General features: G+C 59.7%; 100 protein-coding genes and 5 pseudogenes (2 of these 105 cut by a window edge). 36 read left to right on the top strand and 69 right to left on the bottom strand.

The genetic code is table 11. From position 1 onward, the window contains the following. Nucleotides 1–879: the 3' portion of an alpha/beta fold hydrolase gene (locus tag F8N43_RS03030; protein WP_150639322.1), read on the top strand. Its footprint begins 78 nt before the window's first position; only the last 879 of its 957 coding nucleotides appear in the window; its start codon lies off the left edge, out of view; the stop codon is at nucleotides 877–879. 109 nt (nucleotides 880–988) lie between these two features. After that, a complete protein-coding gene (locus F8N43_RS03025) occupies nucleotides 989–2,365 on the top strand; it encodes a VOC family protein (protein WP_150631491.1) in 1,377 nt (458 codons plus the stop codon). Nucleotides 2,366–2,485: 120 nt separating this feature from the next. Here the strand turns inward: F8N43_RS03025 and F8N43_RS03020 are convergent, their stop codons facing one another. Further along, nucleotides 2,486–3,163, bottom strand: coding sequence for a type 1 glutamine amidotransferase domain-containing protein (locus F8N43_RS03020; protein ID WP_150631490.1), 678 nt, complete (start codon nucleotides 3,161–3,163; stop codon nucleotides 2,486–2,488). Nucleotides 3,164–3,186: 23 nt separating this feature from the next. Between F8N43_RS03020 and F8N43_RS29680 the strand changes: the two genes are divergently transcribed. Both F8N43_RS29680 and F8N43_RS03015 read left to right on the top strand, forming a co-directional pair. Then, nucleotides 3,187–3,312, top strand: a complete 126-nt coding sequence (locus F8N43_RS29680) for a hypothetical protein (protein WP_263596732.1) — start codon at nucleotides 3,187–3,189, stop codon at nucleotides 3,310–3,312. Between the two features lie 259 nt (nucleotides 3,313–3,571). Further along, nucleotides 3,572–4,090, top strand: a complete 519-nt coding sequence (locus F8N43_RS03015) for an Hcp family type VI secretion system effector (protein ID WP_150631489.1) — start codon at nucleotides 3,572–3,574, stop codon at nucleotides 4,088–4,090. Nucleotides 4,091–4,277: 187 nt separating this feature from the next. Here F8N43_RS03015 and F8N43_RS03010 read toward each other — a convergent pair. From F8N43_RS03010 to F8N43_RS02990, 6 genes and pseudogenes are all read right to left on the bottom strand, one after another. Next, nucleotides 4,278–4,564: pseudogene (locus F8N43_RS03010) on the bottom strand (vancomycin resistance protein); the annotation flags it as partial. Nucleotides 4,565–5,073: 509 nt separating this feature from the next. Continuing rightward, nucleotides 5,074–5,247 (bottom strand): hypothetical protein, encoded by a 174-nt coding sequence (locus F8N43_RS29285; protein ID WP_191623676.1) that lies wholly within the window; start codon nucleotides 5,245–5,247, stop codon nucleotides 5,074–5,076. Nucleotides 5,248–5,258: 11 nt separating this feature from the next. Next, nucleotides 5,259–5,501: a hypothetical protein gene (locus F8N43_RS03005; protein WP_150631488.1), complete on the bottom strand. Its 243-nt coding sequence runs from the start codon at nucleotides 5,499–5,501 to the stop codon at nucleotides 5,259–5,261. A 64-nt stretch (nucleotides 5,502–5,565) separates the two neighbouring features. Beyond that, nucleotides 5,566–6,633, bottom strand: coding sequence for a lipocalin-like domain-containing protein (locus tag F8N43_RS03000; protein ID WP_150653186.1), 1,068 nt, complete (start codon nucleotides 6,631–6,633; stop codon nucleotides 5,566–5,568). Next, nucleotides 6,623–9,094, bottom strand: coding sequence for an FtsX-like permease family protein (locus F8N43_RS02995; RefSeq protein ID WP_150653654.1), 2,472 nt, complete (start codon nucleotides 9,092–9,094; stop codon nucleotides 6,623–6,625). Before F8N43_RS02995 ends, F8N43_RS03000 begins: the two co-directional genes overlap by 11 nt. 1 nt (nucleotide 9,095) lies before the next feature. After that, nucleotides 9,096–9,764, bottom strand: a complete 669-nt coding sequence (locus F8N43_RS02990; protein ID WP_150631486.1) for an ABC transporter ATP-binding protein — start codon at nucleotides 9,762–9,764, stop codon at nucleotides 9,096–9,098. 208 nt (nucleotides 9,765–9,972) lie between these two features. Here F8N43_RS02990 and F8N43_RS02985 point away from each other — a divergent pair, with 208 nt between their 5' ends. Next, nucleotides 9,973–10,266, top strand: a complete 294-nt coding sequence (locus F8N43_RS02985; RefSeq protein WP_150631485.1) for a type II toxin-antitoxin system RelE/ParE family toxin — start codon at nucleotides 9,973–9,975, stop codon at nucleotides 10,264–10,266. Nucleotides 10,267–10,268: 2 nt separating this feature from the next. Further along, complete coding sequence (locus F8N43_RS02980) at nucleotides 10,269–10,577, top strand: addiction module antidote protein (protein ID WP_150631484.1); 309 nt, start codon at nucleotides 10,269–10,271, stop codon at nucleotides 10,575–10,577. A 20-nt stretch (nucleotides 10,578–10,597) separates the two neighbouring features. Here F8N43_RS02980 and F8N43_RS02975 read toward each other — a convergent pair whose 3' ends face one another. Continuing rightward, nucleotides 10,598–11,404, bottom strand: a complete 807-nt coding sequence (locus F8N43_RS02975) for a class I SAM-dependent methyltransferase (RefSeq protein ID WP_150631483.1) — start codon at nucleotides 11,402–11,404, stop codon at nucleotides 10,598–10,600. Between the two features lie 171 nt (nucleotides 11,405–11,575). On the opposite strand from F8N43_RS02975, the gene F8N43_RS02970 reads away from it, so the two are divergent. Next, nucleotides 11,576–11,971, top strand: coding sequence for a hypothetical protein (locus F8N43_RS02970; RefSeq protein ID WP_150653185.1), 396 nt, complete (start codon nucleotides 11,576–11,578; stop codon nucleotides 11,969–11,971). Here the strand turns inward: F8N43_RS02970 and F8N43_RS02965 are convergent. From F8N43_RS02965 to F8N43_RS02945, 5 genes are all read right to left on the bottom strand, one after another. Beyond that, nucleotides 11,962–13,392 carry a sigma-54-dependent transcriptional regulator gene (locus F8N43_RS02965; protein WP_150653184.1) on the bottom strand — a complete coding sequence of 477 codons (1,431 nt, stop codon included), beginning with the start codon at nucleotides 13,390–13,392 and terminating at the stop codon, nucleotides 11,962–11,964. The genes F8N43_RS02970 and F8N43_RS02965 overlap by 10 nt on opposite strands. Beyond that, nucleotides 13,361–14,857, bottom strand: a complete 1,497-nt coding sequence (locus tag F8N43_RS02960; RefSeq protein ID WP_150631480.1) for a sensor histidine kinase — start codon at nucleotides 14,855–14,857, stop codon at nucleotides 13,361–13,363. The genes F8N43_RS02965 and F8N43_RS02960 overlap by 32 nt, the downstream gene beginning before the upstream one ends. 96 nt (nucleotides 14,858–14,953) lie before the next feature. Beyond that, on the bottom strand, nucleotides 14,954–15,985 hold the full coding sequence (locus F8N43_RS02955; RefSeq protein WP_150631479.1) for an SCO family protein: 1,032 nt from the start codon (nucleotides 15,983–15,985) through the stop codon (nucleotides 14,954–14,956). After that, entirely contained in the window at nucleotides 15,982–18,789 is a 2,808-nt protein-coding gene (locus F8N43_RS02950) for a multicopper oxidase domain-containing protein (RefSeq protein ID WP_150631478.1), read from the bottom strand. Before F8N43_RS02950 ends, F8N43_RS02955 begins: the two co-directional genes overlap by 4 nt. 184 nt (nucleotides 18,790–18,973) lie before the next feature. Further along, nucleotides 18,974–20,422: a sensor histidine kinase gene (locus tag F8N43_RS02945; protein WP_150653183.1), complete on the bottom strand. Its 1,449-nt coding sequence runs from the start codon at nucleotides 20,420–20,422 to the stop codon at nucleotides 18,974–18,976. A 281-nt stretch (nucleotides 20,423–20,703) separates the two neighbouring features. Here F8N43_RS02945 and F8N43_RS02940 point away from each other — a divergent pair, with 281 nt between their 5' ends. Genes F8N43_RS02940 through F8N43_RS02925 form a run of 4 tightly spaced genes read left to right on the top strand, consistent with a single transcriptional unit; the run spans nucleotide 20,704 to nucleotide 26,330 of the window. Next, nucleotides 20,704–22,050, top strand: coding sequence for a hypothetical protein (locus tag F8N43_RS02940; RefSeq protein ID WP_150653182.1), 1,347 nt, complete (start codon nucleotides 20,704–20,706; stop codon nucleotides 22,048–22,050). A gap of 35 nt (nucleotides 22,051–22,085) precedes the next feature. Further along, complete coding sequence (locus tag F8N43_RS02935; protein WP_150631475.1) at nucleotides 22,086–24,335, top strand: Ig-like domain-containing protein; 2,250 nt, start codon at nucleotides 22,086–22,088, stop codon at nucleotides 24,333–24,335. Between the two features lie 59 nt (nucleotides 24,336–24,394). After that, nucleotides 24,395–24,856, top strand: a complete 462-nt coding sequence (locus F8N43_RS02930) for a curlin (protein ID WP_150631474.1) — start codon at nucleotides 24,395–24,397, stop codon at nucleotides 24,854–24,856. 28 nt (nucleotides 24,857–24,884) lie between these two features. After that, complete coding sequence (locus F8N43_RS02925) at nucleotides 24,885–26,330, top strand: curlin (protein ID WP_150653181.1); 1,446 nt, start codon at nucleotides 24,885–24,887, stop codon at nucleotides 26,328–26,330. A gap of 115 nt (nucleotides 26,331–26,445) precedes the next feature. On the opposite strand, the gene F8N43_RS02920 is transcribed toward F8N43_RS02925, so the two are convergent. From F8N43_RS02920 to F8N43_RS02820, 21 genes are all read right to left on the bottom strand, one after another. Continuing rightward, nucleotides 26,446–26,775: a DUF6124 family protein gene (locus tag F8N43_RS02920; protein ID WP_150653180.1), complete on the bottom strand. Its 330-nt coding sequence runs from the start codon at nucleotides 26,773–26,775 to the stop codon at nucleotides 26,446–26,448. A gap of 901 nt (nucleotides 26,776–27,676) precedes the next feature. Then, nucleotides 27,677–28,540: a CsgG/HfaB family protein gene (locus F8N43_RS02915; RefSeq protein WP_150631470.1), complete on the bottom strand. Its 864-nt coding sequence runs from the start codon at nucleotides 28,538–28,540 to the stop codon at nucleotides 27,677–27,679. A 30-nt stretch (nucleotides 28,541–28,570) separates the two neighbouring features. Beyond that, nucleotides 28,571–29,005, bottom strand: a complete 435-nt coding sequence (locus tag F8N43_RS02910; protein ID WP_150631469.1) for a curli assembly protein CsgF — start codon at nucleotides 29,003–29,005, stop codon at nucleotides 28,571–28,573. After that, nucleotides 29,002–29,391, bottom strand: coding sequence for a curli production assembly/transport protein CsgE (gene csgE / locus F8N43_RS02905; RefSeq protein WP_150631468.1), 390 nt, complete (start codon nucleotides 29,389–29,391; stop codon nucleotides 29,002–29,004). Before csgE ends, F8N43_RS02910 begins: the two co-directional genes overlap by 4 nt. Next, nucleotides 29,388–29,927, bottom strand: a complete 540-nt coding sequence (locus F8N43_RS02900; RefSeq protein WP_150631467.1) for a type II secretion system protein — start codon at nucleotides 29,925–29,927, stop codon at nucleotides 29,388–29,390. Before F8N43_RS02900 ends, csgE begins: the two co-directional genes overlap by 4 nt. Further along, a complete protein-coding gene (locus F8N43_RS02895; protein WP_150639314.1) occupies nucleotides 29,902–30,276 on the bottom strand; it encodes a type II secretion system protein in 375 nt (124 codons plus the stop codon). The genes F8N43_RS02900 and F8N43_RS02895 overlap by 26 nt, the downstream gene beginning before the upstream one ends. Nucleotides 30,277–30,280: 4 nt before the next feature. Then, a complete protein-coding gene (locus tag F8N43_RS02890; RefSeq protein WP_150631465.1) occupies nucleotides 30,281–30,754 on the bottom strand; it encodes a type II secretion system protein in 474 nt (157 codons plus the stop codon). Nucleotides 30,755–30,756: 2 nt separating this feature from the next. Next, entirely contained in the window at nucleotides 30,757–32,610 is a 1,854-nt protein-coding gene (locus F8N43_RS02885; protein ID WP_150639313.1) for a secretin N-terminal domain-containing protein, read from the bottom strand. Continuing rightward, entirely contained in the window at nucleotides 32,607–33,125 is a 519-nt protein-coding gene (locus F8N43_RS02880; RefSeq protein WP_150653179.1) for a hypothetical protein, read from the bottom strand. Before F8N43_RS02880 ends, F8N43_RS02885 begins: the two co-directional genes overlap by 4 nt. Then, nucleotides 33,125–33,673, bottom strand: coding sequence for a GspMb/PilO family protein (locus tag F8N43_RS02875; protein ID WP_150631462.1), 549 nt, complete (start codon nucleotides 33,671–33,673; stop codon nucleotides 33,125–33,127). The genes F8N43_RS02880 and F8N43_RS02875 overlap by 1 nt, the downstream gene beginning before the upstream one ends. After that, nucleotides 33,660–34,205, bottom strand: coding sequence for a PilN domain-containing protein (locus tag F8N43_RS02870; protein WP_150631461.1), 546 nt, complete (start codon nucleotides 34,203–34,205; stop codon nucleotides 33,660–33,662). Before F8N43_RS02870 ends, F8N43_RS02875 begins: the two co-directional genes overlap by 14 nt. Nucleotide 34,206: 1 nt before the next feature. After that, a complete protein-coding gene (locus tag F8N43_RS02865) occupies nucleotides 34,207–35,010 on the bottom strand; it encodes a hypothetical protein (RefSeq protein WP_150653178.1) in 804 nt (267 codons plus the stop codon). Continuing rightward, entirely contained in the window at nucleotides 34,991–36,697 is a 1,707-nt protein-coding gene (locus tag F8N43_RS02860) for a GspE/PulE family protein (RefSeq protein WP_150631459.1), read from the bottom strand. Before F8N43_RS02860 ends, F8N43_RS02865 begins: the two co-directional genes overlap by 20 nt. 84 nt (nucleotides 36,698–36,781) lie before the next feature. Next, on the bottom strand, nucleotides 36,782–37,315 hold the full coding sequence (locus tag F8N43_RS02855; RefSeq protein ID WP_150631458.1) for a response regulator: 534 nt from the start codon (nucleotides 37,313–37,315) through the stop codon (nucleotides 36,782–36,784). A gap of 222 nt (nucleotides 37,316–37,537) precedes the next feature. Beyond that, the gene (locus F8N43_RS02850) at nucleotides 37,538–38,491 is read right to left on the bottom strand and encodes a peptidylprolyl isomerase (RefSeq protein WP_150653177.1); all 954 of its coding nucleotides are present in this window, start codon (nucleotides 38,489–38,491) and stop codon (nucleotides 37,538–37,540) included. Nucleotides 38,492–38,506: 15 nt separating this feature from the next. Further along, nucleotides 38,507–40,057 carry an ABC transporter substrate-binding protein gene (locus F8N43_RS02845; protein WP_150653176.1) on the bottom strand — a complete coding sequence of 517 codons (1,551 nt, stop codon included), beginning with the start codon at nucleotides 40,055–40,057 and terminating at the stop codon, nucleotides 38,507–38,509. 8 nt (nucleotides 40,058–40,065) lie between these two features. Next, nucleotides 40,066–40,686, bottom strand: coding sequence for an SCO family protein (locus tag F8N43_RS02840; RefSeq protein WP_150639308.1), 621 nt, complete (start codon nucleotides 40,684–40,686; stop codon nucleotides 40,066–40,068). Further along, nucleotides 40,683–41,339, bottom strand: coding sequence for an SCO family protein (locus tag F8N43_RS02835; protein ID WP_150631456.1), 657 nt, complete (start codon nucleotides 41,337–41,339; stop codon nucleotides 40,683–40,685). The genes F8N43_RS02840 and F8N43_RS02835 overlap by 4 nt, the downstream gene beginning before the upstream one ends. A gap of 13 nt (nucleotides 41,340–41,352) precedes the next feature. Further along, the gene (locus tag F8N43_RS02830; protein WP_150653175.1) at nucleotides 41,353–43,305 is read right to left on the bottom strand and encodes a cytochrome D1 domain-containing protein; all 1,953 of its coding nucleotides are present in this window, start codon (nucleotides 43,303–43,305) and stop codon (nucleotides 41,353–41,355) included. 202 nt (nucleotides 43,306–43,507) lie between these two features. Further along, a complete protein-coding gene (gene mnxG, locus F8N43_RS02825) occupies nucleotides 43,508–49,321 on the bottom strand; it encodes a manganese-oxidizing multicopper oxidase MnxG (RefSeq protein WP_150653174.1) in 5,814 nt (1,937 codons plus the stop codon). A gap of 206 nt (nucleotides 49,322–49,527) precedes the next feature. Then, entirely contained in the window at nucleotides 49,528–50,136 is a 609-nt protein-coding gene (locus F8N43_RS02820; protein WP_150631453.1) for a lytic transglycosylase domain-containing protein, read from the bottom strand. Between the two features lie 194 nt (nucleotides 50,137–50,330). Here F8N43_RS02820 and gspG point away from each other — a divergent pair, with 194 nt between their 5' ends. From gspG to F8N43_RS02805, 3 genes are all read left to right on the top strand, one after another. Further along, complete coding sequence (gene gspG, locus F8N43_RS02815) at nucleotides 50,331–50,780, top strand: type II secretion system major pseudopilin GspG (protein WP_150639304.1); 450 nt, start codon at nucleotides 50,331–50,333, stop codon at nucleotides 50,778–50,780. A 12-nt stretch (nucleotides 50,781–50,792) separates the two neighbouring features. Beyond that, entirely contained in the window at nucleotides 50,793–51,980 is a 1,188-nt protein-coding gene (locus F8N43_RS02810) for a type II secretion system F family protein (RefSeq protein ID WP_150653173.1), read from the top strand. A 149-nt stretch (nucleotides 51,981–52,129) separates the two neighbouring features. Beyond that, a complete protein-coding gene (locus F8N43_RS02805) occupies nucleotides 52,130–52,621 on the top strand; it encodes a hypothetical protein (protein ID WP_150653172.1) in 492 nt (163 codons plus the stop codon). An 85-nt stretch (nucleotides 52,622–52,706) separates the two neighbouring features. On the opposite strand, the gene F8N43_RS02800 is transcribed toward F8N43_RS02805, so the two are convergent. After that, on the bottom strand, nucleotides 52,707–53,603 hold the full coding sequence (locus F8N43_RS02800; RefSeq protein ID WP_150653171.1) for a LysR family transcriptional regulator: 897 nt from the start codon (nucleotides 53,601–53,603) through the stop codon (nucleotides 52,707–52,709). Between the two features lie 160 nt (nucleotides 53,604–53,763). Between F8N43_RS02800 and F8N43_RS02795 the strand changes: the two genes are divergently transcribed. Together F8N43_RS02795 and F8N43_RS02790 are read left to right on the top strand one after the other, a co-directional pair. After that, nucleotides 53,764–54,783, top strand: coding sequence for an alpha/beta hydrolase (locus F8N43_RS02795; protein WP_150653170.1), 1,020 nt, complete (start codon nucleotides 53,764–53,766; stop codon nucleotides 54,781–54,783). A gap of 101 nt (nucleotides 54,784–54,884) precedes the next feature. Beyond that, nucleotides 54,885–56,312 carry a mechanosensitive ion channel family protein gene (locus tag F8N43_RS02790; protein ID WP_150639299.1) on the top strand — a complete coding sequence of 476 codons (1,428 nt, stop codon included), beginning with the start codon at nucleotides 54,885–54,887 and terminating at the stop codon, nucleotides 56,310–56,312. A 123-nt stretch (nucleotides 56,313–56,435) separates the two neighbouring features. On the opposite strand, the gene ycaC is transcribed toward F8N43_RS02790, so the two are convergent. The 5 genes from ycaC to F8N43_RS02765 form a co-directional block, all read right to left on the bottom strand. Next, nucleotides 56,436–57,062 carry an isochorismate family cysteine hydrolase YcaC gene (gene ycaC, locus F8N43_RS02785; protein ID WP_008032694.1) on the bottom strand — a complete coding sequence of 209 codons (627 nt, stop codon included), beginning with the start codon at nucleotides 57,060–57,062 and terminating at the stop codon, nucleotides 56,436–56,438. A gap of 68 nt (nucleotides 57,063–57,130) precedes the next feature. Next, nucleotides 57,131–58,969, bottom strand: a complete 1,839-nt coding sequence (locus F8N43_RS02780; protein ID WP_150653169.1) for an amidohydrolase — start codon at nucleotides 58,967–58,969, stop codon at nucleotides 57,131–57,133. Continuing rightward, nucleotides 58,966–59,556 carry an antibiotic biosynthesis monooxygenase gene (locus F8N43_RS02775; protein ID WP_150631445.1) on the bottom strand — a complete coding sequence of 197 codons (591 nt, stop codon included), beginning with the start codon at nucleotides 59,554–59,556 and terminating at the stop codon, nucleotides 58,966–58,968. Before F8N43_RS02775 ends, F8N43_RS02780 begins: the two co-directional genes overlap by 4 nt. Then, entirely contained in the window at nucleotides 59,549–59,965 is a 417-nt protein-coding gene (locus tag F8N43_RS02770; RefSeq protein ID WP_150653168.1) for a DoxX family protein, read from the bottom strand. The genes F8N43_RS02775 and F8N43_RS02770 overlap by 8 nt, the downstream gene beginning before the upstream one ends. 186 nt (nucleotides 59,966–60,151) lie before the next feature. Further along, the gene (locus tag F8N43_RS02765; protein ID WP_150653167.1) at nucleotides 60,152–61,279 is read right to left on the bottom strand and encodes a sensor domain-containing diguanylate cyclase; all 1,128 of its coding nucleotides are present in this window, start codon (nucleotides 61,277–61,279) and stop codon (nucleotides 60,152–60,154) included. Between the two features lie 422 nt (nucleotides 61,280–61,701). Here F8N43_RS02765 and katG point away from each other — a divergent pair, with 422 nt between their 5' ends. Both katG and F8N43_RS02755 read left to right on the top strand, forming a co-directional pair. Then, nucleotides 61,702–63,954 carry a catalase/peroxidase HPI gene (gene katG / locus F8N43_RS02760; protein WP_150653166.1) on the top strand — a complete coding sequence of 751 codons (2,253 nt, stop codon included), beginning with the start codon at nucleotides 61,702–61,704 and terminating at the stop codon, nucleotides 63,952–63,954. A 379-nt stretch (nucleotides 63,955–64,333) separates the two neighbouring features. Further along, a pseudogene (locus tag F8N43_RS02755) lies at nucleotides 64,334–64,576 on the top strand (MFS transporter); the annotation flags it as partial. 187 nt (nucleotides 64,577–64,763) lie between these two features. Here F8N43_RS02755 and msrA read toward each other — a convergent pair. The 5 genes and pseudogenes from msrA to F8N43_RS02735 all read right to left on the bottom strand — a co-directional run bounded on the left by msrA (nucleotide 64,764) and on the right by F8N43_RS02735 (nucleotide 67,413). Further along, nucleotides 64,764–65,270, bottom strand: coding sequence for a peptide-methionine (S)-S-oxide reductase MsrA (gene msrA, locus F8N43_RS02750; RefSeq protein ID WP_150653165.1), 507 nt, complete (start codon nucleotides 65,268–65,270; stop codon nucleotides 64,764–64,766). Nucleotides 65,271–65,352: 82 nt separating this feature from the next. Further along, nucleotides 65,353–65,745, bottom strand: a complete 393-nt coding sequence (locus F8N43_RS29280; RefSeq protein ID WP_191630102.1) for a hypothetical protein — start codon at nucleotides 65,743–65,745, stop codon at nucleotides 65,353–65,355. Nucleotides 65,746–65,766: 21 nt separating this feature from the next. Then, nucleotides 65,767–66,135 carry a hypothetical protein gene (locus F8N43_RS29275; protein WP_191630101.1) on the bottom strand — a complete coding sequence of 123 codons (369 nt, stop codon included), beginning with the start codon at nucleotides 66,133–66,135 and terminating at the stop codon, nucleotides 65,767–65,769. Between the two features lie 409 nt (nucleotides 66,136–66,544). Continuing rightward, a pseudogene (locus tag F8N43_RS29430) lies at nucleotides 66,545–66,909 on the bottom strand (hypothetical protein). 192 nt (nucleotides 66,910–67,101) lie between these two features. After that, nucleotides 67,102–67,413, bottom strand: coding sequence for a DUF6124 family protein (locus F8N43_RS02735; RefSeq protein ID WP_150653164.1), 312 nt, complete (start codon nucleotides 67,411–67,413; stop codon nucleotides 67,102–67,104). A gap of 1,049 nt (nucleotides 67,414–68,462) precedes the next feature. Between F8N43_RS02735 and F8N43_RS02730 the strand changes: the two genes are divergently transcribed. The 3 genes from F8N43_RS02730 (at nucleotide 68,463) to F8N43_RS02720 (ending at nucleotide 71,782) form a co-directional block, all read left to right on the top strand. After that, entirely contained in the window at nucleotides 68,463–68,981 is a 519-nt protein-coding gene (locus tag F8N43_RS02730) for a cysteine hydrolase family protein (protein ID WP_150653163.1), read from the top strand. 586 nt (nucleotides 68,982–69,567) lie between these two features. After that, nucleotides 69,568–70,488: a hypothetical protein gene (locus F8N43_RS02725; protein ID WP_150653162.1), complete on the top strand. Its 921-nt coding sequence runs from the start codon at nucleotides 69,568–69,570 to the stop codon at nucleotides 70,486–70,488. A 316-nt stretch (nucleotides 70,489–70,804) separates the two neighbouring features. After that, complete coding sequence (locus F8N43_RS02720; RefSeq protein WP_150653161.1) at nucleotides 70,805–71,782, top strand: hypothetical protein; 978 nt, start codon at nucleotides 70,805–70,807, stop codon at nucleotides 71,780–71,782. Between the two features lie 278 nt (nucleotides 71,783–72,060). Here F8N43_RS02720 and F8N43_RS02715 read toward each other — a convergent pair. The 5 genes and pseudogenes from F8N43_RS02715 to mqo all read right to left on the bottom strand — a co-directional run bounded on the left by F8N43_RS02715 (nucleotide 72,061) and on the right by mqo (nucleotide 78,298). Then, nucleotides 72,061–73,492: pseudogene (locus tag F8N43_RS02715) on the bottom strand (IS1182 family transposase). A gap of 112 nt (nucleotides 73,493–73,604) precedes the next feature. After that, nucleotides 73,605–74,420 (bottom strand): diaminopimelate epimerase, encoded by an 816-nt coding sequence (gene dapF / locus F8N43_RS02710; protein WP_150653160.1) that lies wholly within the window; start codon nucleotides 74,418–74,420, stop codon nucleotides 73,605–73,607. A gap of 299 nt (nucleotides 74,421–74,719) precedes the next feature. Beyond that, a complete protein-coding gene (locus tag F8N43_RS02705; RefSeq protein WP_150653159.1) occupies nucleotides 74,720–75,442 on the bottom strand; it encodes a hypothetical protein in 723 nt (240 codons plus the stop codon). A 98-nt stretch (nucleotides 75,443–75,540) separates the two neighbouring features. Next, a complete protein-coding gene (locus F8N43_RS02700) occupies nucleotides 75,541–76,359 on the bottom strand; it encodes a hypothetical protein (protein WP_150653158.1) in 819 nt (272 codons plus the stop codon). Between the two features lie 292 nt (nucleotides 76,360–76,651). After that, entirely contained in the window at nucleotides 76,652–78,298 is a 1,647-nt protein-coding gene (gene mqo, locus F8N43_RS02695; RefSeq protein ID WP_150653157.1) for a malate dehydrogenase (quinone), read from the bottom strand. Between the two features lie 385 nt (nucleotides 78,299–78,683). Here mqo and ilvD point away from each other — a divergent pair, with 385 nt between their 5' ends. Next, nucleotides 78,684–80,366: a dihydroxy-acid dehydratase gene (ilvD, locus tag F8N43_RS02690; RefSeq protein ID WP_150653156.1), complete on the top strand. Its 1,683-nt coding sequence runs from the start codon at nucleotides 78,684–78,686 to the stop codon at nucleotides 80,364–80,366. A 295-nt stretch (nucleotides 80,367–80,661) separates the two neighbouring features. On the opposite strand, the gene F8N43_RS29830 is transcribed toward ilvD, so the two are convergent. Then, entirely contained in the window at nucleotides 80,662–81,387 is a 726-nt protein-coding gene (locus tag F8N43_RS29830; RefSeq protein ID WP_407013083.1) for a methyl-accepting chemotaxis protein, read from the bottom strand. Between the two features lie 132 nt (nucleotides 81,388–81,519). Beyond that, nucleotides 81,520–82,275, bottom strand: a pseudogene (locus F8N43_RS29825) (MCP four helix bundle domain-containing protein); the annotation flags it as partial. A 234-nt stretch (nucleotides 82,276–82,509) separates the two neighbouring features. Between F8N43_RS29825 and F8N43_RS02680 the strand changes: the two are divergent. Beyond that, nucleotides 82,510–82,941 carry a nuclear transport factor 2 family protein gene (locus F8N43_RS02680; RefSeq protein WP_150638535.1) on the top strand — a complete coding sequence of 144 codons (432 nt, stop codon included), beginning with the start codon at nucleotides 82,510–82,512 and terminating at the stop codon, nucleotides 82,939–82,941. A 50-nt stretch (nucleotides 82,942–82,991) separates the two neighbouring features. Here the strand turns inward: F8N43_RS02680 and F8N43_RS02675 are convergent, their stop codons facing one another. Then, on the bottom strand, nucleotides 82,992–83,567 hold the full coding sequence (locus F8N43_RS02675) for a nucleotidyltransferase family protein (RefSeq protein WP_150653155.1): 576 nt from the start codon (nucleotides 83,565–83,567) through the stop codon (nucleotides 82,992–82,994). 165 nt (nucleotides 83,568–83,732) lie between these two features. Here F8N43_RS02675 and F8N43_RS02670 point away from each other — a divergent pair, with 165 nt between their 5' ends. From F8N43_RS02670 to F8N43_RS02660, 3 genes are all read left to right on the top strand, one after another. Continuing rightward, nucleotides 83,733–84,239: a sigma-70 family RNA polymerase sigma factor gene (locus F8N43_RS02670; RefSeq protein ID WP_150632057.1), complete on the top strand. Its 507-nt coding sequence runs from the start codon at nucleotides 83,733–83,735 to the stop codon at nucleotides 84,237–84,239. Continuing rightward, nucleotides 84,236–85,204 (top strand): FecR domain-containing protein, encoded by a 969-nt coding sequence (locus F8N43_RS02665; RefSeq protein WP_150653154.1) that lies wholly within the window; start codon nucleotides 84,236–84,238, stop codon nucleotides 85,202–85,204. The genes F8N43_RS02670 and F8N43_RS02665 overlap by 4 nt, the downstream gene beginning before the upstream one ends. Nucleotides 85,205–85,306: 102 nt before the next feature. After that, nucleotides 85,307–87,742, top strand: coding sequence for a TonB-dependent siderophore receptor (locus F8N43_RS02660; RefSeq protein WP_150653153.1), 2,436 nt, complete (start codon nucleotides 85,307–85,309; stop codon nucleotides 87,740–87,742). A gap of 65 nt (nucleotides 87,743–87,807) precedes the next feature. On the opposite strand, the gene F8N43_RS02655 is transcribed toward F8N43_RS02660, so the two are convergent. Beyond that, nucleotides 87,808–88,317, bottom strand: coding sequence for a winged helix-turn-helix transcriptional regulator (locus tag F8N43_RS02655; protein WP_150653152.1), 510 nt, complete (start codon nucleotides 88,315–88,317; stop codon nucleotides 87,808–87,810). Between the two features lie 101 nt (nucleotides 88,318–88,418). On the opposite strand from F8N43_RS02655, the gene F8N43_RS02650 reads away from it, so the two are divergent. Both F8N43_RS02650 and F8N43_RS02645 read left to right on the top strand, forming a co-directional pair. Continuing rightward, on the top strand, nucleotides 88,419–89,048 hold the full coding sequence (locus tag F8N43_RS02650) for an isochorismatase family cysteine hydrolase (protein WP_150638543.1): 630 nt from the start codon (nucleotides 88,419–88,421) through the stop codon (nucleotides 89,046–89,048). Between the two features lie 3 nt (nucleotides 89,049–89,051). Then, nucleotides 89,052–90,620: an aldehyde dehydrogenase (NADP(+)) gene (locus F8N43_RS02645; RefSeq protein ID WP_150638545.1), complete on the top strand. Its 1,569-nt coding sequence runs from the start codon at nucleotides 89,052–89,054 to the stop codon at nucleotides 90,618–90,620. 19 nt (nucleotides 90,621–90,639) lie between these two features. Here the strand turns inward: F8N43_RS02645 and F8N43_RS02640 are convergent, their stop codons facing one another. The 4 genes from F8N43_RS02640 to F8N43_RS02625 form a co-directional block, all read right to left on the bottom strand. After that, complete coding sequence (locus tag F8N43_RS02640; RefSeq protein WP_150653151.1) at nucleotides 90,640–91,638, bottom strand: bile acid:sodium symporter family protein; 999 nt, start codon at nucleotides 91,636–91,638, stop codon at nucleotides 90,640–90,642. Nucleotides 91,639–91,904: 266 nt separating this feature from the next. Then, complete coding sequence (locus tag F8N43_RS02635; protein WP_150632050.1) at nucleotides 91,905–93,413, bottom strand: tripartite tricarboxylate transporter permease; 1,509 nt, start codon at nucleotides 93,411–93,413, stop codon at nucleotides 91,905–91,907. A 24-nt stretch (nucleotides 93,414–93,437) separates the two neighbouring features. Further along, nucleotides 93,438–93,932, bottom strand: coding sequence for a tripartite tricarboxylate transporter TctB family protein (locus F8N43_RS02630; RefSeq protein ID WP_150632049.1), 495 nt, complete (start codon nucleotides 93,930–93,932; stop codon nucleotides 93,438–93,440). Beyond that, nucleotides 93,929–94,900, bottom strand: a complete 972-nt coding sequence (locus tag F8N43_RS02625; RefSeq protein ID WP_150653150.1) for a Bug family tripartite tricarboxylate transporter substrate binding protein — start codon at nucleotides 94,898–94,900, stop codon at nucleotides 93,929–93,931. The genes F8N43_RS02630 and F8N43_RS02625 overlap by 4 nt, the downstream gene beginning before the upstream one ends. A 158-nt stretch (nucleotides 94,901–95,058) precedes the next feature. Here F8N43_RS02625 and chrA point away from each other — a divergent pair, with 158 nt between their 5' ends. Next, entirely contained in the window at nucleotides 95,059–96,267 is a 1,209-nt protein-coding gene (gene chrA / locus F8N43_RS02620) for a chromate efflux transporter (protein WP_150632047.1), read from the top strand. A 247-nt stretch (nucleotides 96,268–96,514) separates the two neighbouring features. Here chrA and F8N43_RS02610 read toward each other — a convergent pair whose 3' ends face one another. After that, nucleotides 96,515–96,736: a hypothetical protein gene (locus F8N43_RS02610; RefSeq protein ID WP_150632046.1), complete on the bottom strand. Its 222-nt coding sequence runs from the start codon at nucleotides 96,734–96,736 to the stop codon at nucleotides 96,515–96,517. Between the two features lie 199 nt (nucleotides 96,737–96,935). Here F8N43_RS02610 and F8N43_RS02605 point away from each other — a divergent pair, with 199 nt between their 5' ends. From F8N43_RS02605 to F8N43_RS02575, 7 genes are all read left to right on the top strand, one after another. Next, nucleotides 96,936–97,706 (top strand): alpha/beta hydrolase, encoded by a 771-nt coding sequence (locus tag F8N43_RS02605; RefSeq protein WP_150653149.1) that lies wholly within the window; start codon nucleotides 96,936–96,938, stop codon nucleotides 97,704–97,706. Nucleotides 97,707–97,832: 126 nt separating this feature from the next. Further along, nucleotides 97,833–98,093 carry a DUF2790 domain-containing protein gene (locus F8N43_RS02600; RefSeq protein ID WP_150653148.1) on the top strand — a complete coding sequence of 87 codons (261 nt, stop codon included), beginning with the start codon at nucleotides 97,833–97,835 and terminating at the stop codon, nucleotides 98,091–98,093. A gap of 39 nt (nucleotides 98,094–98,132) precedes the next feature. Continuing rightward, nucleotides 98,133–98,804: a heavy metal response regulator transcription factor gene (locus tag F8N43_RS02595; RefSeq protein ID WP_149418845.1), complete on the top strand. Its 672-nt coding sequence runs from the start codon at nucleotides 98,133–98,135 to the stop codon at nucleotides 98,802–98,804. Then, a complete protein-coding gene (locus F8N43_RS02590; protein WP_150638558.1) occupies nucleotides 98,801–100,204 on the top strand; it encodes a heavy metal sensor histidine kinase in 1,404 nt (467 codons plus the stop codon). Before F8N43_RS02595 ends, F8N43_RS02590 begins: the two co-directional genes overlap by 4 nt. 524 nt (nucleotides 100,205–100,728) lie before the next feature. Beyond that, entirely contained in the window at nucleotides 100,729–101,913 is a 1,185-nt protein-coding gene (locus F8N43_RS02585) for an acetyl-CoA C-acyltransferase family protein (RefSeq protein WP_017338094.1), read from the top strand. A 114-nt stretch (nucleotides 101,914–102,027) separates the two neighbouring features. Beyond that, complete coding sequence (locus F8N43_RS02580) at nucleotides 102,028–104,415, top strand: DUF3772 domain-containing protein (protein WP_150653147.1); 2,388 nt, start codon at nucleotides 102,028–102,030, stop codon at nucleotides 104,413–104,415. 377 nt (nucleotides 104,416–104,792) lie between these two features. Continuing rightward, nucleotides 104,793–106,217: an undecaprenyl-phosphate glucose phosphotransferase gene (locus F8N43_RS02575; protein WP_150632041.1), complete on the top strand. Its 1,425-nt coding sequence runs from the start codon at nucleotides 104,793–104,795 to the stop codon at nucleotides 106,215–106,217. Nucleotides 106,218–106,249: 32 nt separating this feature from the next. Here the strand turns inward: F8N43_RS02575 and F8N43_RS02570 are convergent, their stop codons facing one another. From F8N43_RS02570 to F8N43_RS02525, 10 genes are all read right to left on the bottom strand, one after another. Then, nucleotides 106,250–106,519, bottom strand: a complete 270-nt coding sequence (locus tag F8N43_RS02570; protein ID WP_224787817.1) for a hypothetical protein — start codon at nucleotides 106,517–106,519, stop codon at nucleotides 106,250–106,252. A 197-nt stretch (nucleotides 106,520–106,716) separates the two neighbouring features. Beyond that, complete coding sequence (locus F8N43_RS02565; RefSeq protein WP_191630100.1) at nucleotides 106,717–107,859, bottom strand: hypothetical protein; 1,143 nt, start codon at nucleotides 107,857–107,859, stop codon at nucleotides 106,717–106,719. A gap of 375 nt (nucleotides 107,860–108,234) precedes the next feature. After that, on the bottom strand, nucleotides 108,235–108,969 hold the full coding sequence (locus F8N43_RS02560) for a WecB/TagA/CpsF family glycosyltransferase (protein ID WP_150632040.1): 735 nt from the start codon (nucleotides 108,967–108,969) through the stop codon (nucleotides 108,235–108,237). Continuing rightward, the gene (locus F8N43_RS02555; protein ID WP_150653146.1) at nucleotides 108,969–110,156 is read right to left on the bottom strand and encodes a glycosyltransferase family 2 protein; all 1,188 of its coding nucleotides are present in this window, start codon (nucleotides 110,154–110,156) and stop codon (nucleotides 108,969–108,971) included. Before F8N43_RS02555 ends, F8N43_RS02560 begins: the two co-directional genes overlap by 1 nt. Then, nucleotides 110,153–111,355: a glycosyltransferase family 4 protein gene (locus tag F8N43_RS02550; protein WP_150653145.1), complete on the bottom strand. Its 1,203-nt coding sequence runs from the start codon at nucleotides 111,353–111,355 to the stop codon at nucleotides 110,153–110,155. The genes F8N43_RS02555 and F8N43_RS02550 overlap by 4 nt, the downstream gene beginning before the upstream one ends. 12 nt (nucleotides 111,356–111,367) lie before the next feature. Next, nucleotides 111,368–112,357, bottom strand: coding sequence for a DUF535 family protein (locus F8N43_RS02545; RefSeq protein WP_150632037.1), 990 nt, complete (start codon nucleotides 112,355–112,357; stop codon nucleotides 111,368–111,370). Nucleotides 112,358–112,364: 7 nt separating this feature from the next. After that, entirely contained in the window at nucleotides 112,365–113,342 is a 978-nt protein-coding gene (locus F8N43_RS02540; RefSeq protein WP_150653144.1) for a glycosyltransferase family 2 protein, read from the bottom strand. 5 nt (nucleotides 113,343–113,347) lie between these two features. Next, nucleotides 113,348–113,899 carry a serine O-acetyltransferase gene (locus F8N43_RS02535; RefSeq protein WP_150653143.1) on the bottom strand — a complete coding sequence of 184 codons (552 nt, stop codon included), beginning with the start codon at nucleotides 113,897–113,899 and terminating at the stop codon, nucleotides 113,348–113,350. 8 nt (nucleotides 113,900–113,907) lie between these two features. After that, complete coding sequence (locus tag F8N43_RS02530) at nucleotides 113,908–114,864, bottom strand: glycosyltransferase family 2 protein (RefSeq protein WP_150653142.1); 957 nt, start codon at nucleotides 114,862–114,864, stop codon at nucleotides 113,908–113,910. Further along, a protein-coding gene (locus tag F8N43_RS02525; protein ID WP_150632033.1) for an acyltransferase crosses the window boundary here: on the bottom strand, nucleotides 114,861–115,343 show its 3' portion. The gene runs 129 nt beyond the window's last position; 483 of the gene's 612 nt are visible here — the last part of the coding sequence; its start codon lies off the right edge, out of view — the gene reads right to left on this strand; it ends in the stop codon at nucleotides 114,861–114,863. Before F8N43_RS02525 ends, F8N43_RS02530 begins: the two co-directional genes overlap by 4 nt.

The following is a 115,343-nucleotide window of genomic DNA, read 5'->3' as shown; positions in this document are numbered from 1 at the left end:
TATGACTTGAACATGGCAGCCGAAGCCAAGCTGTATCGGCTGCACAAAATCGTCGTGCCCATCGCCGAAATGACCGTCTCGACCTGGCAAGGCGGGCCTTATGAAGCGTCCAGCAGCGTGCTGATGCTCCACGGCTACAGCGCCGACAAGAATATCTGGCTGCGTTTTGCCCGGCACTTTGTCGGCAGCTACCGGGTGATCATTCCCGACATCGCGGGGCACGGCGAAACCGGCTTCAAGGCCGGCGGCGGTTATGACATTCCCTTGCAAGCCAAACGGATGATCCAGTTGCTCGACGTCTGCGGCGTCGAGAAGGTCCATGTGATCGGCAATTCGATGGGCGGTTACATGGCGGCCTGGCTCGCGGCCACCTACCCGGAGCGCATCGCGTCGGTCGCCCTGATCGACCCGGCCGGTGTCACCGCCCCCGAAGTCAGTGACCTGGAGCGCCACCTGGCCAAGGGTCACAACCCGTTCCTGATTCATTCCCGGGAAGAATTCCGCAGCTTCTACGCCATGACCATGGCCGAACCACCGTGGGTGCCCGGTGTGGTGCTGGACGCCATCGCCCAGCGTTATGAACAGTCCCGCGATGAATTGGCAGAAATCTTCAGCGACTTCCGCGCCAGCCCGCCGATGGAGCCAAAACTGCCCGACATCAAGTGCCCGGCGCTGCTGTTGTGGGGGCGCAAGGACCGCTTGATCGATGTCAGCAGCGTGGCGATCTGGAGCAAAGGCATCGAAGATCTGCGGGTGGAAGTCTGGGACGGCATCGGCCATATGCCGATGGTCGAAGAGCCGGGGAGCACGGCGCGGTTATATCGGGAGTTTTTGGCATCCCAGCGCTCGGAAAGCCCTCAAGACCAGAGGATGCATTGAACAATCAGTCCTTGGCAGAATGAAGTCCGTAAGATTCTTCGTTTGTCGGCGGCGCTGAAGGCTGCGATCTTTTCCACATCCTTTACGTCACCGCGCCAGGAATTTTTTCATGAGCCACCCGAGCTTTGTCAGCCCTGACCTGATCCGCCAACGCTTCTCCAAAGCGATGTCCGACATGTACCGCGAAGAAGTGCCGCTGTACGGCGCGCTGATGGAACTGGTGGAACAGACCAACCGCCATGTACTGGACAGCGACCCGCAGATCGCCCGGCAGTTGAACAGCACCGGCGAAATCCAGCGTCTGGACCTGGAGCGCCATGGCGCGATCCGTGTCGGCACCGCCGCTGAGCTGGCGACTCTCGCCCGGCTGTTTGCGGTGATGGGCATGCAACCGGTCGGCTATTACGACCTGACCCCGGCCGGCGTGCCGGTGCATTCCACGGCGTTTCGCGCGGTGCATGAAGCCGCCCTGCAAGTCAGCCCGTTTCGGGTGTTTACCTCGCTGCTGCGCCTGGAATTGATCGAAGACCTCGAACTGCGCGCCTTTGCCCAATCGGTGCTGGATAAACGCTCGATCTTCACGCCAAAAGCATTGAGCCTCATTGATCGTGCTGAAACCGAAGGTGGCCTCACCGAATCCGAGGCACAGGTCTTCGTCGAGCAAGCGCTGGAAACCTTCCGCTGGCACCACAGCGCCACGGTCACCGCCGAGCAATACCAGAAACTCTGCGCCCAGCATCGCCTGATCGCCGATGTGGTGGCGTTCAAGGGCCCGCACATCAACCACCTGACGCCGCGCACGCTGGACATCGACATCGTGCAAGCACAAATGCCGGCCCACGGCATCACCCCCAAAGCGGTGATCGAAGGCCCGCCCCGCCGGCAGTGCCCGATCCTGCTGCGCCAGACCAGTTTCAAGGCGCTGGACGAGCCTGTCGCCTTCACCGATCAAACCGAAAATCGCGGCAGCCACAGCGCCCGCTTCGGTGAGATCGAGCAGCGCGGCGCGGCGCTCACGCCCAAAGGTCGGGCGCTCTATGACCGTTTGCTCAACGCCGCCCGCGACGAACTCAAGGACTTCCCCAACGAAGGCAACGCCGCACGCTACAACGCGCTGATGACACAGCACTTCAGCGAATTCCCTGACACCGTCGAGGGCATGCGCCAACAGGAACTGGCGTACTTTCGCTATTTCGTCACGGACAAAGGCGTGGGCGCGGAGGCACTTAAATCCTCGTCGCTGGAAGATCTGCTCAGCGATGGCTATTTGCGGGTTGAACCGCTGGTATACGAAGACTTTCTGCCGGTCAGCGCGGCGGGGATTTTTCAGTCGAACCTGGGCGATGCCGCGCAAACCCACTACGGCGAGCACTCGAACCGACAAGCGTTCGAGAACGCCCTGGGACGATCAACCATCGATGAGCTGGGGCTGTATGCCGAGACGCAACGGCGCTCGATCGAGGAATGTTTCGCAACGCTCCGTTAATCACCACTCAAACCTGTAGGAGCCGGCTTGCCGGCGATGGGGCCCTTGGATTTGTATTGCTCTCAAGGGCCTTATCGCCGGCAAGCCGGCTCCCACAGGTTTTGTGGCGATCTTTTGTATCTATTTCAGCTTCGCCAGCAGCGCTTCAGCCGCCGCCTCGGACGATGCCGGGTTTTGCCCGGTCAGCAGCAATCCATCCGTCACCACATAACTCGCCCAGTCATCACCCTTGGAGTAAATCCCGCCCTTCTCCTGGAGCATGTCCTCCACCAGAAACGGCACGACGTTGGTCAGTTGCACCGCCTCCTCCTCGGAGTTGGTGAAGCCGGTCACTCGCTTGCCTTTAACCAGCGGCTGGCCCTCCGCGCCCTTGACGTGACGCAACACTCCCGGCGCATGGCAGACCAAAGCGAGCGGCTTGCCCGCCTTGTAAAACGCCTCGATCAATGCGATCGAAACCTTGTCTTCAGCCAGATCCCACAACGGGCCATGCCCGCCCGGATAGAAAACCGCATCGTAATCTTCGGCTCGCACGCTGCTGAGCAACGCAGTGGACGCCAATGCTGACTGGGCAGCGGAATCCTTGCGAAAGCGCTCGGTCGCAGCGGTCTGCGCATCGGGCTCATCGCTCTTGGGGTCCAGCGGCGGCTGGCCACCCTTGGGCGAAACCAGCGTCAACTGAGCGCCAGCGTCTTTGAAAGCAAAATACGGTGCCGCGAATTCTTCCAGCCAGAAGCCGGTTTTCTTTCCGGTGTCGCCCAATTGATCGTGGGACGTCAAAACCATCAGGATTTTCATGTCGCACTCCTTGAATGAGGGAAATGTTCGGTCAATCTCAGCGCAGTTTTGACCACCCGGCGGCGCTGTTCGTTGCACTTGTTACACAGGCACTCTCAATGATGGCTGACAGCCTGGATGCGCAAGAAGTTGCGCAACCGAACGACTGAATCATCCTGGTTCAACGCTAAACACCCGGCCTGTCAGGGTCTCCAGCCGAGTACGCAAGAAGTTGCGCAGTGCTGCGCAAGTTCTTGCGCACATTAGGAGAAGACCGTTGCCCAGACGCTCCACAACGATAAAAAAATACGATAAGTCTTTGTTTTATATACTTTTTATTGTTTACGGCACGAACCTTGATAACAGCTTCTCACCCACCGGGCGATACCGCCTCCCGGGCACCTTATTTGTTCAGCAAGGAGAGCATCCATGGCAACACCAGCGTACATGTCCATCACTGGCGAAAAACAAGATCTGATCACTGCCGGCGCATTCACCGCGAACTCCATTGGCAACAACTACCAGGAAGGCCACGAAGACCAGGTCATGATTCAGGCTTTCAGCCACGACGTGATCATCCCGTGTGACCCGCAATCCGGCCAACCGACCGGTCAGCGCATACACAAGCCCGTCGTGATCACCAAGGTCTTCGACAAGGCTTCGCCACTGCTGCAGGCGGCTCTGAGCGCCGGCGAGCGCATGACCAAAATCGTCATCGAGTGGTACCGCACCTCGGCTCAAGGCACTCAAGAGCACTACTACACCACCACACTGGAAGACGCGATCATCGTCGCCATCAACAACAAAATGCACAACTGCCAGGATCCAGGCAACTCGCACTTCACCCACCTGGAAGAAGTGCAGTTCAGCTACCGCAAAATCACCTGGACCCACGAAGTATCCGGTACTTCGGGTTCCGATGACTGGCGTAATCCAGTCGCGTCATGACAGCTGATCGTTTCAAACATCGGCCCGCTCTGCTGGTCGATGTTATTTACGTTTCTCCAGCGTTTCGCATGCGTTGAACCGCTGTGCGGTTATCGACGAACCCGATGCAAAAAAACAAGTAAAGAAAAACGGGCGATCCAATGATCGCCCGTTTTTTTATGCATGCTCGCCCCCTCCTCAACCTCATACCGCGCTCTCGAGTCGGTCGGCCGACCAGGCGGCAGAAGGAAAAGTATTCGCCTGGGCCAATTTAAGGTTCACAACTGTGTTGTGTTGCAGCTGCACATCGGAGTCACCGAGTTTGCGGATCAGTTTGGAGGTGTGCTTGAGGTATCGATACGGCAAACGCTCAAAGGCGTCTTTCGGGCGAGCGTAACGTTTGCGGGAGAAGCGCCACGCCAGTTGGCGGAACAGTCTTTTTTGCCACACGCGCAGCCAGTAGAGGGCCGGGCGATAAAGGGAGAGAGGTTTCATCCGTGTCAGAACGGCGGCTGCCGTTTTTATCCTTGATATGAAATGCTGAGCATCATATCGAACTAATGCTGCGTTTATTGCACTTGAAGAAGGTGTTCGCCCAGTGTAGTGGCCTCGGCAATCCATGCACTGGTAAAGAGCCTGACACTGGGCGAACGAGTAGGATTTTAATAGAAGTTGGCGGATATGTCCGTGTGCATAAACATGAAATTTATGTACACAATGTTTAATAAAATGTCGATTGCAATATTACACCCACAACTTTCCAAACCCGCCAGCTCGATCATTAAAACCGATCATTCCTATACAAGAAACTGTACAACAATGATCAGACTGTAGAGTTAATACTCAACTTCCCTGTTGACTGGTGACTTTCAATCTATCGGTATAAGTCACGACGACTTGCTGCCCTACTTTCAGTTTTTTCTGAACTTCAGGTTTTTCAGTGTTGACGATTCTGGACTGACCGGCGGGGTTCAGGTGGCCCAGACCCTAGGCAAAAGCGCTGTTCAAGGCGTGTTCGCAGTTTCCTGCGCAGTGGATTCGCCACTGTCGGTGCCTTTGCCGCTGTCCTTGCGGCGAGTCGGATCGGTGGGCCGCAAGGCGTCGTTGTCGCGCTCGACTTCTCCGGGTGGACGCGGCTCGTCGGGGTGTTCCGAGGTGTCAGGTGATTGCGGTTTCATGGTCGTTCTCCTCAGGCTTCGGGATCGTCAACTTCATGGGCGACGTTCACGCCAGGCGAGTATTGGTGGGATTGATCGGCCTTGGCCTTCAGGGCCTGCCACTGATCGAGGTCGATGGCGCCCTGCCCGAACAATTCGTCGGCGATTCGCAGTAGTTCGCTGTAATGGGCGTCGGGGGATTGCTGCCAATAGGCCGTGTCGTCAAACAGGCGCTGCCACGCGGCAAGGTCGGGCGGTGTGAGATCGTCGCTCATGGCGGGCTCCTGAAAACGGGGCATTCATAACGTAGGAGGACGCCGCTCTGTCGAGAGTTCCGACTCAATACCCGGTCATTTCCAGATAACCCTGCCCCGTGTGACTGCCGCTCAGGCGCACCGGGCCTTCCCAGTACGGAATGCGCAAATCCATCCAGGCCTTGCGGTTGAGGGCATCAAGGGTGATATCGAGGTGTTTGGCGGGGATTTTGATCGACCAGCGCACGGGCATCGACCGACCGGCGACTGTCGCGGTGTCTTGCGGTGTGAGGCGGATGTCGTTGGCGTGCAACACCTGCGTCTGGCCCTGTGCGTCGATCCAGGTGCCGGTGAGATACGGCTCGCCATTCTTCTGCCGCATGCGATAGAGCATGACCTGTTCGCCGCTATCCAGGTGCAGGGAGAACCAGTCCCACCCCGTCTGATTGGCGGTCAGTGGCTGGCTGCTCCATTCGCGATCAAGCCAGGCCGGCCCGCTGACCTGATAAACCTTGCCATCGATGTTCAACGTGCCGCTGGCCTGGAAAAACGGCTGGCTGTAGTAGTACGACGCCTGGCCCTGTTCGGATTTCTGACTGAAACCCTTGTCGCCCTGGAGCACCAGCGCACGCGTGGACGTCAACCGCAATTGGTAGTTGAACGCCTTGTCGCCGGCGCTGAGTTGTAGCTCCGCCAGCGGATCGGCGCCCTGACTGCTGAACCGCCAATCGTCGATCCACGCATTGAACGGCTCAAGACTCACACCCGCCTGACCAACGCCGCCCCGGGCATAACGCTCGGCAGCATGATGCACCGTCGCAGACGTTACCGCCGCATGCCCCAACCAGATCACCTGATTGCCCCACCCCGCCACCTCGGGCACCGCTTTCAACGCACTGCGAAACAACGTCCATTGCACGCCGAACTCGCGGCCCTGATCATCCTTGAGGTTCGCCGTGACGTACCACCACTCGATACGAAAGCCATCGTGGGGACCGTGATCCGCCGGGAAGTTGAACACCCGGCCGGGCACCACCGGTGTGAACACGGCGGCTTCACCACCGAGCCCGGCGAAGCCTTTTTCAACCGGCGCCGAGTCATCGCAGCCGCTCAAAAAAAATACCAGCAACCACGCGCCAAGTTTAATCCTCATGAGCAAACGTCCTCAGCAGGTCCGCCGGTTGCGAGCGATACAGCGCGTAGAGCGGCCACGCCGACGCCAGCAAGGTCGCGAGCAATGCCAGCCCCATCAACTGCAACAGCTGCAATGGAAAGACCCGCAACGGCAAGCGCCAGCCGAACGCCTGAACGTTGATCACCGTGTCCAGGCACCACGCCAGCGCAATGCCCAACGGCACCGCCAATACCAGCGTCAGCACTGCCAGCAGCCAGGTCTGCCCGAGGTTGAGCAGCATCAATTGTCGGCGCGTCACGCCCAGCGCCCACAGCGGTGCGAGTTGGCCGAGGCGGCTCTGGCTCTGGGTCAGCAGGCTGATGAACAGCGCCACGCCCGCGACGGCGAGGGTCAAGCTGTTCAGCGCGGCGGTGGCGGCGAAGGTGCGTTCAAACACTTGCGTGGACCAGCCCTTGAGCCGGGCCTGATCGACGATGCGACTGTCATCGAGGGCAAAGCGTGCTTGCAGCGTTTTCAGGAACGGCGCAATCAACGGCGGCTCGATGCGCAGGTTGAAACGGTTCGGCGTCAGTTGCGGCCAGCCGCGCAACAGGTGGTTGACGTTGACCAGCAGGTGGCCCTTGGGGTTGCCGTAGTCGGCGTAGATCCCGACGATCCGCGGCGACCAGGGTCCCGCCGGTGTGGGAAGGGTCAGGTGATCGCCCAGACGCACCTTCAACCGTCGCGCCAGTTGTTCGCTGAGCATCAGCGCGTCGTCCTTGGCCAGTCGGTCCCACGGGTTGTCGCCCAGGGCTTCCAACAGCGGCCAGTGTTGGCGGTACGTCGGGTGATCGATCACGCCGAACACCTCCGCCGGCCAGCCTTGCAACTGGATCGACACCTGCCAGTTGGGCAGCACCGCCGTGAGTGAAGGCTGCTGTTTGAGCCAACTCTGCAGCTCTCTGGCCTGGGCCGGATTTTGCGGATTCACGTACAGCTCGGCAGTCAGTCGTTGTTCCAGCCAGTCGCTGAACGTCTGGCGAAAACCGGCGGTCATGCTGCCGGCGCCGATGTTCGCCGCCAAGGCCAACAGCAGCGCCATCAGCGCCAGGCTCAGGGCCGGCAGTTGCTGACGGCAATCGGCGAGAAACCATTGGCCTAGCACCGAACGGCTGCGATGCAGCGTCAGGTTCAGCACGCTATTGAGCACCACCGGCAGCGCCAGCGCCGCGCCGATCAACAACGCCGCCATCAGCACAAATCCACTGGCGAGGCTGTCGCCCCAGATCAGCGCCAGCAACGCGATCACCCCGGCAATCGCCGCGACCCAAGCCTGGCGGCGCAACCAGCGTGCATGGGCCTGATGCCAGGCTTGCGGATCGGCCAGGGACAGCAACGGCAGACGCGCCGCCCGCAACAAACTGTTGGCACCGGCCAGCAACGCGCCGAACAGACTCAGGCCAATACCGCTGAGCCACCACCACGGGCTCAGGCTCAACTGCCCCGCCACTTCGGCACCGTACAAGCCGCGCAAACTGGCGGCGACATCTGGCAACAGCACGCTGGCCAGCAGGTAGCCGCTGACAACGCCGGCAAGGCCGCCGATCAGTGCCAGAACGGCCAGCTCAACGGCAAGGCAAGCGATCAACATCCGTGCGCTGACGCCACAGGCGCGCAGGGTTCGCAGCAGTCCTCGGCGTTGCTCCAGCGCCAGCCCGATGGCCGCGTGAACAATGAACAGACCGACCACAAAAGACAGAAAACCCAAGGCATCGAGGTTCAGGTGAAAACTTTCGGTCAGACGCGAGAGGTTGTTTTCTTCGCCGCTGGTCTTGAACTGGAGCTGGCCTTTGAACGAGTCCGGCAAGGTCGCGCTGAAATCCTTGGGCAACAGCAGACGCGACAGTTGCTGCGGCAACCCCAGAATCTGCTGGGCGAAGCCGATATCCACCAGCAACACGCCGGGGGCCATGTCGGTTTGAACCTGCAGCGGCGGTAATGCCGCACCGTTCAACGTCAGTGGCTGCTCGCCTTCGCGCATGCCCAATGCCTGCAACGTCTGCAGCGAGATCCAGGTGCTGCCTGGCGGACTGAAAAACCTGACGATCTGCTCGATGTCCAATGCCTGCCCGGCCACCGCCGAACCGGCCGGCAGCGACACCGGCTCAATGCCCATCAACTGCAAGCGCTGATCTTCATGGCCCTTGAGCACCACCCGCCCTTGCAGCACCGGCGACACCGGCCAACCGGCACGGCGCAGTTCGACAAACCAGGCCTGAGGAAACGTCCCACCACTTGGCGCGCTGAGGCTGGCCTGTGGCTCCCCGCCGATCAATTGACTGGCCCTCGCGTAACTTTCCCGCGCCTGACTGTTCAGCGCCTGCACACCGGTCAACAGGCTGGTGGCCAGCCACAGCCCGGTCAGCACACTGAAAAACTGCACCGGGTGCTGCCGCCAATGGCTGAGCAGTGCCCGCAACGCCTCGCGAAAAACCCGCACTTCAGCGCTCGTCCGCGCCAGCCAGCCGGCCACGGTGCAGCACCACTTTTTCCGCCAGTCGCGCAGCCACTCTGGGGCTGTGAGTGACCATCAACAACGTCGTGGGGCTGTCGTCGAGCAACTCCAGCAACAAGTTCAGCACTTCATCGCTGCTGGCTTCATCGAGGCTGCCAGTAGGCTCGTCGGCCAGCAGCAATTTGGGTTGCGACGCCAACGCCCGTCCCAGCGCGACTCGCTGCTGCTGGCCGCCGGACAACTGCTCCGGATAACGCCGCAACACATCACCCAACCCCAGACGCTTGACCAGATGCGCCTGCCAGCGCGCATCATGCCGCCCGGCCAGCCGCGCCTGGAACGCCAGATTGTCCTCAACGCGCAAACTGCCGATCAGGTTGAACTGCTGGAACACCAGGCCGATTTCGGTGCGTCGCCAGTTCGCCAGTTGCCCTTCACTCATCCGTTCAAGCTGATGTTCACCACTGCGGATGCTGCCGCTATCCACCTTGTCCAGCCCGGCGATCAGGTGCAGCAAGGTACTTTTACCGCTGCCCGACTCGCCCATCAGCGCCAGGCTGCTGCCGGGTTTCAGCGTCAGGTCGACACCTTGCAGCACCGGCAGCGGACCTTGCGGTGTGGCGTAGCTTTTGAAAACGCCTTGGACCGAAAGCATGGGTAAACCTGTTTGAGGGGCGTGGGGCAAGGATAGCGGCCCGGCGCGGGTTTTGTCCGTTGGGGATGCGACGCGACCGACGATGCACCGTGGACACCACGGCGAGCATCAATGACGGTTAAACGTCCCACAAACCTCAAGGAAAAAATACATCAGGGCAAGGAACTGCCTGACTGCCAACCTGTATCCAAACGGATACATTCGAGCAATGAAATATCTCATCCAACAAACCACAAACTTCGCGCAATGGCATGCTTTGATTCGTGACTTGCGAGCGAAGGTGGCTATCGCTCGTCGCATTGATCGGGCATCTGCGGGTAATCTTGGGGATATCAAGCCCGTAGGTGATGGTGTTTCCGAAATGCGCGTGGACGTCGGTGCCGGCTATCGGGTCTACTTCACCTTGCGAAGGAACGTTGTCATTGTTCTGCTTGCCGGTGATGACAAATCCTCGCAAACCGCTGACATCAAGCGGGCAAAAAAATTGGCTAAGGAGGTTTAACCATGAGCCAAACTTTGACTACATTCGATATGGCAGCATTGCTGGACAGTGACGAAGCCATCAGTGAGTACCTTTCCCAAGTGCTGGCAGACGGTGACAACGAGGAATTTCTTCGGGCTATCGGCTACGTTGTAAAAGCGCGTGGAATGACACAGATCGCCAAAGATTCCGGTATGGGTCGCGAAAGCTTGTACAAGGCCTTCGCTCCCGGTGCAAAACCACGTTTTGACACGGTTTTAAAAGTTATTCATGCGCTTGGAATTGATCTCTGCGCACAGCCCGATCACCCGGTCGATCACTCGGTTCTCTGAGAGACTCTTCTGACCCGGTCTCAGCGCTTCACCCCCACCCACGTAAAACACAACGGCAACTGCGCCTCTCGCTGCTGATACTGATCGTAAATCTCCTCGCGATTGGAATGCGGATACTCCTTGAAGTGGCTGATCTGCAACCCGGCCTCGATGGCGCCGGTGAATATCTCGCCCAATGTGTGGACGAACCAGTAAGACGTCGCGGCCTGCTGTTCGACCTTGCCTTCGTAGACGATTGGCTGATCCTGCACGAAAGGCTCGCGGCGAAAGTACGAAGTGACCGGACGGAAAGGGTCGGCGACCTCGGGGTCGAACATTTCCAGGAACGGGTGGGTTTCGTACACCACCAACGCCCCGCCGGGTTTGAGGGTATGTGCGACGTGGCGGAAGAATTCGCCGATGTCCGGCATCCAGTTCAGTACGCCGATGGTGATCAAGGCCACATCGAACCGCTGGTGAAGTTCACTCGGCAGATGATGAATGTCGGCCTCGATGAATTCAGGTGCGTGCGGCGAATGCGACGCCAGCTCCCGCGCCTGATCGAGAAAAGCCGCGGACTGGTCAACGCCCACCACGCTGCGCGCACCCAGCGCAAACAGTGAAATACTTTCGCGGCCGTTGTTGCAGCCCAGTTGCACCACGTCTTTAGCCTCGACACCGACCTGCTCCAGCACACCGCGCAAGGTGTCGTCGATGCAGCAAAAATCGCGCTGAGTGACGGCCTCCAACAGGACCTGCCAATCAGGATTGTCTTTGTGGTGTCGGGCAGAGTCATTCCACGCATCGCGGTTGCCGGCGATGGCTTTTTCTTTGCTCAGCATTTCCATTGCACGCTCCAGAACTCGGGTTTCATCAGACCGGCCCGAGTCTAGATCAGCGTTTTCACAATTCCCATGCAGTGTTTGTTGCAATCTTGTAAGCCCGGCACCCCCCGCGGACGGCAGCTATAGTTAATGGCCTTGGGGAAATGCGCGAAAACCGATTTCGCAGGTGCAGCCATGAAACACACTGATCTGACGCTGTTGCTCATCCTCTGCCTGAGTGCCACCACGGGCGTTCACGCCGACGACAACCTGACGCCGCCGTCCGAGTACAGCAGCGACTTCAACTACTACGGCGAAAACCAGCCCTTCGCCCATCCCGTTCCACCGACGCTGAGCACCGTGCCACCGCGCTCGTACATTCCCACCGCGCCGCAGGATTTCATCCCGATTTCCAGCGAACACGTGTTTTCCGACTCACGATTGCCGACGGTCGCGGATGCCACCGTCCGGGTGTTTATCCGCTCCTATGACCCGGAGCGCGGCGTGTACGTCAACGAAGAAGTCGTCGACCCCACCTGCCTGCTGGCCTGCCTCAGTCGACAGGACCAGGCGACGCCGGTCTACCACTGACGCTTGTCCGGGCGGGCGAGGCCGAGTTTTTCGATCCGGTAACGCAGCATGTCGCGGCTCAGGCCCAGCAGACGTGCGGACTTGGTGACGTTCCAGTCGGTCTTGTCGAGCATCTTGCGCACCATGTCGCGTTCCACTTCCGGCAGGTTCATCGACTCGCTGCCGTTGTAGACCGGACGTGGTTCGCTGTGCTGTTGCACCTCCAACATCGCCAGTGGTTCATCCACCAGGCTCAGGCAGACATTCAACTGGTGCGCAGCGATGGCGTCGGCCTGGGCCAGCAACACGGTTTGCTCAAGCATATTTCGCAGTTCGCGCACATTGCCCGGCCAGCTGTAGTTCAACAGCAATTCTTCGGCCTGATCGCTGAAATGCAGGTTCGGCTTGCCATAGCGTTTGCCGTGGATCGCCAGGAAGTGCCGGGCCAGCAGCAGGATGTCTTCGCCACGGGCATACAGGCGCGGGACCTTGATCGAGATGATGCGCAAACGGAAGAACAGGTCGCGGCGGAACTTGCCCTGCTGGACCATCTGTTCAAGGTTGCAATTGGTGGCGCTGATCACCCGCAAATCGACTTTGCGCTCCTTCACCGAACCGACCCGGCGAATGGTCCGGTCTTCCAGAAGCTTCAGCAGTTTGGCTTGCAGGAGCAGGTCCATTTCACCGACTTCATCGAGAAACAACGTGCCGCCATCGGCGGCTTCCACCAGCCCGACACGACGGTCCTTGGCGTCGGTGAACGCACCCTTCTCGTGACCGAACAGTTCCGACTCCACCAGATTGGACGGGATCGATGCGCAGTTGAATTCAATGAACGGGCCCTTGGCGCGCGGGCCGTCGAAGTGCAGTGCTCGGGCCACCAGCTCCTTGCCGGTGCCAGTCTCGCCTTCGACCAGCACGGGCGGCAAATCGGTGTTGGCCATCCGGCGTTCGGCATCGAGCAACTGGCCGATGGTGTTTTTCAGATAAAGCATGGGCGCCGATTCGCCGATCAACGCCTGCACCCCCGACTTCTGCGCTTCGCGCTCCTGATAGAACGACAACGTGCGCTCCATCCGGTCGGTGGCCAAGGCCTTGTCCAGCAACAGCTTGAGCTCGGGCAACGCCACCGGTTTGGTGACGTAATGGAACGCGCCCTCTTTCATCGCCACCACGGCGTCTTCGACATTGCCGTAGCCGGTCATCATGATCACTTTCAGGTCCGGCGCGCTGATGCGCAGCTTCTGGATCAGATCGTGACCACTCATGCCCGGCAACGAGTTGTCGGTCAGCACCACATCAGGGGCGAACGTGCCCAATTGCTCCAGCGCATCTTCAGCCGAGTGGCAGACCGTCACCTCGAAGTCTTTGCGTTCCAGGTAAGTCTGAATATTCTCGGCGAGGATTTCGTCATCCTCGACCAGCAGAATGCTGTACCCCATATTCCCCTCCCGTTGCCACTTTGAAATTCAGACAAACGCGGGTTCCTTCCTGCTCCTGGCTGGTCAGTTCGACCGAACCTTGAAAACGCTCCATTATTCTTTTGACCAGGGCCAGGCCAACGCCCAACCCGCCTTGTTTGGTGGTGAAAAACGGTTTGAAGACCATTTGCTGTTGCTGTTTGGTCATGCCCTTGCCGCTATCACTCAAGGTCATGCGCAAGTGGCCGGGCTGCGGCGACTCGATGTTGATGCTCAGCACGCCGCCCTTGGGCATGGCTTCAAGGGCATTGGCAAACAGGCTATTGAGAATTTGCGTGAGCAGCACCTGTTGGCTGACAACCGGCGGGCAGGTCTGCGGCGTAAAGCGGACTTCGACGTTGGAACGTTTGATCAGCGCGTCGAAGGCACTCAAGGTGTCGTCGATGGCCAGCACCAGATCCACGGTTTCGTAATCGTCACTCATCGGCCGCAACGACACCAGCAACTCGCGAACCCAGCGCGACATGCGATCGACCTGATTGATGATGTCGCCGATGTTCTTCTGCGCGCTCTGACTGGCAATGTCCTGGGCCAGTTCGGCGCTGGAGCGAATGTTCGCCAGCGGGTTGCGCAAGCTGTGGGCCACGGCCGACGACATTTCCCCCAGTGCCACAAAGGTTTCGTTGGCGATCAGCTGATTCTGCTGGCTCTCCAGCAACTTGGCCGCGCGCCGCACAATCCAGAACAACGCGAGGTAGATGGCCGCACCACCCAGCACGGTCGCCACCCAGATCGACTTGAAGCCACGCTGGATACGTTCCACCAGGTCCGCCGGCTCCTTGTAGACCTCGACCATGGCGATCACTTTGCTCTTGTCGGCGTTGAACATCGGGATGTAGTTCTCGATGAACAAATACGTGGGCTCGCGCAGCAACATCTGTTCGGGCCGCTCGTCGTCGATCTGGTGATAACTGGTGGACACCGGCTCCTTCATTTCAAAGGATTCGTCCAGCTCCTCATCCCCTTCGACACGCATGCCGATCATTTGCGGGTTGGTCGACCAGACCACGGTGCGATCCAGTGCGTACACCACCGCCAACAGGGAGTCCGGCAGGTGTTCGACATGATCGAGAAACTCAATGCGGGCCGCCGCACGGGACTTCGGATCGACGTCGGGATAGCTATTGTCATGGCGTGGGTCAAGCATTTCACCCATGGTTCTTGCCGGGGTGATGCCCGCGTGACGAATTTCAGCGTCGCCAATGGCCTGAATAAACTGTGCGGTCAGCATGGAGTCGCGCTCGATGCTCTCCTCGACCACGAAACGCGTGGAAATGTAGCCCAAACCCAGCGCGACAGCGGCGATGATGAAAAAGCTGCCGAAGGAAAACCAGCGCAGCAGGTTGAACCGTCCACGCCAGCCTGGGCTTTCTGCGGCCGGCGTATTCGGCGGCGCAGGTACTTTTTGTTGTTCCAGTATCGGCATGGCGGGGTCCTGGATGCTGAAGCCTTTGCGGTGATGTTTCGGTTCAGTGTAGGTGGCATTGATCGAGGCTGACGGCTCAATGATGGTAATTAGCCGCTATTGCACCTGCGCCGCCTGCAACGGTTGCTGACGATCGGTTTCTTCCTGCAAAAAACCCACAATGGACTGCGCCGCGTTCTCATCCAGGCGCAGGTTCGGCATCGAAATCTTGTCAAAACGTTCAAACAATTCCACCGCGATCGGGTCCTTTTCGGCCAGCATGCGGTCCGGCTCGCGGATCCAGCGATTGAGCCAGGCGGGGTCGCGCAGGCGGGTTACGCCGATCAGATCCGGCCCGATGTTGCGCATGCCGATACCCTGCCCGTCTTGCGGCCCGAGGCTATGGCACGAGGCACAACGGGTGCGAAACAACTCTTCGCCATTGCTCGGCGGGCGGATCTCGGGCGCATTGGCGTAGCTTTCTTCAACGCTGGGCTGTTTCCAGTTTTGCAAGGTGTTGGCCAATTGATCGGCGAGGATCCACGGGTTTTCGAAGGGTGAGGCTTTCATCCAGCGCCCCGTGCCCTGGTTGCCGACGATCAGGCTCAGGTTGTGATCTTTGTTGCGGCCGTTGTCGACGCCTTCGATGAACAGCCCGAGTTTCTTGCGCAGGTCAGTGACGGCTTCGAATTCCCCGGTGAGAAACTTCCAGCCCGGGCCGACCTTGAAACGTTGGGAATAGGCTTTGAGCACTTCGGGTGTATCGCTCAAGGGATCAATGCTGATCGAGTAGAAGAAGATGTCCTGGCCGACCCTGTCGCCCAACAACTTTTGCACCTGACGCAGGCGCGCAGTTTCCAGCGGACAGGAGTCGCTGCAGGACGTGAAGATGAAATTGATCACCACCACTTTGCCCTTGATCAGGTCATCAAAAAAATGCACCTGCCGACCGTCCTGGTCGGTCAGCAGGGTGTTGGGGAAATAGTCGCCGCCCCAGGGTGTCGCCGACTCCTTTGGCGACAGCACACCTTCGTGAGCGAGCAGCACCTGACTGGCCAGCAGACAAGTCACCAGTACCAGAATCAGGTGCATGCCCAGGGCGCGGGAGCGCGGCGTGTGAAGTGACCTGTCGGCGCCCCTGCGGTTCATGGTTTGACCACCACTTTAGGACCGAAGCCATCGCCATTACGGAAGGTTGGCAGCGCGGCGGAGTTGACGTAACGCACGCCATCCCAGCTCGGCAGCGGTGTCGGCATCAACTGGAATTGCCCGGGTTTTTCGATGTCCCAGCGCAGCAGCATCGAGTTGTCCTCATGCTGAGTGTTGTGACAGTGCTCCATGTAGGTCCCGGCAAATTCACGGAAGTTGATCGCCATCTCGACGCTGTCCAGGCCGTCGTTTTCCGAGCCGATGCGGTACACGTCCTTGCGTGCCCATTTTTCCCATTCCGGTGGCGCCTTGCCGCCGCGACTGAGGATGATCCCTTCCTCGAAGTGCACGTGCACCGGGTGGCTCCAGCCCTTGCCGCCGGCCTTGATGTTCCAGACTTCCAGGGTGCCGAAGCCGCTGACCCCCGCATCGGTCGGGCCGGTTTTCAACTGGGTGGCCGTGTTCAAGCGACGAGGGTCCATGTGGAAGCCGAAGCCGCCATCGGTCTTGACCGTCCACGGAGCTTCATCGGTGCCGTCGGAACGGCCGAACGTGAAGGTGCGGTGACGGGCCTGGGACAGCAGGACCTTGTCGGCCGCATTGTCGCGATGAATCTTCAGCGGGATCATCACCAGGCCTTCCGCCTTGCCCGGTTTGGCCGGTTCATAGGCGGCAGGGTTCATTGCCAGGTCCTGACCGGTATAGGCTTTGACGTTGAGTTGCAACACCTTGCCCACCGCCGGATCACCCTTGTCCCACTGCGGCCCTTTGCTGCTTTGCTTGATCACCGCCAGGTATTTCTCCGACAGCACGTCTGCCAGTGACACCGGTTCTTTCGGGCCTTTGCCGTCGTCATGCACCAGCAGGTTGATGAAGAACAGTTTGTCGCCGGGCTTGATCCCGTTTTTCGAGAAATTGACGATGATGTCGAAGCGCTCGGCGATGCCCTGAGTCGGCAGGATCGCGTTGTGATTCTGTTTATCGCCGTCGGCGTCTAGGTCCATGCTGCCGTCGAATGGCACGCTGTGTTCCATGATGTTGCCGTCGTTGGCGATCATGTGGAATGGCACGCGGCTATAGGAAACGCCGGAGTTTTTCGGCCCGGGAAACTCGCCGCTGTTGCCCTTGACCTCGCGCACCAGCGCCAGTTTGAAATAGCGCGACACCGAGCCGTTGAGGATGCGGAACCGATAGCTGCGGGCGCGCACATCCAGAGTGGGTTTCCACTGCCAGTTGACCAGCACCTGGTCACCGAGGAAGCCGTCGGTGTTGAACGGGTTGAACCACAACTGTCCGGTCTGATCCCACGCCTTGTCGGCTAACACCAGGTTGACGTCGTAGTCGCGGTTGCCCCACGGCAAGGCGCTGCCGCTGGGCAAACGCAGGTTGACGCCGTCGTTCACCGATTCGTTGCCACGGTCCAGGGCGCTGTAGTAGTTCATCATCGCCGCGTTGCCCTTGTAGACGTTCTGCGCGGTGAAATCGAGCATGTGGTCGTGGAACCAGTGGGTGCTCATGGTTTCGCGCCAGTCGCCACGGATCTTGATCGTGCCGTTTTCGCAGGTCTTGCGGCTCGGGGTGACGTCGTTGGTCCACAGGGTTTCGCCCGGCGCGCAAGGGAACGCCGCGCGAGGGTCGTGGGCGTCGGTGTTGATGCTGTCGTAACCGGCCAATTGGATCGGCCAGCGATAATCGTAGTACTGCCCCGGAAAGAAAAACGCGTTGGCGTAGCCGTCACTTTCCGCCGGCGCGTGGCCGTTGTGTTCGTGGGTGCTGATGGTGTGCAGACCAAACCCCATGTTCGCCGACGGGTCGATGGGCAAGCCGTTGTAGTGACGCATCAGCACCGGTTGGCCATAACGCACCATGAGCAATTTGGGGGGCAAGGTGCCGTCGAAGGTCCACACCGAATTGTGGTTTTGCACCGGCATGTTCGGGTGGAAACGCGCATCGACGCCCTTGGCTGTGCCATCGGTTGCCGGCACGCCGGCGACATTGTGATAGAGGCCACCGGGGCCAAACTCGCCCAGCGCATAACCGTGCATCTGCCGAGCGTCACGCAGGCCGCCATTGACGCGTGCACCGGTCTGCACGGTTTTGTAGGCCAGTTGTGGGTAGAACTCGTTCCAGCGCTGATGCGACCAGCCCTTTCCTGGCGGACGGCCTTCCGCCGACGAACCGATGTGGCGGTTAAGGAAGTACTCGATCTGCGCCTGCCAGGGATTGCGATCAACCACGTTGGAGAACTGACTGGGGAACGGCGTCAGCCCCGGTTGGCGCAGGAACGCATCGAGTGCCGCACTGGGTGGCGCGCTGCGGGCCGCGCTGGTGGGATCTTGCTGCGGCAACGGCCCAATCGCGGCCGGTGGAAACGGCAACGGGGCTGCCGGCGTGGTGGGGTCGAGTTTTTCCGGACCGAACTCTTCGAACAGCACCAGTTGCTGCGTGAACGGCTGAGCGCCGAACAGCGGGCTGGGTTTGCCATTGGTGGGGTAATTGAAACTGGTCTGCATGGCCGGCGGCAGGATGTTTTCCTGGCGCGGGGTGTTGCGACTGCCTTTGACGCCATCGGGCAAATCGAAGGAATCTTCGTTGGCCTCGGGCATGGTCAGGATGGCGTTCAGGGCACCCGCTTTGTCTGCCGGTTCGTCGTAATACGCCGAAGGGTCGGACGGCTCGGGCTGTCGCTCATCGTCGATCGGGCTGGCACGCAGGCTCGCTGTGCCCAGCGTCATTGTCAGCAGGACGCTCAGGGGCGTCAGGAGTCGAAACCATTTGCAGGGGTGCCGCGCTATTCTGTCCATCACCAGCCGCCTCGAAGTCGTGAAGGGGGTGAGGGAGGTTTTGCAAGGAGCCAGCCAAATTTGTAACAACTTTATACAAAGGCATTAATCCTCGACGAAACAATGGCTTATCAACATCAATGTGCCACGACCGACAACAGCACTGGGGAATCGCACCCGCTTGCGGGGAATGTTCCCACCCATTTCAGGGAACCCGTTTAAACGCCAGACGCACGCTCGTGCCCTCACCTTCGCGACTGTCCAGGCTCACCGAACCGCCGCAACGCTCCATGATCCGCTTGACCAGTACTAACCCGACGCCCAGCCCGCCTTGCTTGGTGGTAAAAAATGGGCGGAAGGCCAGGTTGCGCTGTTCCTCGGTCATGCCTTTACCGGTGTCGCTCACCACCACGCTGACGCCCCTGGCATCCGTCGACTCCAGGGTGATGGCCAGCGTGCCCCCCTTGTCCATGGCTTCCAGTGCATTGGCCAGCAAACTGTTGAGGATCTGCGACAACTGCACCTGTTGGCTCAGAACCATGGGCGTTTCCTTTGGCTCGAACACTACGTGGACCCTGGCCTTGGCGATCTGCTGTTCGAAAGCCATGAGGCTGTCGTACAACGCCGCCACCAGATTCACCGGTTCGGGCTCGTCATGCAGCGGGCGCAAGGATTGCAGCAGTTCCCTGACCCACTTCGACATGCGATCGACCTGACCGATGATGTCGTTGATGTTTTTGTGCGCCGCGCCGCTGTCGAACTCCAGCGCCAGTTCCGCACTGGAGCGAATGGTCGCCAACGGGTTTCGCAAACTGTGGGCCACCGCCGACGACATCTCGCCCAGTGCGACGAAGGTTTCGTTGGTGATCAGTTGCTTTTGTTGCGCCGCCAGCAGAGTTGCCGCCCTCCGCACGATCCAGTACAGCCCCAGATAAATCAGCCCGCCGCCCAGCGCGGTGGCCAGCCAGATCAGCACCAGGCCGCGCTCCATGCGGTCGATCAAATCCTTCGGTTCCTTGTAGATCTCCACCATCGCCGTGACATTCTTGCCGTCGGCATCGAACAGCGGGATGTAGTTTTCGATGAAGATGTACTCCGGCTGCTTGATGAACTTTTGCTCCATGCGCGCCGTGTCCACATCGTGATAACTGGCCGACACCGGCGTCTTTAACTCGAAGGCCTGGTCCAGATCTTCGTCGGCATGGATCGTCGTGCCCATCAGCGCCGGGTTGGTCGACCAGATCACCATGCGATCGGGGGCATAGATGTTGGCGAGGATCACGTCCGGCAGGTGCTCGATATGGTCGAGAAATTCGCCCCGGGCATTGGCGCGGGCCAGCGGATCGACGTCGGGAAAATCCCTGTCCTTGCGCGGGTCGAGCAACTCACCCATGGTCCGCACGTTGGGAATCGACACATGGCGTACCTCGGCCGAGGCAATCGCCTGAATGAACTGCGACGTCAGCAACGCATCGCGCTGCACACTTTCGGTAATCACGAACCGCGTGGACACCGCGCCCAGCGCCACCGCCACCGTGCCGATCACCGCCATGCTGATGAGCGAAAACCAGCGCAGCAGATTGAACGACTGCTTGCGCGAGCTCAGGCGGATATCGCCGTTGTCGGTCTGGAGTGTTTGCGTAGGCATGTTCATGGGCTACTTCTCGGCGATTCCCCCCATTGGTTATAGCCCACTCAAAACTGTTTGCCCGATCTTGGGTCCCCACTTCCCCCAACCTCCCCGCTATCCCCACCTGCCCCCAATGCTGGGGACAGTGGCCCGTTCACGCGGCCCTCGATTGGCCCCCGCCTGAACGCGGCACACCGTAGAACCGGGCCTCTGACGGCCCTTTTTTACGATTGGTATGGAAGTTGCCGAAGCTCCCTCAACTGACCCATCCCTACGGGACAGGTACTCTGATAGAGGGAATACTCATGCACCCTTTACTGTCCAAAACCGCGATCGCCCTGGTCGTTTCCGCTCTGGCCCAAGGCGTCGCCCAGGCAGCGCTGTTTGCTGTCGATCCGGGCCCCTACGTTCCCGCCAACGGCAATTTCGCTTCCTGGTATCAGGACTCCCACGGTCGAACCCTCGACTTGTGCCTGTCCAAGGCTGTCAGCTCCAGGGTTCCAAGCGCGCCCGGTGCGCCGTCCTACATGTGCCTCTTGAATCCGAACCCCGGCATTTTCGACGACACACAGCCCATCGTTTTCCCGACCAACTTTCCCGATGAAGCGTTCTGGTTCACCGGTGACGGATCCATTGTCGACGCAGCAAGGGGCATCGACCTGACCTACGTCAGCGCCGTCGAAGCAGCCTTCGCCGCTGGAGATCCGGTCGAAGGCGACCAGGTCAGTTTTGGCCGTATCCGTATTCGGGTCGACGTGCCCACCGCTGGCACCTATGTGATCACCCATCCCTACGGCGTCGATGTCTTCAATGTCGATACCCCCGGTGGTCGCGCGATCAACATGACCCGGGACATCGGCATCGGCTCGCCGAAAACCTATGACGGCGCGCTCAAAAGTGACCTCGGCCCTTTCCTGCGCAGCGTCAACGGCCCCTACACCGAGACCAACCCGGTCACGGGTTCCGCCGACAGATTCGTCGGTGATCCAAACCTGGAAGAAGCGTTTACCGGCAGCCCTTTCAACACCAACTACATCCGCATTGAGGGACCTGGCGGGCTGGACTTGCGTACAACGGTAATGGCCATCTCCGGCAAGCTTTCGACGGTGGTTCGACCCACCCCGATTATTGCCGAACGCAGCACTTACTCGCGCAAGGCCGGCAGCAGCGCGCCCGTGGCCCAGCAGGATGTCTTCGTCCTGGCTCCGCCACCACCGGCCACTGTGACTCTGGACAGCAACAGTCCGGTGCTGAACCTGACCGAGGCCAACACCACCGGCCACTGGTACGCCCAGTCAGCCACTAACCCGACATTGCCGAGCAACTTGCTGGTGACGGCCGACAACCATCTGGCCATCCCCAGCAGCACGCCGACTTCCTTGACCATGCCGCTGACCGACCTGGTGGTGATTTCACGGGCCGAGTACAGCCTGAGCAGCGGGCAAATCACGGTCGTGGCTTCGACCAGCGACGAAACCTCGCCACCGGTACTCACCGTCACCTCCGGGACCGGTGTCGCCATCGGCGCCCTCAGTGGCAACGGCGCAGAGAAAACCCTGTCGACCGGCATCTCGCCGATTCCACCGGCCAAGGTTCGGGTGACGTCATCCAATGGCGGCACCGATACCGAAGAAGTGGTCATCGTGCAATGAACGCTCTCATGCCCAGATCCGCATCAGGAGGCATCATGAACAAGTGGCCACGCTTCGCGCTCAACGCGCTCGGGCTGACGCTCTCGCTGTCCGGCAGTGCGTTCGCGCAACTCAATGCCGTCGATACCGGCCCCTACACCTTTGCCACGGGGAAATTCCCCATGTGGTATCAGGACAGCAATTTGCTGTCGCTGGAACTGTGCCAGTCACGGGCGACCAGCTCGCGCTCACCCGGCGCTCCTGGCGCACCCTCCTACATGTGCATCCTGAACCCGGAACCTGGAATCTTCGACGACACCCAGCCCATGGTGTTCCCGGATAACTGGCCACCGGAAGCGTTCTGGTTCCTCGCCGAGACCAGCATCAACGACGTCGGAGGTTATGGCGTGGATGCCTACGTGGCCGGGATCGAAGCGGCATTCGCGGCGGAAAACCCGGTCGATGGCGATCAGGCAAGCTTCGCGCGGATTCGCCTGCGGGTGAACATACCGGTCGCGGGGACTTACACCATCACCCACCCGTATGGCGTGGAAACGGTCAACGTCACCACGCCGGGCCGTCGGGCGATCAACATCACCCGCGACATCGGCATCGGCGCACCGGGCAACTTCGCGGGGGCTCTCAACGGAGAGGTCGGGCCATTCCTGCGCAGCGTCAACGGTCCGTATACCGAAGTGAATCCGGACACCGGGTCCGTCGAAACTTATGTTGGCGATCCGAACCTCACCGAAGCGGTCACCGGCAGTCCGTTCAACAACAACTTCCTGCGTGTCCAGGGGCCGGCCGGCACCATCCAGACCAACCTCTTCACCGTGTCCGGCAAAGTCCTCGACAGCCGTGCGCAAACCCCTGTGGAAATCGGCCGCGCCACTTACCGCCGCACGTCTACAGGTCCGGGAACGAGCAGTACCCGGGTAGAAGTCTTTGGCAAATCTTCCAACAGTTCGAGCCTGTGCTTCCGCGAAACCGTGGCTCTGGTTCCAGGACCACCGCAGACGCCATGCCTGGTCAACATGCTCGGCGACAACACCGGTGAGTTCTTCGCTCATCGCCTGACGGGGACCACCGTTCCTTCGGTGGTGGTGGTCACCGCTACCGACCCGAGTGGCACCAGTCGGCCAACGGCGGTGTCGAGCAAAGTCACCGACGTGGTGAAAATCCAGACCGCACGCTACAGCTGGAGCAATCACAGCCTGTTGATCGAAGCCACTTCGTCTGACGAAGTCGTGGTGCCAGACATGGTCGCGCAGGGTTACGGACGGCTGTCGAAAACCGGCACCTTGCAGCGCCTGACCGTTGCCGACCTGACTCAGCCACCGGCCAGTGTCACCATCAAATCCGCCGCCGGCGGCAACGACACCGAGCCGGTTGTCGTGGTCGGGACGGCCCCCGACAGCGGCGAGAACCAGGCCCCTCTGGCCGTTGCTGACACCGGCAGCACCAGCTTCGGGGTGCCGATCACCCTCAGCCTGCTGGCCAACGACAGCGACCCGGACGGCAATACGCCGCTGAGCATCACCGCGCTGACCCAACCAGCCGCGGGGCAAGGCACCGTGGCATTGAGCGGCACCACAGCGGTGGTCTACACACCGCCCGCCGTGGTCAATGCACCGCTGACCACAACCTTCACCTACAAGGCTCAAGACATCAAAGGCCTGGTCTCGACCGCGGCTGCGACCGTGACCATTACCGTGGCGCCTAACCAGCCTCCGGTGGCCGTCGCCGACAGCATCGCAACCCTGGGTGTGGCGGTGCCGATCAACGTGCTGGCCAACGACACCGATCCGGAAGGCAACGTACCACTGGCGGTCGCCAGCTTCACGCAACCAGCGGCAGGTCGCGGCACCGTCAGCAGCAACGGCACGGTGATCACCTACACCCCACCGACCACCGTCACCACGGCGTTCACCACGACCTTCACCTACATCGCCCGGGACAGCTTCGGCGCTTTGTCGGTGACACCGGCGACGGTGACGGTGCAAGTCTCGCCACGGCCACCGGCAGAAGCCTTCACGGTGACCACGGCAACGGTGTCGGCGCGCTCCAACAACCGCTTCACCTGGGACTTTGCGGGCACCTCATCGGTGATCACCGGCAACACCATCACCGTCCGGGTCAGCACCCCAACCGGGCTGCAAACCCTGGGTACCACCACGGTGCCGGTGACCGGTCGCTGGCGGTTGACGGTGAACAACACCACCACGGTGATTCCGTCGGCGAACCCGACCGCCACCATCACCTCGTCCCAAGGCACCGTGCGCTCGGTGTCGGTGATCTCGAACTGAGCCCTTGCCCCATCGGTCACGTGGCCGATGGGGCAGGCCTCCTGCTAAAGGACAGCCTCATGAAAACGTCGACCGCCGCCCTGCTCTGCCTGCTTCTGCTCTGCAGCAGCGCGGGCGTGCGCGCCGACGATCTGATGGAGAACGACGACCTGGGCCCCGGCACCGACCTCGGCGAGTTGCCACCGCCCATCGGCCAGCACGCGCTGATCGACCAGAACGGCCAGGCCAACGTGGCGCTGCTGCAACAGAACGGCCAGTCGCTGCTCGGCACCATCGTCCAGTCGGGGAGCAATCAGGAAGCGTACATCCTGCAACAAGGCAGCGACCTGATGGCAATGATCACTCAGCAAGGTTCCGGCAACTCAGCCTCGATCACGCAGAACGGCAGCCAGAACCGCGCGCAGATTTCCCAGAACGGCAATAACAACGACGCCAGCATCGACCAGGCCGGCACGGGGCTTTCCAGCGCCGTGACCCAGTCCGGAAACGGCATGAGCGTTTCGGTCAAACAATACCGCTAAAGCACTGCACCACCCTGGAGGTTTCATCATGTTCAAACTGACGCCCCTCACCGCCGCCATCCTGGTCATTGTCAGTGCCCAGGCGTTGGCCGACGACAGCATTTCCAGCCAGGACCAGGTCGGCACCGCCAACGTCGCCGACGTGAAACAGACCCTGGCCCCCTTCAGCACCGCCACCCAGCAGCAACTTGGCCAGGGCAACGATGCGGCCGCCGTGCAAGACTCGGCCACCAGCACCATCGACCAGAACCAGGTCGGCGAATACAACGCCGGTTACGCCGAGCAATTGTTCGAGAACAACAGCACCATCACCCAGCAGCAGACCGGCAGCTTCAACACCAGCCACGCCAGCCAGTCGATCGGTGTGGGCGGTGGCGAAGTGCTGCAACAACAGCAAGGCACCGGCAACTTTTCGTTTGTCTATCAGGACAGCCAGGAGGGCACTACCGGTCAAACCTTCCAGTTCGGCGACAGCAACGAAGCCTACATCGAACAGATCCAGCTCGGCATCGCCAATACGGCGGTGATCATCCAGTACGGCAGCACCAACTACGCCACCGCCGAGCAGATCAACCACATCGGCGGCCAGATCGACATCAACCAGACCGGCACCAACAACTATGCCTACGGCGACCAGCGCAACGGCGACGGCGGCAACCTGTCGATCAACCAGCTCGGCGACGGCAATGGCACCGAAGTCTGGCAGGACGGACAAACCGGCAGCATGGCCACTGTCGACCAGATCGGCCTGACCAACGAAACCGTGGTTGACCAAAGCTTCGGCGAAAACAACACCGCCCAGGTGTTCCAGGTCGGCGACCTCAACGCGATCTACGCCGACCAGTTCGAATCCACCGGCTCGACCATCGCGCTGTACCAGACAGGCACGGGTAACACGCACTTCACCTACCAGACCGGCGAAGGCCACTCGCTCACCGCGACTTCGGTGGGCAACGACAACAAGGTCTACGCCAGCAACTGGAAAGGCCCGCAAAAAGGTGGCCAGTTCGGCAGCAACCAACGGGCAACCATCAACCAGACCGGCAGCGCCAACATCGCCAACTTCACCCAGGATGGCGTCGGCCACATCATGACGACCAACCAGACCGGCACCGGCAACAAAACCACGGTCAGCCAGGCCGACAGCTACAACGAGCTGTACTTCGACCAGAACGGCAGCGACAACATCCTCATCGCCGATCAACGCGGCACCGCCAACCGGGCCGAAGGCAGCAGCAACGGTACGGGCAACAGCACCGCGTTCGACCAGTCCGGCACCGGTAACCAGGCGTACACCAATCAGTGGGGCAGCGATAACCAGATCACCCTGAAACAGGCTGACACCATGAACGTAGCGTATGTAACCCAGGGCGGCACCGGGAACATTGCCAATGTCGATCAGAGTGGCGTGACGCAGATGGCGACCATTCAACAGATGGGTTCGGATAACCGGGCGACGGTGTTGCAGCAGTAATTGCGGAGGTACAAAAAACCGCGGCCCTTGATGGAGGTCGCGGTTTTTTTATGGCTAACCCTTTTCTGTAAGCGCTGGCTTGCCAGCGATGAACGATAACGCGGTCGACCTGCCGCTACTCCTGCGGATCAAGGTTATCCAGCGCCCGATTCACCGCCAGATCCGCCAGCATGATCACCTGCTGGATGCCCAACAACAGACTGCGCTGCGGCCCGTCCAGAAACACCGCGAAATCACTGGCCATGACACTCGCCGACGCCAGTGACTCACAGGCGTGGGCCAACAGGCTTTCGGTGTCGATATCCGGGGCGATGAAAAACATGTTGCTGGGATTGTGGGGAGCGCAGGATTTTAGGAGGGTGGGTTTCAGGTGGAGGTTGGAAGCAGGGTTGGTGGGGTTGCTTTTGGTGTCTGATTCGGGGGGATTTGGGGTTGGTTTTGGCATGGTGAAGCTCCTTGATCAATGGAGCCGCCACACGTTGCTGCTAAACAAAGGGGTGGCGACTGTACGCGGGTTAGCAGACCAGGGATCAAGGAACCCGGCGCACCGAAGTGCCCCACGCACAGCCACCATAACGTAGACCTGCCTACGCAATATTTGCGAGGAAGGATCAGAAGGTGACACTGGCGTGCCTTGATATTGAACGAGCTGCTAAACCCGATCGCTGAATTGGCAGCGACGCGGCAACGATAGAGATCAGGACCAAAGCACACAAGCCGGCGGATTCTGGCGTAGTTGTAGGCAACGGCGCAAGACGATGTAGCCGGCGACTCACACTTTGTAGGAGCTGGCTTGCCAGCGATGGGACCATAAGATTTGCATCGTCAATGAGGCCGCCATCGCTGGCAAGCCAGCTCCTACAGAGAATCGTGTACCGCAGAAGCTCGCGTGAGCTTTTGATCTTGATCTGCCCGCCCCTTCGGGAGGCCGAGTGGAGGTTCTGCGCAGTGGTAACCCGGCAAGGATGCCGGGTTAGCCGCGCACGGCCAGGGATGGCCGATCGCGGCGGGCCCACGGAGCAGGACCGGAGCGAGGGGCCGGACGCTTGGGGCGAGACTTTTTGGTTACTTTTGTCTGGGCCGGCATTCCGGGCGTTTGTCAAAAGTGACTCGCCGTAAGGGCGAAACCATAAGTGGCCGTTACTGCAGGAATGGATATGTACTTGGTCAACAAAATATAGGTCGGCTATCAGGCCGCCTTCGCGGGCAAGCCCGCTCCCACAGGGTTCCGGGTACATCCACGAGAACAGGTCGGCTGTCAGGCCGCCTTCGCGAGCAGGCTCGCTCACACAGTTTTGAATCGGGTACATCTGCAAGAACCAGGTCGGCCCGAAGGCCGCCTCGGTTTACTCGTCCTCACCCTCAGGCACAACCTTGTTCTGAGTCAGATACCGATCAAGTGTCTCACTGCTCTGCGGCGAATTATCCCCCGCCACCTGCCACAAATGCCGCTCGATCCCCTGCGCCAACAGATGCCCCACCGCCGCTTCGATCGCCGACAACACACACAACTGCGCCGGTTCGTTGGTGGTGTAGCCGACCTCGGCCTCGAGCAGCTTCTTGAACTCGATAAACTTGAACACCCCGGCACTACGCCCCACGGAGTAAATGGTCTTGCTGGTCATCACATTGGCCAGCACCTGCCCGCTGCGCACATCCACCGCACGCAGGTTCACCGTGACCTGATCCACCCGATACTCCCGCGATATATCGATACCCAGGTAGCGCGCCCCTTCCCCGCCGCTTTTCACGTTGGTGTCGTAGGCAATGATCCCGCCCTCGAGCATCATGTTCGCTGCTTGCAGCGGCGGCAGTTCACCCTGGATATTCACCGGTGTGTTCGGTTTTTTCTGCGAGGCGCGGATGATCTTGCGCTCGGTCAGCAGGTTCTGCAGCCCTTCGCGTTCCAGCACCACAAACCAGCCGCTGGCTTGCAATGCATCCATCAGCATGCTCGCCGCGCCCTGGGTGACGCTGGTGGAAAACGAACTGGCCGGCGTCGGTTTGTACTGACCGGTCTGGTCGCGAAAACCGTACACCACCGCCATCAACCGGCCCTTGGGTCGCGGCATGTTGATCAAGTCGTAGTAGGTCGAAGCCCTCGGGGTCAGCGTCGGGGTTTCGGTGTCCTGCTCAGCCCCGATCGGGTCGCGCAGACTGCACCCTTGTAACGCCGCCAACATCAGCCCTAGCACTATTATTTTTTTCATGTCCTTCACTCCCCATCAACCCGAATCCCGTCAAGGGGCCAGGCCGCTTACCTGAATTTCGGAGACTTCACCGGTCGCTCGGTCGGTCACGACGATGGTCAATTGCCCGGAGTCGTCGACCACGTTGACGATAAAAGCGTCGGTGGTCAGGCTCCCGGTGTTGCCCGCGGAGATGTTGTCCAGCAACTGACCGAGCAGCCGTGATTGCAACTGACTGGTGAACCGCTCCAGCGCCGACGTCCCGGCCGCAGCGGTGCGTTTTTTCAAGTCGGGATCGTCGTAGTCGTTTTGCGCCTGGGCGTTGTTGAGCAGCCAGGTCCCGTTCAACGGGTTACCGCCAAACGACGGATTGATGGGCGTATAGACCAACTCGGTGGCCTGGACCAGGCCACAACTGCCGAGCCCGAGTAACCAGATGCCTGCCCTGGAAAACAGGCGGCGCTGCGAGAACGTTGTTGTTTTCATAATTCGTCCCTCTCAAGGTCCGTTGTGTCCTGCAACATGGCTTCCAGCTTGCGCTGGACGATCTGCCCGCGAACCCAGTCGGCGGCGTCATAGGCCTCGTCCTTGAGCTCCACGGTGTTCGGCGGAAGAAAACGCCGGTAAACCAGACGCTGCTGATATTCCACGGTGACCAGGGCGCCCCAGCGCGCCGAAGGTCGTTCGCGCACCACCAGGTTGAAATCCATCGGGCTGGTGGCGCGCAGGCGTTCGCTGAACGAGTAGTAAAAGTCGTGACCGATATGCGAGATCGTGTCATCGACGATGAAACCCATCATTTCGTCTTCTTCGCCGGCCGGGGCGGCAGCCGACATCAGCATCAGGAGCGCCGCCACACAGAATCTGTTCATGGCTGCAACGCCTGAGGCAATTTCGACTGGCCCTTGGCAGGTCCCGATGTGCCATCGAGAAAGGCTTTCTCGGCGACGAACTGCCAGTCCTTGTAACTCGCCATGCCGGTGAAGTCCGACCACTGCGTCGGGAAGTCCGCCTGCTTGAGCGGCTTGTCCGTGGAGGCGCTGCTGAGGCCGGTGATGCGCCCGTCGAAACCGCGCATCAGGCTCCATTCGCCGCCGCCAATCGGGTCCGGATACAGCTGCCGGATATGGTGTTTGGGGCTGGGAAAACGCTCGTCCTGCAACAGGTCTTCCAGCGCTTTCGGGTATTGGGCCAAACCTGGCGAACTGCGGTAGTAGCTGCGCAAGGCCTGGGCGTATTGCGTACCGACCCAGAGCAACTGACGCTCACGATCGCGGCGCGAAGCGGTCGACCACAACTCGCCGGCACTGGCCAGGCCCATGCCCATCAGCATGATCAGGAACAGCACGCCCAGGTACGTGAAACCGCCCTCGTTCGAAGGCTTACCACTCGGAATAAAGGCTGCCATCACGCGCCCTCCCTGTGGCACCGCTTTTGATATCGGCGACCCCACCCGGTACGCCATCCGGCGGCGCGACCATGACCCAGAGGTCCTTGCGTTCGGCAATCGGGTCCATCGGCGGGTTGCGCAGGTAACGTTGTTCCACCAGTTGTTCGATGGAGTCGGGATAGCGCCCGGTGTCGCCGTAGTAGTGATCCAGGGCTTCGCGCATCGCCGACAGGCTCTGGCGCAGCGTGGTCTCTTTCGAGGCTTCAAGGCTGTTGAAATAGCGTGGCAAGGCGATGGTCATCAGGGTCGCGATGATTGCCATGACCACCATCAGTTCCAGCAGGGTAAAACCCTTTTCCCGACGCATAAACTCACCACTCCCGGTAGGCGATGCCGTTAAGCCCCTTGCCGCGCGCCTGGGAGTAAACGTCAAAGACGTCTTCGCCCTCGCGCGGGTTTTGAGCCGTGCTGTCATAGGAGCGCAAGCCCCAGCCGCCGTCGTCGTCACGCTTGACCGGCTTCAGCGGGTCATGAGGCACGCGGCGCAGAAAATAGAACTTGGCGCCCTTGGCGCTGCGCACATCGCGCACGCCGTCCACCAACACTTTCAGGTTCGGCGGATAGCCGCTGCTGTTCAGTGACTTCTCGATGTAACCGGCATCGAATGCACGCTTGTAGGCGTCGATGGCATCGCGGATCTGGTACAGCGCGGTGCGCAACTCCTGCTCTTTGCCCCGGCGCACCACGGTCTCGGTCAGCGGCGCGGCCATGCCGGCCAGCAAGCCGATCAGGGCCAGCGTCACCACGACTTCGATCAAGGTAAAACCGCGTTGCGAGGCGTTCATGATCAAGGCTTCCCGACGCTGACTTGCACATTGGTAGCAGCCACCGGCCGGTCGACGGGCTGATCCTGAACCGCTGATTCCATCCGCCGGTCCGGTGCCTGAATGTGCATGCTGGTTTCAGTGCCGGTCGGGAACTCCATGTCCGACGGGCTCTGGTACGGCAGGTTGCGCACGATCCGTGGCGTGATCGACAGCACCAGTTCCGATTTGCTGACGTTGTCCTTGTTGCTGCCGAACAACCGGCCCAGGCCAGGAATGTCGCCAAGGCCCGGAATCTTGTTGCCGGTAGCGCCATGGTCGTTGCGCATCAGGCCGGCGAGTATCTGGGTTTCGCCGTCATGCAGGCGCAGCGTGGTCTGGGCGTTGCGGGTATCGACCTGCACCGGAATCGTGCCCTGACGGGTCGGTTCCAGCGGCGTCGCGTTACTCACTTCCAGCGCGATCTTGATCGCCACCTCGTTGTTCAGGTGCACAGTCGGCTGCACTTCCAGCTTCAGACCGACGTCCAGGTAAGTGACGCTTTCGGTGATCACCGGGCCTTGGGTCGACGGCACCGACGTGGCACTGATGATCGGAACACGCTGACCGATGTGGATGCGCGCCTGCTCGCGGTTGCTGACACGAATCACCGGGCTGGCCAGGGTGTTGATGTCGTTGTCCTGGGCGTTGATCTTGAGTTGTGGCGATGGCGAGATGGTGATCCGGCTGGAGTCGATGCCTTTCAATTGATTGAGGATCGTCACCGCCGAACCGTCGCCGTTGATCACGCCGAAGGTATTCGGCCATTGCAGGCCGAGGTCGAGAATCCGTTGGGTCGCGACCTCCATCACCTCCACTTCCAGCACCACTTCAGGGTTGGACTGGTCTTGCGATTGCAAGAGTTTTTCCGCCATGCGGATGGCGTCTTCGGTGTCGCGCATGGTCAGGGTATTGAGGCGTTCATCGACAAACACGTCGCGGGTCTTGAGCATGGTTTTGATCATGTTCAGCGCGGTGTTGGCATCGATGCTGGTCAGGTAAAAGGTGCGCATGACCAGTTCCTGGTAATCCTTGAGCTTTTGCGGCGAGTCCGGGTAGATCAGCAAGGTGTTTTCGTTCACCACTTTCTGGTGCAGCTGGTTCTGTTGCAGCAGCAGTTCCACGGCGTCTTCAATGCGTACGTCGCGCACGAAAATCGTGGCTTTCATGTCCGGGCGCAGGTCTTTGTCGAAGATGAAATTCAACCCGGCGACCTGCGACAGCACCTCGAAAATGGTTTTCAGGTTGGCGTCGCGAAACTCCAGGGTCACCGGCCGCTCCAGGCGAGTGCGCAGTTGTGGATACGGGATCACATTGCGGCTCTGCACCAGGCGGATGTTGCTTTGCAGTTCAAGTGCGCCGTCGTTTTTCGGGTCGAGTTCGAGGATCTGTTTGACCTGACGGTCGGCCCCGTAGATATCGCCGCGACGCAGGTCGCCACGGGCCAGTTCCAGCTTCTCATCCAGGCTGCGCATGTAGTCGAGCTGACGCATCGCATCCTGGGCGCGCCGGTTGTTCGGCTCGATGGTCAGCACCCGGCTGTAGTTGACGCGCGCGGCGGCAAAGTCCCGGCGCGAACGGTCGGTGTCGGCCTCGGTCAGCAACGCGGTAATCGCCTTGGCGTGGGCGGTGTTCAGGGCCAGGTGCAGTTCGGTATCGCGCGGGTTTTTCCGCAGCCCTTCTTCGATCCGCGCCAGGCCGGCCTCGTATTGCCCCTGCTCGATCAGCTCGGACGCTTCCTTGTTGGCGACCTGCGCGGAACTGCACGCGGCCAACCCTGCACACACACAGAAAAGGCTCATCAGCGTGCCTATCGTATTTCGGCATGATCTGTTCATTGCGCGCTCCCCACAGACAAGGTCTGGGACAAATGCAAGGGCAGGTAGACGAAGCTCAGTTCCACGTCGGAAATGCCCTCGATCCGCCAGGTTTCGTCGATCACATCCCCTTTGCGTACGACGTATATTTTTTCTCCGCTCTGCAAAAACACTTGCAGGTCCGAGCGATCATCCATGCGCCCGACAAACTGAAAAGGCATCGGCGGTGCGCTGGGGACGGTCACCACCGGGGTCAGGTTGACGGGTTGTTCGGTGACGCTGGCGAGCGTCGGTGCTGCCTTCCAGCTGCGGGCGGCGAACAGGTCGCCCGCCGGGCTCAAGTCCTTGACCGCCACGGTTTTGCCGGCGGCTGGCGCGGCAGGCAGCGCACCACGGGTTTTGCTGCTGGCCGCCGTGGCGACGACGGCGACGGACGCCTCGCCGTCGTCCGCCGGCATCCAGTAATCGGGCAACCAGGCCAGCGCCGCCGCTATACCGAAGAACCCCGCCCACCCCGCTACGCGCTTGGTATTCATCATGACCTCGACAGATAAAGGGTCAGGCGGATCCGCCCGGTCAGGTCGGTGTCGGCGATCTTTTTGCGCTGAAACTCCACGTCCTCCACCACCACCGCCGGCAACTGGCCGAGCAAGGCATGCAGGAAGCGCCGCAGTTGCGGGTAGCTGCCGCGCACCGGCAGCAGAATCTGATAACGCGCCAGATGGGTCTTGGGGTCGATGCCCAGGGCATATTCACCGCGTGCCAGGGTGATGTGTTCCTGGGCCGCCAACGCGTAGATCTTGTCGATGGCCACCGTGGCTTGCGGCTGCGAAGGCAGCTTGCTGCGGAAGTCGTCGAGCTGACGTTGCGGCACCACCGGGGCGGCGACGCTGCCGTCTTCAACCCTGGCCAGGTATTCACCGGCTTCGCGGGTCTGCTGGCTGAGCTGTTGCAGCGACTGCCAGTCCGGCATCAGGCCCGCCAGGCCATAAACCAACGCCAGCGCCAGCAGCGCCAACCCTGCCAGACCGGGAATGCCCAGGCCTTGCAGATATTCGTGGACGATCAATCTAGGGATTTGCATCGCCAATCTCCCAGGTAGCCGACAGGTTGAACTGCACCGGGTGTTCCGGCACGTTGGCCACGATTTCGTGGCTCAGCAGCGACACATCGGACAGCTCATCGCTGGCCTCGAGGTTGCGGTGGAAGTCGAGCATGGCGTCGAGGTCTTTCGCTTCGGCGCTGATCCGCACCTGGCCTTTGCGCGCATCAGGGGTCAGGGTCAGCAAGGCGATGTCGCCCCGGGGCATGGCTTCGAGCATGGCGAACAGGCTTTCCCACGGCCGGCGCAGTTGCTGCGAGACCTTGCGCATCTCGGCGAGGTTCTGCGCCTGTTCGCGGATTTGCGCCGGGGTCAGGCTGACCTTGCCGCCGGTGTCGCCGGTGAGGACGCGCTGGGCGGTTTGCAGATGGCCCTGTTGTTGCGCCGTCTGATCACTGAGGTGCTGCTGAACCAACACGCCACTCAGGGCCGCCACCACGCCCACGGCCAGCAGGCTCCAGCCCAGGGGACCCGAGCGCCGGCGCGGCTGAAAGTCGAGCATCAGGGGGCGCATGTCAGGCCACCGCCCGGGACATGACGTACAAGCCATCGCGTACGGTGGTCCGGGCTTCTTCAAGGGTGCGCAAGTGCACACCGGGGATGTCGGGCTGCACGTCCATACGCGCTGGCGCATGCAAGTAAACGTTCAGTGGCCGCTCGCTGGTGGAGGCCTGCAATTGGCTTTCACGACCGATCAATGCGGTCAGTGCGGCGTCGCTGTCGCTGCTGCCCACCGAACGCACCGAAGTCCAGCGGCCTTCCCGCGCCAGCAGCAACACGCTGCGCACCGGCTCGGCGACTACAAACAGGAAATCACCGGCATCGAGGCTTTTATCGAAGTGGTTGAACGCCGCCATCAGGTACGGCTGCACCGAACGCAGGCGCAGGCCACGGGCGCTGACCAGGGTGCGCAGACGCGTCAGCAAATCCTCTGGCAATGCGCTGGCGATCCGGTCGTAGCCCACCGGTTCCGCCGACAGCACCAGGCGCCAGGGTTGCGTTGGCACGCCGTAAAGGTCTTCGAAGCAGAGCCGGGCAAACCCGAGCAACTCGTCAGGTCTGCTGATCTGTTCGCTCCAAGGCACCAGGCAGAAGCGGCTGAAGTGCCCGGAAATTACCACGCTCAGTTCGGCACCGGCACGGGTGTGATCGGCCAGCAGATGGTCGAGGGTGTCCAGCGCCACCGCCCAGGCATGGAAACCTTCGTCGATAAAACCGACGCTGCCCAGCCACAGAGTGTCGCTGCCACGGCGCTGACCGAGGCCGACACCACTGGCGCCGAGCACGGCGACAAAACGATCACGAGACAAAAGTGACACGATTGATCTCCTCGAGCGTGGTCCGCCCTTCCTGAACCAGTTCCAGTGCCGACTCGCGCAGCAAGCGCAAACCACGTTTGCACGCATGGGCCTTGATTTTCGAAATCGGTTGGCGCTCGACGATCATCTGCCGCAACTCGTCGTCCAGGTGCAGCAGCTCGGCGATCGCTGTGCGTCCGCGATAACCGGTGCCGCGGCAATGCCCGCAGCCCTTGCCGTGAACGAAATGGAAGTGATCGACGTTGTGTGGGTCGAGACCCGAAGCGCGCAGTTCGTCATCAGTCGGGTTGCTCGGCGCGCTGCAATGGGTGCAGACCAGACGGATCAAGCGCTGCGCCAGCACGGCATTGAGCGCCGAGACGAGGCTGTAGGGGTCGATTTCCATCTGGGTGAACCGGCCGATCACGTCGAATACGTTGTTGGCGTGGATCGTGGTGAACACCAGGTGCCCGGTGAGCGCCGATTGCACGGCGATCTGCGCGGTGTCGGGGTCACGGATTTCACCGACCATGATCTTGTCCGGGTCATGACGCAGGATCGAGCGCAGGCCGCGAGCGAAGGTCAGGCCTTTTTTCTCGTTGACCGGAATTTGCAGCACGCCCGGCAACTGGTATTCCACCGGGTCTTCAATGGTGATGATCTTGTCCACGCCGTGGTTGATCTCGGTGATCATCGCGTACAGCGTGGTGGTCTTGCCGCTGCCGGTGGGGCCGGTCACCAGTACCATGCCGTAGGGTTCGGCGGCCAGCCGGCGCAGTTGGCGCAGGGTTTCGTCTTCAAAGCCCAGGGCCTGCAACTGCACGCCGCAGACCTTGTCCGCGAGGTCTTGTTTGTCGAGCACCCGCAGCACCGCGTCTTCACCGAAAATGCTCGGCATGATCGAGACCCGGAAGTCGATCTGGCGGCCACTGATGCCGATCTTGAAGCGACCGTCCTGTGGCACGCGTTTCTCACCGATGTCCAGCTCGGCCATGACCTTGACTCGGGAAATCACCTGCTCGGCGAACTCGCTGCCCTGAATCTTGCTGATGTTGTTGAGCACGCCGTCGATGCGGTACTTGATCACCAGACCGCTGCCGGTGGTACCCAGATGGATGTCGCTGGCGTGCATTTTCAAAGCGTCGTACAGGGTCGAGTTGACCAGTTTGACGACGACGCTGGCGTCTTCGCTGATGCTGGTCAGGGACAGGCTTTGCAGGGTGTCGATTTCGATATTGGCGTCGGCCTGGGCGTTGAGCGATTCCACCGCGTGGAAGCTCTCTTCGTGACGTGCCAGATAGGCTTTCAGGTCGTCGGCATGCACCAGGTACAGCGGCGCGCCGTGCAGGCAGTCATCGATCCAGGCCAGCCGCGCCGTATCGAACGGATCGGCAAACACGCCAATGACCGCATCGTCGTGACGCAGCAGGATAAATTCGCGCTTGAGACATTGGGCCAGGGTGACCCGGTCGAACACCGGGGTGGCCTTGAAGAGGCTGTCGGTGTCGAGCACCGGGTAATGCAAGGTGGCGCCGAGGCACTGGATGAAGGGCATGGGGGCCAGTTCGCACAACACCCCGAGGGCTTCGAGCATCCGTTCGCCGGAACTGGCGGCCAGTGATCGGGCCTGGGCCAGTTGTTCACTGGAAAAACGAGACGGTACACATTCCAACTGCGCCGGTTCGACGGCAAGGGATAGACGGTCCATGGCTTGCTCTCCAACGCCGGGGGCTTTGAGCCCTGTCGACGCGGCGAGCGATTACGGCGGTTACCGGAACGGCTTGTCGCGCCACTACTCCCCGGTGAGCAATTGTTCGTCGTCTGGTGCCCTGGAGGTCGATGAACTTCGTCGACGATCCGCCAGCACCCAACTGCCGTCGTACAACTGCAGCGGGAAACTCTCGGTCCTGCTCTGGCGTCGTTCGACAAAACCTTCGGATGTGCTCACGCCTGCTTTGGGTTCGCGCTGCATTCCCAGAAGGTCACAGACTGCACGGGCCAGTTCCGCCAATGGAAACGGTTTGAACAGGATATGGCTGACTCCCAGTTGCCGGGCCCGCTCACAAACTTCAGCGGTGGGGTGCCCGGTGATCAGCACAAAATGACACTTCCTGTTCTGGCGGACGGCATCGAGCACCTCAAAGCCTTCCATGTCGGGCAAGCGGTAATCGAACACCATCACATCGGGTGCAAACTGTTCGGCTTCACCGATACCCGTCGCACCGTCATGTGCAATCCGGACGTCCAGCGCTTGCGCCTGCAGATAATCCTGGAGGTTTTGTGCCAGCAGCTGTTCGTCTTCGACAACCAGTACTTTGTTTAACAAGGTGGACTCCTTGAAACCGCAGGTCCGATTTCCGAACCTGGCAGAGTGCGCGCCTTACTGAGGCTAACGCACACTTCATGCCAGGCTGAGCGCCGGGTGTTTTACCACTGCATGCCATTGATATTCATGGAAAAGCCTTTTCGAGCAAGTACCCCGCCCCCCAAAGGCGGGGACGCACACGGATCTGCCCTGAAGCTTTTCCCCACTATTGGGGGGGAATCTTCAATCGTCGTTAATTCGTTCGATTCGATTGCTCGATCGCAGTTGCGCCAGAACCTGCAGGCGAACTTCAGCCTGTTGCTGTCGGGCAAGGTACGCCCTGACCATCTCAAGCCCCTGCACTTCTGTGACATCGGTCGCCTCCAAGTGGTTCTGCACCTGAATCAAGTGCCAGCCCAGCGGTGTCCGCACCGGCTCGCTGAGCGCTCCCGGTGCCTGGGCAAAGGCTGCCGCTTCGAATTCAGGCAGCATGCGCCCACGTGGAAAGTAGCCCAGATTTCCGCCGTCGCTAGCGGAAGCATCTTCGGAACCGGTCCTGGCCACGCTGGCAAAGTCCGCGCCCTGGCTGATTTTCACTTGCATCTCAACTAAGCGTAGCCGTGCTGCCTCGACTGTGGCGGCATCAGCAGCCTGAGGCACCTTGATCAGTATGTGCCGCGCTTGCACTTCCTCGGGCCGGCGCATCTCGCTGCGATGTTCTTCGTAGAACGCGCGGACCTGTTTGTCGTCTGGCTCGGCGACCTTGGTCAGTTCGGCAAACACCTGCTGCGCCGCCAGTTCCCGGCGGGTGTACTCGGCAAAAGCGGCCTCGTCGAAACCGGCGTCTTCCAGGCGTCGGGCGAATTTCTCGGCACCGCCGATGGCTTGCCGGGTCTGCTCAACCTGGCTTTGCACGGTGGCGTCACTGATCACGACCCCGCGCTTGAGCGCTTCCTGCCACAGCAACTCGCGATCGATCAACGCGTCCAGCGCCTTCTGGCGCAGTTGCTTATACGCCTTGGGGTTGCGAATGCTGCCCACCGCCCGGCCCTGATCCTCCAGGTACTCGGCAAAATAGCGTTCGAGGCGGAACTCGGTAATGTCCTCGCCATTGACCCGCGCGGCGACCGGGCCGTTACTGCCGAAGGCCACGGGCAACCACATCATCAGCAGGATCAGCAGAGTCTTGAGCTTCATGATCGAGACCTCCAGTCAGGGCATCGCGGCAATGGGTTTGTAGGGGGCGACCAGGTAGAAACGCTGGTCGGGCAGGTCCACGGTGACGATGTGCGCGCCGCTCAATCCGTGACGCCGGCCGGGACCGAAGCTGATCAGCGGGGTCAATCCGGTCTCGAAGTCATGCAGGCCTTCCAGCGCAGTGATCAGTTTTTCGCGGCTGGCATCGCGCCCGGCCTGTTTCATGCCTTCGCTGAGCAGCAGCATCGAACTGAAGGCGCCGACTTGCAGCACCGCATGCTCTGCGCCGAGCCCCTGCTGCTCACGCAGTTGTGTCAGGGCCAGGCGCCCGCCCAGCGTCCAGTCACTGGGCACGAACGGATAGGACAGGAACACCCGCCGGGAAAAACCGCTGGGCACCTGCAACAAGTCACCGGCGACCTGATTTGACGTGGCGAACAGGTAAGGCACCTGCCCCGCCGCCTGCAAACGTTCCGCGAGCCGGCTGAAACCGCCACCGCTGCCCAGGTAAAACACCGACCGCGAGCCCAGCGGCAGTTCGTCCTGCGCCGGGTCGTAAGCTTTCAGCGTGACCTTTTGCCAGGCGTGATCTTGCAGGTACTGGCTGAGGTTCTGCGCCGCCCGTTGCTGGCCGGGCTCGTCCGGGTAGGTGATCAGCGTCGGCCCCGGGAGCACGCGCAAACTGTCGGTGGCGTAATCGGCGAGCGCAATCAGTTGTTCGTGCAACCCCGGCATCGGTTCAAATATCTGCCGACTGCTCTGGGACGAGCCTTGCAATGAGAGTGGCCCGATCAACGGAATGCCCGCCCGCTCCAATCGCGTGACCAATTGTGTGTTGAGTGCCGGTGCCAGCGGCGCGATCAAGGCGAACACGTGTTCCTGCTCGATCAACCGGTCCAGGGCCTGCTCGGCGCTGGTGCGGTTCGGCCCCGGATCGAGGATCGTCAGGCGCAGTTGCCGGCCATGAATACCGCCCGCCTCGTTGATCCGCGCCACGCTGCCATTGAGCACCGCCGCCACCGTGGCGCCCTCCTCGGCCAGCGGTCCCTGACTCGGCAGTAAGGTGCCCAGGTGCAGGCTGTCCGGCGTCAGGCCGGGATCGCGGTCATCGGCCAGACGTTTGAGGTAGGCCGTGAGGTTGCGCTGATCATTCATCGACAGCACGAACCGCGGCATCGCGGGGTCGAGGCGATTGTTACCAGGATCGCGACCTTCCTGAATCGCCCGCGCGAGCGTGCCTTCGGTGTAGGCCGGGTAATTGCGGCCATTGATTTGCTGCTGCCCGTAAGTGCTGGAGAGCCTCGACCACGTCAGATCCGGCGGTCGCACCCCGCCCTCGGGCCGCCCGAGACCATCGGCACCGTGGCAGTTGGCGCACGGCAGGCTGGTGGCCGGCAGCATCATATCCGCTGCCCCGACCCGCGCCATGAGCGGCTCACCGCTGTCCGAAACACCTTCGCGGTACAAGCGTTTTCCGGCCGTTTCGCTGGGGTTCAGGGGCAGCGCATCGGCGACGCAATGAATGCCGCCGATCACTAGCAGGCCGAGGATGAGGGGCAGTTTCATGGCGCGGCTCAGCGACCGGCCACAGGCATTGTCAGCAACTGCAAGCGCTGGGCAATGGCGGCAGCCGGGGCATCCGGACGGATTTTGCTCCAGCGCTTGTTGGCTACGTCACCGACAATCAGCTGCGTTGAATGTTGCTCGGGGGTCGGCACAATCTGGCCGATGCGCCCCAGCACCAGGTCCATTTGTGCCTTGTCGCCGGTGAGAAAAAGCCAGTGGGGCCCATCGACGCCCTGCTTCAAGGTGTAAGCCTTGAGTACCGCCGGGGTGTCCCGCAGCGGATCACTGGTAAGGGAGATGAATGTGATGCCGTCCGCCTTGTCGCCCAGCAACTCACGCACTTCCTTGAGTTTGCGGGTGATCAGCGGGCAGGCATCGTTGCAACTGGTGAAAATCACGTTCAGCAGCACCACGCGGTTTTGTAGTGCGTCGCTGTAGAAGCGCAGGGTTTCGCCGTTCTGGTCCTGCAACGGCGTGTCGGTGAACCAGGTTTTCGCATCGCGCGTGCCGCTCGCCGGTGGTGCAGCCACCTGCGCCGGAGCGGGTTCTTCGTGCCCTTCATGAGCGAAGGCCATCGAGCTGAAAATCCAGAAGCACAGACTCAGGGCAATCCAGTCGACAGCTCTCATGGCTGCTGCTCCATGGCGATGGCAGTGTGTTTGGCGTGGGCATTGCGTTGGCCGCTGAGTTTTTCCACTTCACGGGTCAGCACGGCCGGATCGGTGAAGCCGTAATAGCGCGTCCAGTGGCGACTGTTGCCGTCGCCGACGAGGATCAGCGGCTGATGATTTTTGAAGTCACCGCTAAACGAGCCGAGGCCTTTGAGGGTGGCATTGATGGACTGCGAACTGCCAGTCAGCCAGCTCCAGCCCGGACCGTTCTGGAAGCTGCGCGCGTAGTCGTTCAGGCGCTGGGCGTCATCGCGCTGCGGGTCGATGCTGATCGATACCAACTGCACCTCGGTGCCCACCCGGGCGCCCAGCTGTTTCTGCACTTTGCCCATGATCGACGACACCACCGGGCACACCGTGGTGCAACTGGTGTAGATGAAGCTCATGACCACGATTTTGTTGGCCACCAGGTCCTGTTCCAGACGCACCGGTTTGCCGTTCTGGTCCACCAGCGCGACGTCGGCGAACTTGACCTGGGCGCTTTCCGAACGGGCGCTTTTGGCCGGCATGTCGTGCCCGGCGTGTTCATCCGCCGAGTGCGCCAGGGCTTGCCCAATGCCGACGGCCAACAGGCAGAACGTCAGCAGTCCACGGTGTGCGAATCGGTTCATGTCGATTTCCTCTTCAACGGGCATCGCCGGGCAGGACCCGAACGCTGGCAAAGGTCTTGTCATCGAAATTCGCGCCAAGGGACGCCGCACGCACGTGCAGGTACCAGGCGCCGTTCTGGTCGAGCGTCACTGGGGCTTCGTAGATTCCGTTACCGACCTCAAGGGCCGCGACTGTTTGCGCCCGCGACGTCGGCGCGCGGAAGTAGCGCACCTGAACGTCCTTGACGCCGCTGCGCTGAGCTTTGTGCTGGCCCTGAACGATGCGAAAGCGCACGGTGTAAGGACTGCCGAGGGCGGCGGTGGCTTTGTCGAGCATGAACTCGACTGTCGGCACGCCGGGGTGCTGGGCGAGGCGGCCATCGGGCTCAACCAGCGTCGTGAAGCAATGGATGATGTTCGGTTGATTGAGCAGGAACGCCACGTCGAAACGCCCCGCCGGCGGCAGTTTTATCCGCGCGCTGTATAGCCCCGGCTCGACTTCGCGCAGGCTGCGGTCGATGACCATCGCCGCCCGCGCCACTTGCCCGCGATTGGGGTAACCGGACATCGGCGCGTTCATGCCTTCGGCATAGAAATAAGTGGTGTTGTCCACCGGGTTGACCACGAACACCGCGTTGTCGTCCCGCGACACCGCGAGGCTCGACGCCAGCGGCAAATCACCCGCCAGCCGTGGTGCCTGCGGCCCGGCTTCAAAGCCCTGGCTGATCGGCGTGCGGCCTTCACCGAGGGACGACAGGTTGATCATCGTGACTTTGGCCGAAGCCAGTCCGCGCACGTAGGCGTAGGCCTTGGTGAACACCACTTGATAAGGCTCGGCGGACACGTCCAGTTCATGAACCAGCGAGTCGGTGGCGGCGTCGATCACGGCCACCTGGTTTTCCAGGGTGTTGAGGACGATGCCGAATCGTCCATCGGCGCTGAAACCCATCGGGCCCAGGCCCTGTTTGATTTTGATCACACGGCGCACGTCGAGGCTGGCGGTATCGACCACGGTCACGGTGCCGTCCTTGCCGTCGGCGACATACACCGCCTGGGACAGTGGCGAGTACGCCACCGACAAAGGGCGCGTGCCGGTCTTGAGTTGTTTGCTGAGGGTCAGGCTGGCGATGTCGATGATGCTCAGCGTGCCGTCGTCGCGGTTGGTCACGAAGGCAAACCGGCTGTCCTTGCTGAAGGCGATTTCGTGATGGCCGGCGCCGGTGGCCAGGTGTTTGAGCGGCTTCAGGCTTTGGCTGTCGATCACCGTGACCCCGGATGCTTCGGCCTTCGGCGCATTGTTGCCGACCCACAGCAGGCGCTCGTCCGGTTGCAACGCTACGCGCACCGGATGGCTACCGGCCGCCACCGAGTCGATCAACTTGAATTGCTCGCTGTCGATCACCGCCACTTCGCCAGCGGTGGGCATGGAGACGAACACGCGTTTGTTGTCCTTCGGGGTGACCCAATCCATCGGCGGCTGCTTGAGGTCGATGCGCGCCATGGTGCTGGTGATGCCGCCCACCGAGACCGATGGGTCGACCACCGAAACGCTGGCATCACGGTTCATCACCAGCAGGAAATAGCTGTTGAGGTCCAGTAACGGTCGCGCACCAATGCTCGATTTGAGGAATACGCCGACCCGTGATTTGCAGCTGCGTTCGCGGCCCTGGGCCTGGTCGGCCGCGACCGCTTCGGGGTCCAGCCAGGCACCGGGATTGACCCCGGAAAGGGGTTGGCCCGACGTGCTGTCACTGACCCGGAAAAGCACGTCGGCAAACTCGCCTTCGCGCAACACGCCATCCTCGGCCAATGGCCGCACTTGCAACGCTACGGACACGCCGTCACGCTCCAGCGTCTGACCGCTCCAGGTGTCCGGCAGCGCCACCTCGCTCAGCATGTCCGGCGGTATCGTGCGCCAGACACCCAGCCAGATCAGCGCCACCCCGACAACCAGTGCACAACCGACGATTCCAATGGTCCTGTTCATTTCACCTCTCCCCTTACAGATCTGCGCCTGTCTTGCGGCCGCCATCGCTGGCAAGCCAGCTCCCACCATTTGCACCCTGCAAACCCGAACCCTTGTAGGAGCCAGCTTGCTGGCGATGAGGCCCTCACGCCGTGCATCAATCTCGAGACCGCCATCGCCGGCAAGCCAGCGCCTACAGGGCGCGTTCACTCCATAACGGTTGCTACGGTGCCGGCGCCGGTTCGGGTTCGTTGGTCACGCGCAACAGCCCCCACAACCCGGCGGTGTTGCCGTACGCGGCGTAATCGCGGAACAGGTAGTCGCCCGGTATCGCGTTGCTGCCCCCGGCGCTCGGGTGCATGAAGCTGAAGTGCGCCGCCGGCAGGATGCTTTCGTGGGCACCGATGTACATCGACATCGGGTTGTAGCCGAACCGCACCGAACCCACGCCTGGCGTCATCATCGGATAGCCACCGGTATCGCTCTTCTCCGACTGGAACGGGTTGACCGACCAGACATGCCCGTCGAGCTGAAAGGTCGTGCCACGGCTGCCACCGGTGGGCATCAGGATGTGCGTGCGGAACGGTTGCCCCGGTTTTACATACAGCACCGGCGTCTGCGGATCGCCGCCCACCAGCGCATTGCTGAAGGCCATGTGCGCGTTGACCACGTCACCATAACCATGGCCGTCGGCGTGACCGAACGGCGCATCCGGTGGTAGGCCGAAGCGGAACCACATTGGCTCGGTCTTGTAGTTGATGGCCATGCTGGAATTGTCCTGCGGATCGGTCGGTACCCCGGCCTCCGAGGCAATGCCTTCCACCGGACGCCCATTGGCCCAGCGTATATTCAACGCCTTCTGCCAGACCATCGTAAAGTCGCGGTAGCTGGTCTGTGCGGGCGCAGTGACGGTCGCGTTTACCTTGCGCGCATCCTCAACCCAGGTGGCGCCGATCGGCAGGACGCTCATTGCACCACCCAGGCCTTTTTGCGGCTGCTTGATCACATCTGCCGGGGTGAAATTCAACCCGCCAAATTCCACTGCCGTAGCGTTGATGTTGTCGACACTGCGGCCCAGTTGCGTGATCGGCTTGCCTTCACGTTCCAGGTGCCCGGCGTAGTACTGATAGGTACGCGTCGGGTACGCACCAACGGTGCCGACGCGGGGTGGCACGGTCTGGATCGGGTTGGTGCCGACGTTGGTGCCGTCGGATTTGGTGATATCGTACGCCAACAGTTGCGCGTGCAGACCGACATGGCTGGACGGCCGCATCAGGTTGTTGCTGAAGGTGGTAGAGCCTTCGCCATTGTTGCGGTCACGCTTGACCATGCCCATCACCGACGCCGTCTGGGTCAGGTCCGGCATGACCAGGGGCAGACGGTTTTCCAGGGTGATGTTGATGCAGTCCCCTGCCGTCGCGCGCAGCACCAGCGGTTCGACCGGCACACCGGGTTTGAGCTTTCCGGTGATCGGGTCAAGGTCGCCCTTGCGCACATAGAGGATTGCCGTCGGGTCATGCAACGGCCCGCTTTGCCCGCCGATGGTGAAGGTTGTTCCGTCTTCGGGGTCGCTCACTGTCACCTGAGGAATGCTCACTGGGCGTGAGTTGAACACCAGGGTGCCGCCTGCCGGGTTCAACGCCCCGCCGACGTGTTGAGCGAGCCCGGCTGGATCTCCGATGGTCAGGCCCAGCGGGTTGCCGAGAATATCGTTCGCCAGCGCCGCGACCACTTCATAGTTGCGTTGCACGGTTGGCCGGGTGCCGATGCCGTTGGGGTTGGCGCTGTACCGTGGGCAGGAACCGTCGAACGCCACGGTGTTGCGCATACCCGCCGGTTTCGGGTTGTTGGGCAGCGCGAACAGGTCGCTGCGTTGCGCGGTGTAGTTACGCATCACGCCCCAGATTCCGCTCCAGTAGCCTTCGATCGACGCGTCCATCGAGTACAGGTAGTCACCCGTCGTCGCCGCCGAACTCGACAGCATCGAGACCGGCGCAATGAAGCCCATCTGCTCGGAGATCCCGATCATCTGCGACGCACGCCAGCCGGAGTTGGAGCTGTTGCCGAATCCCGAGCCGCTTTGCAGCCACTTCACGCCGTGCAGGGTCACGTTGTGCTCTTCTTCGTGACCGCCGGCATGCACCCGCAGCCGTACGTTGTCACCGGTGTAGGTGCGCAGCATCGGCGTGAACGGGTCGCCCGGTTCGGCGCCGCCGCGGTTGATGTGCGGTGGGAACTGAGTGGTGCCGCCGGTCGGGCCGGTGGCAGCGGTAATGAGGTTCGGTGCCAGGTTCATCGCCGGGATCGCACGGTCGGTGCGGCTTTGCATGGCATACGCCAGGTCGCCGCCGAGGCCATCGGCCTGCATGCCGCGCTTGCCGTCGGGGCCGACCTTGTTCGGGTTGTACACTCGCAGGGCCAGTGGTTCGTTGCGGTAATTGACCACGAACATGCCTGGGTCATCGACCGAGATGGCTTGTGGGCAAGGCCGGCTTGGACAGCCCGGCATCAAGCCACCACGGGCCTCGACTACCTGCTCAAGCAGCGTCTCGGCTTCTTTGCGCACCGGCGGGTTGATGGCGTAGCGGAAGCTGTCGGCAGTGGCCGGAAAGGCTTGCGCGTCAGGTATACCGTCAGGACCGGCGCCCACGTACACACCGGCTTCATAGGCGTGCTGGAAGTCGCTGTATTCGAGGAAGAACTCGCGGAAGCTGTCGTTCTTGCCGTCGCCGTCCAGGTCGCCGGTGGACACCACCGCTTGCCATGAGGTCGGCCCGCCATCCTGCCGCGCGCCGCTGTACAACGGCTCGCCGGTTTCGGCGTGGAACCAGGTGGAACCGGCCGGCTCAGCCAGTACAGTGGCGTACAGACCAATCTGTTGGTGAGTCGATGGGCCGAGGTGGTCGTGGGTGAAAATGGTCCCCAGGCCACGGTCGACACCTTTGGAGTTCACCACCGGATCGACAAACCAGCGCTGCATCGCCGTCCGCGCGCCGACCCAGTCGGCCCGGCCGAACTGCCCGAAGTACGGATGATTTTTAGCCTTCGGACAAGCAGGTGTGCCCTCACGCGGGTCGCTGCCCGTGCATTGGTTGAACTCTCGAATGGCGTGGATGCGCTCCTGCACCGCACCGGGGGAAAGTACGCCGTCTTCGTAGTTCCAGCCGTTGGCCGAACCGTCCGCCGCCGTCAGGTCCCACTTCGGCAAGTGAATGTGCTGGCCGATCACGTCGGTCGGCGTGCGCACTTGATAGTCGTCCATCTCATAGATGGCCGGCACCAGGTTGGTTTGCTGGTATTGCACGCAGTCGAAAGTGTTCATGCGCATCACCAAAGGCTCTGGCGGACGCTGCTTGGTGATCACCGGCCAGGCGTCTTCCCAAAGCGCCAGGATGCGTGCTTGCGGGAAGTGGTAGCCGACCTTGTTGTACACCGCGTCGAACTGGATGTTCGCCGCTTTGTAGACCCGTGGCCGGTCAGCCGTGAAGGTCGAAGACCCGCTGAACGACATGCCGTCGAGCCGTTCGCCACTGGCAAACTCGCCCATGCCGGCGCTGCTGGTCAGGCGCTTTTGCCGATCATCCATGCACGGTTCGTAGTAAGGCGCACCGGCGGTTGGCAACGCGCCGTTGGTGCGGAAGTTGCGCGCGACGATTTGATTGCCAGGCAAAACGGCAAAGCTTGGGTGGTCCTTTTGGGCGTGGAATTTCATGGCCGCCTGTTCGACTTCGGTACCTTCTTCGGGCATGTAAATCGGCTTGGCGCGGGTCACTTCCTTGGAGAAATCCAGGGACGTGGTCACGGTGCGCGCCACGCCACCGGCCGAGAATCCATCGAGGGAGTGACGCCCCAGACCGCCGTCCCAACCACCGGACTGCGCCGGGTCAAGATTCGCCCACAAGGCATTGCCACTGGTCTTCAAGGCCTGGGCCTTGGCGGCGTCGAGCATGTCCAGCGGTGGGGTCGGTGGACGTTGGCCAACCGAACTTTCCATGCCGCCGATCCAGAACGGATAACCCGGGTTTTTCAGGCTGCCGTCGGCATTGCGATTGGCTTCGCTGCGATCCACCAGCGCCAGGGAACCGATGGCTTGCGGGCCAGCGTTGCCGCCCTGGTGCTCACCGTCATCGTCATCATTGCCGGCCACCAGGGTCTCGCCGATTTTCGGCACCACTGCGACCTTGCCCGGCATCGGCGCCATGGCTTTGCCCGGTAGCGGCACCACCGCGGGTATCGGCGTACCGGCAATGATCTCGCCATCGGGCAAGGCCCGGGCACCCGCGGCCGGTTTGCCGCTGCGCAGTGCGTAAGGCTCGCTGTGATAACCGTCGGCGCCTTGCTGGGAAACTTCCAGTTTGGTGCCTTCTTCAAATACATCGTGCACCCGCCACATGCTCCACATGCCCTGGGCGAAGTGCGGATAGAAGTGGCAGTGATAGATCGCATCGCCTGCTACACGGTTACGGTTGCCCGAACCGCCGTTGGCAATTTCATAGGTGTAGCCGGCACCCGGACCGATGCCTTGGGCGTCCACATAGTCGGAGTTGTCGTCGTTGGGATTGAACAACCACTGGTGCCCGTGCAGGTGGAAGATATGCTGCTCGTGGCCGTTGTGGGTGTTGCGGAATTTGACGAAGTCACCGATGTAACTGTGGTTGACGTTGGACGGCTCGGACGGATACAGCGCCATGGTCGCCTTGACCCCGACCTGATCGGCGCGCGGTGTTTCACCCGGACGAATGTTTTCCAGACCGGCGTTGGCCGGCACATCCACCAGCATCGCCACGTCGCCGACGGTGTGCGAGCTGAGGAAGAATTCTTCATAGGCGCAGGACAGGCAATCGTGCATCGGCCCGACACCCAATCGGTTGGCCACCACCTCGGCGCCCATGCCGCCGGAACCGTAGTTGATCATGAACGAGTCGCGAGCCGGCTCCAGCACATGGGCCATGACCGGGTCTGCCCAATAGGCAGGGAATGCCTGGGTTGCGGCGGTTTCATCCTGGAATTGCGAGGCGAAATCGCGGAACGGTTCCAGCCGGTTGGGCAGCGCCGGGTTGCGTTTGCCGATGGCTTCCAGCGGATAGGTCGACGGCGGGAAGCTGCCGTCGGCGTTGCTGCCCATGACGATCGCATCGCTCTCGCTGGAAATGATTTCGTTGCCGTCGACCATGTTGATGATCGGCGTGCCGGCCTTGCCTTCACGAATCCACGGTTCACGCTGCGGGTAGCGCGCCTGGTAATCGACAATCGGCTGACCGGTCGGCGTGCGGCCGCTGCTGGCAAGGCGCATTTCTTCTTCGGTCACGGTGTTGCGATAGGCGCGGCCACCCTTGGGCACCACCACCACTTCGCCGAACAGACCGTTGGCGACGTTGCCCGCATCGCCTTCACCACCGAACGTTGCACCGCGGCTGCTGGCGGCGAAGGCCCCTTCGCGCTCGGCGTACAAGGTGTAGGAACGGGTTGCGCCCGGCGGGATCAAGGTGTTGGCGTTGCGCCCGGTAAAGGACGCGATGTCATCGATGCTGTTGACTGCCTGCATCCCGTTGACCTGAAAGCCGACGTGGCGGTCGGTGACCTGCTCATCGACTTTGAAGTCCTCTGCAGCGCCGATTTCTACCTCGCCCTCAATCTCGCCCTCTTCCTCCCCCCCGTTGTCATGACTGCCGGGGTTGGCCTGGTAGGCCAGCAGGTTCTGCAGATTGATGGTCAGGCAATCACCAGCCGCAACCCTCAGCACCAACGGACGCGGACGCTTGTCGGGCCGCAGCGAAACCTTGCCCGGAACCGCCGCGCCACCGTGGGCCAGGGACATGTCATGGTCATCGACCACGTCACGCCGCAGGGCGAACATCATGCCGTTGGCGTTCTGTGCGCCGAGGCGGTTGAACATCAGCGGCTGATCCAGCGCCACGACGTTCGCTACCAGATTGCGCTCGCAGCGCAAGGCGGCTTCGGCCATCTCGACGCCCAGCATCGACGCCGTCAGCAGCAGCATTTTTAACAAGGACGGAACGTGGTGCATGCCGGTCATGATCGCGGGCCTCGCTGTGGGTGCTCACAGGGAATAATTCTCGACAAATCCTCTTGAGCAATCCGCATGCCATAAATATTGTTGTTTTTTTTCAGTTAGTTACATAAACGACTTGATAAGTCGGGGGATATTCCCCACCCATTCCCCACTTTTCGGTCGGGGCCACCATGCCCCACTGTTGGGGCAAGGTTCCCCACGTTCGCCCATCACAACGGCGCATCCACGGCCAAGCCTTGCAAGCGGCGGTATTGGCGCAACACGCTCGGTACATAACGCTGGGTTTCGGCGAACGGCGGGATCACCCCGCCACGGCTCAGCACCGCTTGCGGCCCGGCGTTGTAAGCCGCCACGGCGAGGGCGATGTCGTTGTCGAACAGGGTCATCAGGCGCTTGAGGTATTTGGCTCCGCCTTGAATGTTGGCCTTGGGGTCGTAGACGTTGGTCACGCCCATTTCGCGGGCGGTGTCGGGCATCAATTGCATCAGCCCTCCCGCCCCTTTGGCCGACCGCGCGCGGGCGTCGTAGGCGGACTCGGCCTGGATCACTGCATGCAACAGCGCCGCCGGTAATTCATTGGCCGTGGCGGCCGCCGACACCAGCTCGGCATAGGGCTGCCGGGCAATCATCTGCGGCTGTTGATCGAGGCTGACCAGTGACGATTCGGGCTCGCGAATCACCCGTTCATAGGTGCGACCTGGACGGTGGACATTGGACAAAACGTAGCTGCCCTTGCTGTCCACGGAAACGAACACATCGGCCTGAGCTGTACCTGCCAGCAGCACACAGCCGAGCAGTCCAGTGGTGAGTGTTTTCATTTTTCTGTCTCCCCTGACCGACCCCGAAAAATGGGGCTAATGCCCCAATGGCCGGTAGTGAATCAGCCGTACGCAAGCACTGTGCCGGAAGCGCAGAGGCCCGTGATTCAGGGGTTTCGCAAGGAAGTCAGGTGGTGAGCATGGCAATTGCATAAGCCTTCAGGCGACCCTTCTGCCGACTGTGTGAGGTCATCATGAATCAGCGTCTGTGTAGTGCCCCGCGTCACGGCTCACCGCGAGCTCAGCGCGGGTTCACGTTGCTTGAACTGTTGGTGGTGCTGGTGGTGCTGGGGCTGTTGGCCGGCATTGTCGCGCCGAAATATTTCGCCCAGCTCGGCCGCTCCGAAGTGAAGGTGGCCAAGGCGCAAATCGAAGGTCTGGGCAAAGCACTGGATTTGTACCGTCTGGAGGTCGGCCACTACCCGTCGACCGAACAGGGTTTGCAGGCGCTGGTCACCGCGCCCAGCGACGAAACCCGCTGGACCGGCCCGTACTTGCAGAAAAAATTGCCGCAGGACCCGTGGGGCCGCAATTACACCTACCGCTACCCTGGTGAAAACGGCGAATACGACCTGCTGTCCATGGGTAAGGACGGTCAACCCGGCGGCGAAGGCGAAAACGCCGAAGTCACCAGTTGGCAGTGACGGGAGGCGAGCATGCGTTTTCATCTCAAGGCCGTCGGCAAGACCGGCGTGGTCTCGATGACCGTCGAGGCCCAAGGGGACAGCGAAGCCCGACGCATCGTCGAAGAAAAGGGCCTGCGGGTGGTTAGCCTGCAAGCCGAAAGGCATTGGCGGGCATTGCGATTGCAAAAGCGCGAGACGTTCAACCTGGTGCTGTTCAGCCAGGAACTGACCACCCTGCTCAACGCCGGCCTGCCATTGATCGATGCGCTGGAAAGCCTGGCGGAAAAAGAAACCGCGCCACAGGCCCGCAAAACCTTGAGTGAACTGGTGCGCCTGCTGTATGAGGGCAAATCGTTCTCCCAGGCACTGGGTCAGTTGTCGGCAGTGTTCCCGCCGCTCTACGTGGCACTGGTGCAGTCCAGCGAGAAGACCGGCGCAGTGGGCGATGCCCTGGGTCGCTATGTCAGCTATCGCCAACGCATGGACGAGGTTCGACAAAAGATCGTCAGCGCTTCGATCTACCCCATGCTGTTGCTGGTGGTGGGCGGTGGCGTGGTGTTGTTTTTGATGGGTTACGTGGTGCCGCGCTTCAGCCTGGTGTTCGAAGGGCTGGGCAACAACCTGCCGTGGTTGTCGCAAGTACTGATGAGCAGCGGGATGTTCCTGCATGCTCATCAGGGCGAATTCTTCGGCGCCCTGGTGGCGATCGTCGTCGCCCTCGCCTTCCTCCAGCGCCAACCGGCCTTTCGCCGGAGTGTGGACCGGGTGATCGAAAAACTTCCGGCAGTCCACCAGCGCATCTTCATGTACGAACTGGCGCGCTTCTATCGTTCGCTGGGGATCCTGCTGCAAGGCGGCATCCCCCTCGTCACCGCCATGGGCATGGTCCGTGGCCTGCTCACCGTCGCCTCGCGTGTGCGCCTGGACCAGGCCTGCGAGCGGGTGCGCGAGGGGCAATCGCTGTCGGCGGCGCTGGAGCTCAATCATCTCGTCACCCCGGTGTCCCTGCGCTTGCTGCGTGCCGGCGAGCAGTCCGGCAACCTCGGGCAGATGATGGAACGCAGCGCCGACTTCTATGACGAAGAAATCAGCCGCTGGATCGAATGGTTCGTGCGGTTGTTTGAACCCTTGCTCATGACCTTCATCGGCCTGTTGATCGGGGTCATCGTGATCCTGATGTACATCCCGATATTCGAACTGGCCTCGAGCATTCACTGACCCCTGAAACAGGGTCGAATTGCCCCGTTCATCGCTCATCGAGGTGGCAACTGAATAAATCAGGACGTAGCGGTGTTCACCGACTGAATCGAGCAGCACGTTGCAGTGTTTATCAACGTTCAAATCTGAATAAGAAGACGGAGAACGGCATGCACATCAACAAGCTTTTACTGGCAGTAGCGATTGGCGCAGTGTTGTCGGCGTCGACCGTATTGATTCCGGACAGCCTGTCCGGTGTATCGAGCGCTCAAGCCAAGGATGGAGGGAGTGGAGGCGGTGGTGGTAGCGGTGGAGGCGGCGGTGGTCACGGTGGCGGTGGTGGCGGAGGCAGTGGCGGTAATGGTGGTGGTCACGGTGGCAGCGGCAGTGGTCATGGCGGCGATGGCGGTGGTCACGGTAGCAGCGGCAGCGGCCACGGCGGTAATGGCAGCGATCACAGTGGCAACGACCATGGCTCGGGGCGTTCCGGGCATTCAGCCGACTCAGGGCGACACAGCAATCACGCAGAACCGGGGGACGATCATGGGGTTCATCGTTCCGGTGAAATGGGCGATGACCACGGCGTTCATCGCTCCGGTGAAGTTGGCGATGACCACGGCGTGCACGTCGGTGGCGAACCGGGCGATGACAAAAGGACCTGATCACCATTGAACAAAGGTTCGCCACACATCCCCTGTGGGAGCCGGGCTTGCCCGGCTCCCACAGGGGATGTGTGCAATCAGTGATTTACAACCCATCCTCGGCCTGATCCAGCCGCTCGCGCAAAAACTCGATCAGCGCCTGCACCGGACGCGAGCTCTGGCGATGCTGCGGGTACACCGCCGACAACGTCAGCGGCTGCGGGCGAAACTCATCCAGCACCGGCACCAGCCGTCCATCCTTCAACGCGGCCCCGACAATGAATGTCGGCAGGTAAGTAATCCCCATCCCGGCCACCGCCGCATCCCTGAGCAACTCACCATTATTGACCCGCATCCGCCCGGTTACATTGACCGCCAGTGGTTTGCCCTGCCCTTCAAAACGCCATTGCACCTGACGACCGTGGCCGTAAGGCAGGCAGTCGTGCGCGTGCAGGTCCTCGGGTTTACGCGGTATTCCGCGCTCGGCCAGGTAAGCCGGGCTGGCGCAGTACACCCGCTGGATCGAAGCGATGCGGCGGGCGATCAGCGTCGAGTCTTCCAGTACGCCGATGCGCAACGCCAGGTCGTAACCCTCGCTGAGCAGATCCACCGGGCGGTCGCTCAAATCCACTTCCACCGTGACCTCGCGATAACGCTGCAAGAACACCGGCAGCAGGCAACCGAGATGCGCCAGCGCAAACGATAACGGCGCGCTCACGCGAATGGTGCCGCGCGGCTCGGTGGTCTGGCCGGCGATGCCCTGCTCCACCTGCTCGACTTTGCTGAGCAGCCGCAACGCCGACTCGTAATAACTCTGGCCCAGTGGCGTGACGTCCAGGCGCCGCGTGGAGCGGTTGAGCAAACGCACGCCCAAACGTTCTTCAAGTTGCATCAGGCGACGGCTGACGAACTGCTTGGACAGGCCCAGTTGATCGGCGGCCGAGGTGAAGCTGCCGGAGTCCATGACCTGGCAAAAAATACGCATGTCTTCGAACGGGTTCATTGTCGCTTTCCGGTTGACAGTTAAACGCTTTATAGCCGCTTTTTCCTTATCTGGCACCCTATTAATCTGTGTCCACGGTGTTGCTGAGGCCTGAACCCCAGCGCAGCAGCAACCTGCCCCTCAGGTAATCAACAACTCATTAACTAAAAAGGATTTCCCCATGAACATCGTCAAGAAAACCCTGACCGCTTCCCTCCTCGCCCTCGCCGTCGGCAACGCATTTGCTGCTGGCAGCCCAGGCGTTGAACACAACACCCAGGCCTTCCTCGAAGCCCTTGCCGCCGGTGGTGGCAAGCCGCTCGAGCAACTGAGCCCGAAAGACGCCCGTGCGGTGCTGACCGGTGCGCAAAACTCGGTGAAGGTAGATCTGTCGGGTGTGGACGTCAGCGATCGTGCGATCAAGGTCGATGGTCAAACCATCAACCTGAAAATCGTACGACCGGCCAAGGTCAAAGGTGAGTTGCCGGTGTTCATGTTCTTCCACGGTGGCGGCTGGGTGCTGGGCGATTACCCGACTCACCAACGCTTGATTCATGACCTGGTGGTCGGCTCCGGTGCCGTCGCAGTGTATGTCGATTACACGCCGTCACCTGAAGCGCACTACCCGACCGCGATCAATCAGGCCTACGCCGCGACCCGTTGGGTAGCCGAACATGGCAAGGACATCGGCGTCGATGGCAAGCGCCTCGCCGTGGCCGGCAACAGCGTCGGCGGCAACATGGCGGCGGTCGTCGCGTTGATGGCCAAGGAACAGAAAACCCCGGCGCTGCGCTTCCAGCTGCTGATGTGGCCGGTGACCAACGCACAGTTCGAAACCGGCTCGTACCAGCAATTTGCCGAGGGCCACTTCCTCACCAAAGGCATGATGAACTGGTTCTGGGACAACTACACCACCGACCAGGCTGAGCGTGCGCAGATCCACGCTTCACCGTTGCAGGCCAGCGCCGAACAGCTCAAAGGCTTGCCGGCAGCGCTGGTGCAGACCGCCGAGTTCGACGTGTTGCGTGACGAAGGCGAAGCCTATGCCCGCCACCTCGATGCCGCCGGGGTACCGGTCACGGCAGTGCGCTACAACGGGATGATTCACGACTTCGGCTTGCTCAATCCCCTGAGCCAGATTCCGGAAGTGAAAGCGGCGGTGCGTCAGGCAGCACTGGAACTCAAGACTCATCTGAACTGAGCCCCTTCGCCCCTCCCACGGTCATCGTGCGAGGGGCTTTTTCTGTAGGAGCCAGGCTTGCTGCGGGCGCCTGCAAAAACATTCTTCCGGAGCTCCCCCACATGTCCCTCATCTACGCTCATCTGCTGTCCTGGAGTGCCCTGCTGCTGGTGATCGACGCCGTGCTCTGGCACCTCGCGCCGTTCAAGCATCGCGTCACGCGGGTCGGTGTGCGCCTGGCGTTGTTCCTGATGTTCAGCGCGCTCATCATCAACGCCGGCGTCAGCCCGTTGCAGGCGCCGCTGTTCGCCGAGGACCGCGTGGCACAACTGGGTGCCACGGCGCTGGGGATTCTCTGGTGGTTGTACGCGGCGCGAGTGCTCACCGAAGTCATCGGTCTGGTACTGATGCGGCGCATCGGGCACAGCGGTCGGTTGCTGCAGGACGTCATCGGCGCGCTGGTGTTTCTGATCGCCATCGTTGCGGCTGCCGGTTATGTGCTGGAACTGCCGGTGAAAGGGTTGCTGGCAACGTCCGGGGTGGTGGCAATCGTTGTCGGCCTGGCGTTGCAGAGCACCTTGAGCGATGTGTTTTCCGGGATCGTGCTCAACACCACCAAGCCGTATCAGGTGGATGACTGGATCATGATCGACGGCGTCGAGGGCAAGGTGATCGACATCGACTGGCGTGCGACGCACCTGTTGACCAGCGCGGGCAGTACCGCGGTGGTGCCGAACTCGGTGGCGGCCAAAGCAAAGATCGTCAACCTGAGCCGGCCGACCAACATGCATGGCGTGTCGATCAGCATCCAGGTGCCCAACCACATTCGCCCGCGTCGGGTGCTGGATGCACTGGACCGCACGCTGCAGGGCAGCAGCAGTCTGCTGCTCAACCCGGCGCCGAAAGCGGTGCTGAAAGAGGCTGGCGAAAGCATGTCCGAGTACGTCGCCAGCGGGTTTATCGCTGAGCTGGGCAAGAAAAGTGAAGTGCGCAATCAGCTGTTCGACCTGGCCCACAGGCACCTCGAAGCCGCGGGAATTTCCCGTCAGCTCGACGGCGTGATTGAGCCGACTACCCGTGCAAGGGCGTTGCTGGATGAGGTGAAAATTTTCCGTTCCTTGAGTGAAGAGGAACGCGATCAGATGGCCCAATCGATGGTTGCGCAACAGTACGCGGCCGGTCAGGTGGTGCTGGAACTGGGTGAAGTACCGGACAGCCTGATGGTCATCGCCACGGGTGTGGTCAGCGCGACAGTGCCGGACGGCGCCGGGCAAACCGAAGCCGGACGCATGGGGCCGAGCGAAGTCATGGGTGAACAGAGCATCCTCACCGACACGCCGTCGCAGGCGACATTCACTGCGTTGACCTCGTGCATCATCTACCGGATCGACAAATCCCTGACCCGCAGCTGCATGGAACAGCGGGTTGAAGTGAGTCGGGCGTTGAACAAGTTGCAGGCGGTGCGGCAGCAGAACAGTCGGTTGGCGTTGCTGGCCAAACCGGTGCCGGTCAAGAAAGGTGGTTTTTTGGGGTGGTTGCAGAAGCGGTGAGTAAACCCTGTGGGAGCGAGCTTGCTCGCGACGGCGGTAGCAGATCCAACAGAGATGCTGGCTGATCCGCCGCTATCGCGAGCAAGCTTGCTCCCACAGGGAAAGCGTTGAGACCGAATGGAGTTACTTCGAGGTCAGCACCGAGTAGCTGTTCATCAGGTTGCGGTAGTTGGGAATGCGCGGCGACAGCAGGTTCGCCAGGCCTTCCATGTCGTTGCGCCAGTCGCCCTGCAGCTCGCACGCCACCGAGAACCAATTGACCAATTGAGCACCGGCCGCCGCCATGCGCGCCCACGCGGCTTGTTGCACGGTTTCGTTGAAGGTGCCCGAAGCGTCGGTCACCACAAACACTTCAAACCCTTCGGCCAGCGCTGACAGCGTCGGGAAAGTCACGCACACGTCAGTCACCACACCGGCGATGATCAGTTGCTTGCGGCCAGTAGCCTTGACGGCCTTGACGAAATCTTCGTTGTCCCAGGCGTTGATCTGGCCTGGACGCGGGATGTACGGCGCGTCCGGGAACTGCTCTTTCAATTCCGGAACCATCGGGCCGTTCGGGCCGTTTTCGAAGCTGGTGGTGAGGATGGTCGGCAGTTTGAAGAACTTGGCCACGTCACCCAGGGCCAGCACGTTGTTCTTGAATTCGTTCGGCGAGAAATCCTGAACCAGCGAGATCAGACCGGTCTGATGGTCGACCAACAGGACAACCGCATCGTCTTTATTCAGGCGTTTGTACGGAACGTTGCTCATGTGAATCTCCTCGATGGATGGGTGTTACATAGGGCGCCGACGCTGTGCATCGGCGCTTTTTGAGATCGTCAGAACGCGAAGCACGAGCAGCCAAAGGCGCCCCAGAAGCCGGCGAAATCGCTGACCGGCGCGTTCGACAAACGCGCCTTTTCATGACTGTGGGAATGCACGCCGCACGGTCCGCTGCAATGGTGAACCTGTGCCTGCATCGGCGAGGTCGGACGCCAGTGCCCCGGCACCTTCACCACCGGCGACCAGTCCGGCAGCACCGGCACGCTGGCAGGGCCGAGCTTTTCAAAATCACCGGCGGCGTACACCACCTTGCCGCCGACCACGGTCAACACCGATTCGATCCACTTGATCGCTTCTTCGTCGACGCTGAAAAAGTCCGCGTTCAGGGCCGCGACGTCTGCCAGTTGGCCGACCTTGATCATGCCTTTCTTGCCCTGTTCAGAAGAGAACCAGGCGCTGCCGTGGGTGAACAGTTCCAGCGCGGTCTGCCGGGACAGGCCCTCGGCGTGCAGCTCCAGGCCGCCGACGGTGCGGCCGCTGACCATCCAGTACAACGAGGTCCATGGGTTGTAGCTGGACACCCGCGTCGCGTCGGTGCCGGCACCGACCGGTACGCCTTCGGCCAACATGCGCTTGATCGGCGGCGTCGCTTCGGCCGCCTTGGCGCCGTAACGCTCGACGAAATACTCACCCTGGAACGCCATGCGGTCCTGGATCGCGATACCACCGCCCAGCGCCCTCACCCGCTCGATGTTCTGCGGGGTGATGGTTTCGGCGTGATCGAAAAACCACGGCAAACCGTTGAACGGAATGTCGCGGTTGACCTTCTCGAAGACGTCGAGCATGCGGCTGATGGATTCGTTGTACGTGGCGTGCAAACGGAACGGCCAACGCTGCTCGACCAGGTGGCGGACCACCGGCTCCAACTCGTCTTCCATGGTTTGCGGCAGGTCCGGACGCGGCTCGAGGAAGTCCTCGAAATCCGCCGCCGAGAACACCAGCATTTCCCCGGCACCGTTGTGTCGCAGGAAATCGTCGCCCTGATGCAGGGTCACGCTGCTGGTCCAGTTCTTGAAATCGGTCAGCTCTTCTTTCGGCTTCTGCGTGAAGAGGTTGTAGGCAATGCGGATGGTCAGTTGCTGGTCCTTGGCCAACTGCTCGATCACTTGGTAATCGTCCGGATAATTCTGGAAACCGCCACCGGCATCGATGGCACTGGTGAGGCCGAGACGGTTGAGTTCGCGCATGAATTGGCGAGTCGAGTTGACCTGGTATTCCAGCGGCAACTTCGGCCCCTTGGCCAGCGTCGAGTACAGAATCATTGCGTTAGGACGCGCCACCAGCATGCCGGTCGGCTCGCCGTTGCTGTCGCGCACGATCTCGCCTCCCGGCGGGTTCGGCGTGTTACGGGTGTAACCGGCCACGCGTAACGCAGCGCGGTTGAGCAAGGCACGGTCGTACAAGTGCAACACGAACACCGGGGTATCGGGCGCGGCCTGGTTGAGCTCTTCGAGGGTCGGCATGCGCTTTTCGGCGAACTGGAATTCGTTCCAGCCACCGACCACCCGCACCCATTGTGGCGTCGGCGTGCGGTCGGCCTGATCCTTGAGCATGCGCAAGGCATCGACCACTGACGGCACACCTTCCCAACGCAGTTCGAGGTTGTAGTTCAAGCCGCCACGAATCAGGTGCAAGTGCGAGTCGTTGAGGCCGGGGATGACGCAGCGGCCCTTGAGGTCGATGACCTGTGTGCCTGAGCCGCGCAGGGCCATGGCTTGGGCATCGGTGCCGACCGCAACAAAGCGACCATCGCTGATGGCTACGGCGCTGGCGCGCGGGTTTTCACGGTCAACGGTATGAAATTGGCCATTGAACAAAATCAGATCGGCGTTCATCGCGTTTCCTTGGGCTGAGTGGAGGGGGACAGCCAAGGCGCGAACAAGCGCGTCGCCATCGGCATGAACAGGTACACCACCGAAACGACGATGGTCAGCGTGATCAGGAACGTGGCGACCACGTAATTGGACAGAAATGCGTTGAGCCGCAGCAGCGGACCCCAGATCAGCGGTACCAGCAGGGTGTGCGGCAGAATCACCAGCAACGTGACCACGGCCTGCTTCCAGCGAGGCGGCGGTGAACCGGTTTCAGCCTGGGGCGCGAACCAGAATTCATTGACCGGGTTGACCTCGGTCTGGTCGCCATCGGCGAGCATTGGCGTGGCTTCGTTGACCAGTTCCAGCCGTTGCGGCGAATCGAGCCAGTGCTGCATCGCCTCGGTGGAGCAAAAGCGCAGCACGCAGGTGTACAGGTCGAGGCCGGCGTTCTTGCCGCGAATCACGTCGACGCCCAAGTGCCCTTCCTGCTGCCCGGCAATGCTGACGATGTTGCGCAACCAGGCTTCATAGGGCACTTCAAAACCAGCCTTGACCCGGTGCTTGATGACCAGGGTCACGACTTCTTCGAAACGATTGGATTCAGGCATAACGCAAAGCTCCGGAGAATCGGACATTGAGCGCCAGCCGTCCCGGCCCGGCGATTAGAAGGCTGGTGAACAGGATCAACAACAGCCAGCCGAACTGCCCTTCCTCGAGGCTCCATTGCGGATGCACCACCAGCAGTGCGATCCACAGAACAGACAAAATCGGCAGGCACGCCAGACGCACCAACACCCCGGCAATGATCAGCAGCGGGCACAGCACCTCGGCGAAAATCGCCAGCATCAGCGTGACGTTCGCGCCCAGGTGGAAAGGGGCTTCGATGACCAGCAGTTGAGCGCTGTAGTTAAGCAGCTTCGGCAAACCGTGCACCCACAGCAGAAACAAACCGCCGCAGACCCGCAAAAAAAACAGCCCGAAGTCCTGGGCTCGTTCATCCCGTTGCGAAGCGTTCATGGGCTACCTGCAAAAATGAAAAACCACCGGCGTCAAAGCGCCAGGACCTCATTCGATAATGCCGGTATGGGGGTGGGGAAAATTGAATGTACGTGCTCTTTTTATCAGCCGCCCCGGATCGTCAAACCCTCGGCGGTCTTTCCTGTGCAACTTGAACGACTGCCAAGTCACAGGCCTTGTGCGGCCTTACTCGGAAATGGCGATCTGATTGCGGCCACGTGCCTTGGCTCGATACAGGGCTTTATCGGCGTTATTCATCAAGCTGTGCAAATCAAGGTCAGCGGCGTCCATCGACGCGACACCGAGGCTGGCCGTTATGCAGTGCACCGGGCCAGTCATCAATCCGGCAATGGAGCGGATGAGTTGCTCGGCAATGTTCAGGGTTTCTTCAATCGAAGTGTCCGGGAGCAGGATGGCGAACTCCTCTCCCCCCAGCCTGCCGTAGACATCCGTTTCACGGAACGACGTGCTGATGACCAGGCCCATCTGACTCAGCACCTGATCCCCGACCTGATGACCGTAGGTGTCATTGATGTGTTTGAAGTGATCCATATCCAGCATCACGGCACACAGCGGCAACTGGTTGTGTTTGCAGTAACTGTGTAGCTGCTGGGCGTGCTCGAAAAAAGCCCGGCGATTCCTCAGGCCTGTGAGTTCATCGGTCTGCGCGGCAAGAGTGGAAATGCGGTGCGCCTGCTCCATTTCACGGGTCAATCGAAAGGCGGTTTCCAATGCATCGGAGAGTTTGCGGGTAGCGCTGGCCACAAAGGAGGCAAACACCAGCACCGCCAGCGCCATGCCGACTTGCATCGCTGACGGCTGGAACAACAGCCACATCGTGCACGGCAACAACACCAAGCCAATGGACACCAACGTCATGTAGCGGTAGGCCGAGTAGCAGGACACCGCGCTGACCGACATCCCGACAGTAAAAAGCATGACCAGTGCCTGGGACAAAATATCGTCTGCGGGCATCAGCGCCAGCGCACCTGCGCCCCAGATACCGGCAGATAACACCAGCGTGCTCCAGTATTTCCATTCCCAGAGCTGAGGGGTTCGCGCACCTTTGTCGCTGCGAAAATAGGCAACAAACATCAACACGCGTAATGAAGTCGACGCCGCCAGGATGCCCATCCACCAAAAAATGACGCGATGATCGAAGCGTTCCCAACACAACAGACACAACATGATTGCAGCCAGGACACTGCCCGGAATCGCCGTCACCGACTGATGAAACAACTGATGCAGACGATCAGTGCGTACCTGCGCTGCTATCAAAGCATCCGGGTTGTACCGGGGTCCAAGTCCGTCCATTTGATCCGCCTGATCATGATGCTGCGACAAAGGAGCATTGTGGCACCCGGCCAGTAGCGCAAACAACCGCGCCCTTGAAATGTTTCCGGGCGCCAGATTGAAAGAGTACGTCTATCACGCCCCAACACTCGCCCTATTAGCTGACTTCCCGGCTCGGGTCTAACCTTAGTCTGCGCTGGCGCCATAAGCCGGCCGGATTAGCGCTGAAAAGGAGACAGGAATGAGCCCGAAGCTTGACTAGGCCACCCGTGGGCCACCGCGCAGGCAACCTGATTGCCGCTGTCCAGAATTCCCGTGTGGTCACCACAATCAGTTGATCCAACTGCTGGCCCTGCAGCCTATGTCCTTGATTCCGCTCGTCGCTATTTAATGCCCGTCCCGGGCCCGATAGCCGGATGAACACGACCAAAGGTAGCTCGCACATGGCAAACGAATCGAAATGCCCGTTCAATCACGCCGCTGGCGGTGGCACGACGAACCGCGACTGGTGGCCTGACCAACTGAATTTGAAGATCCTGCACCAGCACTCGTCCCTGTCAGACCCCATGGACGAAGGCTTCAATTACGCCGAAGCGTTCAAAAAGCTCGACTTTGCCGCGGTCAAGCGTGACCTGACCGCGCTGATGACCGATTCGCAAGACTGGTGGCCCGCAGACTTCGGTCACTATGGGCCGCTGTTCATCCGCATGGCCTGGCACGCCGCAGGCACCTACCGCACCGGTGATGGTCGTGGCGGTGCCGGTTCCGGCCAGCAGCGCTTCGCCCCGCTCAACAGTTGGCCGGACAACGTCAGCCTCGACAAGGCGCGCCGGTTGCTGTGGCCGATCAAGCAAAAGTATGGCAACAACATATCCTGGGCCGACCTGATCGTCCTTACCGGCAACGTCGCGCTGGAGTCGATGGGCTTCAAGACCTTTGGTTTTTCCGGTGGTCGCGCGGATGTCTGGGAACCCGATGAAGACGTTTATTGGGGCTCGGAAAACAAGTGGCTGGGCGGAGATACTCGCTACGGTAAAGACAACGCGCCCGTGCAAGCACCCGGCGATGTTCCACTCGTGGCCGAACCCGGTAGAAATGAGGACAGCCGTACTGAAGAGGGGCGCAATCTGGAAAACCCTCTGGCCGCCGTGCAAATGGGCCTGATCTATGTGAACCCGGAAGGTCCGGAGGGCAATCCCGATCCGGTCGCTTCGGCCCTGGATATTCGCGAAACCTTCGGCCGCATGGCCATGAACGACGAAGAAACCGTGGCACTGATCGCGGGCGGCCACGCCTTTGGCAAAACCCACGGTGCCGGCCCTGCCGACAACGTCGGTGCCGAGCCGGAAGCCGCCGGTCTTGAAGCCCAGGGCTTTGGCTGGAAAAACAGCTTCGGCACCGGCAAAGGCCCGGACACAATCACCAGCGGGCTGGAAGTGACCTGGACCACCACGCCCACCCGGTGGAGCAACAACTACCTCGAAAACCTCTTCGGCTTCGAGTGGGAATTGAGCAAAAGCCCGGCCGGTGCGAACCAGTGGGTAGCGAAAAACGGTGCCGGTGCCGGCACCATTCCGGATGCGCACGACCCGTCCAAGCGGCGTAACCCGACCATGCTCACCTCGGACCTGGCGCTGCGCTTCGACCCCATCTATGAACCGATTTCCCGGCGTTTCCTGGCCAATCCCGATCAGTTGGCCGACGCCTTCGCCCGCGCCTGGTTCAAGCTGATTCACCGCGACATGGGCCCGCTCTCACGCTACCTCGGCCCGGAAATGCCCAGCGAAGAGCTGTTGTGGCAAGACCCGATTCCGCAAGTCGACCATGCCTTGGTCAACGACAGCGACGTCGCCGCACTCAAGAGCAAAATCCTCGCCTCTGGCCTGAGCGTCTCGCAGCTGGTATCAACGGCCTGGGCAGCGGCGTCGACCTTCCGTGGCTCCGACAAACGTGGCGGTGCCAACGGTGGACGCCTGCGACTGGCGCCACAGAAATCCTGGCCAGCCAACCAGCCTGAACAACTGGCGAATGTGCTGGCGAAACTGGAAGGCATTCAGCGTGAGTTCAACAACAGCGGCAAGAAAATCTCGCTGGCGGACCTGATCGTGCTGGCCGGCAGCGTCGGTGTCGAACAAGCCGCAAAAAATGCCGGTCACAGCGTGACGGTGCCATTCACACCGGGACGGACGGACGCCTCGCAAGAACAGACGGATGTCGAATCCTTTGGCTTCCTCGAACCCATCGCCGATGGTTTCCGTAACTACCTGAAAACCCGCTACCGCGTGTCGGCCGAACACCTGTTGATCGACAAGGCGCAACAACTGACCCTCAGTGCACCGGAAATGACCGTGCTCGTGGGCGGCTTGCGGGTGTTGAACACCAACGTCGGCCAGACCCGACACGGCGTGTTCACCCAGCAGCCGGAGGCGTTGACCAACGACTTCTTCAAAAACCTGCTGGACATGGGGGTGGAGTGGAAACCGGTGTCGGACGCCAATCAGGAGTTCGAAGGGCGCGATCGCAAAACCGGCGAAGTGAAATGGACCGGGACGCGGGTCGATCTGGTGTTTGGCTCGAATGCGCAGTTGCGCGCTCTGGCTGAGCTGTATGCCAGCAGTGATGCGAAGGAGAAGTTTGTGAAGGACTTCGTTGCGGCCTGGACGAAAGTGATGAACCTGGATCGTTTCGATCTGTAGGCGCCGGCTTGCTGGCGAATCGATGGTGGTCGAGATGACGCCATCGCTGGCAAGCCAGGTTCTAAACGTTACGGGTTATGCCGACAGTTTTTTGCATAAACGGTATCGCTGAAACAACAACGCCTCCCGGTATGGAGGCGTTGTGCTTTTTGCGCATTGAGGAAAGTAACTAGGTCGGCGAGATCGTGGCCAAGGCACCGATCAAAAGGGTTAGCAGCAGAAATCCACCCAGAAAAATGGCCATCTTGGGCATGGGGCCTCCTACATCATGAGTTTGCGGTTCAGTGGCTACCGCGATTGCGGACCGTGCGGTCATTGTGGGGCGCAAGCCGGGTACATTACAGATGCAGATAGCGCAGAAAAATACGGATCAGAGCAAATTCTGTCGGCTCGCCGCACCGCAGCGATAGCGTCTGCTCAGGTACACCGCGCCGCCTCAGTCATCACGACCGCGTTGCCGACCATGGCCAGCGCATTCGGCATTACGCCGGTCGACATGAACATCGGCATCACCGCCTGCATTCTGGCAGTGGCGATCTTCATCCCACTGTCCAGCTGGATCGCCGACCGCTTTGGTGCGCGAAAGGTGTTTGCCGGCGCAATCATCGTTTTCACCCTCGCCATGAGCTTCAGGCGCAGGTGGCTGATTGTCGAGTGGCCTTTGTGGGCGTGGCGGTGTTGGGGTTGTTGGCGTTGGTTGATGTGATCAGGTTGCCCAAGAATGCGGGCGACAGTGTGCTGGAGCGGTCTTGAGTCGGCTTCAAAGCGGCGGAACAGAGACGGCTCATTCGAACCGCCTCTGAGCTTGATCAGCCGCGTTTTGGCAATGTCCAGTTGGGGCGGATGAAGTGGCAGGTATAACCGTCGGGAAGTCGTTCCAGGTAATCCTGGTGTTCCGGTTCCGCTTCCCAGAACGGCCCGGCCGGGGTGATTTCGGTCACCACCTTGCCGGGCCAAAGGCCGGAAGCTTCGACGTCAGCCACGGTGTCTTCGGCAACCCGTTTCTGCTCATCGCTGAGGTAGAACAGCGCAGATCGGTAGCTGGCGCCGATATCGTTGCCCTGGCGATTCTGAGTCGTCGGGTCATGAATCTGGAAAAAGAACTCGAGAATCTGCCGATAGCTGATTTGTTGCGGATCGAACACGATCTCGATCGCTTCCGCGTGATTGCCGTGGTTGCGATAAGTCGCATTCGGCACATCGCCGCCCGAGTAACCCACTCGCGTGGACAGCACGCCGGGGTAACGTCGCAGCAAATCCTGCATACCCCAGAAGCAGCCACCGGCCAGGATGGCGGTTTCGGTTTGCGTCGTCATGAACAGTAATTCTCCCCAATGAAAGTGGCGCGTTATTGATTGCCGATCGGACTGTTGAACTGGTCGGAGTAACTGCCGTCCATCAGCGAGGATGCCACTCGATCAGAACCAATGCCATTACGGGAGTACGCAAGACGCGCCGCGCCGATATGGTCCGCGCCGTCCGCTGCGACCGCGCCAGCCCCAACGTGATCTGCGCCGTCCGCTGCGACTGCACCAGCGCCGACATGATCTGCACCGTCCGCTGCGACTGCGCCAGCGCCGACGTGATCTGCACCGTCAGCTGCGACTGCGCCCGCTCCGACATGGTCGGCGCCATCCGCTGCGACTGCGCCCGCTCCGACATGATCTGCACCGTCAGCTGCGACTGCGCCAGCCCCAACGTGATCTGCGCCATCCGCTGCGACTGCACCAGCGCCGACATGATCTGCGCCATCTGCTGCGACTGCGCCAGCGCCGACATGATCTGCGCCATCCGCCGCTACTGCGCCGGCACCTACATGGTCGGCGCCGTCAGCTGCGACCGCGCCCGCTCCGACATGATCTGCGCCGTCAGCTGCGACTGCGCCAGCGCCGACGTGATCTGCGCCATCCGCTGCGACCGAGCCAGCGCCGACATGATCTGCACCATCCGCTGCGACCGCGCCAGCGCCGACATGATCTGCACCATCCGCTGCGACCGAGCCAGCGCCGACATGATCTGCACCATCCGCCGCAACTGCGCCCGCTCCGACATGATCGGCACCATCCGCCGCAACTGCGCCCGCTCCGACATGATCGGCACCATCCGCCGCAACTGCGCCCGCTCCGACATGATCTGCGCCGTCAGCTGCGACTGCGCCAGCGCCGACGTGATCTGCACCATCCGCTGCGACCGAGCCTGCCCCTACATGATCCGCGCCATCCGACGCCAAGGCTCGTGCCTGTGCAGCCGAGGCACCGGGCGTTACCACCGCTGCCGCAAGTGCTAATAAAACGCCTGAAAAAAGTCTGTATTTCATGATGTTCTCCACGACCCACTAGCTACAAAGCCAAGAGCACTGCCAGTCATTCAATGCTGGAGACGCGACGCGTGGACTCTGCGCTGGTTACGTTGGCGGTTGGCACGGGTGCTCCGTACAGCGCACGGGTGTCGACGGCTTGCATGACAGAAAGACAACGAACTGCTCCAGTATAGATCGGCTATTGCAGCTGACCCGACCCGGTGACCATCGGTGCTTTACCGCATGGCTACCGCACAGATGGCTACGCAATGATCACAAAAAACTTAGCCGCTAGCCCGTAAGCTCGACGTAGCTCGACTCCCCGCCGCCAGTCGCGCCCGACAACCAGCCCCAAACGAAGGCTAGCGTGGTACGCCCTGCGTGATCAACGCCCACCGTGCCACGAGACCAGCCGGCAAGCATCTCGCCATCCGCCGTCAAACACTAAAAAGAAGCTCAATGGTATCGGGGCCTGTCACATCCCCGACTTGATTACCGATGCGTATCCGTCCGCCCTGGTAAGTGCTCGAAATGGCATTCCCCTCGACCTGCTAGTGAAACACGGTGCCCGCACCGGACAGCCCTTGAGCGTTATCCGCAACCGTAAATCGGCGATGGTTCAAACGCTCGCTGATTTGAGAAAAGGGGGTTTCCATGAATGTCGCGTCCTTTGGTTGAGATGTTCGGTTTTAGCCTTTGACGATCCTGACTCATTCATTTCCGAGTGATGAAGGCACTCGTTTGGCTATCTCTGGTGCTGCGGCTTCAATCCAAAAACAAAAAAGCCCTGCCCCGGCTAAATGGGGCAGAGCTTCTTTTGGCGCATCACGTCACATCAACGCCCTCGCCTACTCCTGCGGGTCAACTTGATCCAGCACCCGATTCACCGTCAATTCGGCTAAAGCAATCATTTGCTGAATTCCGAGTGCCAAATTGCATTTGGGGCCTTCGAGTATGAACGCCAGTTCACTGGCCATAACGCTTGCAGAGGCAAGTGTTTCGCAGGCGTGAACCAGGAGGGTTTCGTTATTGACGTTGGGGGCGATGGTGAAAATGGGGTTGGGACGGCGCTCGGCCTCGGCGGGTTTGCGGGGTGGGGATTCGAAATCGACTTCTGTGCAGTCATCCGCATCGGGGGGATTCGGGGTTTCTTTGATCATTGTGGAGCCTCTATGAAGTGGACCTCTCCAAATTTGCTACCACGCAAAATAAGGAGACGGCTGTACACAGGGTGGTAGACCGGTCATAGAAACCCGGCAGGCCGAAGCCTCCCATGCACAGCCGCCACAAAGCAGCCAGCACAAAAAAACGCCCTGAGGCGTTCTGGGTCTATGAAATAACCGGGCTACCACACCCGTTCGCTGAATTGGCAGCGACGAGGAAGGTTAGCGAGGTGTGTTCCGAAGAGCAAGTGCATTGGCCCGTCGAAAATCCCCGAAGGTCGATGCAAGTCCTCTGCGCCTATCCGGCCAGCGTATGTAAAAAACACTGCAATCCGTTTCGATCTTCAAATCAAAAAAACGACCTGGCCCATTTAACAAAGATGGAGTCGCGGACTCGCGAGCTATTCATCAAGGCCGAACCGCAGTAACCCTCCATCGACGCGATCTCTAGGCAACCGCCCACCGCATTCAAGATCGAGCCATGCTGTGACAACGGAACGAACGAACTCTCGTGCCTCGGTTAAACAGCCGCTTACCATGCATTTCGAGACGCAGGTAGTGGCCTCTCCAGCGTTCTGATTGCGGCGCTCGGAGTTAAGAGGGCCTGAACGCCGGCTCCGCAGTCGATGGAGAATCAAGTAGCGATCAAGCAAGCCAGTGTGATAGCACTTAGGAGAGGGGCTAATGGGTAATTGTGCAGGATCCCCTACTCATCTGCTTTCGACCTAACCAGCCATCTTGCATCGAATTTTACCTGTAAGCTTCGTCGATATGAGAGGCAGAGAACGGCCAGAAGCGGACAGCGATCGATATTACAATCAGTCTTCATGCACGTACCATTCACTTGCCAACCCGGTACCGCGCAGCTACTGTCAGCCCTATGAACCAACCACGAATTAACTTGACCACGACTACCACGACCGCCAAAGGCGGGTCGTGAGAGGTGTCGTGAGCCGATAACGCACGAACTTCAAAGGCCCGCCAGTGATGGATAGGGCCTTTTCTTTTGCCCTTGTGTCGCTGGCCAAAACGCAAGGAAAAGCGCTATGTATGCACTGTTGATTCTCGATATGCAGGTTGGATTATTTCATGGCGCGGATAAGCCATGGGCTGGCGAAGCGCTGGTAGACACGTTGAACAACCTGTTGAATAAAGCCCGGCGTGCGGGCGCCCCCATTTTTCTCGCCCGCCACATTGGTCCACCGGGTTCGCCAATCGAGCCTGGAAGCCCGTTGACGCAGCTGGTGCAGGAACTGGTGCTGCAGGGCGACGAAGTGATTTTCGAAAAAAGTCGACCCAACGCCTTCACCAAGACAACTCTGGTCGATCAGCTACGGGCTTGTGGTGCTCAGGGTGTGGTCATTGCCGGAATGAAGACCCAATACTGTGTCGACAGCACCTGCCGCGCCGCACGAGACCATGGTTTCGATGCCGTGCTGATCGCCGATGGTCATACCTGCTCGGACACCTCTGCGCTGAAGGCCGAAGAAATTGTCGCTCATCACAATGCGACCCTCGCGGGTCCATTCTGTCGTGTCGTAAACGCTGAGGACTGGTGTTTCTAACCGCCATCGACGGACCGGTCCACGTCAGGGCCGATCCGTGCACTATGAGTTGAATGCAGCCCCTGAATCACCTTTGCGAAGCCCACATAGGGATGGGCCTTCAAACACCTTTTGCGTCCTCGAACGATTTTAAGTCTTCGACAAAGCGAGGAATTAAGAGGCTCGGACTGGTGTTTGCGTTCCGCAATTTTAGCTTTTCTGCTTCCACGTGAACCTTTGTTTTCAATACGCGAACAATAATTGCGGAACGAAAAAACCTAGCATTCACAGTAGAACCGCGGGTGGGTGTATCGCGTCATTATGCGTCAACGACATATCTTAGGTTGTGCTACGCGCGGCAACAGACGACGCCAATTAGAGGTGAGTATGCTGAGGCACGTCGCTCACCCTAGCTGTCGCTGTACTCATGTTGCCGAAGTGAGTACCCAAAGGCAGCAATCGGCTGTGGATTCAATCGGTCGATGCAATAGATTGGCTAAATCGTTCAGCGGGTGTTTCGTAGTCTACTATTTTCCGAGAGCGGCTATTGAGCTGCCTTGCGACTTCATTCAGCGTGGCTGCCTTCATCCACTTCGAGGAATTACTAATGGAAAAGTTACATGCTATCGCTTGCGCATTAATCGCAAGCTTCATTTCGATAAATATATGCCATGCAACCGAAAGTTCAGCAGTCGCAGCAGTCGGGGTTGCGCCAGATGCCGACGCCTGTCGGTACCTGCACGGCGCGCCGTCGGCGACACGATTGATCGACCGCGCAAAGTTTTGGTCAAAGATGGAAGAAATCGTCCGACATCCAGAAAAATTCGAGTACGACTATAAACAGCCAGTGAAAGATGCAAGCGGGAAGCACGTAATGGACGCATCCGGTAATCCCGTGATGAAAAAACGTCATGATGCAATCTCCTTCAATGACCTTAGATCGATCCTCAACGGCGTTCCCAAATGCACGATCGAAGGGATCTTCGATTATTGGGAGACCAGTGGAGGCGGCGACCCCAAGGTGCTCGCACTGTCAATAGCCACCGCGTTAAAGGAATCCAATTACACTTTGCAACCCGGATATATCGAAAAATTCTCGAAAACCAACCCTCCTGCGTATGCAAAACCGGATAAACACCGTCGCGCTTACTATGGCCGCGGCCTGACGCAGCTCACTAAGATAGAGAACTACAAGACTTTTGGAAACCGACTCGGCATAAATCTAGTCAATCAGCCTGAGCTGGCTGTTATCCGCGAGTATTCCATTCGAATTCTGGTCGACGGCGCACGACTTAGTCTGTTCAATACAAAGTATGGCAAAGTCGAAACCTATTTGAATGATACGACGTCCGATTGGGTAAGGGCACGAGGCTTGGTTAATCCTGGCAGTTACCGCAAACGCACCACAGGCTACTTGGCCTGCCGGTTCTACGACGCGGTGCAGCCATCCTACCTACAGACCGCGCCTGTTCAAGACGCAGCATTGTGTATGCAGCTCAGTCGACAGGTAGACGACAGCCCGCTCTAAGTTGCATCTAATCCTATATCGCAGGCCCAACAAGGCACTGCGGCGGACGGCTTCGACGCCGCTGAGTTTTGGCGTTGGGCTGCTCTGGGTTGTATGGAATTAAGAAGTGATACCGCTCGATAGGTTTTGGCTTCTCATCAACTGTAATGCTTGAAAACCACGATGAGCCTTCCAATGCTCCAAAACGGCCAAACCTCATCTCATCCTGAAAAAGCTGATGCACCAGTGATTTGACTCACGCACAGATAGTGGCATTTTGCTGACTCTGTGCTGTACTGCTATCCAGCCTTCGGTATGAATTGTATGGGAGAGAGCGATGAAAAGAGCCGCACTGCTGATAATAATTGGCACGACCGTGCTTTCTGGATGCACTTTTTATCAAGAAAAATTCAACGAACTGGAGTCCAACTCCTTCGTTGCTTACGTACCTGTGGACTCAAACTCACTGAACCCGCCTATACAAAAGGGAGGAAAATCGAATTTTTTGCCGTCGTATGATCCAAATGTTGCTAAAGCGAATCTTCAGGGCGATGAATTCCATGCTGGGGACTGTATCATGGTCGTCATGAATACCGGCAACCTGAATCAAAACTTCGAGACTTGGTTCGAGAGAAAGTTGATAGGTGAGGATAAAACTAGAAACGAGATTTCCTTTACCTCACAGGTTTACGAGACACCAACTGAATTACCAGCAGGAACAACCGCCCCCGGCAAACAGCTTTCTATCCATGAATCGAAAGGACAACTCAAGAGTCGCCCTCTGACTGTGGATAATCTGATTTTGTACGGCCCACGAAAGTATTATGGCGGCCCTATCACTTTCAGCCTGTACGTATCGGAAAAAGATCATGACGAGCTTACGAAGGTCAAAAAGGACATTACAGATTCTACGAAGATTATCAACGCTCAGCTGCCAGAGGGGAGCAAAACAACCTTCAAGGATTTTGTTGCTGCAGGCGTTAATGGGGCCACGTTAGACGCTTTTGGCTATGTTGCGATTGGGGCACAGGCGATAGATTTATTCGCGGATGTGTTTTATCAGCTGAATGAACAAGACGACGTTGTAATGAAGGCCAACTTTACGCTGCTTCAAACTGGCACGAAATCAAAAACATATCAGTCATTTTTGAGAGAGGGCTATTTCCCAGTAGTTCGGCTTTCAACAAATGAATCATATCCAGCCGGCCTTAGCGGCTTAGTTCTTGACCCACAAAGTGGCGAGGTAAAGATGTCTGGTCATCATCAAACCTCTCTAACCCTTCAGATAACAAAACCTAGTTCTTGTCCAATATGACATAGCCGGGACTGGCATGTTGTTGGTTCAGTCTCGGCGTTATTCCTATGGCACATAGGCATTGGTGCAGCCATGTGGGACGGCTGCACCGAAATCTTGCTTAACCGACGTCAGCTTCTGGCCCAGAGTGTGTAAAAACGCTTTCGTATATCGAGTGCGTCATTCAGGCGCTCCTGGGCGATGCAATTGTCCAAGCGTTTTCCGTGATAAGCATTAATGACCTTCCAAAGCGGTTATGTAGCGGTTGAGCGCCTTCTGGGGCAGAGAAAACCGAGACTTTACACCGCCATCGCCTTCAGCAAGCTTGCTGTACCGATAATGCTCATAACTCGCTTCATGTTGTAGGCGAGTACATTCAGACTCATCTCAGCGCTTACCCCAACCAGTTTGCGCGTCAGGAAATGCGTTGAGCCCATCCATTGTTTGAGCGTCCCGAAGGGATGCTCAACTGTCCTTTTTTCGGATTCGCATCATGTCCGGCGCATCATTCAACCGACGCTGCATTTCCTCGAGCACCGTTTCATGTTCCCAGCGCCTTACTCGACGATTTTTGCTCGGCGTGCACTGCGTTTTCAGCGCGCAACCCTGGCATTTCGAACTCCAATAACTGTGCATATTCATGCCTTTCTCAATACTGGAGAAGCGCCAAGGCAGCGCCTCTCCAGCCGGGCAGATGTATTCGTTTTTCGTCGCGTCATAAACGAACGCATCTTTGTTGAATCGACCATCCGCCTTGGCGCTTGAAGTCATCGGCTTTGGCACGTAGGCAGTGATGTCCGCGTCGTGACAGGCAAGGATTTCTTCACTCTTGAAGTAACCTCGGTCAGCTACCACCGCCAGCGTTTCGGACGCCATGGCATCGCGAGCCTGCTTCGCCATCGAGCTGAGTTGATCTCGGTCGAAACCGAAGTTGGTGACCTCATGAGCAACGATCAAATGGTTCTGGGTGTCGACCGCTGTTTGCACGTTGTAGCCGACAATTCCCGTGCCGCGCGTCATCATGGAGCGGGCGTCTGGATCGGTCAGTGAGACCTGTTTATCCGGCGATTCGTTGAGCTGGATTTCGATCGCTTTAAGCTCTTTCATTTGCGTCTTCAGCTTGGCAATTTTCTCCTCCAGCCGCACGGCGCTGGGCTCGGAGGCTGTTGGCTCTTGCCGATCGGCAGCATCGAGTGCTGTCAGGTAACGGTTGATGCTCGATTCAATTTCTTCCATTCGCCGCTTCAGTTTGGCGCTGGTGAAATTGCGGTCGCGGTTGTTGACTGCTTTGAATTTACTGCCATCGATGGCGACCAGATTTTCTCCGAAAAGTCCCAACTGCTGACAGAGCACAACGAACTGGCGACAGACGCCTCGAATGGCCTTGCTGTTGTCTTTTCGGAAGTTGGCGATGGTCTTGAAATCCGGCATCAAACGCCCGGTCAACCACATCAGCTCGACGTTGCGTTGAGCTTCTCGCTCCAGGCGTCGGCTCGACTGGATGCGGTTGAGATAGCCGTAGATGTATATCTTCAACAGGATCGCGGGGTGGTAAGCGGGACGGCCTGTGTCAGCCGGAATAGCACCGTCAAAACCCAAGGAAACCAGGTTGAGTCCGTCGACAAAAACGTCGACTACGCGCACCGGATTGGTATCGCTAACGTAGTCGTCGAGGCTCTCGGGAAGTAAGGTGCCTTGGCCTCGATGTTCACCTTGGATAAAGCGCTTCATGGGCGATCCCTGCGATGAAATCCTCAGAAATCATAGCAAGGGTTCGCGAAGGTGTTTTTACACACTCTGGGCCGAAAGCCGTCCTCCACGAGCGACCACGACAAAGAAGCAATCAGTCTTTTAGCAAGCTATCCGCAACTGTCCCCGAAAAAACCGCCTCCACCGGCCCAATCAAAAACACCGCCCCCACACCATCCCATTGAACCGTAACACTCCCGCCATCACATTCCACCTCAACGGTATCGTCCAACAACCCGCGCCGAATTCCATTAACCGCGGCGCCACAAGAACACGAACCTGAACCGAGCGGAATAGCGCCCCAGCGCTCCCAAATGCGCAGTCGAATGTGCTTGCGGTCAATGATCTGAACCAAGTGCACGTTGGTCCTGTTGGGGAACAGCGGGTGGGTTTCAAGGGTCGGTCCGATGGCCGCGATATCAATCGCCGTCAGGTCATCCACAAAATAGGTGCAGTGCGGATTGCCCATGCTGCACGCTGCCGGATCGCCATCAAGGGGCAGAACCGCGGTATCCATTTCCTGCGCCAGGGGAACATCCGACCAACCGAACAGCGGCTGCCCCATGTCGACCGAAATGGCGCCGCTGGAGGTTCGTTGGCACGTGAGCAGACCCCGGTGGGTCCGAAGTGTTATCGACTTCGAATTCGATTCGCGCATCAGCCTGTCCGCAGCCCCCCGCGTGGCGCTGCCACACACATCTAGCGGGGAGCCGTCGGTATTCCAGAACATCAATCGCGCATCGGCATCCTCGCAATCGAGCACCACTGCGAGTTGATTGAAGCCGATGCCACGATTGCGATCGCCCATGCGCCGAGCCAGGGCACTTGTCACTGGATTGGCCGAGTTTCGCGCGTCCACGACCACGAAGTCATCGCCATTGGCGTGCATCTTATGGAAACTCAGCGGCATAAACAGATCCCTGTGGTGAATGGCCGTTTGCAGGCGATCTAGCCCCATCTGCATTGCTTTTGCAAGTTGCGTGAAGGTAAACGAAAGCTACCCGCCAGCCCCGTATTCCAGGCACAAAAAAGCCCACTGACCGTCACCGGTGAAGTGGGCTTTTTGACTGGGCGTCTAGTTACAGAGCCATATCAGTTGCAAGGGAAAGCGGGACAGATTTCTTTTCATAAAAAACAAATCTAAAAATAACCCACCCCATTTCCTGCACTGATAATACAATATTAATCTGACTCAACAACCTAATAATATTAGGGCGTAAGACTAGCAGCGGGCACTACCATCACTTCGCTTGCTGATTTTTTCGAATACGAAATTGCCGCATGAACACCAATAGTTATGAGCAAAAAAAACATTAAAATACATGCTCGAATCGACCACTTCTTTGTCTCTTTGTAAGCTGGCTCACCAAGCTTAACCGTCTCCCACTCCGTCTTTAGAATACTCCTAGAAAATGCAGTCATATCATTAGCCGCGCTATGTATTTGCTCTTTTATAGCACCAATTTTTTCATCACCTTGCTCAGCCTTTAGCTCTTCAAACTTCGCCATACACCATTCAAACTTCTGCTCCACCCTATTAAATCCCAGATCATCTGGTTTGAAGTGAAGTCTCACACTAGCATATGCTTGATAGATTTCAGAAGTAAGACTATTCGACTTCTCATATCCTGACTCGACCAAGACTCGCTGAAGTTCAATTAAATTTTTTGTTCGCAACTCATCCTTCCCTTCGCACTCTTCATGAAGCGCAAAATAATTCAAGATGTTTTTTTTGGCTGACACCATGGTCGAAGCCTTAGCGTTAATTTTTGCGATCAATTCAGCCATTGCAGTGCGTACAGACTCGGTCCAAGCCTGCCTATACTCAGTTGTTTTACTTTCTTTCTCATTGACCAACTTAACAATGCTCAATGCGGCCGTAATAAAACCAGCCAGCGCGGTCAGAAAAGCCGTAAGCAGTATTTTATCCATCAACCTTTCCTTTTTATAACCATACATACACAAAGAACAAAGGAGCGGATTTATTTTTAGACATCCATCAGTTTCACGACAAATAAACCCACCATTTTTTAATCAGAAAAACTAAGGGTGATTCTCTCTAGTTGGCCAACTGCGATGTAGCGTTTTTTATTCGTACTTTGTGAAACCTTAAGGACTCCGAAAACAAGTACATAAGAGCCAGCGAAATCATCTAAGTCTGAACAAGGGAATCTAGCGGTAAATACATCACTTAAATCTCCACCCACGACGATACTAACGGCCTCTCTACCTCCGCTGTTCAACCATAGACTACCAGATGAAATACCAGCATCCGATATCATCCCCCAGTAGCCACGATACTGATTTAAGTGCATATCAGAAGTGCTAGAAAACTCAACAAAAAAATCCCTCACCCGAAACTGCCCTTCAGGTAAAGCTATTATCTGATCTGAGTTTCCAAAATCCGTACTGTGCATCAAATTTTTTAGCAAAGTGCTAAGACGGCGGTGCATTGCGGGACGTGCTCGACCGTTAGCACCTCTACTATATCGTCCCCCCCTTCCATTCGGATCGATAGGATCGTCGGGGTGAACATGCTGTATCGGATGAGCACCAAAATTAAAATCTACTTCAATTCTTTCTCCAGAATTGATTCGCTCTTCCTTATCAGGGCCGAGTCCTCCACCTTGTTTCGACTCAACTGCAGCTAAATCGCAGTTCGCTGCGTGAGGACGTGCACCAAAACACGCAGCCTGCCCACTTGTTGATTCCTTGCGATAGAAGGCCGGCCCACGACATTCTGGACATGCAAGTTGCCTTCGATACATCGAAACAACGTAGTCCCCCAGCAGCTCAAAAGCTTGAGTGCTGTATTTTTTCCCGTCCGCTAAACAAAGCACGATATCCATCTGGCTCTCCCTGTAGGCCAAAATACGCCGCATGATGGCACAAAGCTTTCACGCGATGAATCCTCTATGACCAAAGTCGAATCAGTAACAGTGAGGCGCATTACACAACGGATTATCGATATCTGGGTGAAGATACTGAGTGGGTCTGCTTCGCAGCCAACGGGGGCAAGCCCCTCGCCACAGCCTGCTCACCAGGTGAGGAGGTTGTGTGATCCGAAAAAGCTGAATCTCGGACACAAAAAAACCCACTGGACCGTCGCCGATCCAGTGGGCTTTTTGATCAGGCTTCCAGTTACAGAGCCATATCGCTAGCAGCATTGGCCTTCGGCGCCTTTGGCGCTTCAGCCGGAGCAGCAGCCGGGGCCGCAACCTGACCGATCGCCGGTGGCGGGGTCAGTTGCAAGACCTTGGCGGTGTAAGCCCACTCTTGTGCAACCTTCTCAGGACTGCCATTCAGCTGGGTGCCATAGCTCGGCACGATCTGGTGCAGTTTTTCCTGCCAGGCTGGGGACGCGACCTTGTCCTTGAACACTTTCTGCAGCACGGTCAGCATGATCGGTGCAGCCGTTGAAGCGCCTGGCGAAGCGCCCAGCAGGCCAGCAATCGAGCCGTCTGCGGAAGCTACGATTTCGGTGCCCAGTTTCAGCACGCCACCGGCGGCTTCATCACGCTTGATGATTTGCACGCGCTGGCCGGCTTGCCACAGGCGCCAGTCTTCAGCCTTGGCGTTCGGGAAGTATTCTTTCAGGGCGTTGAGGCGGTCTTCATCCGACAGCATCAGCTGACCGGCAAGGTACTCGACCAGCGGGTATTCCTTGATGCCGACCTTGGTCATTGGCCACACGTTGTGCGTGGTGGTGGTGGTCAGCAGGTCCAGGTACGAGCCTTCTTTGAGGAACTTGGTGCTGAAGGTCGCGAATGGGCCGAACAGGATGACGCGCTTGCCGTCCAGGACACGGGTGTCCAGGTGCGGAACCGACATTGGCGGTGCGCCAACCGAGGCTTTGCCGTAAGCCTTGGCCAGGTGTTGCTCGGCGATGGTCGGGTTTTCGGTGACGAGGAACGAACCGCCGACCGGGAAGCCTGCGTATTCCTTGGCTTCAGGAATGCCGGACTTTTGCAGCAGGTGCAGTGCACCGCCGCCCGCGCCGATGAACACGAACTTGGCGTCGGTTTCGGACTTAGTGCCGTCTTTCAAGTTTTTGTAGCTGACGCGCCAGGTGCCGTCTTCGTTCTTGGTGATGTCTTGCACTTCGCTAGACAGTTTCAAGTCGAATTTCGGCGTGGTTTGCAGGTGCGCAACGAACTGGCGGGTGATCTCGCCGAAGTTCACGTCGGTGCCGATCGGGGACCAGGTGGCCGCGATTTTCTGGTTCGGGTCGCGCCCTTCCATCATCAGCGGAACCCACTTGGCGATCTGCGCCGGGTCTTCCGAGTACTGCATGCCGGCGAACAGCGGGCTCGCTTGCAGGGCTTCGTAGCGCTTTTTCAGGAACTTGATGTTGTCATCGCCCCACACAAAGCTCATGTGCGGTGTGGAGTTGATGAACGAGCGCGGGTTCTTCAGCACGCCTTGCTGAACCTGCCAGGCCCAGAATTGACGGGAGATCTGGAACGCTTCGTTGATTTCAACGGCTTTCGGGATCGAGACTTTGCCGTTCTCGTCTTCCGGGGTGTAGTTCAACTCGGCCAGGGCGGAGTGACCGGTACCGGCGTTGTTCCAGCCGTTGGAGCTTTCCAGGGCGACGCCGTCGAGGCGCTCGATCATTTCCATCGAAGTGCCAGGTTCCAGCTCATTGAGCCAGACACCGAGGGTCGCGCTCATGATGCCGCCGCCGATCAGCAGTACATCGACTTTCTTTGCCTCTTCCGCGTGGACGGAAGTGATCCCCATCGACAAAGCCAGCCCCAGCAGGGCCGTATTCACTTTTTTAAACATCTGTAGCACCTATGATAAAACGCCATCCGCCCTTCCATCTTCACTTCACGAGCCCCTTGTTTCACGGCATACAGGCAGATGCCGCGGGTTCTCGCGCATGACGATTGGAGGGTGGGCACACAAGGCCGACGTGATCCATCGACCTCAGTTTATATGTCCCTACTGAACTGACTTTTTATCGTTATTGGCTTCAGCTACTTGAGCGACAGTGATTCTGTTGGCGCGTCTCGAGGACACGCAAACTGAATAGGTCAAACCAAGTTGAGGCGAAGAATATCACGCTGGAGCAAACCCGCGCGTCTGTTCCCGACCTGATAGTCCGGACACGCGCGCCGGGGCCACTATACTCAACCTGTTTTTTTCGATGAGCCGGTGAGGAGCAGTCATGGTTATTAAAGACGATCTGCGCAAATATTCCTCTCAAGTGGTCGATGGCGTGGAGCGTGCGCCCGGTCGCTCGATGCTGCGGGCGGTGGGTTTCACCGACGAGGACTTCAAGAAACCGCAGATCGGCATCGCCTCGACCTGGGCGATGGTGACGCCGTGCAACATGCACATCGACAAACTGGCGATCGAGGCGGAAAAAGGCGCGAATGCCGCCGGGGCCAAGGGCGTCATTTTCAACACCATCACGATTTCCGACGGCATCGCCAACGGCACGGAAGGCATGAAGTATTCGTTGGTATCGCGCGAGGTGATTGCCGATTCCATCGAGGTCGTGGCCGGTTGCGAAGGCTTCGATGGCCTGGTGACCGTGGGCGGCTGCGACAAGAACATGCCGGGCTGCCTGATCGGCATGGCGCGGCTGAACCGCCCTTCCATCTTCGTCTATGGCGGGACGATTCGGCCCGGCGCCGGCCACACCGACATCATCTCCGTGTTCGAAGCCGTGGGCCAGAATGCGCGTGGCGACATCAACGAAATCCAGGTCAAGCAGATCGAAGAAGTGGCGATTCCCGGCCCTGGCTCCTGTGGCGGCATGTACACGGCCAACACCATGGCCTCGGCCATTGAAGCGCTGGGCATGAGCCTGCCCGGTTCGAGTTCTCAAGATGCGGTCGGCAGCGACAAGGCCTCGGACAGCTTCCGCGCCGGCCAGCAGGTCATGGCGTTGTTGAAGCTGGACCTCAAACCGCGGGACATCATGACCCGCAAAGCCTTTGAAAATGCGATCCGCGTGGTCATCGCCCTCGCCGGCTCGACCAATGCCGTGCTGCATCTGTTGGCCATGGCGCATGCGGTGGATGTCGAGTTGACGCTAGATGATTTCGTCGAGCTGGGCAAGGTCTCCCCCGTAGTGGCCGACTTGCGCCCCAGCGGCAAATACATGATGAGCGAACTGGTTGCCATCGGCGGCATTCAACCGCTGATGAAGCGCATGCTCGCGGCCGGCATGCTGCATGGTGATGCGATGACGGTGACCGGCAAGACCCTCGCGGAAAACCTCGAAAATGTGGCGGATTATCCCGACGGCCAGGACGTGATTCTGCCCTTCGACCAGCCGGTGAAAAAGGACTCGCACCTGGTAGTGCTGCGCGGCAACCTTTCGCCCACCGGCGCGGTGGCCAAGATCACCGGCAAGGAAGGTCTGCGCTTTGAAGGCACGGCGCGGGTCTACCACGGCGAAGAAGGCGCATTGGCCGGGATTCTCAACGGCGAAGTGAAAGCGGGCGAGGTGATCGTGATTCGCTACGAAGGGCCCAAGGGCGGCCCGGGCATGCGTGAAATGCTCTCGCCGACGTCGGCGGTCATGGGCAAGGGCTTGGGCAAGGACGTTGCGTTGATTACCGACGGCCGCTTTTCCGGTGGTTCACACGGATTTGTGGTGGGGCACATTACACCGGAAGCCTTTGATGGCGGGCCGATTGCGCTGATCGAAGACGGCGACAAAATCACCATCGATGCCGAAAGCCGGCAGATCACCGTGGATGTTTCCGATGCTGAACTGGCCGAGCGCAAGACCCGCTGGGTGCGGCCGGAATCGAAGTACAAACGCGGGGTGTTGGCCAAGTATGCGAAGACTGTTTCCAGTGCCTCCGAGGGTGCTGTGACGGATAAGTATCTCTAGACCATTCGTTCTGTTTTGCCTGAGCGATTGCCATCGCGGGCAAGCCCGCTCCCACAGGAACCGTGTCGTACGCAGTAGTCAGGCTCGACACGGACCTTGTGGGAGACTGTTTCCAGTGCTTCGGAGGGGGCGGTGACGGATAAGTATCTCTAGGCCATTCGTTCTGTTTTGCCTGAGCGATTGCCATCGCGGGCAAGCCCGCTCCCACAGGAACCGTGTCGTACGCAGTAGTCAGGCTCGACACGGACCTTGTGGGAGCGGGCTTGCCCGCGATGGCGTCAGGTCAGACGCCGCTTCACAGCCTGAACCGATCCACCGATTGCGACAACTTGCCCGCCAGCGCCGACAAATCATCCGTGGTCGAAGCCGTCTGGCCAATGACCTTGCTGTTGCCTTCGGACATGCCCGCAATCATCTCCACCTGATGCGCTATTTCATTGCTCGCCAGGCTCTGCTCACCAATCGTGCGGGAGATGTCATTCACCAGTTGCGTGGTGTTCAGCGTGGCCTCGAGAATTTCGCGGATGGCGCGTTCGACGTCGGCGGTCACGGCCATGCCCTTGTCGACCTGCGCGACGCCCGCCTCCATGCTGGTGACGGCTTCGCGGGTGCTTTGCTGGATGCGTGAAACCATCGCGGCAATTTCCTGGGTCGAGGCGCTGGTGCGTCCCGCCAGGCTACGGACCTCGTCGGCCACCACGGCAAAGCCACGGCCCTGCTCACCGGCGCGAGCCGCCTCGATGGCCGCGTTGAGCGCCAACAGGTTGGTTTGATCGGCAATGCCTTTGATCACTTGGATGATGCTGAATATCGCCTCGGAATCCTTGTCCAGCGTGCGAATGACCTGTGCCGACTGCTGTGCCGAACGCGCGATCCCGTCCATGTCATTGACCACCTGATGGATCACCCGACCACCGTCCTTGGCCAGCGTCTCGGCCTGGTTGGCCATGTTCAGCGCACGCTCGGCGTGCCGGGTGATTTCTTCGATGCTCGCGGTCATTTCACTCGCGGCGGCGGCCATGGTGCTGGCGGCGGCGCTTTGCTGCTGGCTGCTGCCAGCGACTTCGTGGCAACCGTCGCTCAATTGCGCGCTCATGCCGCTGACGCCGTGGGCGTTGCTGCGCACGACTTCGATCATGCCGCGCAAGTCACGTTGCATGGTCGCGAGGCTGCGAATCAGTGCGCTGGCTTCGTCATTGCGGGTGGGTTCGACAATGGGTTCGCTGAGGTTGCCGTGGGCGATGCTCTCGGCAATACGGCTGGCGGTTCGCAACGGTCCCATGATGCTCAGGATCACCCAGCGGCCCTGGGCAATCAGCAGCAACAGACTGACGACGAGCACAATACCGAGCGTGACGTTGGCGTTACTGATGGCGTGCTGCGTGCCTGCGCTGGTCTGTTGAGTGTTGGTCTCGATCAGCTCGCTGAGGGCGGCCATCTGGTCTTCCAGTTGGCTGAACACCGTGTTGAACGTGCCCAGTTCCTTTTGCGCGGCATCCGGGTTTTCCAGCGCCAGCCCGACGATGCGCTCGGCGGCACTGATGTAGGTGTCGAGGCTCGGTTTGATCTTGTTCAGGCCAGCCTTGATGGTGTCGTTGACCGGCAGTTTGAGGTTTTCACCCAGCACTTCACGAAAGTGCGAGGCGTGTTCCTCGATGGAACTGCGCACTTCGGCAGGGGTGCTGGTGCTTTTGCCCAGCCCGACGACCATCGCCAACAGCACATCCGCGCGTAACGCGTCGTGCATCATGTCGGCTTCAAGGTGATTGCGCAGCGCGGCCATGCTGACCTCGTTGTCATTCACCGCGGTCGCCATTTGCGAATTTCCCAAGTAACTGACCAGGCTCATGATCAACGCCGTGAGCAGACCGGTGCCTATCAGCAGGATCAAACGTAGTTTTATCGACACTCTGTGGGTCCCCTGTCAGTTGGGTACAGCCATTCGCGGATGGCTTCTGAACAGGTTATCGACTGCATCACAGTGCAATTGAAGGCTATTTGCATTCGGGCGGGGTTTTACGACATGCGGTATTACCCGCCCGGCCATGTTCGCTTTTTTCTCAGTGCATGCTAGGTTGTACGACGACTGACGAATGAATCTATATCCGCCACTCGATCACCCACAACAACAAGGAAACACCCAATGAAAAAAGCGAAATTGCTGATCGGTTTTCTGTGCCTCTTCAGTGGATACGTGGCGGCAGCCTCGTCCTCCGGCGAGAAAGATGTCGCCCAGGCCGTCGACCACCTGACCCAGGCGATGCTGAAAAAGAACATTGCCGAACTGAACGCACTGACCGCGGAGAACCTGACCTACGGGCATTCCAGCGGCAAAATCCAGAACAAACAGGAATACATCGCCGACATCGAAACCGGTCGCAGCGCCTTCAAGACCCTGGAAATGCAAAACCAGACCATCACCCTGTCCGGTGACGTCGCGCTGGTCCGCAACCATTTCTCGGCACAGGCGCTGAAAGGCGCCGAGGTGATTCCGACCGAAATCGAGAATTTCCAGATCTGGCAGAAGCAGAAAGGCAAATGGTTGTTGGTAGGGCGTCAGGCGTTCAAGTTCTGATTGTTACGTGATGGAGGGGATGGGGTATTCGAGCCCTGTCCCCTTTTACTTCAATCAGGAATAGCGTCAGTGTCGACAATCGTCAGCCAAGGCCAGCGAGCCTGATAACTTTCGGCTTTCTGCACGAACAGATCAGGCTGATGATTGAGCGGATTGATCCGTAACAGCCCGTCAGCGACATCGCCCAAACCGTAAGGCGCGTACACCTCGCCGCTCACCACATCGAGGCCGATGCACGTTCCCGCAATCAGATACCGGTCGATGCCGTCCTTCGCCGACTTCAGCTTCGGGTACGGCCTGCCGAACCGCCGCTCGTACCAGCGATGGACCCGTGCCTGGTTCTTGATTTCGATGTTCACGTCAAGGTCGTGAAAGAGCGCTCGCGCCGCCAGGATGACTTCGTTTTCGGCGTCCCACGATTCGTCTTCATCAAAGTAGAACACGTCGTAATCCTTGATGCCCCACGCGGCAGGCCGGCCGGACTGATGGTTCCAGACCGCCTGAAACAGGCAGCCTGCGGTCAGCATGCACTGGTTCATCCCGAGCGCAGGCAGGCGCCGGGCAATCTCGGCGTTGGCCGGGTTGGTCATGGCCATTTCGATTAGTGTTTCGGTGGTCAATGTCATGTGGGCTCCGTGCACAGTCTCAACTCCTTGCCGGAAGACGATACATCAAGAAGCACGGGCGGGCATTCATCCCGCCCCGCCATCGGCGAAGTCAGAGATTGCAGTGACGATCCTCTCAAAGGTAGTATTGAGAACGATTCACACTAACATCTGGAAAGCCAACCGGTGCAACCTCCTCAGACCAGCAAGCTGGGCTTCTTTTTCAGCGACCATCATCGTTGGCTGCTGCAGCATATCCAGCGGCGCCTGCGCAATCACGCGGACGCTGAGGACACCGCCGCCGATACGTTTTGCCAGATGCTGACAGCCCGCGTAGACCCCGACAGCATCGAACAACCGCGCGCGTACCTGTCGACCATTGCCCGACGATTGATCTTTGATCGTCATCGCCGGCGCAAGCTGGAACTGGCCTACCTCGAACGCCTGTCCACGTTGCCTGAATCGTTCGCCCCCTCCCCTGAAGAACAGTTGCAGCTGATCGAGGCCCTGGTCGCTATCGATCGGGCACTCGATGGCTTGCCAATGGTCGTCAAAGCCACGTTCCTCTACAGCCAACTGGACGGTCTGAGCTACGTGGCGATTGCTGACAAGCTGGGGCTTTCGGAGCGCACGGTCAGCCGTTACATGAAACAGGCATTGCGTCAGTGCTATCTGAGCGAGTTGACGCCATGAGCAAGCCGCGCCTTGATCCGGTCAGCGAGCAGGCCATTGACTGGATGGTGAGCCTTCGTGCCGGCAAACCCGATGCCGCACTGCAAGAACGGTTCAACACATGGCTGGCGATGAACCCCGCCCATGCCCGGGCCTGGGCCACCTTGCAGGAACGTCTCGGGGCTTCCTTCAACACGATTCGTGCCCTGGATCGGCGTTTGCCCGGTCAGGCCGGCGAAGCGCGGCAACTGCTGCTGCAGCCCCACGGCTCACGCCGCGATGCGCTCCGCGTGATCGCGGGCCTGGGCCTGCTGGGTGGCGGCGCGTGGCTCGGCATTCGCAGCCCGCTGGGTGACTCGCTGCTGGCGGATCTGCACACCGGGCGCGGCCAGCGTCAGGATTTCACGCTGGCCGACGGCAGCCGCCTGAGCCTCAACGCGAACAGCGCGGCGGACCTGCGTTTCGATGACAAGCAAAGGCTGGTGATTCTGCGCCACGGCGAACTGGTGATTCAGGTCGCAGCCGACCCCCAGCGTCCGCTACGGGTGCGCACCGCCCAGGGTGAAATACGTGCACTGGGCACCCGTTTCCTGGTGGCTCAGGAACACGACGCGACTCGCGTGGTGGTGTTGCAGCATTCCGTTGAAGCCCGTCTGCTCGACGGCACGACGCTCGACCTGCAGGAAGGTCAGTCGGCCTTGCTGTATGCAGGAACAATTGCACCAGTGGCCGGAGATCAACGTCATCGCGCGGATTGGCTCAGCGGACGACTGAACGTGCTGGACGATCCCCTGGAACACGTCGTCGATGCGCTACGCCCTTACAGCCGGGGCTTTGTCCGCGTGGCTCCCGAGGTTCGCGACTTGCGAGTCCAGGGCGTATTCCCGTTGAACGATCCGGATCGGGTGTTCACGGCACTGGCGGAAACCCTGCCGATTCGTGTGGATCGCTACAGCCCATGGCTGACGCTGATCCGTGCGAAATAGCCCCACCGATAAAATTTTTTTGGAAATAACTCTCATTCGTGTCCGGTTTTCAATTCTCGTCCCACCTATCTCCTGACACTTCCACATTTTCAGGAGAACGCTGTGTTCAACCCGTGGCCCCATGCCCTTTCCGCCGCTGTCGCCCTGGCAACTCTGGCGAGCCCTGCCCTGTCGCAGGCCCAAGACCTGACATTCAACCTGCCGGCCGGCCCACTCGCCAGCACGTTGAATGCCATCGCCAGCCAGAGCGGCCACATCGTTTCATTGGAGCCTTCGCTGGTGCGGGGCAAACAAGCGCCGGCGGTGGTCGGCCAGATGCCCGCGGAACAGGCAATGCAGAAGGCATTGGCGGGCAGCGGCCTGCAATTGCAAGTGACCGGGCAAGGTAACTTCAGCGTCGAGCCTGCCGCGGACAACAGCGCAGCATTGCAACTGGGCGTGACCAACATCGTCGAACACAGCACCGACGCCACCACCGAAGGCTCAGGCTCCTACGCCGTGCGGGCCGTGACCATCGGCAAGGGCACCCACACCCTCAAGGAAATTCCGCAGTCGGTCACGGTGATGACCCGTAAGCAGATGGACGATCAGGATATCGTCGATCTCAAGGACGCGGCCAACAAGACCACCGGTCTGGTCGGTGCCCAAGGCGTCGGCAGAGGCATGATTCTGAGCTCGCGCGGTTTCCAGATCGATGACTGGCAATACGACGGCGTGCCGATCCCGCGCAACACTTACGCGCTGGGCAACTGGGCCACGCAGGACCTGATCTTCTTTGATCGCATGGAAGTGCTGCGGGGCGCGTCCGGTTTGCTGCAAGGCACCGGCAGCCCCGGCGGCGCCGTCAACCTGGTGCGCAAACGCGGCCAGAACGCACCGACCGTGACCCTCACCGGCAAGGCCGGCTCCTGGGATCACTACGGTCTGCAGCTGGACGCCGGCGGGCCGCTGAACCAGGCCGGCACAGTCCGCGGACGCCTGGTTGCCGACCAGGACGACAGCCACTCGTTTGTCGATTCCGAGTGGTACAAGACCACTTCGCTGTATGGCGCGCTGGACTTCGATCTGAGCGAAGCCACCACCCTGGGCCTGGCGGTCAGCCAGTCCGACGGCGAATCACGCTCCAATGTCCGCGGCTTCCCGCGCTACGCCGACGGCAAACCCGTCGACCTGCCGCGCAAGACTTACACCGGGGCGAAGTGGAACCATTCGGATATCGATGTCACCACGCTCTACACCGACCTGGAACACCGATTCAACGACGATTGGGCCTTCAAGGTCGGCGCCGTGCGCATGACTGAAACCAACAAGGCGAAGAACACAAGGGTGCAATCCAGCGGCACCGGCATCAATGCCGATGGCAGCGGCGTGCAATACGCTGACTTCGTGACGGATATGGATTCCACCAAAGTCGCTCTGGACATGAACCTCAACGGCAAGTTCGAAGCCTTGTCCATGCAGCAGGAAATCATGGTGGGCGGCAACTACTCCAAGTACACCTCGGATGACAAATTCGCTCGGACCTTCAATAACAGTACCGACACTATCTTCGACATCAATCACGACCGTCCCGAAATCAGCTACGACGGTTTGCTCAATAGCCCCGGAGGTCGGGGGACGCCGAGCAAATATGACATCCGCCAAAAGGGTCTGTATGGCAGCTGGCGGGTCAAGCCGATCGATCCGCTGACCTTGGTGCTCGGCTCTCGGGTCAGCTGGTACGACTACAGCTACAAATCCTGGGGTCAGAACGCGACCAGCATCACCGCCGATCCTGAAAGCACCAGTAACGAAAACGGCGAAGTCACCCCCTTCGCGGGCATCGTCTATGACCTGAGCCACGAATGGGCGGTCTATGCCAGCTACACCGACGTGTTCACACCGCAAACCGAACGCGATACCGGCGGCTCGGTGGTTAAACCGATTATCGGCACTAACTACGAAGTGGGTCTCAAGGGCGAGTTGATGGAGGGTCGGGTCAATACGTCCCTGGCCTTGTTCCGTTACGACCAGGAAAACCGGGCCACTCTCGATACGGACGGTGGGCAAATCTGCGACGGTTGGTACTGCTCGAAGGCATCCGGCAAAGTGCGCAGCCAGGGTCTCGACGCCGAAATCAGCGGCGAAGTGCTGGACGGTCTGCAACTGTTTGCGGGGTACACCTACAACACCACCAAGTACCTTAAGGACCCGGACAACGAAGGCAAAGTCTTCAGCTGGTGGACGCCGAAACACATGCTGCGCGTCTGGGGCAACTACCAGTTCAGCGGCGACTGGAACCGTGTCAGCACTGGCCTGGGCTTCGTTGCTCAAACCCACACGATTGGTTACGACCACAGCGTCAACGTACCGGGTTACACCGTGTGGAATGCCCGTGTCGGTTACCAGCTCACGCCGGAAATCGAGCTGGCGATGAACGCCAACAACCTGTTTGACAAGACTTACTTCACGGCGGCCTACAACCAGATCAATGGCAACAACAACTACGGTGATCCACGCAACGTGATGTTCAGCGTGAAATACACGCCTGAGTTCTGACAGCGCAGATCGTTTGATCGACGCCCTCCCCGTTCGCAAGCGCAGGGAGGGCGGTTACCGCCTCCTTACGCTTGGCTCCGACTCGCTTTGAAAGCCTCACGCCGCGTTTGTCGTTCTGCGGCATAGGCTTCGCTCTGCTCACTGATCAGCTCATCCCGACGCAACAACTCACCGCAATGATCGCAAAGTGGTCCTAAACCTGCGGGTTCGCCACAGGTTTTATGGGTGTACACCACCGCCAGGCCTTCCTCCGGCGACTTGCACCAGGTTTCCCCCCAAGCGCGCAACGCCTGCACTACGGAGTAAAAGGCCTGCCCTTTTTCGGTCAGGTGGTATTCGTAGCGTGGCGGGCGTTCATTGTAGAGACGGCGTTCGACCAGGCCGTCAGCCTCCAGACTCTTCAAGCGTGCAGCGACCATTTGCGGGGTGCCGCCGGTTTGCGCCTGGATCTCGTCGTACCGATGACTCCCCATAATCAACTCACGCAGTACCAGCACGGTCCAGCGGTCGCCCACGATCGCCTCGGCCCGGGAAATCGGGCACAGAGTGGTGGGAACACTGGTATTTATTGACATACGGACTTGCCTCTTACGCAATTACTATGATTATCATACTAACAAGATGCCCAGGCAAGTCCCCGGCACCGGTCACTCAACTTTTCGTGGAGAACATCGTCATGTCGAACGCCCTTTATCCGCTCAACAGGACCGCCTATCTGCTGGTCGATCCGTACAACGATTTCCTCTCGGAAAACGGCAAGGTCTTCCCCTTGATCAAACCGATCGCCGAGCAAGTCGGCTTGCTCGACAACTTGCGCACGCTCGATCGCACGGTTCGCGCCCTCGACATTCCGGTCGTCATCGTACCGCACCATCGCTGGGAACACGGCGACTACGAAGGCTGGGACCATCCAACACCGACCCAGTGCAAGATCATGCACATGCACCACTTTGCACGCGGGGAATGGGGCGGTGAATGGCATCCGGATTTCGCGCCGAAGGACGGTGACATCGTCGTTCAGGAGCATTGGGGTTCGAGCGGTTTCGCCAACACCGACCTGGATTTTCGCCTCAAGCAAAAAGGCATCACCCACGTGATCATCGTGGGTCTGCTGGCCAACACCTGCATCGAAGCGACTGCCCGCTACGCGTCGGAACTGGGTTACCACGTCACCCTGGTGCGTGACGCGACTGCCGCCTTCCGCCCGGAAATGATGCACGCCGCCCACGAGCTGAACGGGCCCACATTTGCCCATTCGATTGTGACCACGGACGAACTCGTAGCCACCCTCGCAGGGCAGGAATGACCGATGAAGAAACTGACAGGAAACCTGATCATCGGTACGCACGATGTCGCGGCCACCGAAGGAACGATGAAGGCGCTCAACCCTGCGACCAACACGTTGATCGAACCGGATTTTGCCCTCGGCGGCGTCGCGCAAGTCCACCAGGCGGCGACACTCGCTGACGAGGCGTTCGACAGCTACAGCCATACGTCGCTGGCACGGCGCGCGGCGTTTCTGGAGAGCATTGCCGACAATCTCGAAGCCGTCCGCACTGATTTAGCGGCACGGGCCGCACTTGAGACGGGCTTGCCGCAAGCGCAACTGGAAGGCGAGGCAACAAGGGCCGCCACACAGTTTCGTCAATTCGCCGAGGTCGTGCGCAAAGGCCGCTTCCTGCAACTGGCCATCGACCCGGCACAACCGGATCGCCAACCTCGCCCGCGCATGGACCATCGCCTGCAGAAAATGGCCATCGGCCCGGTGGCCATTTTCGGTGCGAGCAACTTTCCGATCGCCTATTCGGTGGCCGGTGGCGACACCGCTTCGGCACTGGCTGCCGGCGCGACCGTCATCCTCAAAGCGCACAACGCCCATCCCGGCGCTTCGGAAATCCAGGCACGGGCCATCCAAAAGGCGGTGCAGGACCACGGGTTGCACGAGGGGGTTTTCTCGATGGTGCGCGGCAGCGGCAACACCATCGGCGAAGCGCTGGTCGATCATCCATTGATAAAAGCCGTGACGTTTACCGGCTCGGAACAGGGCGGCATGGCGCTGTATCGGCGTGCACAGCTGCGGCCCGATCCGATTCCGGTGTTCACCGAAATGACCAGCATCAATCCCACGTTCATCCTGCCCGCGGCACTCGCCGAGCGCGGCGCGCAGATCGGTGACGGCTTTATCGAGCGCATGCTGGTCAATGTCGGGCAAGCCTGCCTCCGGCCCGCGTTGCTGATCGCGATCAAAGGCGCCGGTCTCGAAGCACTGCGCGCGGCCATGGTGCAGCGCGTCAGCGAGGCCGCAGCCCGCACGATGCTGACGCCGGGGATCCATGCGTCTTACCTGAATGGTCTGGCCGCGATGGAAAACGCCGGTGCGCAGCGCATCGCCGAAGGCACCGCCGCCAGCGCGGACGTTGACGGCCAATCGGCGCTGCTGGAGGTCACCGGCCAACGCTTCCTCAAGGAAGCCACACTGTCGCAGGAAGTCTTCGGTCCATCGGCGCTGCTGGTGACCGTCGAGGACGAGGCTGAACTACTCGCCATTGCCCGCTCGCTCCAGGGCCAACTCAGCGCCGCCCTGCACCTGGAGACAACTGACTTGCCACTGGCCCAACGCTTGCTGCCGGTGCTGGAGCGCAGAACCGGACGCATCGTCGTCAACGCCTTCGCCCATCCGCAGGAAGTGACCCACGCCACTGTTCACGGAGGACCGTTTCCGGCGACCTCGGACAGTCGCTTCACTTCGGTGGGCATGACCTCAATCGAACGCTTCTTGCGCCCGGTGGCTTACCAGGGTTTTCCGGATGCGTTGTTGCCTGAGGCATTGCGTGATTTCAACCCGTTGCAGCTGCCTCGCCTGGTGGACGGGCAATAGTTGCCATCCCGTCCGGTAATCAGGGATCGACCTGAGCCATCAGCTCGACGACCGTTTCCGGACGATTGGCGTAGCGCTGCGCCAACACGGCGCAGACCATCAGTTGAATCTGGTGGAACAGCATCAACGGCAGGATTAACACGCCAATGGTGCTGCCGGCGAACAACACCTGAGCCATCGGCACGCCGGTGGCCAGGCTCTTTTTCGAACCGCAGAACAGGATGGTGATGCGGTCTTCCTGATTGAAGCCGAACGCCTTGCCCAGCACGGTGGACGCCAACAAGACCAGCGCCAGCAAAATGCAGCAAACGGCCACCAGCCCGGCCAGTCCCCAGAGCGGTATCTGATGCCAGATGCCTTCGATCACCGCCTCGCTGAACGCGCCGTAGACCACTAACAGGATCGAGCCCTGATCAACGAACTTCAGCCAACTCTTGTTGCGCGCGACCCAAGCGCCGATCCAGCGTCGGGCGATCTGCCCGGCAATGAACGGCAGCAACAGTTGCACGCTGATTTTCACAATTGCATCGAGCGTCGAGCCGCCATCACCGTGCACGTCCAGCAGTAACGTCACCAGCAACGGCGTGAGGAAAATCCCGAACAGGCTGGAGGCCGCCGCACTGCAAATCGCCGCCGGGATATTCCCGCGCGCCAGGGAGGTGAACGCAATGGCCGACTGCACTGTTGCGGGCAACGCGCAGAGGTAAAGCATGCCCATGTACAGGTCGGCGCCGATCATCGGCGACAGCAAGGGTTTGAGCGCCAGTCCGAGCAAGGGGAACAGGACAAACGTCAGGCCGAACACCAACAAATGCAGGCGCCAGTGGCCGGCCCCGGCGATGATCGACTCGCGGGACAGCTTGGCGCCATGCAGAAAAAACAACAGGGCAATGGCGAGGTTGGTCAGCCAGCCAAAACCGACCGCGACCTGGCCGCTGGCGGGTAGCAGGCTGGCGAGAACGACCACGCCGATCAGGGTCAGGGTGAAGTTGTCGGGCAAAAAACGGGGGCGGGTCATCGGTGGCATCCGGCGGTGGCGAGGAACAGTGCCTCGACTCTAACGCGCCAGCGGATTGCCGACTAACGCTAACAAGCCAGTAGATGTCGCCAAAGGGACATAACCGCGCTTCAGGCATTCGAGCTGTCGAACAGCATCGCGCGTTTGATTTCGCAAGCTTTGAAATACCAGGAACGCACTTTCCGGGGCGTTCCTTTGCATCGACCAGTACCGATCCCGGGTTCACCGGATTCGTACATGAACTCGTTACCCCCTCTGGCGTTGGCTCAATCATCCTCATGCAACTTGATGCCCCTGGCATGCAGCAGATGCGGGACCAGCAGCACCAGCAACGTCAACGCCAGAAACGCAGCGGAAATCGGTTGCGTCAGAAACACCGTCCAGTCGCCCTCGCTGATCGACAACGCGTTACGCAGTTGTTTTTCCGCCATCGGCCCCAGCAGCATGCCCACGATTACCGGGGCGACGGGGAAGTCGAATCGCCGCATCAACACCCCGCCCCACCCGATCGCCAGCATCAGCAACAGGTCGAAAGATGAGTGACGCATGCCGTACACGCCGATGGTGGCGAACACCAGGATCCCGGCGTTCAGGTACGGCCGCGGGATTTGCAACAGCTTCACCCAGAGCCCCACTAACGGCAGGTTCAGCACCAGCAGGATGACGTTGCCAATGTACAGCGAGGCCACCAGGGTCCAGACCAGTTCACCCGAGGTTTCAAACAGCATCGGCCCCGGTTGCAGGTTGTAGTTCTGGAACGCCGCCAACAGGATGGCTGCGGTGGCGGACGTCGGGATTCCGAGGGTCAGTAACGGCACCAACGAACCGGTGGCACTCGCGTTGTTCGCCGCTTCAGGGCCGGCGACGCCCTCAATGGCGCCCTCGCCTTTGCTGGCGGCAAATTCTTTCGGGTATTTGCTCAGCTTGCGCTCGGTGGAATACGACAGGAATGTCGGGATCTCCGCGCCACCGGCCGGAATCGAGCCGAAGGGAAAACCGATCAGCGTCCCTCGCAGCCACGCCGGAACCGAGCGCTTCCAATCGGCGCGCGTCATCCACAACGAGGTCATGCGGTGTCGGCCAGTAGCCTCTTCCTTCTGATACAGCAGGCTGTACAACGCCTCGCCCACCGCAAACAACCCGACCGCCACCAGCACGACTTCGATGCCATCGACCAATTCCGGCACGCCCAAGGTGTAGCGAGCGATACCCGAGGTCGAGTCCAGCCCGATCAAACCGACGGTCAAGCCAATCCCCAGAGATGCAAAGCCACGCAACATGGACGCCCCGAGCACCGCCGACACCGTTGTAAACGACAGCACCAGAATCGCGAAATACTCCGCAGGCCCAAAATTCAGTGCCAGTTTCGCCACAATGGGCGCAAACAAGGTCAGCAGAACCGTGGCGATAGTGCCCGCCACAAAAGAGCCGATGGCCGCCGTGGCCAGGGCCGGTCCTGCCCGGCCATTGCGGGCCATGAGGTTGCCTTCCAGGGCCGTGACCATGGAAGACGATTCCCCCGGGGTATTGAGCAAAATGGACGTCGTCGAACCGCCAAATTGAGCGCCGTAGTAGATGCCGGCGAACATGATCAGCGCGCCGGTGGGATCGACCTTCGCAGTAATGGGCAGCAACAGCGCCACGGTCAGCGCCGGCCCGATGCCCGGCAAGACACCGATGGCGGTGCCGAGCAGGCAGCCAATGAACCCCCACATCAGATTGATTGGCGTCAGGGCCGAGGAAAAACCCATTGCCAGGCTTGCGAGAATATCCACCCTGTTGATCTCCTGCGGCCCGAATCAGATCCAGGCGTTGACAAGCGGCGGAAGGGAAACCCCCAGCCCGGCATTGAACAGCCAGTAAATCGGTAGCGTCAGGGCAATGCCGATGGCGAGATCGCGCAGCGGATGGCGACTGCCGAAGCCCCGCGCCGAACAGGCAAACAACAGCGCGGCCGCCAGGACGAAGCCGATCAGATTGATCAGCACGGCCACCCCCAACAGCCCCCCCGTCACCCACGCCACACCGGCCTTGCCGCCGGGCAAAGCCTTGGCGGACTCGTCTTCGTGGTCCGCCAGTTCGCGAAACCCGCCGGTGACGGCCTGATAGCTCAGTACCACGCCCACGCCTGCGAGGAATACCGCCACGGCATAGGGATAGACGTACGCGCCAAGGATGACGAACCCCATTTCTTCGGGGAACAGAAAGGCGCCGTAGGCCAGCATGGCGCTGATGGCGATCACACCGACGCCTATCGCCAGTTGCACCGGCACGATTGCGCGCGATTGACTCATGGTTTGACCAGCCCTACCTCGACCAGCATCGCCCGCAGCCGCACATGCTCCGCGTCGACGAATTTGCCAAAGTCGTCACCGGTCAGGATGTTGGGTGACCATTTGTTGGTTTCGATATTGTCTTTCCAGACTTTGCTGTTGGCGGCGGCGACAACGGCGTCGGTCACTTCCTTGCGTTGCTCGGGCGTGAGGTTCGCGGCACCGTAAACACCCCGCCAATTGCCGATGATCACGTCATACCCGCTTTCTTTAAGCGTCGGCGCATCGATGCCTGCAACGCGCTCCGGTGCACCGATGGCGAGCACACGGAACTGACCATTCCTGATGTACTGGCCCAGTTCGGCGTAACCGCCGGTGATGACTTTGATCTGCCCCCCCAATGCCTGGGCAACCACTTCACCCCCGCCCGCGAAGGCCACGTAATTGACCTTGTTGACCGGAATACCCATTTTCGCGGCCAATTCGGCAATGCCAATGTGATCGATCGACCCCTTGGAGCCACCGCCCCAGGAAATACTGGTCGGTTTATCTTTAAAGACTTTCAGCAAGTCCTCCAGGGTTTTGAATTCGGACTCCTTGCGCACTGCAATCACGTTGTACTCGGTAAAGAGGCGGGCAATCGGCGTCACATCTTTCAAGGTAATCTGCGGATTGTTTTGCTCAATGCCAGCGACCATGATCGCGCCGACCACCAGCAGCGCATTCGGGTCGCCTTTAGTGCTGTTGGCAAACTGCGCCAGTCCCAGCGTGCCCCCCGCGCCCCCTTTGTTTTCGAAGGTAGCGGATTTGGCGGTGTTGGCTTCAATCAAGGCTTTGCCCAGAACACGGGCGGTCTGGTCATAACCACCGCCCACCGAACCGGGGGCCATGAACTTGACCGTATCCAGGGCAAAGGCAGGCATTGCGAGCACAGCGGTACTGAAGACAACCGCGAGGCAAAGGGTGGACCGACGTAACAATGCAAACATGCGTTTTCTCCCGAGACTTTTGTTTTTATAGGGCGCCGGTTGAACGTCGATCAGGGCGAATACCCCAATCAATGAACATCCATCTCGGGATAAGCGTAGGCCATGGTTAGAATGGCGGCATACAACAGTGAATCACTTCATTTCAGGAAGACGCGTATATGGACGAACCCCGTGCCGATAGCCGCAGCAGCCCATGGTCGGTGTTTATCATTTTCCTGCGCCTCGGGCTGACCTCGTTTGGCGGCCCGATCGCGCACCTGGGCTATTTCCGTGAGGAGTTCGTCACACGGCGTCGCTGGTTGTCGGAGCGCAGCTATGCGGATTTGGTGGCGCTGTGCCAATTCCTGCCGGGGCCGGTCAGCAGCCAGGTCGGCATGGCGCTGGGCCTGTCTCGGGCGGGATATCGCGGAGCGCTCGCGGCGTGGGCCGGTTTTACGCTGCCTTCGGCCGTCGCCCTGATCCTGTTTGCACTGGGCATTTCCCGCTACGGCACGGCGTTGGCGCCTGGCGCGCTGCACGGGCTCAAAGTGGTGGCCGTCGCGGTGGTTGCGCAAGCCGTGTGGGGCATGGCACGAAACCTGTGCACGGACGGGCTGCGCGTCACCCTCATGATGATTTCAGCCTGCATTGTCCTGCTTGAACCGTCCGCCTGGACACAGGTCGGCGTGATGGTCGCCGCTGGCGTCGCCGGCCTGTTGTTGTTCAAACCCGCGCAGCGTGACGGGCACGATCCTCTGCCCATCCCCCTCAGCCGACGCGCCGGGGCGATCTGGTTGTCGCTGTTTGTGGCCCTGCTGATCGGCCTGCCGATCTTGAATCAACTCCTGCCGAGTCAAACTCTGGCGCTGGTGGATGCCTTCTACCGGACCGGCTCACTGGTGTTCGGTGGCGGCCACGTCGTGCTGCCGCTGCTGCAAGCCGAGGTGGTGCCTTCGGGTTGGGTTGGCAACGAAGCGTTTCTCGCCGGGTATGGCGCCACGCAGGCCGTACCGGGTCCGCTGTTCACGTTCGCCGCATTCCTCGGTGCGTCCATGAGCCTTGCGCCGTCGGGCTGGCTCGGCGGCTTGATCTGCCTGCTGGCGATCTTCGCGCCGTCGTTTCTGTTGATCCTCGGCGCTCTGCCGTTTTGGGAACGATTGCGTCGCAGCGTACGTGCGCAGGCCGCACTGATTGGGGTGAATGCTGCGGTGGTCGGTTTGTTGTTGGCAGCGCTGTATCAACCGGTCTGGACGAGTGCGATTTTCAAAGTGCAAGACTTCGGCCTGGCGCTGGTCGCCCTTGTTGCGTTGATGTTCTGGAAGCTTCCGCCGTGGCTGGTGGTGCTCGGCTGCGCGATTGCGGGATGGCTGTTGAGCGCCATTGACTAGGATTGATCAGCGGGTACAACCCCTTCCCTGACTGGCACACGTCAAGGAAGGGGCAATCACCCTCAGGTATTGGTTTTCAGCTTGGTCCAAAGACGCGTGCTCAACCGCGCAATCGCCGCCGGCAGTTCCGGGGCGGTGTTTACGCGTTGAATCTGCAATCTTCAGCCGCCGCACATCCGGCCTGTGCGCTGGTTCTGCAATGGTTTGCACAGCAGGCCAAAAAGGAAGGCGATGAGCTGATTGGGCCCTAGGTGCCCCTGCCCACCCCTTCTGTCGCACTGTAAAACGCCACCCCGGCCTCGCGCACCAGGGTTCTCCATTCCGCACTGCTGATCAGCCCTTTGCGCTCCATCTCCTCGGCCGCCTTGAGCAACTCTTGGTACTGCTCCTCCACATCCATGCGAATCTCGGGTTGTGCGAGGAGTTTGTACCAGGCCGCCAGTGCATCCTGTCTCGGATCATCGGTCATGGTCTAACTTCCAGGGATTGTCTTCGCTTGGAAGTGTGTGAGTGGGTGACCGTTCCGGGCTCCCGACATACGGCAGACCCTGCATTACAAACTTGTCATCGAGTTGTCAGCGTAGCCAGCACCCTCGCTTCCTAAAGTGGCGTCGTCAGTCACCCACACCGGGTGACGCCTCCCACTGAAGATGACAAGGGTCGATATCATGAAACCATTAAGCAAACTCTGCCTGATCGCCGCCAGCCTGTTGATGCTTGGCACCGGTTCCGCCATGGCCAGCGACATCGCGCCGGTCAAGGCCGACAACGTCGTACTGGTGCACGGTTCCTGGGCCGACGGCTCGAGTTGGGCGGATGTGATCTCGCGGTTGCAGGCCGCCGGACTGCACGTCACTGCGGTGCAAAACCCGTTGACCTCGGTTGCCGACGACGTCGCCGCGACCCAGCGCGTACTCAATCAGCAAGACGGCCCGACGGTGCTGGTCGGCCACTCTTATGCCGGCACCGTGGTCAGTGAAGCCGGGGTCAATCCAAAGGTCAGCTCGCTGGTATACGTCGCCGCCCGCGCACCGGACGCCGGGGAAGACTTTGTGGCGCTGTCGGGCAAATACCCGACCATGCCCGTGCGCGCCGGCACCGAAGAACACGACGGTTTCGTCAGCCTGAAGCAGGACGCCTTCCTCAAGTACTTCGCCAGCGACGTGCCCCACGACAAGGCGATGCAACTGTTCGCCGTGCAACAACCGATCGCCAAAACCCTGTTCGCTGATCGCACCACCGCAGCCGCCTGGCACAGCAAACCATCGTGGTACGCGGTCTCCAGCCTCGACCAGACCATCAATCCGGACCTCGAACGCTTCCTCGCCAAGCGCATGGGCGCGACCACCATCGAGCTGCCGTCGAGCCACTTGTCGCTGGTCTCCCACTCCAAAGAGATCGCCGACCTGATCCTCGAAGCCTCCGGCCGTCAGCCATAAAACCGAGACCGTTTCATTACAACTTTGTCATTGAACTGTTGGTCGGCTGTCCGGATCGCCTGGTTAACCTGAACTCACTGCCAGGTACCGCCGGCAGCCTCCAAACCCTGAATAGAGAGCCTCATCATGAAAATGTTTATCCTCGGTTTCGCCGCCCTCCTCGCCACCGGCTCGGCGTTTGCCGATACGCAAACAACCACGGCGCCGGTGATCCACGACAAGACCGGCTTTTTCGTGCACTTGGACGTCGACAAAGTCCTGTCCAGCACCGACATTTCGCAGCAGTGCGGTCTGATTCCGGCGCGGCTCGACTACCTGGACCACCAGGGTCGCGAGCATGTGCTGGATTACCAGGTCGACGGCACTGGCTGCACCAATGATCATTGATCCGGCTACACTGGCGCCAATTGGCTGAGGCAGACTTTCATGAACATCCTCGTAGTCGAAGACGAACCCAAGGCAGGCAACTACCTGCTCAACGGCCTGCAGGAACTCGGTTACTCCGTCAGCCTGGCGCGGGACGGCGTCGACGGCTTGCACCTTGCCCTGGAGCACGACTTCGACGTCATCGTGCTCGACGTGATGATGCCGAAAATGGATGGCTGGGAAGTCCTGCGCCGCTTGCGCAAGGAAGCCGACACGCCAGTGCTGTTTCTCACCGCCCGGGATGACATCGCCGACCGCATCAAGGGCCTGGAACTGGGCGCCGACGATTACCTGATCAAGCCTTTTTCCTTCGCCGAACTGGTGGCGCGCCTGCGCACCCTGACCCGCCGTGGTCCCACCCGCGAAGAAGAACAGTTGCAGGTGGACGACTTGCAGATTGACGTGCTCAAGCGCCGCATCACCCGTGCCGGCGTGCGGATCACCCTGACCAACAAGGAATTCGCCCTGCTGCATTTGTTTGCCACGCATCAGGGCCAGGTCCTGTCGCGCTCGATGATCGCGTCACGGGTCTGGGACATGAATTTCGACAGTGACACCAACGTCGTCGACGTCGCCGTGCGCCGCTTGCGCCTGAAAATCGATGACCCGTTCCAGCTCAAGCTGATACACAGCGTGCGCGGCATCGGCTACCGTTTCGATACCCAGCCATGAGCCGCCTTCGCCATTCCCTGACACTGCGCCTGGCGCTGGTGTTTGCCTTGCTCGCATTTGTCTCGTTGACCCTGTTGGGCGTGGCGCTGTACCGCGACCTGGAGCACGAATTGATCCGCCGCGACGACGCTGCGCTGGTAAACCGCATCGATCAATTGCGCACCTTCCTCAATGACAGCAATACGCTGGAGCTGATCAGGACCAAACCCGCGCTGTTCCAGAACATGCTGGGCAATCGCGAAGCGCTGTTGACCATCGGCGCGCCCGGGCAAAAGCCGCTGCTGGTGGTCAACCCCGGCAACCTCGCCTTGCCATCGCTGGCACCGGTGCCGATGGACCATCCGTTGAGTCTGGCCGATGTGCAGCACTATCCCGGCGTGGAAGGCATTCCCTTCGCGGCCGTCGCGGCGACCATCGAATCCGATGACATGGGCAGCTTGCAGGTGGTCACCGGGCGCCTGATGACCGAGCGCACCGCCGTGCTCGCCCGCTACCGGCTCAATGTGTACCTCTTCGCCAGCGTGGCAGCGATTCTGCTGGCGCTGTCCGGTTATCTGCTGGTGCATCGCGGCCTGCTGCCCGTGCGCCGCCTGGCCCGGCACGCCCACGGTATCGGCGTCGGCAACCTCACCGAGCGCCTTGATGGCCAAGGCGCGCCACGGGAACTGCTGCCGATGATCGAGGCGTTGAACGCGATGCTCGACCGGCTGGGCAAGGGTTTCGTGCAACTGGGTCAGGTGTCGACCGACATGGCCCATGAACTGCGCACGCCGATCAACAACCTGCTCGGCGAAACCCAGGTCGCGTTGCAGCAGAACCGCAGCGTCGAAGCCTATCAGCAACTGCTCGCCTCTAATGTCGAAGAACTTGAGCGTCTGGCGCGCATGCTCGACAACATGCTGTTTCTGGCCCGCACCGATCCGGCCAGTGCACTGAGTCAACGCCAGGAACTGGACGCGGGCGATGAAATGGAACGCATGGCCGACTATTTTGAAGGGCTGGCGGCGGACGTCGGGATCAACATCGACGCTCAGGGCAGCGGCGTGATCTGGGCCGAGCCGATGCTGCTGCGCCGTGCGCTGGCCAACCTTTGCGCCAACGCCATCAAATATGGGGCGCCGCAGTCCGAGCTGGTCATCCGCGCCACGCCTGCGGCGGACGGCATTCGATTGATCGTGCGCAACCAGGGCCCGACCATTCCTGCGGAGCACTTGCCCCGGCTGTTTGAGCGCTTTTACCGGGTCGACGAATCCCGCGAGCGTTCGGCTCATTCCAATGGTTTGGGGTTGTCGATTGTGGCGACAATCATGCAGTTGCATCACGGGGGGTACAGCGTCAGCAGCCGTGAGGGGGTTACTTGTTTTGAGCTGTTTTTTCCGGGGCGGCGCGTGGGTGAGTGACGCTGGCTGGTTTTTTGGTTGGGTACATATCCGTTTCTGCGGTAACGGCGGCTATTGGTTCCGCCCTTACGGCGGGTGACTTGGAAGAGCGCCGATGGAGGTCGTCACAGAGTGACGGACAGCCTCAGGGCGTGGGGGCGATGCCGGCCGGCCTGGCTCTTTGATCGTGCGCATTACCCTGTGGGAGCTGGCTTGCCAGCGATGGTCGTCAACGATGATGCGTGCTGCCTGGGATGAACGCGGTGTCTGGGCGTCCATCGCTGGCAAGCCAGCTCCCACAGGGGATTGTTGGTGGACATGACATTCGTGTTCACCACCGATGCTCCTACCCGGTCAATAACCCATAGGCCCCGTCGCAAACTTCGCCAGCCCTATAAGCCGATCTAAAATACCCCCCTCTGAAATGGCAAAAAACACCACCCCCCTTGAGCACTTTCGACATATCCCAACCCCACCGCCGCCCCTAGACTCTTGCCCCCAATAACAGCGCCAAACGCGCACCAGACTGAACCCGGGAAACCCTCATGAACCCATCCGACATTTTCGTTATCAGCGCAGTCCGTTCCGCCATCGGCAGCTTCGGCGGATCACTCAAAGATGTGCCGCCCATCCAACTGGCGACTGACGTCTGCCGCGCCGCCATCGAGCGCTCCGGCCTGGCACCTGAGCACATCGGCCATGCGGTGATGGGTCATGTGATCCCGACCGAAGCGCGTGACGCCTATATTTCCCGGGCGGTGGCGATGAACGCCGGGCTGCCGAAAGAGACGCCCGCCTTCAACGTCAACCGTCTCTGCGGCTCCGGTCTGCAAGCGATTGTCAGTGCCGCGCAAAGCCTGATGCTGGGTGATGCAGGCGCGGCGCTGGCCGGTGGCGTCGAGTCCATGAGCCGTGGCGCGTATCTGTTGCCACAAGCGCGCTGGGGCGCACGCATGGGCGACATGCAGGCCATCGACTACATGCTCGGCGTGCTGCAAGACCCGTTTGCCGGTTTCCACATGGGCATCACCGCGGAAAACATCGCCGAGCGCTACGGCATCACCCGCCAGGCCCAGGATGAACTGGCCATGCTCAGCCAGCAGCGCGCCGCGCGGGCCATCGCCGAAGGTCGCTTCGACGGTCAGATCGTGCCGATCGAAGTGGCGTCGCGTAAAGGCACCGTGACCTTTGCGACCGACGAACACGTGCGCGCCGAAGTCAATGCCGAGCAATTGGCCAAGATGAAACCGGCCTTCAAAAAAGACGGCAGCGTCACCGCCGGCAATGCCTCGGGCCTGAATGACGGCGCCGGTGCGCTGATCATGGCCACGGGAGAGATGGTGCGCGCTCAAGGCCTCAAGCCGATGGCCCGACTGGTCGGCTACGCCCACGCCGGGGTCGAGCCGGAATTGATGGGACTGGGTCCGATTCCCGCCACCCGTCTGGTGCTCAAAAAAGCCGGCCTGACCGTCGCCGACCTGGACGTCATCGAATCGAACGAAGCCTTCGCCGCGCAAGCCTGTGCCGTGGCGCAGGAACTGGGCTTCGACCCGGAGAAGGTCAACCCTAACGGTTCGGGCATCTCGCTGGGCCACCCGGTGGGCGCCACCGGCGCGATTATCGCGACCAAGGCCATCCACGAACTGCACCGCGTCCAGGGCCGTTATGCCCTGGCGACCATGTGCATCGGCGGCGGCCAGGGCATCGCCGTGTTGTTCGAACGCGTCTGACACATGCAGCCTGCCCCCGCTCGGTGGGGGCAGGCGACCAAACTATTCCTCACAGGTTTACCTGATGACCTAACCTCATAGGCTGAATGACTAACAACAGAGTCGGACACTCCTATGCGTCATGTACTGAAAGCCATGATTTTCGTCGCTTTCACGCTTTTCGGGGCGGGGCCCGGAATGCTGTCGGCAGCGGACCTTCCGGACGTATCAACCCCCAGGGCAGGAGCCGCGACCCTCACCGTTTCCCAGAGCGATCTCCAGGCGTTGCAACTTCGGCTGGACAGCCTCAAACAGCAGATCTCGCTGGTGGATAACTACAGCCAGCTGGAGGCTCCCCAGGACCTGGTCCAGATGTTCATGCTGGATGTCGATCGCCTCTCAACTTCACTGCTTCCCGTGCAGAGTCAACTGCGCTCGCAACTGGGCGTGCTGGGACCTGTCCCGCCCGATGGCGCCGCAGCCGAGCAGCCCGATATCACCGCGCAAAGGGTCGTGCTCACCGAGCAAAAAAACAAAGTCGACGCCACCCTGAAAACCCTCGCCGCACTGAAAGAGAGCGCCACCGACCTCATCACCCAGATTGCCGGCATCCGCCGTAACCTGCTGGAAAGCGAACTGACCCTGAGCACTCGAAGTATCCTGAACCCCGATTTCTGGTCACCGATCTTGAGCCCCTCAATGGATGATCGACTGCGTTTCAAAACGTTCTTCGATCAGGCGAGAGAGGTCGTCAAGGTGGCCTGGCAACCGGGCCAACGTCTCGACACCAGCGTACTGTTGCTGCTGGCCCTGGTCATCTGGACGCTGGGCCGCCGTGCCGCGGAACGCGGGTTGACCTGGCTTTGCATTCACCGGATGCCAGAAGGACGCCTGCGCCGCAGCTCCCTCGCGCTAGCGTCCGTATTGGCCACGGTGCTGACTGTCGGCCTGTCCCTGCAACTGCTGTTTTATGTCTTCACACGCCAGGCTCCGCTGACGCCGATGCTGGCGACGTTTTCCCAGGAATTCGAAAAAGTCGCCTACACCTGTGTGCTGATCACCGCGTTGAGCCGCGCCCTGTTGTCCACGAAACACCCGTCGTGGCGGCTGCCGGCGATTGCCGATCCGGTGGCGCTGTCACTCGAACCTTATCCGCGGATTCTGGCGGGCGTGCTACTGGTCATGGTGACGACAATCCAGATTACCAACGCAACCGGCATGAGCAGTGGCGTCGTGATCTCCGGTCGAGGGGTCATCGCCTTGGTGGTTTCGTTCATTCTGGTGGATTTATTGTTGCGCACCGGCAAAGTCCGAAGAGTGGTCGTGGCGTCTGGCGAAGCCCCTGAAGCCGGCAGGACGTTCGCGGGCGTGCTTTACACCATCGCCGGTCTGGCGATGGTGATTTGCCTGTTGGCCCTCTTGACCGGTTACGTGTCCCTGGCCAGGTTCATCACGTATGAACTGGTCTGGGGCTTTCTCATCCTGTCCGGTTTCTACCTGCTAATACAGTGTTTCAAGGATGCCTGCGAATACCTGTTTTCAATCAAAAGCCCTAGCGGCAAGGCACTTAAACAGGTGCTCGGCATTGAAGACCGGCGCCTGGAGCAGATTTCGATCGTACTGTCGGGAGTCGGTCGGGCGGGACTCTTGCTGTTGGCGCTGATCACCCTGCTCGTCGGGGGTGTCGGAACGACGCTCGGGCAATTGCTCACCAACGTCTTTACCATTCTCGGCGGCGCCGGGCTGCGCAAACTGAATATCATCCCCGGGCATTTGCTCAATGCCGCCCTGGCCTTGTTGATCGGCATTTACCTGATACGAACGCTGGGCCGCTGGCTGGACAAGGAGCTCCTGCCAAAAACCGAGATGGACCCGGGCATGCGCGCTTCGCTGACCACCCTGTTTGCCAATATCGGCTATGCGTTGGTGATCCTGATGGCGCTGTCATCGTTGGGCGTACAGTGGACCAACCTGGCCTGGATCGTCAGCGCACTGTCGGTGGGGATTGGCTTTGGCTTGCAGGAGATCGTCAAGAATTTCGTCTCCGGCCTGATCCTGCTGACCGAGCGTCCGGTGAAAGTCGGCGACCTGATCAGCATCAGCGGGGTCGAAGGCGACATCCGCCGGATCAACGTGCGGGCCACCGAAATCCAACTCAGTGACCGCTCGATTGTCATCGTGCCCAATTCGCAGCTGATCTCGCAGAACCTGCGCAACGTGACCCTGGGCGGTAGCGCCCAAGGGGTGGCGACACTCGAACTCACCTTCCCTCTGGACATCGACCCCGAACAGGTGAAAGACCTGCTCTACAACACCTACTGCGAGCACGAGACCATTCTCGACAAACCGGCACCGATGGTGCGATTCAGCAAACTGACCCCCGAGGGCATCACCCTGACTGTTACCGGCTACGTCGGCAGCCCGCGAATCGTCGGCGTGACCAAGAGCGACCTGCTGTTTGAAATCCTCAAGCGCCTGGGCGCTGCGGGTATCGAACTGGCAAAGCCGGCACCCGCGGTGTGAATCAGTGCGCGATGCACACTGGTTTCAGCTCCGCGTACGCTCGATCACCGCACGCCCGAACTCTCCCGACTGATGACAAGACGACCCTGCGGCAAATGCCGCGGGCGCATCTCACCTTGGCTTGCTCGGCACCGCGTGCCCGGCTGCATTTTTATTCATGGATATTGTCTGAAACCGTAGCTATTCAGTGAATGTTTGCACAGTGGTGCTAAAGTGACAGCACCCGTGTTCGTCTCACCAGATTTACACATTTGAGGGTAGAGACCTGTCACGAGTATGAACAGGCTTGTCGGTGATGCTGAGGCTCTCGAACGAGGGCTGTGTTGACCTGAATCTCGTCATCAGCGAGCGCAAGGGAAAGCAAATGAGGTCTAAATATGCTATTTGAGCCCAACAGTACCCGTTCCGTGCTCCAGCGAAGAAGCAGTACCAGTATTGTCATTCAGGCCGGTCTCGATTGCGTTGCGGTAACCGGCGTCGCGTGGTTTTTGATCAATTATCATATCGGCTTCATCTCGCAAGACTACGTAATAATGCTCCTGCTGCTGCTGGGCGCGTTGGCCGTCGTGTATGACCACTATGCCATTTACCGCAGCAATGTCGGGTTCACCGTCAAAGCCTTCAAGCTTTTGAAAGCATGGACTGCAACGTTTGGTTTTCTCGTTGCCATGGCCTTTCTCACCAAACAAAGCGAACAGTACTCGCGCTTACTGGTCGGGGAGCTGTTTGTTCTTGGCTATTTTGCCCAGTTGTTTTTGCACCTCGCCACACGGGAAATGCAGAAGAAGTTTCTTACCCATCCCACGCAACTGGAAAACTCGCTGATCATTGGCTCCGGCGAGTTGGCCAGCTACCTCCACAAGAAAATCAGTAACAACCCCTGGCTCGGCGAGCGCATTGTTGGCTGTGTGTTGATTGGCGCGGACGACGAGTGGGGAAAGGAAAGTCTGGAAGGCTCACCGCGCCTGTCGGTACTGGGCAATATCTCTGATCTTGATGAATTGGTTGTTAAACATGCCATTCGTACCGTCTATTTTGTGACCCCTGTGGGTGGCTCCGAAGTTATCCAGAAGGTTTACTTGAGTCTGTTCGATAAACACGTCCGGGTTAACTGGGTACCTGATATTTTCGCCTTGAAGTTGATCAACCACAGTGTTCGCGAGATTGCCGGTATTCCGGTGCTGACCCTGTCCGAAACTCCGCTGATGGGGATGCGACTGTTTCTGAAGAATCTTGAAGACAAGGTCGGGGCTTTTCTCATCCTGCTTTTTGCGGCGCCGGTGCTGGCGATTGTCGCCCTTGCGATAAAGATCGATAGCCCCGGCCCCGTGTTCTTCCGTCAGCAACGCATGGGGTGGAGTGGCGAAGTTTTCCGGATCTGGAAGTTCAGAAGCATGGTGGTCCATCAACCGTCGGACGGCACCGTCAAGCAGGCACAAAAGAATGATCCACGCGTGACCAGGGTGGGCGCCTTTATTCGCAAAACCAGCCTGGATGAGCTGCCGCAGTTGTTCAACGTGCTAATGGGTGAGATGTCGCTGGTGGGGCCTCGCCCGCACGCGATTCAACACGACGTACAGTACTCGCCCGATGTCTCGGGCTACTTTGCGCGCCACAACATTAAGCCGGGCATCACCGGCCTGGCTCAAGTACGTGGCCTTCGCGGCGAAACGAAAGATATAGAACAAATGATTCGCCGGGTTGACTCAGACATCGAGTACATCAACAACTGGTCGCTCTGGCTCGACTTCATCATTCTTTTACGAACGGTCTCTGCCTTCTCCGGCAAACAAGCCTATTAGTGCGCGATGAAACGGTAGGAGCGAGCTTGCTCCTACACTTCGCCGTACGATGACGGAAAGAGATCCAGCGTGCGCTCGACTTCATCGGGGTCGATGGTGAAACCGGCGCCCGGTGGTGTACCGACCACAAAACCAAAGTTCTGCCGGTCACGATCGGTCAGGTACTTGAAGAAGCAAACGACGGTGCTCGGGAGGATAAAACAGCGCCTCGGCCCACCCCGTACACGTGCCAGTTGATCGGGCAAGTAAAAAGCGGGCGGAGCCATCGCGATTTCGCCCGGGGCAATTTCCCAGGTTTTCACAGCCTGGCTCTGCAGGGACTGCGATGGCGTCCGAGTGACGCGCGTGTTGAAAAGGTGTTTATACGCCGCAAAGCTTCATTTCGATTGGTGACCACTTGTCAATGCATTAAATTGAGACATAGCCACCCCACCCAGACAAGGACAAACAGCAATAAGCGTTCTTGGTTAAAACCGACTGTTTAAACGCAGCAACTTGTTCAGGTGGAGACGACCGTTTCCAGGACAGGGGGTGACTTCAAATGAGCGTAACGGCTGCGCAAGGTGTCGAGAAGCACTTCTCCCGGAACCTTGGAACAATGGATATATATTCTGGAAAGACCACCAAATCCCATTTCGCGATATCGATTGGCAACTTCCTCATCACTCGGCCCATCCGGCAACCCGAGATGAAGTGTCAGGTTTTTCCCCTCCACAGCAAATAGCGGCGCCTCCCAGAGAAACTGCGCTGCGCCTGTCCGGGGTAGTTGAACAAACAAATAGCCGTGGTTACCCAGCGTATCGACGTCGCCGCCGCGTCTTCTTTTCCATTCCAGAAGTCCGTCGTCCGGGCGCGCCAGGCAAGTTCCAATGTCGTAATAGTCAAAACCATTTTCAATCGCCCACTCCAGCGCCATGAAGGTAGTAATGGAGTTAACTTCACGTAACTTCTTTGTGTCCGAAAACACTACATCAGGGTAACCGAAGCGTACGGTACTCCAATAACGCTTACCTGCCCGGGTGACTACGCAGCCAAGATGGCAGGCAACAACCTCGTCTTCCAGCAGCACCAGATCGAGTCGCCCGGCAACTTTTGCTACCCGATGAACTTCCTGTGCTTCAATTTGCGAGGCCGCCGAACCATGCCGGGCCGCGGCATAAGGTTGAAGCATTTCCCGATCCGCGATCTCGATCTCGTCATCGTTCAACGCTTGTTTCATGCGGTAACGCAGACGGTTCTTGCGCAGATTTCGGCGCAGCTCGGTGTTGTATCTCGCGGTGATCTCGTCGATTGACCTGCTCAGCGGCACGACAGCACTCAAGTACTGAGGCACATATAAGGCCCCCGGGGTCGGCATTTCACTGACCACCACTGTCCGGTCTGACTTGCCCAGCTTCAACTGACCATCCATCGCTTGAGATTGAACGCCCAGTAAAACCTTCACAAACTCTCGCTGTGTTTTCCTGCCCACATAAAGAATGTCGTAGAGGCTGTCTTCCCGCAGCTTGAACCTGACAATTTCCCAGCGCCAAAAACAGGCTCGCCCGAGAATATCCCGCAGCCAGGCGACCGCTTTCCTTAGCTCAAATCGCATTGAAGGCGTTAATAGGCGACGCATTAATTCTGCTATAGATTCTTTCATTTGGTTATTAGCACAATTCAAGGAAGGACCCTTTGAGTTTCAAATCAACAAACCAAAGACTTGAAATGAAAGCGCGACAACTGAGCACATTGTTCAAACTGGGCGGACATTACAATCTCGATACAATCCGTCATCCACTTTGAGCCTGTCACCTTCCTTCTTGCGAAAAATTCGCAACTCCCTCCCTGGAACTAAAGATTGTCCGACAACATTTTGTTGACGCCAACCTTAATGAAGCACACAACCTCAAGCACACCCGTCAAGTCGAAACTTCAACATGAGTAAAGGTGCAATGCCGAAGCTTTGCAAGATATTTCAGACGCTGTTTTTATGGCGCCGGAAAAGCTTAAGCGCTATATCAAAATACCCGCTGTGTCAGGCTTGCCTGAAGATCAAAGTACGTAATAGAAACAGTGGATTACCCATCACATAACGACGGAAGAGTCGCTTTGGCTCAGTGATGAGTCTGAACACCCACTCGCAACCGATACGACGCACCCATTGCGGAGCGCGAGTCACCTTGCCGCCAAGAAAGTCCAGGATCGCCCCGCCGCACACGACAAGACAGGGCACGCCACTGTCGGCCAGCCTGGCAGCAACGGCTTCTTGCTTGGGCATGCCCATCCCCAGCACAACCAGTTGTGGCTGAAACTCCCGAGCAAGATTGATGTAGGTATCCACTGGCGCGAAGCCATGGTGAGCAGAGACAACATTGACCGCAAATTGCGCTTCGCTGTGCCGCACGGCATGGGTTAGAAAAGGTTCTTCAGTCCCCCAGAAAGCCACACGCCGGCCCTTGTACGCGGCCAGCAGTTTGGGGATGAAATCGGTGCCATTCATATTCAGTCCCGGTTCCAGACCGAGGCGACGAAACAGGATGGCCAGGCCGGAGCCATCCCGCAGCAGCACGTCCGCCGAGAGCAGCGCGCTGTGGTAATCGGTATTGGCTGCCACCAGGTTCATGGCATGGGCATTGGCGAATCCGAGCACGGTCGTCGCGTCAGGTCTGGACAACGCCTCAATCAATCGTTGCTCATCATCAACGTCGCTGACCACCCTGAGTTTGCGGGTAATCGTTTGCCAGCGGTGTTGCCAGGACAAAGCGTGCATTAATTATCGTCCCTCTTCGACCGCACCCACTCAACCTGGCGCTTCAGAATAAAGCCAATGTACAGGGGGATTTTTTTCAATGCGTAGAACGGCGCGTACAACAAGGTCGAAAAAGCGATGATCCCCCGACCGAAGCGGCTCCACGCCAGCAGGACAGTCCCTCCCAACAGGGCCATCCCGAGCGAAGCGATCAATGCGGGCACCAATGCTCCGCCCAGCAAAAACACCAACCATGACAGGATAAAGGCTGCAGCCAGAACCAACGTCAGCAAGGCCAGCGGAGGCACCAGCAAATCCAGCGTCATCGCCAACAGGCCTCCGTTACGCCGGGTGATCGCTTCTACCATCAACTTTGGCGCATCACCCAGGATGACCCCCAGATGACCGTGTTCCCAACGCTTACGCTGGATACTCAAGCCTTCGTCACTGCGTGGAAAATAACTGGTGACCAGCGCATCGGGGCAAAACAACGGCGGCTTGCCGCTTCGGCAGAAATCCAGGCCCATCTTCAGGTCTTCAACGATATGGCCGCTGGCGAGATCGATCAAAGCCAGATCCTTCCAGACGAACGCCATTCCCGAGCCCATTAATGAACAAGGCAAACCAAGCCGTGCCCAGCCTTGCGGCCGCACCCGGTTTTTCACACACCAGGCGAACTCGGCAAGCTGCACTTTCAAACCGGAACCCGCTGGGGCATGCATCAGATACAGTGCCTGCACTGGCCGCCCCGAGTTGATGCAACACAGGGCGAGACGCTCGATCGAGCCTTCACTGGCCAGGGAGTCGGCATCGACAATGATCATGACGTCCGGCGCATCGCTGGCCAGATGACGCACCCCAAAGTCCAGCGCATACCCCTTGCCACGCTGCTGTTCATTGCGACGCTCCACCACCTCGGCACCGGCTGCGCGGGCCAGCACTGCGGTGTCGTCAGAACAGTTGTCCGCCACCACCAACAGGCGATCGCCTTCCAGTAGCTGCGGCCGAATGCTGTCCAGCGTCGCAACGATAAGCGAGGATTCGTTGTGCGCCGGCACCAGCACCGCCACCCGCGGCCGCGGTCCCGGTGTCGACGATCGAGACCGCGCAGGCAGACAGGCCAGCAGCACCTGGGCAGACAACACCCACACCGGCAGGACGATGAGCACCAGCAGTGCGCTGAACAACCAACCCAGTAACGTGATCATGCTTGCGCCTTGAATAAATCAGCCAGCCTGGCTGCTTCGGTATCGATATCGTGGCGTTCCACTACCCGCTGCCAGGCCGCTTCGCCCATCCGCTGCAACACCTCGACAGGTTGCGCGAGGCAGTCGGCCATCGCTGCAGCCAGCGCCTCCACTTCGCCGGCGGGAAACAGCCAGCCGTTCTCGCCCTGGCGCACGAGCTCGGGAATGCCCGCCACATAGGTCGTCAATACTGGCCGGCGCAACGCCATGGCTTCCATGATGACCACCGGCAGACCCTCGGCAAAGCTGGGCAGTACCAGCGCGCGCGCGGCAAGAATTTCCGTGCGCACCTGGTCGCTGCTGATCCAGCCAGTAATTCGTACCTTCGACTGCAAGCCATGCTGTGCAATCAGGGCTTCGATTTGCCCACGCATTTCCCCATCGCCAGCCAGTACGATTTCGAACTCCACGCCTTGCGCGGCCAACAGACGCGCGGCCTCCAGCAACAGCAACTGACCCTTTTGCTCACACAAGCGACCGACGCAAACCAGACGCGGCACGGCAGGCACCGCCACCGGCGTCACATCGTGAAAGCTCCGCTCCAGGCCGCAATGCACCACTTTTACTTTTGCCCAGTGCGAATGATCCACCCAGCGAAACAACTGGCTGCGGCCATAAGAACTGATGGCCGCGACAAACGCCGCGCGCCGTACTTTCTCGCCCAGATGAATGAACTGCGGTTTGTCGAACTCTTCCGGGCCGTGCACGGTAAAACTGTACGTTGGCCCGCCGAGTGCGTTGGCCAGCATCACCACCTCGGTGGAGTTAGTGCCGAAATGCGCATGCACATGCCTGGCGCCGAACGCCTGCAACCAAGTCAGCAGGCGACAGGCTTCGAGCAGATAAACCACGTGATACGGCCAGGCGCGATCAGCACGCCGGCCCATGCGTAACGCCAGCCACAGTGCCGAAAAGAAGCGGCGTGGCTGGGCGCGCAATACCTGCAGCGCGGGGCTCAACAGCCCCTTTATTCCATCCTGCAAGACATACCGGGTTTTATCGCGTTCAGACACGTCCTCGGCATCCACCAACTCGGCATCCCAGCCACGCAGCGCAATACGCTGCACCTCAAAACCCTGACGTTCCACCGCCAGGATCTCGCGACGAATGAAGCTATGGCTGACCTTGGGGTACTGATTGATGAAATAAGCAATGCGCATAGGAACCCAGGCTTAGTGGTCGTTGCGGAGGGTTATTGCTGCAGGTGACTCCACCGTCGTGCGCCGATCAGGAACGTCACTCCGCTTGCTGTAACTGGCGGACAACACGCTGTCTATCCTTCTGAACGTGTCATCCAGAAGCTCATAGCGTCGGCGGTACATCGCACGTTTTTTTGCAACAATACTGTCGAGCGGTTTTCTGGACGGTTCCATGGGAATCTCGAAAAAGTCCTCGCGCTGCGAAGGCGTCGCGCCGTGCTCCAACCAGATCACGTCGTAATTTGCCGCCAGATCCTGAGCCTTTTCAGTACCGAAATACGGGTGACGATGGTGGCGATACCCGTCCCCTACCGCATAGATTTTTTCGACACCCAGGTTGAGGGCAAGGTATTTGATGACTTCGATCAGAAAGCTTCTTGGCCGCAGACCTTCAAAATCTTTTGTCAGGTCCCTGTAGATGCTCAACGACAGATCACTCTCCACGCCTTTGTGTATCCCTTGAACGGCGCCGATAAAAATACATAACTCAGTGTCCGTGCGGCACAAGGTGAACGCGATGGAGGCGATGCGCAAATCACCCTGGAACAAATTCAGTACCAGTTCCCCTTCCCGCATGAACCACGTCGGACGATCCAGCACCAAGGAACAACCTGCGGAGTATTCCGACAAGTCACTCAACACCAGACTTTCGTTTCGCCCGAACAGCAATAATTGCGGGCAGCTTTTGGTGATCACTTCGTAATGCGAAGCCAGCACACCCAATCTGTCCTGAGCGCTCCAGTTTTTACTGATGTAGGGCCAATGAACCACACCGATACAATCGTCCCCCAATTTCTCGATACCGGATTTGCCCAGGGCGTTCGACATGCGCGCCAAAAACACATTGAGTCCCGACCAGTTCTGTCCAATCAAAACCAATAATTTAAGCTTGTTTTTCAAGGCTCTCAGCGAATAGCCCGCGTGCAAGGTAAACACGCTTTTCAATAGCAGCCAATTATTCATGGACGTCTCACTTGTATTCGATCAACGCGGTTTTGCCGGTGCCGAATCTGTTCAGAAGAAACTTGGCTTGTCCGAGCATTTCGGGAAATTTTCCCAGCACGAGGAATAAAGCCAGCAGCCAGTTTTCGCGCGTTGATCTACCGCCCCAGCGAGCCAGGCGCACGACTTGCAACGGGTAGACCAGCAGCAGAAGCAGCCCTGACCAGCCCAGCATCAACATCGCGATCACCGTCGCCAGCGGCACGCCCAAGCCCCAGAACCAGGCACGACGCGATTCCCGTAGCCAATGTTTCTCCGGTGCAGCCCCATGTAAAAAAGCACCTTCGGCAAAGGCATGGCCACCGCGCAATGTACGCCGCCACCACTGGCCGAAGCGGGTCATGGCCGCATCGTGCAAGGTCATTTCCTCAGCCAGACGCCAGACCTTCCATCCATTCGCCCGCAGGCGCACACACAATTCGGGTTCTTCCCCGGCGATCAGGTCCGCTCGAAACCCCGACGCTGCAGCGAAGGCATCCGCTCGCATCAACGCATCGCCACCACAGGCCTTGGCCTCACCTATCGGCGTGTCCCATTCGAGGTCGCACAACAAGTTGTAAATCGAGCGCTGCGGAAATCGTTCGCGGCGCCGTCCACAGACCACCGCCACGTCAGGCCGGGTATCGAGAAAGTCCTGTGCCCGGGACAACCAGCCGTCGACAACCTCGCAATCACCGTCGACAAATTGTACGTAACGCATCGCCGGCAGCAGACGTTGCAGACGGGAAAAGCCTTCATTGCGCGCGCGGGCCGCCGTAAACGGGATCGACATATCCAGCTCGACCACCTCGACCCCGCGCGCCCTTGCCATCTGCACCGAATCGTCCGTTGATCCAGAATCGACATAGACCACCTGCTCTGCCGCACCCGCCAGCGAAGCCAGGCAACGCTCAAGCCGCAAGCCCTCGTTGCGACCGATAACAACGACTCCCATGCCGATCGCCATGGGATTCACTTGGCGTCGCCGTCGGAATTGTCCAGGGAGGATGCTGTTGCTTCTGCCGACCGCCTGCTCTTGATAATGGCGGGCACGCCCACTGCCACCGAATCATCCGGTACATCGGTCAGCACCACGGCGTTGGCACCAATCACGACATTGTTACCAATGCGGATATTGCCCAGCACCTTGGCCCCGGTGCCGATATCAACGTTGTTGCCGATCACCGGGGCGATCGGCTCTTTCACATTCTTCAGGCCCACGACCACGCCGTTGCGGATCCGGCAATCATCGCCGAACTGCGCGTAGCCACTGATAATGATGCCGCCGAAATGATCGATGACAAAGTTGCGTCCGACCACGACTTCACAGGGCAGCTCGATGCCTGTGAGGACCTGCACCAGTTTGTAGAGCACCTTGTAGATAAAGGAGAGCAATTTACGCAGCAGTGCCGGGCGCACACCGTAGCGCCAGCGCCCAAAGCGATAAACCAGCATGACCCAGAATCCCTGAGCGCCCCAATCACCGCCATAAGCACGCAAGTCCGCACGTACATTCTCGAACATTGATTGACCTACCGTGTGGGTTGGGTTGCGAATTGGGTCTCGCGCAGCAGCGCCCAGGTGGCACGCGTATGCTGCCAGCACGCGTTGATGGCGGCTCGGCCACGACCTTTCAACAACGCCTTGAGCACCAGAATCAGATCACCCAGGCACACCAGAAACATATGCAAGGCCAGACCGGGCAGACCGTGGTGCTTGCGGAAATACAACAGCTCGCTTTCGATCTGCATCTTGGGTATCTGTCGACTGACCGCATTGAGCTCGACAACTGTCTTGGCACTCTCACCGCCGATATGCACCACCGTGGTGTCGGGGTAATACACCACTTTCCAGCCGGCCTGCTTGACGCGCTTGCAGTGATCGACCTCTTCGTAATAGAGGAAGTAACGCGGATCGAACAAGCCTATCTGGTCGATGACTTCACGGCGGATCAGGTAATAGCAACCAGGTACCCAGTCGCACTCGCGAACCGAGGCGTGATCCCAGTCCATGTCATCCACCCTCTTCACCACGGGAAAAAACCGTTCAAGCCCGGTGCGTGAGAGGAAGACATTCAGCGGCGTCGGAAAGTAGCGACACGAGGGTTGCAGATCGCCTTCCCGGCCAACCAGCCGAACGCCGAGGACACCGCAATCCGGATGAGCCTCCATGTAGTCGAGGGTTTTTTTCAGGGTGTCGGCGGCAACGAAGGCATCGGTATTGATGAGCAACGCGTACTTGCCCTGCAGGTGCTCAACCAACTGATTGTTGGCACGGCCAAAGCCCACGTTGTTTTCATTGACCAGCAACAATGCCTCAGGACAGACGCTTTCCAGGCGCTCCAGGGAGTTATCGGCAGAGGCATTGTCCACGACCAGATAGCGCGTCAGATCCGCACTGTTTGACTGGCGCAATGCATCAAACATGGGCTGCAACAGCTTCGCGGTGTTGTAGTTGACGACCAGTACATCAAGGGGAGCACGGGTCATTTTGGTGACTCGCCAAAAAAGTACTGCACTCGCCTTTCCATAAGCTCCGACTCCAGATGGGGATCATAGCTACCGGTGCGTTCTCTGATCAGGTCCATCCACGGATAGTCGTTGCAACGCGACTCGAATTTTTTCATCAGGTCTTCAACGGTACAAAAAACTCTCGCTGGATTGCCCCCGACCACGACACCCGGCGGGACGTCTTTCCTGACAACAGCACCTGCAGCGACAATTGAACCCGGACCTATGGTCACGCACGGCATGATGATCGCACCGTGCCCGACAAAACAGTTGTCACGAATGTCGACGGGGCCGACAGAATCAAGTTTTACGTTGTAGAGAGTGGAGAAGAAAACCGCTCCATCGTGACAGAACAGCGTGCAATCCGATAAAGCGATATTGTTGCCGAGGCGCACCAGCGAAGGGTCAGCAATATTGCACCCGACATTGATCCACACATTGCTGCCGACGGAATGCAG

The organism is Pseudomonas fluorescens (assembly GCF_902498065.1).
Classification (GTDB): domain Bacteria; phylum Pseudomonadota; class Gammaproteobacteria; order Pseudomonadales; family Pseudomonadaceae; genus Aquipseudomonas; species Aquipseudomonas fluorescens_BJ.
Note: the sequence above shows the minus strand (reverse complement) of the source record. Positions and strands in the feature narration are given on the sequence as shown.

Coding starts and splice junctions, on each gene's coding strand:
- F8N43_RS02600 (WP_150653148.1), top strand. CDS start 97,833: ATGAAAATGTTTATCCTCGGTTTCGCCGCCCTCCTCGCCACCGGCTCG.
- F8N43_RS02930 (WP_150631474.1), top strand. CDS start 24,395: ATGAAAACGTCGACCGCCGCCCTGCTCTGCCTGCTTCTGCTCTGCAGC.
- F8N43_RS02605 (WP_150653149.1), top strand. CDS start 96,936: ATGAAACCATTAAGCAAACTCTGCCTGATCGCCGCCAGCCTGTTGATG.
- F8N43_RS03005 (WP_150631488.1), bottom strand. CDS start 5,501: ATGAGCGACGATCTCACACCGCCCGACCTTGCCGCGTGGCAGCGCCTG.
- katG (WP_150653166.1), top strand. CDS start 61,702: ATGGCAAACGAATCGAAATGCCCGTTCAATCACGCCGCTGGCGGTGGC.
- F8N43_RS02590 (WP_150638558.1), top strand. CDS start 98,801: ATGAGCCGCCTTCGCCATTCCCTGACACTGCGCCTGGCGCTGGTGTTT.
- F8N43_RS02835 (WP_150631456.1), bottom strand. CDS start 41,339: ATGAACCGATTCGCACACCGTGGACTGCTGACGTTCTGCCTGTTGGCC.
- F8N43_RS02925 (WP_150653181.1), top strand. CDS start 24,885: ATGTTCAAACTGACGCCCCTCACCGCCGCCATCCTGGTCATTGTCAGT.
- csgE (WP_150631468.1), bottom strand. CDS start 29,391: ATGAACAGATTCTGTGTGGCGGCGCTCCTGATGCTGATGTCGGCTGCC.
- mqo (WP_150653157.1), bottom strand. CDS start 78,298: ATGTTTAAAAAAGTGAATACGGCCCTGCTGGGGCTGGCTTTGTCGATG.
- F8N43_RS02575 (WP_150632041.1), top strand. CDS start 104,793: ATGCTATTTGAGCCCAACAGTACCCGTTCCGTGCTCCAGCGAAGAAGC.
- F8N43_RS02910 (WP_150631469.1), bottom strand. CDS start 29,005: ATGAAAACAACAACGTTCTCGCAGCGCCGCCTGTTTTCCAGGGCAGGC.
- F8N43_RS29285 (WP_191623676.1), bottom strand. CDS start 5,247: ATGAAACCGCAATCACCTGACACCTCGGAACACCCCGACGAGCCGCGT.
- F8N43_RS03025 (WP_150631491.1), top strand. CDS start 989: ATGAGCCACCCGAGCTTTGTCAGCCCTGACCTGATCCGCCAACGCTTC.
- F8N43_RS02705 (WP_150653159.1), bottom strand. CDS start 75,442: ATGGATAAAATACTGCTTACGGCTTTTCTGACCGCGCTGGCTGGTTTT.
- F8N43_RS02565 (WP_191630100.1), bottom strand. CDS start 107,859: ATGAAAGAATCTATAGCAGAATTAATGCGTCGCCTATTAACGCCTTCA.
- F8N43_RS02700 (WP_150653158.1), bottom strand. CDS start 76,359: ATGGATATCGTGCTTTGTTTAGCGGACGGGAAAAAATACAGCACTCAA.
- F8N43_RS02840 (WP_150639308.1), bottom strand. CDS start 40,686: ATGAGAGCTGTCGACTGGATTGCCCTGAGTCTGTGCTTCTGGATTTTC.
- F8N43_RS02805 (WP_150653172.1), top strand. CDS start 52,130: ATGCACATCAACAAGCTTTTACTGGCAGTAGCGATTGGCGCAGTGTTG.
- F8N43_RS02730 (WP_150653163.1), top strand. CDS start 68,463: ATGTATGCACTGTTGATTCTCGATATGCAGGTTGGATTATTTCATGGC.
- F8N43_RS02770 (WP_150653168.1), bottom strand. CDS start 59,965: ATGAACGCTTCGCAACGGGATGAACGAGCCCAGGACTTCGGGCTGTTT.
- F8N43_RS02735 (WP_150653164.1), bottom strand. CDS start 67,413: ATGATCAAAGAAACCCCGAATCCCCCCGATGCGGATGACTGCACAGAA.
- F8N43_RS02970 (WP_150653185.1), top strand. CDS start 11,576: ATGAAACACACTGATCTGACGCTGTTGCTCATCCTCTGCCTGAGTGCC.
- F8N43_RS02830 (WP_150653175.1), bottom strand. CDS start 43,305: ATGAACAGGACCATTGGAATCGTCGGTTGTGCACTGGTTGTCGGGGTG.
- F8N43_RS02870 (WP_150631461.1), bottom strand. CDS start 34,205: ATGCGCCCCCTGATGCTCGACTTTCAGCCGCGCCGGCGCTCGGGTCCC.
- F8N43_RS02650 (WP_150638543.1), top strand. CDS start 88,419: ATGTCGAACGCCCTTTATCCGCTCAACAGGACCGCCTATCTGCTGGTC.
- F8N43_RS02960 (WP_150631480.1), bottom strand. CDS start 14,857: ATGCCGATACTGGAACAACAAAAAGTACCTGCGCCGCCGAATACGCCG.
- F8N43_RS02530 (WP_150653142.1), bottom strand. CDS start 114,864: ATGACCCGTGCTCCCCTTGATGTACTGGTCGTCAACTACAACACCGCG.
- F8N43_RS02935 (WP_150631475.1), top strand. CDS start 22,086: ATGAACAAGTGGCCACGCTTCGCGCTCAACGCGCTCGGGCTGACGCTC.
- F8N43_RS02965 (WP_150653184.1), bottom strand. CDS start 13,392: ATGGGGTACAGCATTCTGCTGGTCGAGGATGACGAAATCCTCGCCGAG.
- F8N43_RS02640 (WP_150653151.1), bottom strand. CDS start 91,638: ATGACCCGCCCCCGTTTTTTGCCCGACAACTTCACCCTGACCCTGATC.
- F8N43_RS02875 (WP_150631462.1), bottom strand. CDS start 33,673: ATGCAAATCCCTAGATTGATCGTCCACGAATATCTGCAAGGCCTGGGC.
- F8N43_RS02795 (WP_150653170.1), top strand. CDS start 53,764: ATGAACATCGTCAAGAAAACCCTGACCGCTTCCCTCCTCGCCCTCGCC.
- F8N43_RS02555 (WP_150653146.1), bottom strand. CDS start 110,156: ATGATCACGTTACTGGGTTGGTTGTTCAGCGCACTGCTGGTGCTCATC.
- F8N43_RS02845 (WP_150653176.1), bottom strand. CDS start 40,057: ATGAAACTGCCCCTCATCCTCGGCCTGCTAGTGATCGGCGGCATTCAT.
- F8N43_RS02545 (WP_150632037.1), bottom strand. CDS start 112,357: ATGAATAATTGGCTGCTATTGAAAAGCGTGTTTACCTTGCACGCGGGC.
- mnxG (WP_150653174.1), bottom strand. CDS start 49,321: ATGACCGGCATGCACCACGTTCCGTCCTTGTTAAAAATGCTGCTGCTG.
- F8N43_RS02625 (WP_150653150.1), bottom strand. CDS start 94,900: ATGTTTGCATTGTTACGTCGGTCCACCCTTTGCCTCGCGGTTGTCTTC.
- F8N43_RS29275 (WP_191630101.1), bottom strand. CDS start 66,135: ATGGTGCAGATCACGTCGGCGCTGGCGCAGTCGCAGCTGACGGCGCAG.
- F8N43_RS02610 (WP_150632046.1), bottom strand. CDS start 96,736: ATGACCGATGATCCGAGACAGGATGCACTGGCGGCCTGGTACAAACTC.
- F8N43_RS03000 (WP_150653186.1), bottom strand. CDS start 6,633: ATGAGGATTAAACTTGGCGCGTGGTTGCTGGTATTTTTTTTGAGCGGC.
- F8N43_RS02550 (WP_150653145.1), bottom strand. CDS start 111,355: ATGCGCATTGCTTATTTCATCAATCAGTACCCCAAGGTCAGCCATAGC.
- F8N43_RS02800 (WP_150653171.1), bottom strand. CDS start 53,603: ATGAACCCGTTCGAAGACATGCGTATTTTTTGCCAGGTCATGGACTCC.
- F8N43_RS02850 (WP_150653177.1), bottom strand. CDS start 38,491: ATGAAGCTCAAGACTCTGCTGATCCTGCTGATGATGTGGTTGCCCGTG.
- F8N43_RS02535 (WP_150653143.1), bottom strand. CDS start 113,899: ATGTTCGAGAATGTACGTGCGGACTTGCGTGCTTATGGCGGTGATTGG.
- F8N43_RS02780 (WP_150653169.1), bottom strand. CDS start 58,969: ATGAACGCCGATCTGATTTTGTTCAATGGCCAATTTCATACCGTTGAC.
- F8N43_RS02775 (WP_150631445.1), bottom strand. CDS start 59,556: ATGCCTGAATCCAATCGTTTCGAAGAAGTCGTGACCCTGGTCATCAAG.
- F8N43_RS02940 (WP_150653182.1), top strand. CDS start 20,704: ATGCACCCTTTACTGTCCAAAACCGCGATCGCCCTGGTCGTTTCCGCT.
- F8N43_RS02990 (WP_150631486.1), bottom strand. CDS start 9,764: ATGCTTTCGGTCCAAGGCGTTTTCAAAAGCTACGCCACACCGCAAGGT.
- F8N43_RS02890 (WP_150631465.1), bottom strand. CDS start 30,754: ATGAACGCCTCGCAACGCGGTTTTACCTTGATCGAAGTCGTGGTGACG.
- F8N43_RS02985 (WP_150631485.1), top strand. CDS start 9,973: ATGAAATATCTCATCCAACAAACCACAAACTTCGCGCAATGGCATGCT.
- F8N43_RS02790 (WP_150639299.1), top strand. CDS start 54,885: ATGTCCCTCATCTACGCTCATCTGCTGTCCTGGAGTGCCCTGCTGCTG.
- ycaC (WP_008032694.1), bottom strand. CDS start 57,062: ATGAGCAACGTTCCGTACAAACGCCTGAATAAAGACGATGCGGTTGTC.
- dapF (WP_150653160.1), bottom strand. CDS start 74,420: ATGCCGCTGAGTTTCCATAAGATGCACGCCAATGGCGATGACTTCGTG.
- F8N43_RS02820 (WP_150631453.1), bottom strand. CDS start 50,136: ATGAAAACACTCACCACTGGACTGCTCGGCTGTGTGCTGCTGGCAGGT.
- F8N43_RS02945 (WP_150653183.1), bottom strand. CDS start 20,422: ATGAACATGCCTACGCAAACACTCCAGACCGACAACGGCGATATCCGC.
- gspG (WP_150639304.1), top strand. CDS start 50,331: ATGAATCAGCGTCTGTGTAGTGCCCCGCGTCACGGCTCACCGCGAGCT.
- F8N43_RS02645 (WP_150638545.1), top strand. CDS start 89,052: ATGAAGAAACTGACAGGAAACCTGATCATCGGTACGCACGATGTCGCG.
- F8N43_RS02975 (WP_150631483.1), bottom strand. CDS start 11,404: ATGGAAATGCTGAGCAAAGAAAAAGCCATCGCCGGCAACCGCGATGCG.
- F8N43_RS02860 (WP_150631459.1), bottom strand. CDS start 36,697: ATGGACCGTCTATCCCTTGCCGTCGAACCGGCGCAGTTGGAATGTGTA.
- F8N43_RS02585 (WP_017338094.1), top strand. CDS start 100,729: ATGAACCCATCCGACATTTTCGTTATCAGCGCAGTCCGTTCCGCCATC.
- F8N43_RS02540 (WP_150653144.1), bottom strand. CDS start 113,342: ATGGCGATCGGCATGGGAGTCGTTGTTATCGGTCGCAACGAGGGCTTG.
- F8N43_RS29830 (WP_407013083.1), bottom strand. CDS start 81,387: ATGGCCGCCGCCGCGAGTGAAATGACCGCGAGCATCGAAGAAATCACC.
- F8N43_RS02675 (WP_150653155.1), bottom strand. CDS start 83,567: ATGACATTGACCACCGAAACACTAATCGAAATGGCCATGACCAACCCG.
- F8N43_RS02920 (WP_150653180.1), bottom strand. CDS start 26,775: ATGCCAAAACCAACCCCAAATCCCCCCGAATCAGACACCAAAAGCAAC.
- chrA (WP_150632047.1), top strand. CDS start 95,059: ATGGACGAACCCCGTGCCGATAGCCGCAGCAGCCCATGGTCGGTGTTT.
- F8N43_RS02895 (WP_150639314.1), bottom strand. CDS start 30,276: ATGCGTCGGGAAAAGGGTTTTACCCTGCTGGAACTGATGGTGGTCATG.
- F8N43_RS02720 (WP_150653161.1), top strand. CDS start 70,805: ATGAAAAGAGCCGCACTGCTGATAATAATTGGCACGACCGTGCTTTCT.
- F8N43_RS02725 (WP_150653162.1), top strand. CDS start 69,568: ATGGAAAAGTTACATGCTATCGCTTGCGCATTAATCGCAAGCTTCATT.
- F8N43_RS02680 (WP_150638535.1), top strand. CDS start 82,510: ATGAAAAAAGCGAAATTGCTGATCGGTTTTCTGTGCCTCTTCAGTGGA.
- F8N43_RS02580 (WP_150653147.1), top strand. CDS start 102,028: ATGCGTCATGTACTGAAAGCCATGATTTTCGTCGCTTTCACGCTTTTC.
- F8N43_RS02765 (WP_150653167.1), bottom strand. CDS start 61,279: ATGGACGGACTTGGACCCCGGTACAACCCGGATGCTTTGATAGCAGCG.
- F8N43_RS02950 (WP_150631478.1), bottom strand. CDS start 18,789: ATGGACAGAATAGCGCGGCACCCCTGCAAATGGTTTCGACTCCTGACG.
- F8N43_RS02630 (WP_150632049.1), bottom strand. CDS start 93,932: ATGAGTCAATCGCGCGCAATCGTGCCGGTGCAACTGGCGATAGGCGTC.
- F8N43_RS02955 (WP_150631479.1), bottom strand. CDS start 15,985: ATGAACCGCAGGGGCGCCGACAGGTCACTTCACACGCCGCGCTCCCGC.
- ilvD (WP_150653156.1), top strand. CDS start 78,684: ATGGTTATTAAAGACGATCTGCGCAAATATTCCTCTCAAGTGGTCGAT.
- F8N43_RS02595 (WP_149418845.1), top strand. CDS start 98,133: ATGAACATCCTCGTAGTCGAAGACGAACCCAAGGCAGGCAACTACCTG.
- F8N43_RS02810 (WP_150653173.1), top strand. CDS start 50,793: ATGCGTTTTCATCTCAAGGCCGTCGGCAAGACCGGCGTGGTCTCGATG.
- msrA (WP_150653165.1), bottom strand. CDS start 65,270: ATGACGACGCAAACCGAAACCGCCATCCTGGCCGGTGGCTGCTTCTGG.
- F8N43_RS03015 (WP_150631489.1), top strand. CDS start 3,572: ATGGCAACACCAGCGTACATGTCCATCACTGGCGAAAAACAAGATCTG.
- F8N43_RS02655 (WP_150653152.1), bottom strand. CDS start 88,317: ATGTCAATAAATACCAGTGTTCCCACCACTCTGTGCCCGATTTCCCGG.
- F8N43_RS02885 (WP_150639313.1), bottom strand. CDS start 32,610: ATGAACAGATCATGCCGAAATACGATAGGCACGCTGATGAGCCTTTTC.
- F8N43_RS02880 (WP_150653179.1), bottom strand. CDS start 33,125: ATGAATACCAAGCGCGTAGCGGGGTGGGCGGGGTTCTTCGGTATAGCG.
- F8N43_RS02900 (WP_150631467.1), bottom strand. CDS start 29,927: ATGGCAGCCTTTATTCCGAGTGGTAAGCCTTCGAACGAGGGCGGTTTC.
- F8N43_RS02560 (WP_150632040.1), bottom strand. CDS start 108,969: ATGCACGCTTTGTCCTGGCAACACCGCTGGCAAACGATTACCCGCAAA.
- F8N43_RS29680 (WP_263596732.1), top strand. CDS start 3,187: ATGTTCGGTCAATCTCAGCGCAGTTTTGACCACCCGGCGGCGCTGTTC.
- F8N43_RS02665 (WP_150653154.1), top strand. CDS start 84,236: ATGAGCAAGCCGCGCCTTGATCCGGTCAGCGAGCAGGCCATTGACTGG.
- F8N43_RS03020 (WP_150631490.1), bottom strand. CDS start 3,163: ATGAAAATCCTGATGGTTTTGACGTCCCACGATCAATTGGGCGACACC.
- F8N43_RS02915 (WP_150631470.1), bottom strand. CDS start 28,540: ATGAAAAAAATAATAGTGCTAGGGCTGATGTTGGCGGCGTTACAAGGG.
- F8N43_RS02980 (WP_150631484.1), top strand. CDS start 10,269: ATGAGCCAAACTTTGACTACATTCGATATGGCAGCATTGCTGGACAGT.
- F8N43_RS29280 (WP_191630102.1), bottom strand. CDS start 65,745: ATGGCGCAGATCATGTCGGCGCTGGCGCAGTCGCAGCAGATGGCGCAG.